The following is a 113833-nucleotide window of genomic DNA, read 5'->3' as shown; positions in this document are numbered from 1 at the left end:
CGCCCGCTACTCGAGTGGCGTGATGCATGATCTGGAATTCGAGAAGGCTGGCCAAATCGTGAAGGTCGATCCGCCTGCAAAACTGATCTCGACCAATATGAATCTTGCCATGCGCGCTGCCCTCGACGGCGCTGGTATCTGGGCAACGCTTGATGGCTACGTCCATGGCGCCGTGACGTCCGGCGCGCTGGTCAGCTTGATGGAAGATTGGTGCGAGCCGTTTCCCGGACCGTTCCTGTACTATCCGAGCCGCCGCCAGGTGCCGCCGGCGCTGCGCGCCTTCATCGATTTCGTCGCAGGTTGGCGCAAGCGCGGGACAGATAGACCCTAGAGCATGCTCGGCAGCACGCGATCCGGCGGCTTGTGCGCGTCGAGGAACGTGCGGATGTTGATGATCACCTTCTCGCCCATCTCGACGCGGCCTTCGATCGTGGCCGAGCCCATATGCGGCAGCAGCGTCACCTTGCCGGCCTTGGCGAGCCGCACCAGTTTTGGATTCACCGCGGGCTCGTGCTCGTAGACGTCGAGCCCGGCGCCGCCGATCTCGCCGCCTTCGATCAGCTTGATCAGGGTGTCCTCGTCGGTGACCTCGCCGCGCGCGGTGTTGACGATGTAGGCATCCTTGCGGATCAGCTTCAGCCGCCGCGCCGAGAGCAGATGATAGGTCGCCGGGGTGTGCGGGCAGTTCACCGAGATGATGTCCATCCGGGCCAGCATCTGGTCGAGGCTTTCCCAATAGGTCGCGCCCAGCTCTTCGGCGATCTTCGGGGCGACGGGGCGGCGGTTGTGATAGTGGATCTGCAGGCCGAAGGCGCGGGCGCGGCGCGCCACCGCCTGGCCGATGCGGCCCATGCCGATGATGCCGAGGCGCTTGCCGCCGATGCGGTGGCCGAGCATCCAGGTTGGCGACCAGCCCGGCCAGGCTTTTCCTTCCGTCAGGATCGAGGCGCCTTCGATCATTCGCCTGGGCACGGCGAGGATCAGCGCCATGGTCATGTCGGCGGTGTCTTCGGTCAGGACTTTTGGCGTGTTGGTGACGGTGATGCCGCGGGCATGCGCAGCCTCGACGTCGATATTGTCGACACCGTTGCCGAAATTGGCGATCAGGCGGAGCTTGCAGTCGGGCTGATTCACGACCTCGGCACTGATATGGTCGGTCACGGTCGGAACCAGCACGTCGGCGGTGCGCGCGGCCTCAAGGATCTGCTCGGCCGACATCGGCGTGTCGTCGAGATTGATCCGCGCCTCGAACAGTTCGCGCATTCGCGTCTCGATCGAATCCGGCAGCTTGCGCGTCACCACGACGAGGGGCTTTTTCTTCACCGACATGTCCTGCTCTCATGGGGCGTCATGGGCCGCCTCTGTCGCCAAAGGCAGGTCGTTGAGGCCTCATTAACCCGGTTGTTCGACACTGCCCTTGCCGTGTCGTCCCCGGCGTTTCCTTCAAGCTCTCCCGATATTTCCGGCCGGAAAATCGGGGCAAACTGGTTGTTCAAGCGTCCGTCCTCTCTAGCAGAAGGCCGGGCCAAGACAAGAACCACAGGTCGGGCTTGCGGAACACCTGCGTGGGGCGGGACAGGGGCTGGCGCGGCAGGGTTTTGGATTTTGGGGTGAGGACCTGGCTCGGGCAGGTCTTCGACAGGAGACGGGTAAATGGCGTTGGGGCGTTTTTGTTCGGTGATGGCGCTCGTTTGCACCTGGTTGAGCGTCTCGGTCAGCCCCTCGCATTCGGCGAAGGACAGCACCCCCCAGACCGCTAGCGGCTTGCCGGTGCCGCGCTATGTCAGCCTCAAATCGGACCACGTCAACGTTCGCGCCGGCCCGACCAAGGATAACGACGTCGCCTGGGTCTATACACGCGCTGGCCTACCGGTCGAAATCACCGCCGAATTCGAGAACTGGCGCCGGGTGCGCGATTCCGAAGGCGCCGAGGGCTGGGTCTATCACTCGCTGCTGTCGGGCCGCCGCACTGCGGTCGTCACCATGAAGCACAAGGACGACCTCGCGCCGATCTACGACCGCGCCGATCTCGACAGCGCGGTTGCGGCCAAGCTCCAGGCCGGTGTCGTCACGCAGGTGAAGAAGTGCACCGCAAACTGGTGCCACGTCACCGGCAACGGCTTTGACGGCTGGATCCAGCAGGAGCGCCTCTGGGGCGTCTACTCGGACGAGCAGGTGAATTGACGCCGAAGGCGTCATCCCGGAGCGATGCGCAGCATCGAATCCGGGATCTCGAGATTTCTCAGGTGCGCGAGTGCGCACCATAGTTCGGTGCTGCGCACCGGCCCGGAATGACGGTGCAAACGACAATGGCCGGGACAAGCCCGGCCATGACGACGATCTCAGCAGTTTGGGACGATCTCAGCGCTTCTTGCGCAGGCGCACGACCATGTCGATGCGCGAGATCTCGTAGCCCTCGGGCACCTCGGGCATCTTGGACAGCGCCAGATGCGGATCCTCGATATCGACCAGCTCATGGCTGTTCTCGAGGTAATAGTGGTGGTGGGTGGTGACGTTGGTGTCGAAATAGGTCTTGGTGCCGTCGACGCTGACCTGGCGGAGCAGGCCGGCATCGGTGAGCTGGTTCAGCGTGTTGTAGACCGTCGCCAGCGACACCGGAACCTTGGCCAGTGTCGCTTCCTCGTAGAGCATTTCAGCCGTGAGGTGGCGCGCTCCTTTGCCGAACAGGAGCCAGCCGAGCGCCATGCGTTGGCGCGTCGGACGGAGCCCAGCGGACTGGAGCATTTCGTTGACATCGTGCCATGGGCAGCCGGTCAAAGCCGGCTGGCGGCCGGACAGGAGGGCCGCGGAATGGACGTCGTCGTCGTGATGGGGCGCGGTATTCTCGCTCATTATCCAGATTTCGGCACGCGTGAACAATATCTCTCAGCAATATAAGAACAGAAAGATGCAGATGCAAGTTTCTCGCAACTAGAGAGGTTCTAATCAGGCTTGGAACCGGTCGAGGGACCCGTCATTTTACCTTCATGGATGCGCTTTGCCACCCGAAATGGCCTGTGTTAGAGAGCGCGCGGTTCCGCACAGCCGATTTTGGCGCAGCCAGGCATGGAGGCCCGGCCCGCAGTCCATCGGGGCTTGCGGGAGGTGCGCCTGACGATGGCAATTGGCGTTGCTCTCCGACCGAGACGGGGCCCATTTTCGCCAGAAAACGTCGCCCAATCTGGATTTGAATAGAGGCTCGTGCATGCTGAACAGGCGCAACGGTTACGAATACGAAGATCTGCTGGCTTGTGCCCGCGGCGAGATGTTCGGCCCGGGCAATGCCCAGCTGCCGCTGCCGCCGATGCTGATGTTCGACCGCATCTCGGAAATTGCCGACACCGGCGGGGAATTCGGCAAGGGGCTCGTGCGTGCCGAGCTCGACGTGAAGCCGGACCTCTGGTTCTTCGGCTGCCACTTCAAGAATGACCCCGTGATGCCCGGCTGCCTCGGCCTCGATGCGCTGTGGCAAATGGTCGGCTTTTTTCTGGGCTGGACCGGGGGCGAAGGTCGTGGCCGCGCGCTTGGCCTGAACGAGCTGAAGTTCAGCGGCCAGGTGCTGCCCGAGGCCCGCAAGGTTGTGTACAACGTCGACATCAAACGCGTGATGCGTTCAAAGCTCGTGCTCGGCATCGCCGACGGGTGGCTTTCGGTCGATGACCAGATTATTTATCGCGCGAAGGATCTGAAGGTCGGACTGTTCAAGCAGGGCACGAGCCTGGGCTGAGCGCATCACCACGAAGACAACGATTGAGGCGAGGCTGTCATGAGGCGGGTTGTGGTCACCGGGATGGGCATCGTCTCATCGATCGGAAACAACACCCAGGAAGTGCTTGCGAGCCTTCACGAGGCGAAGTCGGGCATTTCGCGGGCTGAGAAATATGCCGAGCTCGGCTTCCGTTCGCAGGTCGCGGGTGAGCCGACGCTCGATCCTGCGACGGTGGTCGACCGCCGCGCGATGCGTTTCCTCGGCCAGGGCGCGGCGTGGAATCACGTCGCGATGGAGCAGGCGATCCAGGATTCAGGCCTCTCGCCTGACGAAGTGTCCGATATCCGCACCGGCATCATCATGGGCTCAGGCGGCCCCTCGGCGCGCACCATCGTCGAATCCGCCGACATCACCCGCAGCAAGGGACCAAAGCGCGTCGGACCGTTTGCAGTGCCGAAGGCGATGTCCTCCACGGCGTCCGCGACGCTGGCGACCTGGTTCAAGATCAAGGGCGTGAACTATTCGATCTCCTCGGCCTGCGCGACGTCGAACCATTGCGTCGGCAATGCCTATGAGACGATCCAGATCGGCAAGCAGGATATCATCTTCGCCGGCGGCTGCGAGGAGCTGGACTGGTCGCTCTCCGTGCTGTTCGACGCCATGGGCGCGATGTCCTCGAAATACAACGACACGCCCGCCACGGCCTCGCGTCCCTACGACGTCAATCGCGACGGCTTCGTCATTGCCGGCGGCGCCGGCGTGCTGGTGCTGGAAGAGCTCGAGCATGCCAAGGCGCGCGGCGCGCGCATCTATGGCGAGATTGTCGGCTATGGCGCCACCTCGGATGGCCATGACATGGTCGCGCCGTCGGGCGAAGGCGCCGAGCGCTGCATGCGCATGGCGATGTCGACGGTGAAGACCAAGGTCGACTACATCAATCCGCACGCGACCTCGACACCCGCCGGCGATCCGCCGGAGATCGAGGCGATCCGAAGAGTGTTCGGCGTCGGCGAGAAGTGCCCGCCGATCTCGGCGACCAAGGCGCTGACCGGCCACTCGCTGGGCGCCACCGGCGTGCAGGAGGCGATCTATTCGCTGCTGATGATGAACAACGGCTTCATCTGCGAGAGCGCGCACATCCAGGAGCTCGATCCGGTGTTCGCGGACATGCCGATCGTGCGCAAGCGCATCGACAACGTCAAGATCGGCACCGTGCTGTCGAACTCCTTCGGCTTCGGCGGCACCAACGCCACGCTGGTGTTCAGCCGGCTGGATGCGTGACCCCTTGCGGACGCGCTAATGGTTTTTTCGTCATGGCCGGGCTCGTCCCGCCTGCGCGGCCGAAGCCGCTTCGGCGAGGCGAGCCCGGGCATGACGGAGAGCGGAGAATAATTGCGAGATGGAAGGTTTGATGAAAGGCAAGCGCGGTCTGATCATGGGCATCGCCAATGATCATTCGATCGCCTGGGGCATGGCGAAGACGCTGCACGCCCATGGCGCCGAGCTGGCCTTCACCTTCCAGGGCGAGGCCCTGGGCAAGCGCGTCAAGCCGCTGGCGGAGCAGCTCGGCGTCGAGCTGGTGCTGCCCTGCGACGTCGAGGACATCGCCAGCGTCGATGCGACCTTCGCTGTGCTTCGCGAAAAGTGGGGGCAGCTCGATTTCGTGATCCACGCGATCGGCTTCGCCGACAAGAACGAGCTGAAGGGCCGCTACGCCGACACCAGCCGCGAGAACTTTTCGCGCACCATGGTGATCTCCTGCTTCTCGTTCACGGAAGTCGCAAAACGCGCGGCCGAGCTGATGACGGAGGGCGGCAGCATGATCACGCTGACCTTCGGCGCGTCGGAGCGCGCGATGCCGAATTACAACGTGATGGGCGTGGCCAAGGCGGCGCTGGAAGCCTCCGTGCGCTACCTCGCGGCGGACTTCGGACCGCGCGGCATCCGCGTCAACGCGATCTCCGCAGGCCCCATCCGCACGCTCGCCGGCTCGGGCATCGGGGAGGCGCGCGCGATGTTCGCATTCATGCAAAAGCACGCGCCGCTGCGCCGCGGCGTCACGCTCGACGAGCTCGGCGGCTCGGCACTGTATCTGCTGTCGGATCTCTCCGGCGGCGTGACCGGCGAAATCCATTATGTCGATTCCGGCTACAACACTATCCTGATGCCGAGGCCGGACGATCTGAAGACGTCGGAATAAGATGCTTTCGTAGGGTGGGCAAAGCGAAGCGTGCCCACCTCTTCCGTCGCTCTCGTCGAGAGACGGTGGGCACGGCGCAAGAGCGCCTTTGCCCACCCTACGAGAGGTGGTTTATCCCGCCGCGATCTTCTCGGCGCGCTGGAACGCCGGCCGCGCCATGCAGCGTGCGAGATAGGCGTCGAAGGCCGGGCGCGACGGCACCATCTTGAACAGGCGCACCGCGAAGTTCAGGCCCGAGCCGATCGTGATGTCGGCGGCCGAAAAGTCCTCGCCGAGAATCCACGGCCCCTTCTCGAGCGCGGCTTCCAACACATCGAAAACCTGCGTCGCGCTGCCCCAGGCCGCGGTCGAGGTCGGGATCTCGATCTTGGTGAAGATCTGGATGATGGCGGGCTCGATGCAGCCCGGCGAGAAGAACAGCCATTGCAGATAGCGCGCGCGGCGCGGATCAGTCACGGCGGGCGCGAGCCTGGTCTCGGGGTAGCGGTCGGCGATGTAGGCGCAGATCGCAGCGGCCTCGCCGAGCGCGGCGTCGCCGTCAGTCAGCGCCGGCACCTTGCCCATCGGATTGACCTTCAAATAGTCCGGCGCCTTCTGCGCGCCGGTCGAGATGTCGGTCAGCACGCGCTCATAGGGAAGGCCGCTCTCCTCCATCAGCCAGAGCGTGGTGAACGAGCGCGAGCGGGGCGACCAGTAGAGCTTGATCATGGGGCATGTCCTTTGTTCGTCCACCGGTAGTACTTCATCATGAACCCGTTCGACGGCTCGATCTCTTCCTTCTCGAACACGAACCCCTCGCGCTCGTACCAGCGCCAGGCCTTTTCGTTCTCGCGCACGCAGCGCAGATACATTTCATCCGGCATTTGCGCGCGCGTGAAGGCGAGTAATTTCCGCCCGAGCGATCGGCCCTGATAGGCGGGCGCGACGAAAAGCATGTCGAGATAGAGTTTTGGCAGATGCAGCGCGAGCATGGCGGCGATCGTGCCGTTGTCGTCGGCGACGAACAGGCTCCAGCCCTGCTCGATCTCGCGCCGAACGCGCGCACGCAAATTGGCGAGCAGGAACTCGCTGGCCTCGGCGAGTCCTGTCGAGACCCAGCTCTCCATCCAGACGCGGCCGACCTCATCATATTCGTCCGCGCGGGCGGGGCGGATGATGGGATGCGACATCGGGACCTCAACCGCGTTGGTTGCGCGCGGCCAGACGTGGGCGCGCCTTGCCGGCCGACAGGCACACCACTTCGGAGATTTGCAGCAGCTGCCGCGCCAGCGGGCTGGTCTTGCGCCAGACCATGCCGATGGTGCGGGAGGGCTCGGGGTCGCGGAAGCGCGCCAGCGAGACCGAGGCCGATCGCGTCTCGACCGGCACCGCCATCTCCGGAATCAGCGTGACGCCGATGCCGGCGCTGACCATCTGGACCAGCGTCGAGAGCGAATTCGCGTCCAGCATCTCGCGCGGCGGCGCCGACTGCATGTTGCAGAACGACAGCGCCTGGTCGCGGAAGCAATGCCCCTCCTCGAGCAGCAACAGCCGCATCTCGCGCATCATCTCGCGCGACGGCACCGGGGTGCCCGCGTCCGCGCCCGGCCGCACCAGCAGGAATTTTTCGTCGAACAGCGGGACCTCGGTGAGCGAGGGCTCGGACACCGGCAATGCGACGATGGCGGTATCGAGCCGGCCCTCGACGAGCTCCTGGATCAGCCGCGGGGTCATGGTCTCGCGCACGCGGATGTCGAGCTCCGGATGCATGCGCGTCAGATTTTTGGTGATCGTGGGCAGCAGGTACGGCGCGATCGTCGGGATCATGCCGATGCGCAGGCGACCTGAGAAACGGTCCTGCGAGGCGCGGGCGAAGTCGCTGAGCTCATCGACCGAGCGCAGAATGTCGCGGACGCGATGGGAGAGTTCCTCACCGAACCGGGTCAACGCAACCTGCCGGGCGCTGCGCTCCAGCAGCAGGCCGCCGAGAGTTTCCTCCAACTCCTTGATCTGCATCGACAAGGCGGGCTGAGAGATGGAACAGGACTCGGCCGCGCGGCCGAAATGGCCGTGGCGCGCCAGCGCATCGAAATAGCGAAGCTGGCGCAGCGTCAGGTTTATCATCAGAAAATCCTATCGCAGCGATCATTAAAGTCAACTTCACCTGATAGGACGCGGTGCTTAGAGTGGTTCTACCTGGTCAAAGGCGCCGTCGGACGCCACCAGAGGAGGTAATCATGGATGACACTTCGAAGTGCCCGTTTTCGGGCGGAAAACCCACGCGCGTGAACCGCGACTGGTGGCCGACCCAGCTCAGCATCGAGATGCTGCACAAGAATTCCGACCTGTCCGATCCGATGGGCAAGGAATTTGACTATGCCAAGGAATTCAAGTCGCTCGACCTGAACGCGGTCATCAAAGACCTGACCGCCCTGATGACGGATTCCCAGGAATGGTGGCCGGCCGACTTCGGTCATTACGGCGGCCTGATGATCCGCATGGCCTGGCACAGTGCGGGCACCTATCGCACCACCGATGGCCGCGGCGGCGCCGGCGCCGGTCAGCAGCGTTTCGCCCCGCTCAACAGCTGGCCCGACAATGCCAACCTCGACAAGGCACGCCGCCTGCTCTGGCCGATCAAGCAGAAATACGGCCGCAAGCTCTCCTGGGCCGACTTGATGGTGCTGGCCGGCAACGTCGCGCTGGAATCGATGGGCTTCAAGACGTTTGGTTTTGCGGGTGGCCGCGCCGACGTCTGGGAGCCGGAAGAGCTTTATTGGGGCCCCGAAGGCACCTGGCTGGGCGATGAGCGCTACAGCGGTGAGCGTCAGCTCGCCGAGCCGCTCGGCGCCGTGCAGATGGGCCTCATCTACGTCAATCCGGAAGGCCCGAACGGCAAGCCGGATCCGGTCGCCGCGGCCAAGGACATCCGCGAGACCTTCGCCCGCATGGCGATGAACGATGAAGAGACCGTCGCACTGATCGCCGGCGGCCACACCTTCGGCAAGACCCATGGTGCCGGCGATCCGTCGCTGGTCGGACCGGAGCCGGAAGCGGGCGCGCTCGAGGACCAGGGTCTCGGCTGGAAGAGCAAGCACGCTTCGGGCCTCGCTGGTGATTCCATCACCAGCGGTCTCGAAGTGACCTGGACCACGACGCCGACGAAGTGGAGCAACAACTTCTTCGAGAACCTGTTCAAGTACGAATGGGAGCTGACGAAGAGCCCGGGCGGTGCAAACCAGTGGACGGCCAAGGGCGCCGACGCGATCATTCCTGATGCCTTCGACAAGTCTAGGAAGCATCGGCCGACGATGCTGACGACCGACCTCTCGCTGCGCCTCGATCCGGCCTATGAGAAGATCTCGCGTCGCTTCCTCGAGAACCCGGCCCAGTTCGCGGACGCCTTTGCCCGCGCCTGGTTCAAGCTGACCCATCGCGACATGGGCCCGATCCAGCGTTATCTCGGCCCGCTGGTGCCGAAGGAAACGCTGATCTGGCAGGATCCGATTCCCGCCGTGAATCACGAGCTGGTCAGCGATCAGGACATCGCTGCGCTGAAGACCAAGATCCTGGCTTCGGGCCTCTCGGTGTCCGAGCTGGTTTCGACGGCGTGGGCGTCGGCCTCGACATTCCGGGGCTCGGACAAGCGCGGTGGCGCCAATGGCGCGCGCATCCGTCTTGCCCCGCAGAAGGACTGGGAGGTGAACCAGCCGGCTCAGCTCTCCAAGGTGCTCGGCAAGCTCGAAGCGATCCAGAAGGACTTCAACGCCTCATCGGGCGCCAAGAAGGTCTCGCTCGCGGATCTCATCGTCCTCGGCGGTTCTGCCGCGGTCGAGAAGGCCGCGAAGGATGGCGGCGTCGACGTGAAGGTTGCCTTCACGCCGGGCCGCATGGATGCTTCGCAGGAGCAGACCGATGCAGCCTCCTTCGCACCGCTGGAGCCGCGCGCCGACGGCTTCCGCAACTACATCGGCAAGAAGCATCAGTTCCTCCAGCAGGAAGAGGCCCTCGTCGATCGGGCCCAGCTTCTGAGGCTGACCGGTCCTGAGCTGACGGTGCTGGTCGGTGGCCTGCGTGTGCTCGGCGCCAACGCAGCCGGTTCGAAGCATGGTGTCCTCACCGCGAAGGTGGGTACGCTGAGCAACGACTTCTTCGTCAACCTGCTCGACATGAGCGCGCAGTGGACGTCGGCTTCTGACGGCACCTATGAGGCTCGCGACCGCAAGACCAACGCGGTGAAGTGGACCGGCACGCGCGCCGATCTCATCTTCGGCGCGCATTCGCAGCTCCGCGCCTTCGCCGAGGTCTACGCCATGTCGGACGCGAAGGAGCAGTTCGTGAAGGACTTCGCCAAGGCCTGGACCAAGGTGATGAACCTCGACCGCTACGACATCGCGGCGTGAGGTGAGCTGATATCGCCACGGGCTCCGTGCAACCTCTCCCGGTTGCGGGAGAGGTCGGTGCGAAGCACCGGGTGAGGGTTCTCTCCTCGCTGGGAGTCTTTCAGCGGAAACACCCTCTCCCCGACCCTCTCCCGCAAGCGGGAGAGGGAGCGCAGATCGCCCGGAGCGAGTGCAGGCGACAAACAAAAGGGCGGCCGCGAGGCCGCCCTTCGTGTTTCTGATGCAGGGAAGCGATTACTCGCCGGCCGCTTCGCGCGGGGCCTTCTCGCCCTCGCCGCCCTTGTCCTTGCCTTCAAGATCTTCGCCGGTGGTCTGATCGACCACCTTCATCGACAGGCGGGTCTTGCCGCGGTCGTCGAAGCCGAGCAGCTTGACCTTGACCTTGTCGCCTTCCTTGACGACGTCGGAGGTCTTCTGCACGCGCGCCGAAGCGAGCTGGCTGATGTGGACGAGGCCGTCCTTGGAGCCGAAGAAGTTCACGAAGGCGCCGAACTCCATCACCTTGACGACGGTGCCGTCATAGATCTGGCCGACTTCCGGATCGGACGCGATCGACTTGATCCACTTGATCGCGGCCTTCATCGCCTCGCCGTCGCTGGAGGCGACCTTCACGGTGCCGTCGTCCTCGATGTTGACCTTGGCGCCGGTCTTCTCGACGATCTCGCGGATCACCTTGCCGCCGGTGCCGATCACTTCGCGGATCTTGTCGGTGGCGATCTTGAAGGTCTCGATGCGCGGCGCGTATTCGCCGAGCTCGGCGCGGGCCGCGGTCAGAGCCTTGGACATCTCACCCAGGATGTGGATGCGTCCGTCCTTGGCCTGGGCCAGCGCCACCTTCATGATCTCTTCGGTGATGCCCTCGATCTTGATGTCCATCTGGAGCGAGGTGATGCCGGCTTCAGTGCCGGCCACCTTGAAGTCCATGTCGCCGAGATGGTCCTCGTCGCCGAGGATGTCCGAGAGAACCGCAAAGCGCTTGTCTTCGAGGATCAGGCCCATCGCGATGCCCGCGGTCGGCCGCTTCAACGGCACGCCGGCATCCATCAGCGCCAGCGAAGCGCCGCAGACCGAAGCCATCGAGGACGAGCCGTTCGATTCGGTGATCTCCGACACCACGCGCGTGGTGTAGGGGAATTCGTGATGCGGCGGCAGCACCGGGTGGATCGCGCGCCAGGCCAGCTTGCCATGGCCGATCTCGCGGCGCTTGGTGCCGCCGAGGCGACCGGTCTCACCGACCGAGTAGGGCGGGAAGTTGTAGTGCAGCAGGAACGTCTCTTTGTACGTTCCCGACAGCGCGTCGATGTACTGCTCGTCTTCGCCGGTGCCGAGCGTGGTCACGACCATCGCCTGGGTCTCACCGCGGGTGAACAGCGCCGAGCCGTGGGCGCGGGGCAGCACGCCGACTTCGGCGACGATGTTGCGGACCGTCTTGGAATCGCGGCCGTCGATGCGCTTGCCGGTGTCGAGGATGTTCCAGCGAACGATCTTCGCCTCGAGCTCCTTGAACACGCCGGCGATGCGCAGCTTGTCGTATTTCGGCTCCTGCCCTTCGGGGAAATAATGGGCGATCACCTTTTCCTTGACCTTGCCGACCGCGGCGTAGCGATCCTGCTTGACCGGAATGGCGTAGGCGGCGCGCAGCTCCTGCTCGACGATGCCCAGCATTTCCTTCTCGAGCGCGGAATTGTCGATGACGGTGACTTCGCGCGGCTCCTTGGCGGCCTTCTCGGCGAGCTCGATGATCGCGTTGATCACCGGCTGGAAGTGGCGATGACCGAACATCACGGCGCCGAGCATGATGTCTTCGTTCAGTTCCTTGGCTTCCGATTCCACCATCAACACGGCGTCGGCGGTGCCGGCGACGACGAGGTCGAGCTGGGTGTCGACCATCTCGTCGAGCGTCGGGTTGAGGATGAACTCGTCATTGGCGAAGCCGACGCGGGCCGCGCCGATCGGGCCCTTGAACGGAGCGCCCGACAGGGTCAGCGCAGCCGATGACGCCACCAGCGCGACGATATCGGGATCGTTCTCCATGTCGTGCGACAGCACGGTGGCGATCACCTGGGTCTCATTGCGCCAGCCGTCGACGAACAGCGGGCGGATCGGACGGTCGATCAGGCGGGAGACCAGCGTCTCCTTCTCGGTCGGACGGCCCTCGCGCTTGAAATAGCCGCCGGGAATGCGGCCAGCCGCGTAGGTCTTCTCCTGATAGTCGACGGTCAGCGGTAGGAAGTCGACGCCTTCGCGCGGCGCCTTCGCCGCGACGACGGTGGCGAGCACCACGGTCTCGCCGTAGGTGGCGACGACGGCGCCGTCGGCCTGGCGGGCGATCTTGCCGGTTTCGAGCTTGAGAGGGCGTCCGCCCCAGTCGATCTCGACCGAATGCTTATTGAACATAGATGTCTTCTTTCATGGTTCTCGAAAGAAGGGACGGCTCGAAAAACAAAAACCATGCGCAAGATTGCGGGATACTGATCGAAGCGGGCGATCAGCGTCCTGCGATCCTGCCATGGTTTTTGGATTTCGGATGGCGTCCATCCTTTCGGGTCATACGGGCGCCTTGCCCGTTGTGCCCAGCCGCCGGATTGCTGCTGGACTTTCAGTCGGCACGAACGCGAACACCGAACCGCGGTCTTCGCTCATCATGCCCCCGGATGCGAATCATCACGGCCCGCATCCGACGCGTACGCAGCCTCGATCAAAAACCTTTAAATAAGCGCTTTCGTTCGAAACCACGTGCGAAAACGCGCGCCATTGGCGCGCGCAGCAACACTTAGCGACGAATATTGTGCTTCTCGAGCAGCGCCTTGTACCGCGCCTCGTCCCTCTTCTTGAGGTAGTCGAGAAGCGAGCGGCGGGTCGAGACCAGCTTCAAGAGACCGCGACGCGAATGGTTGTCCTTCACGTGGGTCTTGAAATGGTTGGTGAGGTTGTTGATGCGTTCCGACAGGATCGCGACCTGAACCTCGGGCGAGCCGGTGTCGCCGGCCTTGGTGGCATTCGTCTTGATGACTTCCGCTTTGCGTTCTGCGGCAATCGACATCGTCAATTTCTCTCGTTGCGACCGGTTGAGGCAGTCAAGCCGGTCAGGTTGAACACACGCTTGGGGATGATTTCGCCATTGCCAACTTCAGCAAGCGCCAGAAGACGGCCTGCCACCGTGACATAGACTGTGCCGCTACAAGTGGGCGCATCCCGTCCGCGCAACAAAACGGCCTGGCCCCGGTGGAGCCTTGCCGCATCAGCCCGAGTGACGGCCAGTGCCGGGATGTCGTCCAGCGCGGTCTCAACGGGCATAAGCGCGTCGGCGAGGCTACCCTCGCCGGACGCGGCTCTATCGCACAAAGCCTCCAACTGATCCAGCGGAATCATGTCGTTTTCGCCAAATGGGCCGACCAGGGTCCGCCGCAGCGCGCAGATATGGCCATAGGTGCCGAGAATCCGGCCCATATCGCGGGCCAGCGCCCGGACATAGGTGCCCTTGCCGCATTCGGCCTCGAACACCGCCCGGTTGTTATCCGGTTGATCTACAAGGGTTAAATGGTGAATCTCGACGGGGCGGGGGGCCAGCTCCACGACTTCGCCGTCGCGGGCGAGGTCATAGGCGCGCTCGCCCTGGACCTTGATCGCGGAGTAGCGCGGCGGGATCTGCTCGATCACCCCGGTGAAGCGGGGTAGGAGAGCCAGGATGGCCTCCCGGGTCGGGCGCTGGTCGGAGGTCGCGGTCACCCGGCCCTCGATGTCGTCAGTGTCGCGCTCCTCGCCCCAGCACACCGTGAACTGGTAGCGCTTGCGGCCGTCCATCACGAAGGGGACGGTCTTGGTGGCTTCGCCGAGTGCGATCGGCAGGCCGCCCGAGGCGAGCGGATCGAGCGTGCCGGCATGTCCCGCGCGCTTGGCATTGAACAGGCGCTTGAGCACGGCGACGGCCTGCGTCGAGGTCATGCCGATCGGCTTGTCGAGCACGACCCAGCCGTGGACGTCGCGGCGGTCGCGGCGCGGCTGGTTGCCCTTCTGCTGCTGCTTGGCACGCGGATCATTGTTGACGCGGCGCGGCTCCTGGTGCGGTTGAGAATTGCTGTCCAGATCCGCGAAATTATTTTTCTGCACGTCGCGCTGATCGGGCTGTTCGCCGCTGATCGTGTCGTGAGCCGGGTCCATCGTCATCGTTCATCTTCCCGATCCGAATCCGGATCCTGTTCCAAGTCCTTCTGCACCGCAGGTGTTCGCAAAAGCTTCTCGATCCGTTCCGCTTCGTCGAATCGTTCGTCGACGCGGAAGCGAATGTCAGGTGCAAATTTCAGGTTAACGCGCCGCGCAACTTCGCCGCGCAGGAATTTCTTGTTGCGCTCGAGCGCAGCGATGACGATCTCGGTGTCGCGGCCACCAAGCGGCATCACATAGACTGTTGCGAGCTTCAGGTCGGGCGACATCCGTACCTCCGGCACGGTGATGATGTGGCCCTCGAGGTCCGCATCATGCACGTTGCCTTGCGCCAGAATCTCGGCCATCGCGTGGCGAACCTGCTCGCCGACGCGCAACTGACGCTGCGAGCCGCCGGGCGCGGAACTCTTTTTCTGGTGGTGCCGTGGCATCGTCGAAAATCACCTCATCGTGCCCGCGTTTGGGACACGAGCATTGTCATTTGTCCTGTTGAAACCGAATGAGGCGCGGATGGCCGGAATAAATCCGGCCATCGCACTCCTGCAATTTTAGCTCAAAAAGATCCGGGCGCTTCGGTAAGATTTGGACTTACAGGGAGCGCTGGATCGTCTCCACGCGATAACACTCGATGACATCGCCTGCGCGCATGTCGTGGTAGTTCTCGAAGGCCATGCCGCATTCCTGACCGGACTGGACTTCCTTCACTTCGTCCTTGAAGCGCTTCAGCGTCGACAGCTTGCCTTCGTGCACGACGACGTTGTCGCGGATCAGGCGCACATTGGCGCCGCGTTCCACGGTGCCGTCGGTGACGCGGCAGCCGGCAACCTTGCCGACCTTGGAGATGTTGAAGATCTCCAGGATCGAGGCATTGCCCAGCATGGTTTCGCGCAAGGTCGGCGCGAGCAGGCCGCTCATCGCCTTCTTCACGTCGTCCACGAGGTCGTAGATGATGTTGTAGTAGCGGATCTCGATGCCGTTGCGCTTGGCGGCCGCAGCGGCCTCCTTGTTGGCTCGAACCGAGAAGCCGATGATCGCGGCGTTGAAACCTTCCGCGAGCGTCACGTCGGATTCCGAGATGCCGCCGACGCCGGCATGCAGGATGCGCGCGGCGACTTCGTCGGTGCCGAGCTTCTCCAGCGAGCCGAGGATCGCTTCCAGCGAGCCCTGCACGTCGGCCTTGACGATCAGCGGGAATTCCTTGCGGCCCGCCGTCTTCAACTGCGACATCATCTGCTCGAGCGAGCCGCGCATGCCGGAGATCGAGGCCGCCGCGTTCTCGCGCTTCTGGTGCGCGCGGTAGCTGGTGACCTGGCGGGCGCGGGCTTCGTTCTCGACCACCGCGAGACGGTCGCCGGCTTCCGGCGGACCGTTGAAGCCGAGCACCTCGACCGGCACCGAGGGACCGGCCTCCTGAACCGTCTCGCCCTGATCCGAGATCAGCGCGCGGACACGGCCCATTTCGGCGCCGGCAACGATGATGTCACCGACGCGAAGCGTGCCGCGCTGGACCAGCACGGTCGCGACCGGACCACGGCCGCGATCGAGCTTGGCTTCGATCACGGTGCCTTCGGCCGGACGCTCCGAATTGGTCTTCAGGTCGAGGATTTCGGCCTGGAGCGCGATCATCTCGAGCAGCTTGTCGAGATTGGTCTTGTTCTTGGCGGAAACTTCGACGTCGACAACTTCGCCGCCGAAGGATTCCACCTGCACCTCGTGCTGGAGCAGCTCGGTGCGCACGCGCTCGGGCTTTGCGTCGGGCTTGTCGATCTTGTTGATGGCAACGATGATCGGCACACCCGCCGCCTTGGCGTGGTTGATGGCTTCCACCGTCTGCGGCATCACGCCGTCGTCGGCCGCAACCACCAGCACGACGATGTCGGTGACCTTGGCGCCACGGGCGCGCATCGCGGTGAACGCGGCATGGCCGGGCGTGTCGATGAAGGTGATCTTCTTGCCGGTTTCGGGCGAGGACACCTGATAGGCGCCGATATGCTGGGTGATGCCACCGGCTTCGCCCGAGACGACGTTGGCGTGACGGAGCGCGTCGAGCAGCGAGGTCTTGCCGTGGTCGACGTGGCCCATCACGGTCACCACAGGCGAACGCGTCTCGGTGTCGGTGGAATCGTCGGTGGCGTCGAATAGGCCTTCTTCAACGTCGGACGCGGCAACGCGCTTGACGGTGTGACCCAGTTCCTCGGCGATCAGCTGCGCGGTGTCAGCGTCGATCACGTCGGTGATCTTGTGGATCGCGCCCTGCTTCATCAGCATGCGGATGATTTCCACCGCGCGCTCGGACATGCGGTTGGCGAGTTCCTGGATCGTAATCGCTTCCGGAATGATCACCTCGCGGATGAGCTTTTCCTTCGGCTCGTTCGCGGCATGGCCCTTCAGGCGCTGGGTGCGGCGGCGGAATGAGGCGATCGAGCGCTCGCGCACGTCGTCGGCATTGAATGCGGTGACGACCGTCAGGCGGCCGCGCTCTTTCTGCGGGCCGGGCTTGTGGGTGGGCTTCGGGGCTGTCGCCGGGCGTGCAGCGCCGCCAGGACCGCGACGGATCTGGCGCGGACCATCATCCTCGTCCGGTCCGGCTGCAACCGCGGGAGCGCGACCCAACGGGCCGCCGCCTGGCCTTGCCGTGGTCGTTCCGGGGCGCGCGGTCGTTGTTCCCGGGCGTGCCGTGGTTGTGGTGGTACCGGGCCGCGCCGTGGGCGCGCCGGGCCGGGGCGCAGAAGTGGCCGGGGCGGCCGCAGCAGGACGCGGAGCAGATTGCGGCTGCTCGCCTTCGCCAAAACGCTTCTTGGCCTCGGTCTCGGCCTTGCGCTTGGCCTCGTCCTCGTGACGGTGGCGCTCTTCCTCGGCCTTGCGGCGCGATTCGGCGGCCTCGCGTTCGGCGCGTTCGGCGGCTTCGCGGACAGCGCGGCGCTGGGCCTCTTCCTCGGCCTGGCGGCGCTCCTCGACTTCGCGCACCTTGGCATCGGCCAGCGCGCTGGCGCGGGCGGAACGTTCGTCCTCGGTCAGCGTGCGCAGCACCACGCCGGAGCCGGCGTTGCGCGGCGGCGCCGGACGGGCCGGAGCGGGCGTGGGGGCGGCCGGTGCCGGCTTCGCCACCTCGGCAGCCTGCGGCTCAGGGGTGCCGTCGATGCGACGCTTGCCGCGCTTCTCGACCACGACCTGCTTGCTGCGGCCATGGCTGAAGCTCTGGCGCACAGTGCCCGTTTCGACGCGCGGCTTGAGCGATAGCGTCTTGCTCGGAACGCTCAGCTTCTTGTCGCCAGGGGTCTTGGTATCAACCATTCAGCAGTCCTAATCCTGATTTATTAGTGTTGTGCGTTGCCGCACCGTCCTATCGGGTCGTCGTTATCTCTCAGAAATCCTGGCCGGGCTTTTCGGCAGTCTTGTCATCGTCCGCCATCCGGTATCGGACCAGCATCTGGCTACGTGACAGGAATGACTTGCTCGCCGGGCCCGCGAGCAGGGCAGCATGTATCACATTTGACCGGGTCAGTGCCAAATCCAATTCTAACGATTTCAGTGCAGTAACGACGGGAATCTGCGGCTTGGCGCCGCGATTCCCGGCATTTTGACGTGCCAGCGTGTCTAATTTGCGGATTCCGTCCGCGGCCCCGTCGCTGGCGTGGATCAGGACCTCGACCGTGCCTTCCCGAAGGGCGCTTTCGACCTTGCCGAAGCCGGCCACGATCTGGCCCGCCTTGGCGGCGATCCCAAGGGCTTCCGTCGCGCTCCGGACCAGGAGCGCCTCAATATCGGCGGAAAGCGTCTGAGGGATGCGCAGCTCGCGCTTGAAGGACTTGTTAAATTGGTGACGCCGGACGGCTTCCGCAACCACCACGCGCGAGGCGGTGATCCACATGCCGCGTCCGGGCAGCTTGCGCTTGAGATCGGGAACTATATCGCCCTGGGGCGAGATAACGAAGCGGATCAGCTCGTCGATCGGCCGGACCTCGCGACTGACCGCGCACATTCGCATGGTCGCGGACCTTTCGGTCCGCGGTCCATGGTCGAGTTCGGGGTCAGTATCGGCAAGCATCCGGGCGACATCCTCCTTCGCCCTTAAGCCGGCTGATCTTCGGTCGCCTCGGCCTCTTCGGCCGGCTTGGCGAGATCGGCCTCGGTGATCCAGCCGGCCTTGACGCGGGCCTGCATGATCATCGCTTCGGCGTCGTCACGGCTGATGTCGATACCGTCGAGCGCACCCGGATATTTGGTGGATTCGCCACCTTCCTTGCGCTCGGTCCAGCCGACCAGATCGTCAGTGGCGCAGCCGGCGAGGTCGTCGACGGTCTTGATGTCGTTCTCGCCGAGCTTGACCAGCATCTTCGAGGTGACGCCGGGCACGTCCTTGAGGGCATCCTCGACGCCGAGCTCCTTCCGCCGGGCCTCGATCTCGGCTTCCTGCTGCTCGAGATATTCGCGGGCACGGTTCTGGAGCTCCTGCGCGGTCTCCTCGTCGAAGCCCTCGATGCCGGCGAGCTCCTTGAGGTCCACCATGGCGAGCTCCTCGACCGAGGTGAAGCCTTCGGACGCCAGCAGCTGGCCGACCACTTCGTCGACGTTGAGCGATTCCATGAAGACGCGGGTGGAGTTCTCGAAGTCGGCCTGGCGGCGCTCCGATTCCTCCTGCTCGGTCAGAATGTCGATGTCCCAGCCGGTGAGCTGCGAGGCCAGACGTACGTTCTGGCCGCGACGGCCGATCGCCAGCGAGAGTTGGTTGTTGGTATCGGGCACAACGACCTCGATGCGCTCGCGGTCTTCGTCGATGACGACCTTCGAGACTTCCGCCGGCGCCAGCGCGTTGACCACGAAGGTCGCGATGTCGGGCGACCAGGGAATGATGTCGATCTTCTCGCCCTGCAATTCGTTCACCACCGCCTGCACGCGCGAGCCGCGCATGCCGACGCAGGCGCCGACCGGATCGACCGAGGAATCGCGGGAAATCACGCCGATTTTCGCGCGCGAGCCGGGGTCGCGGGCGACCGCCTTGATCTCGACGATGCCGTCATAGATCTCCGGCACTTCCTGCGCGAACAGTTTTGCCATGAACTGCGGATGGGTGCGGGAGAGGAAGATCTGCGGGCCTCTCGTCTCCCGGCGGACGTCGAAGATATAGGCGCGGACGCGGTCGCCGTTGCGGAAGACTTCACGCGGCAGCATCTCATCGCGGCGGATGATGGCCTCGCCGCGGCCGAGATCGACGATCACGCTGCCATATTCGACGCGCTTGACGACGCCGTTGACGATGTCGCCGATGCGGTCCTTGAATTCCTGATATTGCCGGTCGCGCTCGGCTTCGCGCACCTTCTGCACGATCACCTGCTTGGCCGATTGCGCGGCGATACGGCCGTACTCCAGCGGCGGCAGCGTGTCGGCGATGGTGTCACCGACCTGGGCGCCGGGATTGGCGCGCTGTGCATCCACCAGCGAGATCTGGTTGGAATGGTTTTCCACCTTCTCGACCACCAGCATGTGGCGCGACAGCCGCAGCTCGCCCTTCTTGGGGTCGATCTCGGCGTGAACGTCAGTCTCGCTGCCGTAACGGGCCCGCGCCGCCTTGGCGATGGCATCCTCCATCGCCGCGATGACGATGCCGCGGTCGATCGATTTCTCGCGCGCAACGGCATCCGCGATCTGGAGCAACTCAAGTCGATTGGCGCTGACTGCCATGGCTAGTCTCCTTCGTCAGGCTCGATCTCGCCGCGCCGCGCGCGTTCGGCGGCAAGGCGATGCTTCTTGGTGTTGGTCGGAGCCGGCTTCTTTTTCGGCTTGGTGTTCTTGGTGGTTTTTTCGCTGATTTTCGCGTGCGGCGCCTGCGGCGGCTCGAGGCCGAGATCGCGGCGCATCTGGCGCTCCTCGGCCTTGCCGCGGCGCATGGATTCCGCAATCAGCTCATCGGTCAGCACCAGCCGCGCCTCGCCGATATCCTCCATGGTCAGGAGAACGTCGGGATCATCGTCCGCCTTGACGTCGTCGCGATGCAGATGCACGCGGTCGCCTTCGACGGCACCGAGCGTTCCACGGAACCGCTTGCGTCCTTCATGCGCGACGGCCATCTCGACCTTCACCAGATGTCCGGCATATCGCTCGAAATCGGAACGGCGCACCAGCGGGCGGTCGATCCCCGGCGAGGAGATTTCCAGCCGATAGGCGCGATCGATGGGATCGGCGACATCGAGCACGGGCGACAGCGCCCGCGAGATCGCCTCGCAGTCCTCGAGCTGCATCGATCCGTCCGGTCGCTCGGCCATGATCTGCACGGTGCAGCCGGCTTCTCCGGAAATACGGATCCGCACCAGGCGGTAGCCCATGCCCTCGAGCACGGGAGCTGCAACCGCGGACACCCGTGCCGCGACGCCCGGCTCGACCACGAGCCGTGGCTCGGCCAGCAATTCGGCATCCGTGGAACCAGTGTTCGGTTCGGTCATAGCAGCGGTCAAGGTGCTCGATGGTTAAGGCTTGGTTAAGGCTTCAAAGCCCGCTTCGGAACTCTCCCGACGGCGCGTCGGGCTGCATCTTCCGCCAAGCCGCGTTCAGGTAATAAAAAAGAGCGGGTCCTTTCGGGCCCACTCTCACTACGCGGATCGTATGAGAAGATGAATTGCTGTTGATATAGCGCTTTCCAACCCCCCGGACAAGGCCCATCGCAGGGCGGACGAGGCTTTTTGCGCCCGATTCGCGGCGCCCCGGGCCTAACGCTTCCTTCACCTCGGGCGGCTAAATTCCCCGATCGTGGGGCGGCTTGGACCAAGGGCGCCCGCGGCGTGCCCCGTACGAGTTGCGTTTTCATGACCGTTGCCACGTCGCTCATTCCCGGACTGGACGAAATCGTCAAACGCGGCGATCCCCGGCGTCGCGGCGAAATCGCGCGCGCCATCTCCGAATTATTCTTCCACGACGCCGCAAGACTCCGTCCCGAGCTCATCGATCTCTTCGACAATCTCCTGATCGATCTCGTCCCGCATGCCGAGCTCACCTCGCGCGTCGATCTCGCCGAACGCTTCTCGCGGCTGAACAATGCGCCGCGGCATCTGGTCGGCCAGCTCGCGCGTGAAAACGAGATCATGGTGGCCGGCCCCGTGCTGCGCCGCTCGCCCGTGCTTGACGAGGCCGCATTGGTCGAGATCGCGCGGCTGAAGGGCCAGGGCCATCTGCTGGCGATGACGGAGCGTCCCGCGTTGTCGGCGAAGGTCACGGACGTCCTGATCGAGCGCGGCGATCGTGACGTGGTGCGCCGCGCCGCGGGCAATGCCGGAGCGGTGTTTTCGCCTGGCAGCTATTCCGAATTGATCAAGCGTGCCGCGCAGGACGGCGTGCTGACCCTCAAGATCGGCCAGCGCAATGATCTCTCGGGCGAGCACCTGAAAGAGCTTCTCGACGGCACGCTCGACGTCATCCGCCGCCGCCTCTCCAGCGTGGTCAATCCCGTGCGCCAGATCGAGATCAAGCGCGCGATGGCGGCCATCGAGGAGGCGGCGCTGCCGCCGGGGCCGCGCCGCGATTTCTCGGCGGCACAGCGTACCGTGCTCGCCCTGCATCGTGAGGGGCACCTCGGCGAAAGCGCCCTGCTCGGTTTCGCCAAGGCGCACAAATACGAGGAATCGATCGCCTCGCTCTCGGCGATGTCCGGCGTCCGCCTTTCGATCCTCGATCGTCTGATTTCGGGCGACCGCTACGATCCGATTCTGATCCTGGGCCGCGCGCTCAATCTCGGCTGGCCCACGGTGCGCGCGCTCATCCTGCTCTGGTACGGCCCGCATCGCACGCCCGCCGATGCCGACATCGAGACCGCGCGCGTGAACTTCACGCGTCTGATGCCGACGACCGCCGAACGCGTCGTGAATTTCTGGCGCAACCGGCAGACGATTTAGCGCCGCGCTTCGTCATTGCGAGCCAACGGGTCGCGCGAATGCGCGCCCGATGACAGGCTCCGCGAAGCAATCCAGAAATCTCTCCGTGGAGGCACTCTGGATTGTTTCGTCGCCAGCGCAAAATTGCTTCGCAATTTTGTCGCGGGCTTCTCGCAATGACGGCTAATCGACCCGTCTGAATCGCAAGTAAGCCGCCTTGCGTCCCTCGCGGGCGGCCTTCCGGCCGTAGCGCGTCATGGTGTAGCCGTCCCAGGGCTGCCGGAAATCGTCGGCGCGCTCCGCAAGCCAGACGAAGTCCGGCGACCGCGCAAGATGCGACAGCGTCCAGGCGCAGTAATCGTCGATGTCGCAGACGAAGCGGAATTCGCCGCCAGGCTTGAGCACGCGCGCCATTGCGGCGATGGTCCTGTCCTGGACGAAGCGCCGCTTCCAGTGTCGCCGTTTCGGCCAGGGATCAGGATGAATCAGATCAATCCGCGACAGCGAGGCCTTCGGCAGCCATGCCAGGAGCTCGGCGGCATCGCCCGCGAACAGACGGATGTTGCCGATATTGGCCGCCTCGATCTGCGCGAGGATCTTGGCCATGCCGTTGACATAGGGCTCGCAGCCGATGAAGCCGGTCGTGGCGAAATTCTGCGCCTCGGCTGCGAGATGCTCGCCGCCGCCGAAGCCGATCTCGAGCCGCACATCGTTCGCTGCGGGATCGAAGATCTCGCAGGCATTCGCCGGCGCTTCGCTCGCGATGTCGAGCGCAAGATGCGGCAGCAGATGATCGATCAACCCGGCCTGATGCTGCCTGAGCTTGTGGCCCTTGCGGCGCCCGAAGAAGGCGCGCTCGCTGTCATCGCGCTCGGGATCTGATTTGCGCTCGCTCATCGCAGCGTCTGATACAGACGGTGGAGCAGCCGCGCACGCGGCTCGAGCGACGAGACGTAGAGCTGCTCATAATGGGTGTGCGCACCCTTGCCGTCGACGCCGAGTCCGTCGAGGGTCGCGGTGTGCGGGGCAGTGAAATTGCCGTCCGAACCGCCGCCGGTGTGGGTGTCGATCAGCTCGAAGCCGATCTCGGCGGCAAGCGTCTTTGCGTGCTCGTAGAGCGAGGCGCCTGCATTGCTCTTCTCGTAAGGGGGACGATTGAGCTCGCCCGTGACCTTGACGGTGACGCCTTCGGTCTTCGACGTCAGCGCGAGGATCTTGCCGACGAACTCGTCCGCGTCGTTGAGGCTCAGCACGCGCAGATCGACTTCGGCATAGGCGTCTTCCGGCGTCACGTTGGGACGCGTGCCGCCGCGCACCACGCCGACATTGACGCTGACGCCGCGCTTCAGGTCGTTCATCCCTTCCAGCGCCAGGATCACGTTGGCGAGCTCGCGAACGGCGCTGCGGCCGTCTTCCGGCCGGGACCCGGCATGCGCGGGCACACCCTTGATGAAGACGCGGAAGCGTCCGACGCCCTTGCGTCCGGTGACGATCCTGCCGCCGTCGCGCGCCGGCTCCGTCACCAGCACATATTTGGCCTTGCGCCCCTCCTTCTCGATCAGCGCACGCGAGGTGGGGCTGCCGATCTCCTCGTCGGAGGTGAACATGTGGGTGATGCCGAGCGGCGACCGATCGCCGGTGGCGCAGAGCGCGCGAAAGGCGTGATGGGCGATGTAGGCGCCGCCCTTCATGTCGTAGATGCCGGGGCCGAATGCGCTGTCGCCCTCGACCTTGAACGGCAGGCGCTCGATGAAGCCCATCGGGTGAACGGTATCGAGGTGGCTCAGCACCAGGATACCCGGCCGGTCCTGGCCCCAGGTCGAGCGCGCCACGAGATGATCGCCGCAGCCTCCGACGCCGGCGACGCGCTCGAGCGTGACGGGCAGATCGCGGTACTGCTCAGCGACCACGGAGATCAGCTTGTTGACCTGTTCGGGCGCTTCGGTCGGCGTCTCGATCTCCACCCAGCGGCGGATGCCATCGAGAATGGTTTGGGAATCGAACCAATTGGAGCTGGCCATGAACGCATCTATGCCCTTGAACTGCATCATCGGAGAGGACGCGCATCGAGGCGCGGCCGCAATGACGACATAGGCCAGATTTGGCGCAGTCTCAAATCGCCATTGAGATTCGCGCGTCAGCGCTTGTCGGGGCCTTCGCGGGCGGCGATCTGCTCGACGAGATCGACGATGGAGCGGCGCATCTTGGAATCGGTGATTCGGGTGAACGCCTTGGTCAAGGCGAGTCCCTCCGATGTCGCGAGGAAATCCGAGACGTAAGAGGGCGAGGCGCCTTCACTGAAGCCATCCGGACCTGGCACACCGCTCGGCCCGCCCTCGAACAGGAACGACACAGGGACCTGGAGAATTTCGGCGATCTGCTGGATGCGGCTCGCACCGACCCGGTTGGTGCCCTTCTCGTACTTCTGAATCTGCTGGAAAGTCAGGCCCAAAGCTTCACCGAGCTTTTCCTGGCTCATGCCCAACATGATGCGGCGCATACGCACGCGACTGCCGACATATTTGTCAACAGGGTTGGGCGCTTTCGACATTTCCTCAGCCCTCCAAACATCACCCTCGGCGCAATCGTCAAGCATGCCTCAGGTGCCAGCATCGTCAAACCGAATCCTCTTATTGGGAAACATTGCGGAGAAATTTAGCAATGCATCGCCGTCTTTCGCAGCCGGTGCAGAATGGGGAGCCCGCGTGCAGTCTGTCAACAGCGGGACTACGGTTGTCAAAGGATTCCAGCCGCGTCTGCGGCCACGGCGCGATCAGGGGCGCTTGGCGACGCGCCGACGGACCGCCACGATAACGGCCAGCGCGACGAGCATGGCGGCGGGCGCATCGCCCACCCGCGCATAGACGGTCGGCGGAATAGCGGCCGGCAGGCTTGCATCCAGAATGCCTTCGATCCCGAGACCGAGGCTGGCAATGGTGCGGCCCACCGGATCGATCACTGCGGAGATGCCGGTATTGGCGGAGCGCACCAACGGCAAGCCGAGCTCGATCGCGCGCATCCGCGCCTGCTCCAGATGCTGATAGGGACCGGTCGAGATGCCGAACCAACCGTCATTGGTGAGGTTCACGATCCAGCCGGGACGTTCGTTGCGTCCTGCGACCTCGCCGGGAAAGATGGCTTCGTAACAGATCAGCGGCAGCGCGGGCGGAGCGCTGGGGACCGGCAGCGCGTGCCGCACGGTGCCGGCAATGAAGCCGCCGCGCATGCGCGTCAGTTGCTCGAAACCGAGCTTCTCCATCAACCCCTGGTAGGGAAGAAATTCTCCGAAAGGCACCAAATGCAGCTTGTCATACACAGCGAGCACGCTGCCGTCGTGATCGATCACATAGATCGAATTATAGGCGCGCGTGATTGGCGTGCCCCGCGGCAGGTCGGGCGCGCGGACCGAACCCGTGATCAGCACGGTGCCCTTCGGCAGAAGGTCGGCGATCTCAGCCATCGCGTCGGCTTCGCGCGTGAGGAAGAACGGAAAGGCGGATTCCGGCCAGATCAGGATGGTAGCATCGCGCACGCCGGTCGATTGCGGACCCGAGGCGCGGTCGGACAGCGCCAGGTATTTCTTCATCACCTCCGCCTTGGCGGCATAGTTGAATTTCACGTCCTGCTGGAGGTTCGGCTGCATTAGGCGCAGCTTGGCGCCTGATACCATCGTGGTCGGATGCAGCGACAGACGGATCGCGCCGAACGCGCCCATGACGATCAGAAGCGCAATCGCCGCGGCCGTCGCGCGCCATTGCAGGCGGCGATCGGGCGCGCGGTCGATCAGCGTCGCAGGGCTCGCGAAGATCGCGACCGTCAGGAACGTCATGCCCCACAAGCCGATCAACGATGCCGTCTGCGCCAGCGGCAGCGGCTCGGACAGCGCGTAGCCGAACGCGTTCCAGGGAAAGCCGGTCAGCGCGTGACCACGCAGCCATTCGCTGATGGTGAGGCTTGCTGCGAGAGCCAGCACGCGCGTGGCGTTCTTGGTCCAGAGCAGCCGCGCCAGCGCAAAGCCGATCGCCGTGAAGATCGAGAGATAGGCCGGTAGGCCCAGCACGGCGAACGGCGTCAGCCAGGCGAACACGTCGGCGTCGACGAAGAAGGCGTAGCCGATCCAGTAGAGGCCGGGCACGAAATAGCCGAGCCCGAACCAGTAGCCGGTTAGCGCCGCGGCAGGGACGCCGCCATGTCGTCCGGCTCCGGCGCCGTCGATCAACCAGACCAGCACCGGGAAGGTGACAAACAGCACCGGGAAGAGATTGAACGGCGCCAGCGCCAGCACCGACAGCGCTCCGGCTGCCATGGCGATGACGGCGCGCTTCCATCCCCAGGTGAGGATGATGGCAAGCGCAATCTGCCGAAGTCGCTGGAGGAGGCTCACTGCGGACCGGCCCCGTCGCTGGGCGGCGGGGTGGGCGTGTCGTTGGCCGATGGTTGACCGCTCTCCGGCGCAGCTTCGCGGCGTCGGCTCTCACGCTGGGTGCGCGGTGCAGGACGCTCCTTCCGCGTCGAGATGCGCAGCCGCTTGACGCGGCGCGGATCGGCATCGAGCACCTCGACCTCGTAAGTGCCGGGGCCCGAGATCACTTCGCCGCGCACCGGCAGGCGTCCGACGAAGCTGACGAGATAGCCGCCCAGCGTCTCCACCTCTTCGCCGGCCTCGCCGGTGACGAAATCCTCGCCGATCACCGAGCGGACGTCGTCGAGGCTGGCGCGGGCGTCGGCGATGAAGGCGTTGTCGGGCAGGCGCACGATCGAGGGCGGCTCGTCGCTGTCGTGCTCGTCGTCGATCTCGCCGACGATCTGCTCGACGATGTCCTCGAGCGAGACCAGCCCATCGCTGCCGCCATATTCGTCGACCACGAGGGCGAGGTGGATGCGCGTAGCCTGCATCTGCGCGAGCAGGTCGATCGCCCGCATCGACGGCGGGACGTAAAGCAGCTTGCGGATGATGCGCGCGTCCTGGAGTGGCAGCGCGAGATCGACGGCGCGCAGATCGAGTCCGGCCGGCAGCGGCTTCTTGCGCTTGGTCTTGGCGGCGTCCGACACGCGCGCGCGCGAGGTCATGAAGGCGAGCAGGTCGCGGATGTGGACGATGCCGACGGGGTCGTCGAGCGTCTCGTTGTAGACGACGAGCCGCGAATGGCCGGCGCTCTCGAAGCGGTCCATCAATTCGCCGAGCGGGATGTCGCGCTTCACCGCGATGATGTCGGCGCGATGGACCATGACGTCGGCGATGCGGCGCTCATGCAGGCCGAGAATGTTGCGCAGCATGGTGCGCTCGACCGCGGAGAAGCCGGTGTCGTCGGGCGTCGACGCGTCGAGCACGACCTGGAGGTCGTCGCGCACCGATCCCGCCTTCCAGCCGAACAGCGTGCGGATGGCGCGCAGCAGCCAGCCTTCCGCGGTCGGGCGCATCACCTCGCCTTGCGTCACGACGACGGGCAAATTGCGCGTGTTGGGCGGGTTGTCCTGGATTGGGTCGGAGTCCGGCATCTCAGTTTGTCCCCGGGCGGTCTGCATAGGGGTCGGGGATGCCGAGATGCGCCAGGATCTGTCGTTCTAGCGCTTCCATCTCCTCCGCGTCGGCGTCGTTCTCGTGGTCGTAACCGATCAGATGCAGGAAGCCGTGCACGGCGAGGTGGCTCAAATGATGCTCGAACGGCTTGTGTTCCTCGTCCGCCTCGCGCCGCATGGTCTCGTAGGCGATCGCGATGTCGCCGAGCATGCGCGGCGCATCGCCTGGCTTCCACTCGCCCTCCGGCTGGAGCGCGGGGAACGACAGCACGTTGGTCGGCTTGTCGATGCCGCGCCAGTTGCCGTTGAGGGTACGGATGCCGGCGTCATCGGTCAGCATCACGGCCACTTCCGCCTCCGCAACGTCTTCGTCGACGCTCTCGGCGGCGGCCGCAACGGCGCGCTGGATCACGGATTCGGAATCGGGCTCGCGCTGCCAGCAATCGGCGACGACGAGGACCTCGGTCATGGGAAAGTTCGGATGTGACATCTTGTTTGTTCGGAACGAAAGGCGCCGTGTTTGCGCCGCTTGGTCCGGCTGTTGTCTCTTCAGGATTTACCGGTGGCCGGCCGCTGCGGCGAGCCTTCATATGCGGCGACGATCCGCGCCACGAGCTCGTGGCGAATCACGTCCTCGGCTTTGAAATGAACTTGTGCAATCCCCTCGACGCCACCAAGCAGCCGGGTCGCTTCCGCCAGACCCGAGGTCTGGCCGTTCGGCAGGTCGATCTGGGAGGGGTCGCCTGTTACGATCATGCGGCTGTTCTCGCCGAGACGGGTCAGGAACATCTTCATCTGCATCGACGTGGTGTTCTGCGCCTCGTCCAGGATGATGGCGGCGTTGGTGAGCGTGCGGCCGCGCATGAAGGCGAGCGGCGCGATCTCGATCTCGCCGGTCTGCAGCGCGCGCTCGACGATGCGTGCGTCCATCAGGTCATAGAGCGCGTCGTAGATCGGACGGAGATAAGGATCGACCTTCTCGCGAAGATCGCCGGGCAGGAAACCGAGCCGCTCGCCGGCTTCCACCGCCGGACGCGACAGGATGATCTTGTCGACCTCCTTGCGCTCGAACAGCTGTGCGGCATGCGCGACTGCGAGCCAGGTCTTGCCGGTGCCGGCCGGGCCGATGCCGAACACCAACTCGTGGCGCTTCAGCGCGCGGATGTAGGAATCCTGCGCGGCGGTGCGCGCGCGCACCGGGCGCTTGCGCAAATTGATGCTGTCGAAGGTCGACTTGGCCGATTTGGCGTCGAACTCGAACAGCGAGCCTTGCGCGATCACGGCGCGGATCGCGCCCTCGACCTCACCCTGGTCGAGATCCTGGCCCTTCACGGCCTGAGCGTAGAGCATCTCCAGCACGCGGCGTGCGGCGTCGCAGCCGTCGCGCGTGCCGCCGATGGTGATGTGGTTGCCCTTGGAGTCGACGACCACGCCGAGGCGCCGCTCGATCTGCGCGAGATTCTGACCGTAAGGGCCGACCAGCGCGGAAGCGGCGCGATTGTCGTCGAGATCGATGACGACCTGGGTCTCGGGCGGAACTTGCATGTCGCGGTCAAATTTGCGGCTGGGAGCGATAGAAGACGAATCCGATGCGCTTTTTGGCAAGGGTTCAGGCTCCAGTGGCTTGCGATAAAACGGGCTCGCGCGCGTTGCGCGGCGTCACGAGCTCGCCGAGAAAGCTGTAGCGCTCGAGGCTGTCGATGCGTACCGGCAGGATCTGTCCGATGATGTCGGGCGAAGCCATCACATGCGCGGGCTGGAGGTAAGCGGTGCGGCCGACGATCTGGCCCTCCTTGCGGGCCGGACGCTCGAACAGCACATCGACCGTTGAGCCAATCGCAGCCTTGTTGAAGGCCGATTGCTGGCTGTCGATCAATTCCTGGAGCCGCTCCAATCGCTGGTCCATCTCGGCGGGGGACACCGTCTCTTGCATGTCCGCGGCCGGCGTTCCCGGCCGGGCGGAGTATTTGAACGAATAAGCCGCAGCGTAGCCGATTTGCGTGACAAGCGCGAGGGTGGCAAGAAAATCTTGCTCGTTCTCGCCGGGGAAGCCGACGATAAAATCTGATGAAAAAGCAATATCTTGGCGTGCGGTACGGAAACGGTCGATGACATCGAGATAATCATCGGCGGTATGTTTCCGGTTCATGGCGGCCAGAATCCGGTCCGAGCCCGACTGCACCGGCAGATGCACGAACGGCATCAGGGCACCGAGATCGCGATGGGCCGCAATCAAACTATCGTCGACGTCGCGCGGATGGCTGGTCGAATAGCGCAGCCGCGCGATGCCCGGAATTTTTGCCAGATGCTCGAGCAACCGGCCGAGCGGCCAGCTTTTTCCATCCGGCCCTTCGCCGTGATAGGCGTTGACGTTCTGCCCGATCAAGGTGAGCTCGCGCACGCCGTTGTCGGCAAGCCGCTTCACGTCGTCCACGATCTTTGCAACGGGGCGCGACACCTCGGCGCCGCGCGTATAGGGCACGACGCAGAAGGTGCAGAACTTGTCGCAGCCTTCCTGCACCGTGACGAAAGCGGAAATGCCGCGCGCGCGGATCGCGTCGGGTTTGGGCTGGGCCAGGAAGCCGAACTTGTCGGCCGCGGGAAACTCCGTCTCGATTGCCCGGCCCTCGTCGCCGGCGCGCTTCAGGAGATCCGGCAGGTGATGGTAGCTCTGCGGTCCGACCACGACGTCGACGACGGGCGCGCGGCGCACGATCTCCTCGCCCTCGGCCTGCGCCACGCAGCCGGCGACCGCGATCTGCATCGCGCGGCCCGCGCGCGCGGCCTCGTCCTTGGCGACGCGCAAGCGCCCGAGCTCGGAATAGACCTTCTCTGAGGCCTTCTCGCGGATATGGCAGGTGTTGAGGATGACGAGGTCGGCTTCCTCGGCGCTGGCCGTCTCCACGAATCCTTCCGGCGCCAGCGTGTCCACCATGCGCTGGGCATCGTAGACGTTCATCTGGCAGCCATATGATTTGATGTGCAGCTTGCGCGGCGGCGTCATGGAACCCGAAATTGAGGTGGAGGACGGCCCTCAGATATAGGCTGGAGGGGTGAAAATCCAGCGATTGGCCGCTTTTCGGGTCGTCATTCCGGGGCGCACGCCAGCGCGAACCCGGATTTCAGAGTTTTGCCGCGAGATTCCCGCGTCCAAGGGTGCCTCGGAATCACGCGGAGTGGCCGAAATCAGCCCGCCAGGGCGTCCGTTTCGACCCGCCGGACCAGCTCCGGCAGCTCATGCATGTCGGAAAAGAGCAGATCAGCGCCGGCCTCGCGCAGCGTTTCGGCATAGCCGTCGCCGCAATGGCTGCCCCCGTAAAAGCCGAACACGGTCATCCCGGCCGCCCGCGCGCCGGCAATGCCGGCCAGGCTGTCCTCGATCACGACGCAGCGCTCTGGCGATACGCCCATCTCGTTCGCCGCGAACAGGAACAGGTCCGGCGCCGGCTTTCCGTTCTTCACCTGTGAGGCCGAGAAGATGTTCGGCGCGAGGCGCTCGTACAGGCCCGTACTCCCCAGGCTCACGCGCATGCGCTGATGCGAGCCGCTCGAGGCGACGCAGACGCGCTGGGTGACGACCTCGAGCACGTCATGGATGCCTCGGATCGCTTCGAGATCGGCCTCGAACGAACGGAACAACTCGGCCTGAAGATCGCCGTGATAGGCGTCGGGCAGCTTGCGGCCGAGCTCGGTCTCGATCTCGAGATTGGCCTGCCGCGTCGAGCGACCGAGGAAGCGCTCGAACACTTGGTCCGACGTGATCGGATAGCCGTGCCTCGTCAGTACATCCGCATGCGCGCGACAGGAGATCACCTCGCTATCCACGAGCACGCCGTCGCAATCGAAGATGATGAGGTCTATCGGCACTAAGGCATGATCCGGAAAAGTGTGGAGCGGTTTTCCCGCGCGACAAACGCGGAAGGCGTTTGCGCGGAGATCATGCCCAACTAAGACGTCGGCTTGTCGTCGTCGAGCGGCACGCAATAGAGCTCGAGCCGGTGATCGACCAGTCGGTAGCCGAGCTTGCGCGCGATCTCCGCCTGGAGCTTCTCGATCTCTTCGGAGGTGAACTCGATCACCTTGCCATCGCGAAGGTTGATGAGGTGGTCGTGGTGGCTGTCGCGCATCGTCTCGTAGCGCGCGCGGCCCTCGCGGAAATCGTGGCGCTCGATGATGCCGGCATCCTCGAACAATTTCACGGTACGATACACCGTCGAGATCGAGATCTTGTCGTCGACTGCGACGCAGCGCCGGTACAGCTCCTCGACATCGGGATGGTCGACCGCCTCCGCGAGCACGCGGGCGATGACGCGGCGCTGCTCGGTCATGCGCATGCCGGTGGCGGCACAGCGGGCCTCGATGCCGGACGCCTTGGATGCGGAAGAGGGTTTCAGTGCGGTCATGATGGATCTGCCTGACGGGGCGCTTTCTGCCATCAATGTTACGACAAGTCACGTCGCATCAGAAGGGCGTTCAATTGTTCCCCGTTCGGCTGCTTATAGTAGCGTTCGCGGCGCCCGACCACCATGAATCCGGCCCGATCATACAGCCGGCGCGCCGGCTGGTTATTTTCCTCAACTTCAAGAAATATGGTGCGCACGCCGCGCCCCGCGAGATGGCCGAGATGGGTCATCAGCAGCGTGCGGGAGAGGCCGCGGCCGCGATGGGCCTGGTCGACTGCGATCGAGAGGATTTCCGCTTCGTCCGCGCCGATCCGCGACACCGCAAAGCCGATCGTGCTGCGGCCAAGGCGCAAGCGATGCACCAGCGTGTTGCGCTCGCTGATCATGCCCTCGAACTCGCCTTCGCCCCAGCCGCGTGCGAAGGAGGCGCCATGAAGCTGCGCCAGCCGCGCGGCATCGCGTGCGGACGCGGGCTCGACGGCGGCGGTGCCGCCGCGCCACCATTGCGACAACCATCTCATCATGAGTTTGCGGCTTGTGCGAGCGGCGCCTGTGCGGCCGGCTTGGCATCGGGTGCTTTTAGATAGAACGGCCGCGCCGGATTTGTCGCGGGATCGGCGGCGGCACCGAGCCAAGCGACCCAGCCGATGTCGGGCGCGGCTTGTGCGTCGACCGCAACGGGTTGCGGCCCATCCTTCGGCCAGCGCTCGGCAAGGATGTTTGCGGCGTTGCCGACCAGATGCGGCGCGCCGAATTGCGAGGCCGCGATGGCCTCGTCGATGCTGGCGACTTTCGGTCGCACCAGCTGGCTGCCGTCGCCGGCGACGATCTGGAAATAGACGTGGTCGTGCCGCGCGTCGATCGCGGAGATCACGGGCGCCGATCGGCTCTGGCCGACGATGGTGGCGGCATAGGCCGACAAGGTGGTCAGGCCGATGGCCGGCCGCTCGGCCGCGAGCGCAAGGCCGCGCGCCGCCGAAATGCCGACGCGCAGGCCGGTGAAGCTGCCGGGGCCGACTGTGACGGCGATGCGGTCGAGCGCGGTGAAGCTGAGCGCTGCCGATTGCATCACCCGCGCGATCAGCGGCATCAACGCTTCGGCATGCCCCCGCTTCATCGGCAGTGATTCCTGCGCGCGCAGCTCGGCGGTTTCGGTGTCGAGCACGGCGGCCGCGCAGGCGTCGAGCGCGGTATCGATGGCGAGGATCAGCATGGAAAAGCGAATGGCGAGTGGCGAATGGCGAACAGTCTAGCGAACCACGCGCCTATCCGCCATTCTTCGCGCACTATTCGCAACCCCCTGATATCGCCGTACTTCGTAGGGTGGGCAAAGCGAAGCGTGCCCACCACGGCTCTTTCATCCTGGTTGGTGGGCACGGCGCAAGTGCGCCTCTGCCCACCCTACGGCACCGTCTTACATCGGCCGGACTTCGACCACGTCAGGCACGAAATGCTTGAGCAGGTTCTGGATGCCGTGCTGGAGCGTCGCGGTCGATGACGGGCAGCCTGAGCAGGCACCCTTCATGTTGAGATAGACGATCCCGTCCTTGAAGCCGCGGAAGGTGATGTCACCGCCGTCATTGGCTACGGCCGGCCGCACACGGGTCTCGATCAGGTCCTTGATCATGTCGACCGTCTCGGCATCGGCTTCGTCGAAGAATTCGTCCTCGTCGTCGAGATCGGCGTCGGCTTGCGCCGTACCGTCGGCGAGCAGCGGCGCACCAGACATGTAGTGCTCCATGATTGCGCCGAGGATCGCGGGCTTAAGCTGCTGCCATTCACCGCCCGCCTTGGTCACGGTGATGAAGTCCGATCCGTAGAACACGCCGGTGACGCCAGGCACGTCGAACAGCTTTTCGGCCAGCGGCGAGCGGCCCGCGGCTTCGCGGCTCGAAAACTCCATCGGGCTGCCGTCGACCACGACGCGGCCGGGAATAAACTTCAGCGTGGCGGGATTAGGGGTGGCTTCGGTTTGAATGAACATGGTTTTCTCCAGACGTCGCCGGTTCAAGGCCGGCGCGTGCCCTATCCACTAGCAGATGGCGACGAGGAACGCACGATCAAGGGGTGAGGCGGGCGTTTCGTTGTAATATCAGTGGGTTGTGGCGTCGCTTACCTCCCCCAGAGGGGGAGGGTCGATCGCGCGCAGCGCGAGCGGGGCGGGGTGATCTCTCCACACGGGCACTGTTCGCGGCGGAGAGACCTTCACCCCACCCCGTCTCTCATCTTCGCTGCGCTCAGATGTGAGCCGACCCTCCCCCTCCAGGGGAGGGTAAGAGGCCGCGTAGCTACGAAAGCGAATCCACGCTTTGGTCGCTCAGCGCGCCCGAGATGATCGTCACCGGCACCGGAAACGTCCCCACCTCATGCGAGAGCAGGGCGACCAGGGGCCCGGGCCCTTCCGCGCCGGGATTGGCGGCGAGCACCAGCATGGCGATGTCAGGGTCCTCGTCGATGGCAGCGAGCAGCTGCTCCATCGCGGCGCCCTCCCGGATCACCCGTTCCGGCGTGATCGCGGCGATGCCGTTGGCTCTACCGGCGGCGCGGTCGAGCGCGGCTTCGGCGGCTTCTTGCGCCTCGGCGCGCATGATATCGGCGACACCGAGCCATTCCTGGCTCTGCTGCTCCGGCTCGATGATGCGGAGCATCACCACGCCGCCGCCGGCGCGGATCGCCCAGCGGCTGGCGTAATAGACCGCGCGATCCCATTCGGCGGTGTCATCGACGATGACGAGGCATTTGGGCTTGTGACCCGGCTCGAAGCAAAGTCGCTTGCTGGTCATGCATGTCCCGGTGTGTGCGCGGCGAGCATGCTGCCACACTCCCTCCCGTTTTGGGAGAGGGGACGTCGGCCGGCGCGGTGGCGCCGGCCGACGTTGCGCTGACGCGACGATCAGCGCCGGCGGATGAAGCCGACGATGTCCTTGGAGAGCTTCATCGTCTCGTCGGCGATGGCGCGGGCCCGGTCGGAGCCGTCGTTCAGGATCGCGTCGATATGGTCGGGGTCGGCAACGAGGCGCTTCATCTCGCCGGCGATCGGCGCGAGCTTGGTGACGCACAGCTCCGCCAGCGCATTCTTGAAGCTGGAGAACTGGCCGCCGCCGAAATCGCGCAGCACGTCCGCCTTGGAGCGGTCCGAGAGCGCGGCGAAGATGCCGACGAGATTGTCGGCCTCGGGACGCGCTTCCAGGCCCTTCTCTTCACTCGGCAGCGGCTCCGGATCGGTTTTCGCCTTGCGGATCTTCTGGGCTATGGTGTCGGCATCGTCGGTCAGATTGATGCGCGAATTGTCGGAGGCGTCCGACTTCGACATCTTCTTGGTGCCGTCGCGCAGGCTCATCACGCGTGTCGCCGGGCCCGTGATGAAGGGTTCCGGCAGCGGGAAGAACAGGCCGTCATTGGCGCCCTGGGCGCGAATGGAATCGCCAAAGTCGTTGTTGAACTTCTGCGCGATGTCGCGCGAGAGCTCGAGATGCTGCTTCTGGTCCTCGCCAACAGGCACGTGGGTGGCGCGGTAAAGCAGAATGTCGGCCGCCATCAGCACGGGATAGTCGAACAGCCCGACCGAGGCGTTCTCGCGGTCCTTGCCGGCCTTCTCCTTGAACTGGGTCATGCGGCTGAGCCAGCCCATGCGCGCGACGCAGTTGAAGATCCAGGCGAGCTCGGCATGGCCCGAGACCTGGCTCTGGTTGAACACGATGTGCTTCTTCGGATCGATGCCCGCAGCGATGAACGCCGCGGTGACCTCGCGGGTGTTGCGCGTGAGCTCGGCCGGCCCGCCCCAGACGTCCAGCCCTTGCGTGATCGCGTGCATGTCGACGACGCAATAGATGCAGTTGTGGGTTTCCTGCATCTTCACGAAGTTGACGATCGCGCCGAGATAGTTGCCGAGATGAAGATTGCCCGTCGGCTGGACGCCCGAAAAGACCCGTTCAACGAATGCCATTGTCAGCCTTCCCAAAAGGTATTCGGCCGTCGTTTCCAACAGCGGCGCTGCCTCGTCAAGGGCATTTCGTTAGGCGGGCCGCTTCAGGGCGCTGGCCGCCTCGCGCCAGGAGGCGGCACCGAGGATTTGCAGGAGCAGGCCGTAGACGGCGATCCCGGCCGCGATCTGCGCACCCAGCACGATGACATGGATGAGGCCGTGGGCTTCGCCAGGCACAAGACCTGCAGTCAGCCAGAGCAGGGCGCCCATGGCGGCGGCGGCGAGCAGGATCCGCGGCAGCCGTTTTCGCGCGGCGGCATCAGCCGAGAAGCCGAATTCGCCGGTGCCTTTCCGGATCAGCGCAAGCGCGCTGCTCCAGGCGCCGGCCGCGATACTCGCCGCGATCCCGCTCGTGCCAAGGAAATGGCCGAGCAGAACCGCGAGCACGACCGTCACCACGAACCCTTTGGCCGTTGCCAGCAACGGCGTCATCGTGTCGCTGCGGGCATAGAAGGCCGGCGACAGCGCCTTGATCAGCACATGCGCGGGCAGGCCGAGCGCCAGCCACATCAGCGCGTGCGCCGTCGCCGCGCTGTCCTGTGCGCCAAAGGCGCCATGCTCGAACAGAAGCCGCACGATCGGCTCGGCCAGCACGATCAGGCCGATTGTGGCCGGCAGCGCCAGCCCGGTCGCAAGCTCCAGCGCGCGTGATTCCGCATGCGCTACAGCATCGCGGTCGCGGCTTCCGACCGCGCGGGTCAGCTCCGGCACCAGCACCGTGCCCATGGCGACGCCGACGATGCCGAGCGGCAGCTCGATCAGGCGGTTGGCGAAATAGAGCCAGGAGACCGCGGAGGGCGTCGACGAAGCGATGATCGCGCCCGCCACCATCAGCCATTGCGGGCCCGAGCTTGCGATCATGCCGGGTACGGCCTTGGCGAAAAAGGCCTGCATCTCCTTGTCGAAGTTGACGCGCAACGGTGTTGCGAGGTGTCCGCTTCGCTGCGACAGCAGCATCGCGAGTTGCAGCAGGCCGGCGATGCCGACGGTGGCCGCCAGCAGCCACGCCGCGAAGGTCGCATCGGCATGCCAGACGAGCAGCATCGCGATCGCGGCGATCAGGGCGATGTTGAACAGCAGCGGCGAGAACGCCGTGAGCGCAAAGCGGCCTTGTGCGTTGAGCAGCCCCATCAGCACGGTGACCGGGCCGGCAAAGGCGAGATAGGGCAGCATCAGCCGCGCATTGTGCACGGCGAGATCGAGCGTGCCACTGCCGAGAAAGCCAGGCGCGATCACCGTGATGATCAGCGGCATTGCGAGCGCAATGAAGATCGAGATCGCGACCAGGGCCACGCTGACCGTGCCGAGCACGCGCCCGGCGAATGCCGCCGCAGCCGCTGCGCCGTCGCTGTCCCTGATCCGGAGCCAGGCCGGAATCAGCGCCGCATTCAGCGCCCCCTCGCTGAGCAGTCGTCGCACCACGTTGACGAGCTGGAACGCCGCCAGGAACGCATCCGCCACCGCGCCGGTGCCAAGCAGTGCCGCGATCATGGAATCGCGCGCAAAGCCCAGCAGCCGCGAGGCCAGTGTTCCCGTCGAGACGGTCAGGAAGGAGCGGATCATGCTCTTTAATAATACCGTTGCTTGCCCGCAAAGGCCCGGTCGTGATAGGCCGCGAGCCAGATTTCAGGCCGACAGGAAGCGGATTTCCGCAGGTATCGCAATCCGCCAAACAGGATCAAGGTGAATGGCTGACGTGAAATATGACGTTCTCGGCATCGGTAACGCGCTGTTCGACGTGCTGGTCAGGACCGACGAGGCCTTTTTGGCCAAGCATGGCATGACCAAGGGCAGCATGTCCCTGATCGACGAGGCGCGGGCCGCGGCCATCTACAAGGACATGGGGCCGGCCACGGAAGTCTCGGGCGGCTCGGCTGCCAACACCATCGTCGGCATCGGCAGCTTGGGGGCACGCGCCGCCTATGTCGGCAAGGTCAAGGACGACCAGATCGGCAAGCTCTACGTCCACGACATCCGCGCCGCCGGCGTCGCCTTCAACACCCCCGCCGCGAAGGACGGCCCCGCCACCGGCTGTTCCTACATCCTCGTCACCGGTGACGGCGAGCGCACCATGAACACCTATCTCGGCGCGGCGCAGGATCTGTCGCCCGCCGACATCGATCCGGCCGAGATCTCCGCGGCCAGGATCATCTATCTCGAAGGCTATCTCTGGGATCCGCCGGCCGCCAAGGAAGCCTTTCTCAAGGCGGCGAGGATTGCGCACGTGGCCGGACGCAAGGTCGCGCTCACCCTGTCGGATTCCTTCTGCGTCGATCGCTACCGCGACGAATTCCTGGGGCTGATGCGCGACGGCACCGTCGACATCGTCTTCGCCAACGAGTCCGAGTTGCACTCGCTCTATGTGACCTCGGATTTCGACACCGCGCTGAAGCAGCTGCGCAATGACGTCAATCTCGGTGTCGTCACCCGCAGCGAGAAGGGCTGCGTGGTGGTGACGCCGACCGACGCTGTCGCAGCTCCGGCCTCGCCGATCACGAAACTGGTGGACACCACCGGCGCCGGTGATCTCTTCGCTGCCGGCTTCCTGTACGGCCTTTCGCGCAACCTGGCGCACAAGCAATGCGGCGAGCTCGGCGCGCTCGCGGCTGCCGAAGTGATCCAGCACATCGGCGCCCGTCCGCAGGTGTCGCTGAAGGAGCTGGCCCAGCAGCGCGGGCTGACGGTTTAAGGCTCGTCTCTCACGCCCGTCATTGCGAGCGTAGCGAAGCAATCCAGTCTGTCTCCGCGGCAAGAATCTGGATTGCTTCGTCGCAAGAGCTCCTCGCAATGACGATGCAGCTCACGCCGTCTTCGCGGCCGTCAGCCCCAGCCGCTGCTCCACCGCATCGCGCATCAGGAATTTCTGGATCTTTCCGGTCACGGTCATCGGAAATTCGTCGACGAATTCCACGTAGCGCGGGATCTTGTTGTGGGCGATCTGGCCTTCGCAGAACGTCCGCACCTCGTCCGCCGTCAGTTGCTCGCCCGATTTGACGCGGATCCAGGCGCAGAGCTCTTCGCCATAGCGGCTGTCCGCCACGCCGAAGATCTGCACGTCCTGGATCTTGGGGTGACGATACAGAAATTCCTCGATCTCGCGCGGATAGAGATTTTCGCCGCCGCGGATCACCATGTCCTTGATGCGGCCGACGATGTTGCAATAACCCTCGTCGTCGATGGTGGCGAGGTCGCCGGTGTGCATCCAGCCGTTCGCATCGAGCACGTCGGCGGTCTTCTCCCTCTCTTCCCAATAACCCAGCATGATGCTGTAGCCGCGGGTGCACAGCTCGCCCCGTTCGCCGCGCTTGACGATCTTGCCCTCGAGATCGACGATCTTGACTTCGACGTGCGGATGGATCCGTCCGACCGTGGAGACGCGGCGCTCCAGCGGATCGTCCACCGCGCTCTGGAAGCTGACGGGACTGGTCTCGGTCATGCCGTAGGCGATCGTAACCTCCCGCATGTTCATCGCGGTGTTGACGCGCTTCATCACCTCGATAGGGCAGGGCGCGCCCGCCATGATGCCGGTGCGGAGCGATGTCAGGTCGAAGTGCCCGAATTCGGGGTGATCGAGTTCGGCGATGAACATCGTCGGCACGCCGTAGAGCGCCGTGCATTTCTCCTGTTCGATCGTGCGCAGCGTCGTGAGCGGGTCAAAACCCTCGCCGGGATAAACCATTGCGGCGCCGAGCGTGACGGAGGCAAGGTTGCCCATGACCATGCCGAAGCAATGATAGAGCGGCACCGGAATGCAGATGCGATCCGCTTCCGTCAGGCGCATGGCGCGGCCGACGAAATAGCCGTTGTTGAGGATGTTGTGATGGGTCAGCGTCACGCCCTTGGGCGATCCCGTGGTGCCGCTGGTGAACTGGATGTTGACGGGATCGTCGAACTGCAGCTCATGGCCGAGCGCGACAAGCTGCTGTCGGTGCCGGTCGCCGCCCATACCCGCGATCTCGTCGAAAGCAATCGTGCCTGGCGCGGCTGGGCCGCCGATCTGGATGACGTTGCGAAGGGCAGGCAGCCGTGCCGCATGCAGCTGCCCCGGCTTGGCGGCGGACAGCTCCGGCAGCAGCGCATTGAGCATCTCTATGTAGTTGCTGGTCTTGAATGCCGTCGCGGTGACGATCGCAGCGCAGCCGACCTTGCGAAGCGCAAATTCCAGCTCGCTCAAGCGATAGGCAGGATTGATCGTCACCAGGATCAGGCCGGCCTTGGCGGCGGCGAACTGGGTCAGCGTCCATTCCGGCCGGTTCAGCGACCAGATGCCGATTCGTTGCCCCCGCTCCAGGCCGAGCGCGAGAAAGCCGGCGGCGAGCGCATCGACCCGTTCGGCAAATTCGGACCATGTCCATCGCACGCCGTGGCTGGGCGAGACCAGCGCCTCGCGATCGCCCCAGCGCCGCACCGCATGGTCGAGACTGCGGCCGATGGTGTCTCCGAGCAGCGGCGTGTCCGAGATGCCGCAAACATAGCTGTCGGCTTTGCCTGCAAGATCGTCCGCCAAGTTCGTCTCCTCAAGATTGTTGCCTCGTGCCTGAAGCCGAGAGCTTTCGGGCACGAGGTTATCCCTTGCCGGGGAGGCGCGCGACGCCGCGCGCCTCATACTAAGGGTTAGGCCGCCCTCTTCCCGCTCCCGGCAGCATCGAGGCCGGCATAAACCCCGCGCTCGAAGCCCGCGAACGCCTCCAGGCATTTTGCGTCAGCGAACGGCAGCAGCTGCATCAGGATCACGCCGGTGACGTCGCGCGCCGGGTCGATCCAGTAATAGGTGTTGGCGAGGCCGGCCCAGGCGAGGCTGCCTGCGCTGCGCCCTTCCGCCGTCTTGGCGGTGTTGATCATGAAGCTGAGGCCCCACTTCTTCACCTGCTCCGGATAGAGATCGACGTCGTTCGTGTACATCGGCGCCGCCGTGGTCAGCTTGCCCATGGTAAGATCGCCCATCTGGTTCTGGCCCATCATCGCGATCGTCTCCGGCTTCAGCACTTGGTTGCCGTTGCCACGGCCTTTGTTCAGGATCATCTGGGTGAACTTGATGTAGTCGGCCGCGGTCGAGTAGAGGCCGCCGCCACCCATGTGGAATTCCGGCTCCTGCTCGAGCTCGAACGGGATCGATGCGAGCTGGCCGTCCTCGCCGCGCGCATGCATGCCGACGAGGCGCTTGCGCATGCCGTCGGTGATCTTGAAGGCAGTATCGCCCATGCCGAGCGGCGCGAACAGATTGTCGCGCAGATAAGCATCGAGCCGCTTGCCGCTGGCGGCCTCCACCGCTTTGCCGACGAAGTCGATATTGGTGCCGTATTCCCAGCGCGTGCCGGGGTCGGACATGATCGGCGTCTTCAGCGCCGCGTTCTGGCAGGTGGTGATGGCGGGAATGCCGGTCTTTTCCAGATAGACCGCGAGATCGCCGTTCCACATGTTGTAGCAGAAGCCGGCGGTGTGGGTCATGAGCTGGCGCAGCGTGATCGGTCCTTTCGCCGGCCGCAGCTTCGCCTCGCCCTTGGCATCGAAGCCTTCGAGCACCTGCGGCTTGGCGAGATCGGGCAGCAACTCGCCGATCGGCGCATCCAGCGACAGCTTGCCTTGCTCGACCAGTTGCATGGCGCCCGCCGACGTCACCGCCTTCGTCATCGACGCGATCCAGAACACGCTGTCCGCAGTCATCGCATCGGGCTTCGACAGGTCGCGCCTGCCGAACGCACCCTGATACAACACGTCTTGACCGCTGGCGGCGATGGCAACGACTCCGGGAATTTCCTTTGCGTCGCTCTTCTGGCGCAGGATCTCGTCGATCTCGGCTCGGCTTTGCATGCGTGTTTCCTCCGGTTTGATTATTGTTGGAAGTGATCGATTGTCCTCCCGCACGCCCCGCGCGGCAAGCGTGTCGAGATGCCCGCGGTGGTCGCGATGTCGTGACTTGACGGTCCGCGCCCCGCGCAGGACGACAGGCGGCTGAACTGCAACACTCCGTCACAATCTGCGGTGGATGGCCGCAACTCGCCGTGACCGTGGATGAGCGCGGGCGTTATGTTTCACCTGTTTGATTCACTTGAAACATTTTGTGCGTTGCTGCGTTCAGCACTCGGCCAATCGGCCGCCGACGTTAAGACTTGATGCAAATTTGGCGGTCGCTGATCGGCCGCGAGGGGGCTTTGGATGATTTCGACCTGGAGCGAATGGAAGCGCTATCCCCGTCACGGACGGGGCGACAATCTGGAGGCGCCGATCTCGCCCGGCATTTACGAAGTTCGCATCGCCGGCACGGGCGCGCTGTATTCCTTCGGCGCGGTCGACAATCTGGCGCAGTCCCTGGCGCTGCTGCCGGTCGGCTCGAAATCTTGGTTCGGCCGCCGCGACAGGTCCGACGTCCCGGATCTCGAATACCGGACGTGCGCGACGTCCTCGAAGGCCGACGCCAAGGCCGCGGCCGAGCGCATGATCGGCCGGCGCGAGACCTATATGAGCGGCGCGGCGTAAGGCCGCTGGCCGTTTAGCTCCCAGCAGATGTGCGTTGCGGGGCGGTGCATTACGCACCGTCTGTCCCTATATTCCGGGCCGATCCGATCGCGCCCTGAGGAGCAACGCCATGACCCCGACCGCCGCCGCCCGCGCCCCGCAAGCCTCGTCCCATCTGCGCGACCGGTTGAAGGACCCTTCGCTGCTGAAGGAAGCCTGCTACATCGACGGCGCCTGGGTCGGCACGCCGGTCTTCGCCGTGAACAATCCCGCGACCGGCATCGAGCTCGCCAAGGTTCCGCAGCTTGGTGCCGATGATACGACCAGGGCGGTCGAGGCCGCCGAGCGCGCCTTCCCGGCCTGGGCCAAGCACACCGCAAAACAGCGCTCCAACATCCTGCGCAAATGGTTCGAGCTGATCATCGCCAACCGCGAGGATCTCGCGCTGATCCTCACCTCCGAACAGGGCAAGCCGCTCACGGAGGCGCTCGGCGAGGTCGACATCGGCGCCGCCTATATCGAGTTTTTCGCGGAAGAGGCCCGCCGCGTCTATGGCGAGACCATTCCGACCCAGCGCGCCGATGCGCGCCTGCTCGCCATCAAGCAGCCGATCGGCGTCTGCGGCGCGATCACGCCGTGGAATTTCCCGAACTCGATGATCACCCGCAAGGTCTCGCCGGCGCTGGCGGCCGGCTGCACCGTGGTGCTCAAGCCCGCCAATGAAACGCCGCTGTCGGCGCTCGCGCTGGCGGTGCTCGCCGAGAAGGCCGGCATCCCCAAGGGCGTGCTCAACATCATCACCGGCGACGCGCCGCCGATCGGCAAGGTGCTGTGCGAGCATCCGGCCGTGCGCTTCGTCGGCTTCACCGGCTCAACCGCAGTCGGCAAGATCCTCTACCAGCAGGCTTCCGTCGGCGTGAAGCGGCTCGGCCTGGAGCTCGGCGGTAATGCGCCGTTCGTGGTGTTCGACGACGCCGACATCGATGCCGCGGTCGAGGGCGCCATCGTGTCGAAATACCGCAACATGGGCCAGACCTGCGTCTGCGCCAACCGCATCTACGCCCAGGACAAGATCTACGACGAGTTCGTGCAGAAATTGTCGAAGAAGGTCGCGGCGATGAAGATCGGCGACGGCACCGAGGGCGGCGTCACGCAGGGCCCGCTGATCAACATGAAGGCGATCGACAAGGTCGAGCGCCACATTGCGGATGCCGTCAAGCGCGGCGCCAAGGTCGTCACTGGCGGCAAGCGCAGCGAGCTCGGGCGCTCGTTCTTCGAGCCGACCGTGCTCGCCGACGTCAAGGCGGACTCGCTGGTGTCGCAGGAGGAAACCTTCGGCCCGCTTGCGCCGGTGATCAGATTCAAGGACGAGGCCGACGTGATCGCGATGTGCAACGCCTCGCCGTTCGGCTTGGCGTCCTATTTCTACTCGCGCGATCTCGGCCGTGTCTGGCGCGTCGCCGAGGCACTGGAGTCCGGCATGGTCGGCGTCAACACCGGCCTGATCACCACGGAAGTCGCGCCCTTCGGCGGCGTCAAGGAAAGCGGCCTCGGGCGCGAAGGCTCGCGTCACGGCATGGAAGAATATGTCGAGATCAAATACGTGATGATGGCGGGGGTGTGAGGCGTATCGGCCCCTCCACGTCATTGCGAGCGAAGCGAAGCAATCCAGGATCTTTCCACTGAGACAGTCTGGATTGCTTCGTCGCAAGAGCTCCTCGCAATGACGAAACTTCGTAGCCCGGATGAGCTCTAGCGACATCCGGGGCCTCAGGTCCCGCATATCGCTTCGCTCATGCGGGCTACGGCCTACCTTCTCAACACCGCGATCGTCCGGTTTGCGAATGTCAGCCGCTCCGCCATGATCGACACGAAGTACGTCAGCAGCTTGTGGCTGAGTGCGGAATCCCCGGCCTTGATCGCGTCGAACTGGTGCGTGTTGAGCACGTAGAGCACGCTGTCGACCTCGTCGGCGGCGTGCTCACGGCGCACCTGGCGTTCTGGCTCTCCGGCATCTCGCCCGACCAAGCCCGCGCGCTCGGCTGGACCTTCCAGCCGCCCCCGGCTGCTTCCTTCATGATGCCCTGGCATCCCGACGGCTTCATTCAATATCCCTGGTTTGCGGTGCCGGACCTGCTTGGCAATCTCGTCGCCGTGGTCTTCGTCACGGCATCGAGCACGCTGTTCAACACCACCAGGATCGAGGTAGCCGTCCACCGCGAGGCCAATCTCGAGCGCGAGCTGAACGTCACCGGCACGGCCAACATGCTGACCGGCGTGCTCGGCGGCTATGCCGGTTGCATCTCGGTCAGCCGCTCGATCCTCAATTTTTCCAGCGGCGGCCGCGGCCGCCTGTCCGGCCTCACCGTCTCGGCGCTGTCTCTGCTGATGCTCGCGATCGCGCCCGAACTGCTTGGCTACATTCCGAAGTTCGTGCTTGGCGGATTGAACGGCCAATCACACGCGGCGGGCCAGAGGAGCACACCAGCCCATCCACGTCATTGCGAGCCACCGGGTCCGCGCGAAGCGCGGCCCGATGACAGGCTCCGCGAAGCAATCCAGAATCCCTCCGCGGAGGCAGCCTGGATTGCTTCGTTGCAAGGGCTCCTCGCAATGACGGCGCGCGCGGCAGCCGGCCTAAATCTTCAGCTCTTGCCCCGTCACGCGCCGATACGCTTCCAGGTACCGCTTGCTGGTCGCGTCCACCACGCTCGCCGGCAACGGTGGCGGCGGGGCGTCGCCGTTCCAGCGACCGGCGTGGCGCTCGATGTCGAGATAGTCGCGCAGCGGTTGCTTGTCGAAACTCGCCTGCGGCTGGCCGGGCTTGTAGGCGTCGACCGCCCAGAAGCGCGAGGAGTCCGGCGTCATGACCTCGTCGATCAGGATGATGCGGCCGTCCTTGTCGCGGCCGAACTCGAATTTGGTGTCGGCGATGATGATGCCCTGCTCGCGGGCCAGTTCCTCGCCGAGCGTGTAGATCGCGCGGGTCATGCTCTCCAGCGTGTAGGCGACCTCGTCGCCGACGACCGTGCGCATCTTCGCGATGGTGATGTTCTCGTCATGGCCGCTCTCGGCCTTGGTCGCGGGGCTGAAGATGGCGGGCTCCAGCTTTTCGCTCTCGACGAGGCCGGCCTTCAGCTTCTCGCCGGCGAGCGTGCCGCTCGCGGCATATTCCTTCCAGGCCGAGCCCGAGAGATAGCCGCGGATCACGCATTCGATCGGGAATACGGTGGTGCGCTTGCACAGCATGGCGCGGCCGAGGATTTCGGCGCGGTGGGGTTTCAAGGCCGGCACCGCCGCGAGGATCGCATCGGTGTCGGCGCTGATCATGTGATGCGGCACCACGCCTTCGAGCTCATTGAACCAGAACGCGCTCACTTGCGTCAGCACCGCGCCCTTCATCGGGATGGTCTCGCCCATCACGACGTCGAAGGCGCTGATACGATCGGTAGTGACGAGCAACAGGCGGTCGTCGTCGACGGCGTAGATGTCGCGCACCTTGCCGCGTCCGATCTTGGGCAGCGGCAGGTCACTGGAGAGCATGGTGGTCATCGGCAAAGCTTTCGCGGACAGGGCCTTCAGGCAAACAATCCGGCCGCGCCTGATAGGACGGCCGATAACCGGGATAGCCTATTCCGGCAGCGGAATGAACTCATGTTCCTGCGGAACCGCCGCGAAGCGGCCGGTTTTCCAGTCCTGCTTGGCCTGCTCGATCCGCTCCTTGCTGGAGGAGACGAAATTCCACCAGATGTGGCGCGGGCCCTCCAGTGCATCGCCGCCGAGAAACATCATCCGCGTCGGCTTGAGCGCCTTCACGGTGATGCGGTCGCCGGGGCGGAAGATCAGGAGTCGCGGTCCCTCATGACGCTCGTTCGCGATCTCGACCTCGCCGTCGACGACATAGATCGCACGCTCCTCATGGTCGGGGTCGAGCGGGACGCGCGCGCCTTCCGCGGCGGTGACCTCGGTGTAGAACCAGGGCGAGACCATCGACACAGGCGAGGCGATGCCGAAGGCGGAGCCCGCGATCACGCGCGCGGTGAAGTCGCGTTCGGAGATCATCGGCAAATCGCCGGCGGCATAATGCTGGAACGACGGCGCGATCTCTTCCGATCCGGCCGGCAGCGCGATCCAGCTCTGCAGGCCGAGCATCTTCTGGCCCGAGGCGCGCTGCGCATCCGGCGTGCGCTCGGAATGCGCGATGCCGCGCCCCGCCGTCATCAGGTTCATCGCGCCGGGCGCGATCTCCTGAACGTTGCCCTCGCTGTCGCGATGCATGATCGCGCCGTCGAACAGATAGGTGACGGTGGCAAGCCCGATATGCGGATGCGGCCGCACGTCCATGCCCTTGCCGGAGACGAACTGCACCGGTCCGAAATGATCGAAGAAGATGAAGGGGCCGACCATCTGCCGCCTGCCATGCGGCAGCGCGCGCCGCACCGCAAATCCGTCGCCGAGGTCGCGCGTGCGCGGGACGATGACGAGGTCGAGCGCATCACAGGACATGGGATCGCCGAGCACGGGATCGTTCGAGGGTTGCCAGCTCATGGGTGGACTCCTTCTGACTTTCTTGGGCGTGATCGTAGCAGAATTTCGCATTGCCGTCGCGACAAAGCACCTCTGTCATGCCCCGCGAAAGCGAGGCATCCAGTACGCCGCGGCCCATCGGTTCAATCACAGCCGTCTCGGAATACTGGATCGCCCGGTCAAGCCGGGCGATGACAGTTGTGGTGTGGATGGTTCTTGAAAAAATGGACGCAACGAACGATGTTCGGCCGACCGCAACCGTGATCGACCGCAGCCTGCGATGACAACAGCCGCCCTCGAGCTTGCCTTTCGCGCCGCCAGCGTCGCGCTGCTGCTGATGTTGGCGGCGTCGCTGTTACATGATTTTCGCAACGTGCTGGCTGCTCGCCTCGGCGCGGCCTTCGCGCTGAGCTCGATCGCGCATGCTGTGAGCTATTCGTTGGATGTCACGTCGCGGGTTCCGCTCTGGCATGCACCGCTGATCGCGTTGTCGACCGGCACCATCGTGGTGTTCTGGCTGTTCACGCGGTCCCTGTTCGACGACGAATTTCGCCTCCGCTGGTGGCACGGATGGGTCTGGGCGCTGGTGACGGCCTTCAGCTTTGCAGGCTGCGTCTGGATTGCACCCAGCGGCCATGTGCGGTTCTCGGTAACGGTGGTCAATCTGATCGTGCTCGGCTTCATCGCGCTTGCGGTCGGCCAGATGATCGCCTCCTGGCCGGTCGACCTGGTCGAGCGCCGCCGCCGCGTTCGTGTCTTCATTGTCTGCGCAACCGCGCTCTATGGCGGGCTGAACGCGGTGCTCCAGATCACCGTCGCCGGCCACCATGTCGGCGCGGTCGCCGAAACCATCAATGCCGGCGTGCTCGCCTGCACCGTCGCGGCGATCGTCTATGCCATGATGCGCGTTGACGGGGAGGATCTGTTTCCGGCCGCGGCGGAGCCCGCATCGCCTGACGTTTTCAGCCAGCCTGCGGCCGATGACGCCGCCGATCAAAAGCTCATCGACGCCCTGATGCGGCTGATGGGGGACGAGCGGATCTATCGTCAGGAGAACATCACCATCGGCGTGCTGGCGGGCCGGCTGAAAATTCCGGAATACCGGCTGCGCAGGTTGATCAACCAGCGACTGGGCTATCGCAACTTCAATGTGTTCCTCAACAATCACAGGATCGAGGAGGCCAAGGCCGCGCTCGCCGATCCCGCCCAGGCCGAGGTTCCCGTCATCACCATCGCGATGGATGCCGGCTTCCAGTCGCTCGGCCCGTTCAACCGCGCCTTCAAGGCGGTAACCGGGGTAACGCCGACGGAGTACCGGCGCCTCAAGGCCGATGCAGCCTGAGTTCTCCTAACCTCTCCCCGCCTGCGGGGAGAGGTCGGATCGCCCTTGCGATCCGGGTGAGGGGGTACAGGTCCGTCCACGGTCTCATCCGCGGAGAGCGGCCCCTCACCCCAACCCTCTCCCCGTAAGAACGGGGAGAGGGAGCGCAGCGCACTGTGGCGATGCGGCGATTTACGTAATTGAAATAAAAGGACAATTCCGAAATCGACTAGTCCCGATCAGTTTCGACGAGGTCGCTTTTCAAATCCGGCGAGCGCGTATCGCCCGCATCCGGCCTGCTCTCCCGCACTCGCCCCGCAGCCGGAGAAAGCCCGTGACCCGTCGCCGTAAGATCGTCCTCCTCACCACTGCCATCGCCTGCGCCGGCCTCGCGCTCGGCGCGGCACGGGCGCATCACGTGCCCAAGGTTGCCACCGGCTTCATCGCCGACATCATCTGCTCGGAGACGTTCGTCTCCGGCCTGGATCCCCAGCGTAACCTCGTCGAGACCACCGACGCGATGCCGGGCACCGGCCTCCTGACCTGGACGATGAATCTGCAGGTCGATCGCGCCCGTAAGGATGTCACGGTGTCCCTATTCGGCATCGGCCGCAGCCATGCCGTCTATCGCGAGGGACTTGGCTGCACGCTCGAGCACGGCCAGGGGCTCGTCGACGTCGCGTTGCCGCCTGACGACAAGCAGCCCGCGCTGCTCCCTGATATCGCCGGCGCAGGGATCGTACCTCCACAAAGCGAGGGCCTGGCAGCCGCGCTCGATCGCGCCTTCGCCGAGCCCGCACAGCCGCCCTATCGCCGCACTCGCGCGATCGTCGTGATGAAGTCCGGCCGCGTCATCGCCGAGCGCTACGCCGACGGTGTCGGACCGGAGACGCAGCTGCTCGGCATCTCCATGACGAAGTCGGTGATGTCCGCACTGACGGGCATTCTCGTGCGCCAGGGCAAGTTGAAGCTGGATGGGCCCGCGCCAATCGCCGCCTGGCAAAATCCTGATGATCCGCACCATGCCATCACGGTCGATCAATTGCTGCGGCACACCGCGGGCATTGCGCTCGGAAGCTCGTTGGAGGCTTCGCTCGGCTCCGCACTCGAGCCGATCAACGCCATGAAGTACGCCGAGGACGATATGACCAGCTTTGCCGAGCGCGCGCCGCTCGCGACCGCGCCGGGCACGGCGTGGAATTATCACGACGGCAATTTTCTCATTCTTGCGCATCTGATCCGCAACGCCGCGGGCGGCAAACCCGCAGATGCGTTGGCCTTCGCGCGCCGCGAATTGTTCGCGCCCCTCGGCATGAACAACGTCACGCTTCAGCTCGACAGTGCCGGCACGATCGAGGGCTCAAGCGAGATGCTGGCCTCCGCGCGCGACTGGGCGCGCTTCGGCCAGCTTTATCTCAACGACGGCGTCGCCGGCGGCAAGCGCATCCTGCCGGAGGGCTGGGTGAATTATTCCGCGGCCGCCACGCCGAACGCCTGGGTCGGCATCGGCGCCGGCTTCTGGACCAACCAGGGCGATAGCTTTGGTGCAAAGTTTCGAATCAAGCACGGCTGGCCGCGCGATGCCTTCTTCGCCAAGGGCACGATCGGGCAGTACACGATCATCATTCCCTCGGAGCGCCTCGTCATCGTGCGCCTCGGCCGCTCGCCGAACGGGCCGCCGGAAGCCGACGGCGTGTTCGATCTGATCCGGGAAGTGATTGCGGCGACGCGCGGGAACGGGAAGGTGGCGGGGGCGGATTGAGAGGAGTGGGGTGCTTTCTTCCTTCTCCCCTTGCGGGAGAAGGTGGCGCGAAGCGCCGGATGAGGGGTACGTCTCCGCAAATTCAACTGCATGAAGGTGCTCGCGGAGAGAACCCCTCACCCGTCTCGCCGCTACGCGGCGAGCCACCCTCTCCCGCAAGGGGAGAGGGAAGAGAACGCGCAGCGCGAGTCCTACCTCCCCAGCTCCGTCGCCTTGGCCACGCGATCGAACCGCTCCAGCGTCATGATCGCATCCGCAAACTTTTCTGCCCGCGCATTCAGCACGGGGCGGGCCAGCGTCAGAAACTTCTGCTGCATCGCCTGTGTGTCGGGAAACGAATTCGGCTCGCCGGAGGGATCGGCGTAGAGCCGCTCGTGCACGCCGTCGTCGGTGGTGATGCTGACGCGGGCGCCGAACGGATGGGTGCGGCCGACCTCGAGGCGGTCGTCCTGCACCACGTCGAACTTGTCGGCGAGCGCGTCGATGGCGGCGTCGCCAAGGCGGTCATAGTCGTCCCAGCCGAACGAGCCCTGGTCGAGTGCGAGCGCGCCGGTGAAGAACATCGAGAACTGACCGCCGACGATCGAGGTCGGATGCCGCTTGGTGGCGGCATCGCCGGTGAGCGTGATGCCGTTGCGATGCAGGCCGATCTCGACACGCTTGACCTGGTCGGGCGTCAGATTGTGCTCGCGCCGCATCGCGATCAGCGCATCGATCGCCGCATGGGTGTAGCGACAGCTCGGATAAGGCTTCACGCCGATCTTCATGGTCTCGTAGGTCTTGCCGAGCTCGGCGACGGCCTTGCCCGGATGCGCATCGTCGGTGTAGCCGGCGAGCAGGCCGTGCTTGCCCTCGACCGATTCGGTCGCGCCGACGAAATCGTTGCGCGCCAGCGTCGCGGCGATCACGCCGTTCATCGCGGCGGCGCCGACCTGGTAGCGCTTGTTCCAGGCGCCGTTGACCAGGAATTGCAGCGAGCCCGCGGCCTGGCTGCCGGACACGCCGAAGGCTGCGATGATCTGCTGCGCGGAGAGGCCGAACAGTTTTGCCGCCGCCGCGGCCGCGCCATAGGTGCCGGCGGTCGCGGTCGGGTGGAAGCCGCGCGCGTAGTGCGAGGTCGGATCGAGCGCGTTGCCGAGCCGGCAGCAGACCTCATAGCCCGCGACGATCGCGGTCAGCACGTCACGTCCGGACGCGCCGACCATCTCGCCGACGGCGAAGGCGGCCGGCACCACCGGCGCACTCGGATGCAGCGAGGAATCGGCATGCGTATCGTCGAAGTCGAGCGAATGTCCGAGCGCGCCGTTGAGCAGCGCCGCCACCGCTGGCGTCCAGGTCTTGGCATCGCCGAATACGGTGGACTCGCCCTTGGTGTCGAGCGCGAGCGCCTCCAGCGTCTTCAGGATCGACGGGGTCGATTCCGCCTCGTTGCGGGCGCGGATGGCACTGCCGAGGAAATCCAGCGTCAGCACCTTGGCGCGCTTCAGCACCTCCGCCGGAATATCCTGGTATTTTAGATTGAAGACATAGGCGGCGAGCGTTGCGGTTTCGTGGGCCATCGTGTTTCCTCGTTTTGGCCGGCAAGTTAGGCGGGCTGATTTCGCCTTTCAAGCGGCCTTGCGGGGGCGGGCATCAGCCATGCTTTTGCCTCGCTCAACAGGATCGGACCGGGACGTTGACGATGATACGCGCAAGAGAGCTGTTCGGCCGGATCCGGGCGCGCAGGACGCAGCTGGGGCTGGCGATCCGGGTCACCGTCGCGGCGGTAGCAGCCTACGCAATCGCCACCGCACTGCATCTGCTATTGCCGCTCTGGGCGGTGCTGACCTCGCTGATCGTGACCCAGATGAGCGTCGGCCGCTCGCTGAAGGCGACGCGCGACTACATGCTCGGCACCATCGGCGGCGCCATCTATGGCGGCGCGATCGCGATCCTGATCCCGTACTCCAGCGAAGCCGGGTTGTTGGGGCTTCTGGTGCTTTCGGTCGCCCCGCTCGCCTTCATCGCCGCAATCAATCCGAGCCTCAGCGCGGCGACGGTCACGGCCGTGATCGTGCTCCTGGTTCCGACCATGCATCACTCCGATCCCATGACCTCGGCGATCGATCGCGTCAGCGAGGTCGCGGTCGGCGCCATCACGGGGTTGCTGGTCTCGTTCCTGGTGCTGCCCTCGCGCGCGGTGCGGCAGATCCGCGCCAGCGCAGCAAAACTGCTCGAACTGATCGCCGATGCCTTCACCGAGCTGCTCGCGGGCCTGACGCGCGGCCGCGACAACGACGCGCTGCACCGGATCCAGGACGGCATCGGCACCGCCATGGTCAACCTCAACGCGATTGGCGCCGAAGCCGAACGCGAGCGCGCCGCGCGCTTGTCGAGCGGGCCGGATACCGGCCCCTTGCTGCGCACCATCCTGCGGCTGCGCCATGACGTCGTGATGATCGGCCGCGCCACCGTGGTGCCGCTGCCGGCCGACGTGCAGATGCGGCTCGCAGGCCCGCTGACGGAGGTCTCGACGGTGATCGCGCGCTTCCTGCATTCGGCCGCGGCGGCGTTGCGCGAGGGGGCCGGTGCGCCGCCGATCCATCCCGTCCACGTCGCGCTCCAGCATTACGCCGAGGCGGTCGCCGCCGTGCGCCAGGACGGCCTGATCCGCGGCCAGCCCGGCGACACCGCCGAGCGCTTCTTCGCGCTCGGCTTCTCGCTCGAGCAGATGCACCAGAATCTCTGCGATCTCGACCGCGTCGTCGGCGAATGGTCGGAAGCGTCCGCCGACAAGTCGGCTCGGGTTGCGGAATAACTAGCGCGCCGGCGCCACGATCCGCCCCATCATGCCGCGGACCACGAGCTTGTGGAACGGCATGATGAGGGTGAGATAGGTCCGGCCGAGCAGGTTATGCGTCCGCACCAGCGTGGTCGAGGTGACCTGCCGGCCCGCGGCATCGCGGGTCACGTCGACCACGAGGCGGAAGTCGAGGTGAGAATCGTCGAAGCCCGCGACCAGCCGCTCCGGCGTCTCGCTCAGCACCGGAAACAGGCCGATCAGGCCATGTGGGGCCGGCGCGCCCTCGCCTGATGTTTTCAGCCCGAATGGCGTCACCAGAATGTTGCGAAGGCGCAGCAGCACGTCGATCCAGCGCGGCCCGTGCAGCACCATCCGGATGCAGGCCTCGCGGGCATTCACCGTCGCTGCTCCGACCTCGACGCGAAACGCGTCGATGAACTGCGCGCCTGACAGCAGCGTGCCGGCGTCGACATTGGGCGTGACTTCGCGGACGGTCCCGATCATCCCGCCAGTTTGCGCGTCAGCATCCGGAAGCGCAAGATCAGCAGCCCGGCATAGACGAACGTGCCGACCGAGAACCCGATCCAGACGCCGACCGCACCGAACCCTACGTTGAAGGCCAGCAGCCAGGCGGTCGGGAAAGCCACGCACCAATAGCCGATCACCGCGAATAGCAGCGTCATCCTGGTGTCGTTGATGCCGCGCAGCGCGCCGCCCATGATGGTCTGCAGGCCGTCGGCGATGAAGAAGGTCGCGCCGACCACAAGCAGTGTCGCCGTCAGCTCGACGGTTGCCGCGCTGGCCTCGCCGCGGCCGAAGAACAGCCGGCCCAGTTCGTAGCGACCGAGGATGATCGCGACGGTCAGGGCCGAGACGAGCGCAGTTCCGAGCACGCCTGCGACGAGGCCCGCGCGCCTCACGCCGGCCGGGTCGTCGCGGCCGAAGGCGTGGCCGACGCGTACGGTGGCGGCCATGCCGATGCCGAGCGGGACCATGAACAGCACGGCCGTGACCTGGAGCGCGATCTGATGCGCGGCGAGCGCGGTGGTCGAGATCAGCCCCATCAGCAGCGCCGCCGAGGAGAACAGGCCGTACTCCATCAGTAGTGAGAACGAGATCGGCGCCCCGATCGCGATGAGCTGGCGCATCAAGGGCCAGTCGATCCGCCAGAGATGGGCGAGTGGGTGATAGTCCGCGAACGGTTTTCGCCACGCGGCAATGGCGAGCGCGGCGAGGAAGGTGCCGAGATTGACTAGCGTGGTCGCAAGCCCAGCGCCGAACAGGCCGAGCTTCGGCAGGCCGAACAGGCCATGGATCAGGGCATAGGCCAGCGCGGCATTGGCGGGGATCGCCGCAAGCGTGATCCACAGCGGCGCCTGCGGCTGGTTCACCGCGCTCATCATGCTGCGCAGCGCGATAAAGCCGAGCGCCGGCGCAATGCCCCAGGCCAGTCCGTTGAGATAACGCTGCGCCAGCGCGGCGGAATCCGGCGCCTGCCCGAGCGCGAGCAGGATCTGCTCGCCATAGAGCGGCGAGGCCATCATCGGCAGCGAGATCAGCAGCGCGACCCACAGCCCGACGCGCAAGGAGCGGCGGATCAGCTTGACGTCGCCGGCGCCAAAGGCCTGCGCCGCCAGCGGCGACACCGCCGACATCAATCCGAGCCCAAAGGTGAAGCTGACGAAATAGACCGTATGCGCCAGCGCCGCCGCGGCCACCGCGTCCTCGCCGAGCCGGCCGATCATCGCGAGATCGGTCGTGATCATCGCGATCTGCCCGAGCTGCGTCAGCATCATCGGCACGGCCAGCCGCAGCGTCTCCGCCAATTCATCGGCGAGATGGTTTTGCGGCACGCCGGCTTGCGGCTGCGGACGGGGCTGGACGGTGTCGAGCATGGCCGGTGCTTAGCATAGCCACACGTCGAAAACATGGCCCGTGTCTCTTCCCCTCTCCCCTTGCGGGAGAGGGTGGCTCGCCGCGTCGCGGCGAGACGGGTGAGGGTTCTGTCCGCTAGTTCGGTACCGCAGGGTGGGCAAGGCGCACTTGCGCCGTGCCCACCACCTATTCAATTCTGCAACAGAAGCCGTGGGCACGCTTCGCTTTGCCCACCCTTGTATTAGCCCGATCGGTTATGGTGAGGCCGTTCCGTGAGGAATGGCGCAGCCCGGGTGGCCGCCCGAGCTGGGTCGCCGTTCGATCGGATCGGTGCCCACCAAAGCCTTGAGGGCTGTCTGACGTAGCGAGATCGCGATCGGCACTTCATCGGGACCCGAATGGTTGAACGAACTTGAGGTTCGCATCACAAGGGAGGGATCGACGAAGATGGCCAAGCATACCACGATCTGTGCCGGGATCGATACCGGCAAACGGAAGCTCGATGTGGCGATCGAGGGCCGCCGCGAGCAGCTGCAGGTGAAGAACACGCCGGAAGGTCACGAGGACCTGTTGGCGTGGCTGCGACAGCATCGCGTCAAACGCATCGGCATCGAGGCGAGCGGCGGTTACGAGCAGCCTGTCGTCGCCGAACTGCGGCGCAAGCGGTTTGTGGTTGTGGTGTTTCAGCCGGCTCAGGTCCGGGCCTATGCTAAATTCCACCTGCAGCGAGCCAAGAACGACAAGATGGATGCCGCTCTTATCGCAGCTTGCACCGCAGCAGTGCGGAAGATCCATGCCGCGCCCGATCCCCGGTTGCTGCCATTTGCCGAGCAGCTGACCATGATCGATCAGATCGGTGAGGATATCGCGCGCCTGAAGAACAGGATCGAGAGCTGCCGCAATGTAGGGATCAACAAGCTCTGGCAGGAGGATATCGCTCGCCTGGAACAACGTGAGACGGCGGCACTCAAGGCCCTGGTCGCCTCGATCCGCAAGCATCCCGACCTTGCCAAGAGGCTTGCGCTGATCAACAGCGTCGACGGCATCGGGTTGCCGACCGCCGTTGCCATCCTGGTGCGCCTGCCTGAGATCGGCCGGATCACGCGGGAGCAAGCTGTCGCTCTCGCCGGCCTTGCGCCCTATGACGACGACAGCGGCGACCAGACCGGCGGTCGGCATATCGAGGGCGGACGCAAGCGGCTGCGTCGCGCCCTTTATACGGCTTCACTCGCTGCATCGTTTCGATGGAACCCGCAGCTCATCCAGCTCTACCGACGGCTAACTGCGGCCGGAAAGGAACACAAGCGCGCGCTCGTTGCCTGCGCCAGGAAGATGCTCATCTTCGCCAACACAGTGGTGGCTCGCGGCACGCCGTGGTGCGACAAACCGCCAGTGCGATCGTTCTCTGTTTCTTAGTTCGACCGCGACGTGTTTCTTCGTCCCGACCTACGGCTCCTCATGACGTCGCGCGCAGCGACCGTCAAGGATGGCCGTCGCTCGCCCTAACCTCACCTGACCTGCTGCCAGGCCACGCCTTGACGGACGCGAGTACGGCGTCATCATCGATGACGCAGGCGATCCGAAAGGGCACAAAAAACCGCCGCCACTTAATGGTTGCTACGATACTTCTTCTCCCTCGCCCCGCATGAAGGGAGAGGGAGAGTCTCCACGGGGACGGAGTGAGCCGAATTCTTCGATAGTCTCCGCATCGTCATTGCGAGCGCAGCGAAGCAATCCAGAGTATTTCCGCGGAGGGATTCTGGATTGCTTCGCTGCGCTCGCAATGACGTGTTGAGCGAACGTCGTTCTTACGGAGAGTATCTCTTGCGGAGAGTCCCCCTCACCCGCCGCGCTGCGCGCGTCGGCCTCTCCCCGCAAGCGGGGCGAGGCGAAGAAGAAAGAGCCTCAGCTCTTCCGTTCCGGCACGCGCTTGATCTTCGCGCCGAGCGCATTCAGCCGTTCTTCGATGCGCTCGTAGCCGCGCTCGATCTGATCGGCATTGTTGATGGTCGAGGTGCCCTCGGCGCAGACGGCCGCGAGCAGCATCGCCATGCCGGCGCGGATGTCCGGCGAGGTCATCGGCGCGCCGCGCAGGCGGCTGGGGCCGGCGATGATGGCGCGGTGCGGATCGCACAGCACGATGCGCGCGCCCATCGCGATCAGCTTGTCGACGAAGAACATCCGCGATTCGAACATCTTCTCGAACATCAGGATCACGCCCTCGCATTGCGTGGCGGTGACGATCGCGATCGACATCAGGTCGGCGGGGAAGGCCGGCCAGGGCTGGTCCTCCAGCTTCGGCACGTGGCCGCCGAAATCGTCCTGGATCTTCAGCGTCTGATTCGAGGGCACGATCAGGTCGTCGCCCTCGACGCGGCAGACGATGCCGAGCCGTTCGAACCCCATGCGGATCGAGCGCAGATGCTCGACGCCGGCACGGGTGATGCGAAGCGGCGAGCGTGTGACCGCGGCAAGGCCGATCAGCGAGCCGACCTCGATATGGTCGGGCTGGATCCTGTAGGTCGCACCGCCCAGCGTCGCCTGTCCATGCACGACCATGGTGTTGGTGCCGATGCCCTCGATCTTGGCGCCGAGCGCGACCAGGAAGTTGGCGAGATCCTGCACATGCGGCTCGGACGCGGCATTGCGTAAATAGGTGACGCCGTCGGCGGCGACCGCCGCGACCAGCGCGTTTTCGGTCGCGGTGACGCTCGGCTCGTCCAGGAACACGTCCGCGCCGGCAAGCTTTGGTGCGCGAAATTCGAGTCGGTCGGTCGCGGTGACCTTGGCTCCCAGCTGTTCCAGCGCCAGCACATGGGTGTCCAGCCGGCGGCGGCCGATGACGTCGCCGCCGGGCGGCGGCAGCATCACTTCGCCGCAGCGGGCGAGCAGGGGACCCGCGAGCAGGATCGAGGCGCGGATGCGCACGCACAGCTCGGGGTCGAGATCGGCGGCGCGGATGCTCTTGGCGTGGATATGCAGCCTATTGCGCTCGGTCCACTCCGCGGACGCGCCGACCGAGCGGACCAGCTCGACCAGCGTCTCGGTGTCGCGGATGCGTGGCACGTTCTCAAGCGTCACCGGATGCTCGGTGAGCAGCGCGGCCGCGATGATCGGCAGTGCCGAGTTCTTGTTGCCGGATGGCTCGATCGAGCCCGAGAGCCGGTGACCGCCCTCGACGATGTATTGGATGGGCGCCACTTGGTTCTCGCTGTCCTGTTGGGTGGGCGGGCTGTTTCGGGCGGAAACTACAGAGAATTGAGCGCCGGAGCAATTGTGCTGGGCGAGACTCAAGCCCGTCCGTCTGGAGCTTGTGGCAGGAAGCCGCCTTCAGAACAATCCGATGATATTCCCCACCACATAGAGGATCGCGATCAGGATCAGCGCGCCGATCATGAAGAACGAGATTTCGATCGCGATGGCGCCGGTGCCGAGCGTGGCGGCGACGGCGGCAAGGAGCCGTTCTTCCCTGGAGATCAGCGAGAGCACCGAGAGCAGGATGGCGAGCAGGCCGAGCGAGATCGCAGTGACTGACGCGGTTTCGCTCCAGCTTCGCCCCGCGGATTTCTCAACCTTCGGCGCCTGATACTCCAAGCCCTTCACCTTCGCGATGACGCGGTCCTTGATGCGAAGTCCGGTGTCGACGATCACCTTGTCCGCGGGCGGCGGCGGAAACACGAGCGGCACGACCCAATGCGGCAGCACCGCCGCCATGAGCGCAAGCACACCGACAATGCTGCCGATGATGCCGAGGCGGCGGGATGGCACGGTGGAACTGGTCGTTGCCGAGGCGATCATGGCGTGACACTTCCCGGCCGGAATTGGCCTTACGGGTTCATGCCACTTCGTCGCGAGGGCGGGGCGTGAGGTTCAGGGGGCTGCTCTAGCGATGGCGTTCAGTGTCGACGCGACGGTGGTCCACTCCCTCCCCCGCTCGCGGGGGAGGGTCGGGGAGAGGGTGTCTCCGCAACGGGACAATCCCCAAGAGGAGAAAGCCCTCACCCGGCGCTTTGCGCCGACCTCTCCCGCAAGCGGGAGAGGTGCAGCAAGTGCTTTGCTAGCAGATCAAACCCAAGGCCGTCCGCTCAGATATCGATCGTCGCGCTGAGCGAGTGTTCCTGGATGAAGTCGCGGCGCGGCTCGACCACGTCGCCCATCAACTTGGTGAAGATGTCGTCGGCCTCGTCGACCTCCTTGACCTTCACCTGCAGGAGCGAGCGCACCTCGGTATCGAGCGTCGTCTCCCAGAGCTGCTCGGGGTTCATCTCGCCGAGGCCTTTGTAGCGCTGCAGCGTGATGCCCTTGCGCCCGGACTCGGTGACCGCCTCGAACAGGTCGGACGGACCGTGCACCAGGTGCTCGCTGTCCTTCCGCCGCAGCTTGCCGGAGCGGGCGTAGACGTCCTGGAGTTTGGGCGCGTACTCGTCGAGCTTGCGGGCTTCGGCCGAACCGAGCAGCGCGTCGTCGATGATCGCCGCTTCCTTGACGCCGCGCACGGTGCGCTCGAACAGGAAGCCCTGGCCTTCGACGAATTGACCCACCCAGCCGCGCTCGACCTCCTCGGCCTGGCTGTCCAGCCGGGTCGCAATGTACTGCGCCGCGGCCGTGGCGTTCTCGGGATTGCCGTAGACCGACTTGTTCAGCACACCGGTGATGGCGGCCTGTTCGACCACCTTGCGGTTATAGCGGCTATGCAGGTTGCGAAGGATGCTGCGAACGACGCGGGCATCGTCGACCAGCGCGCGCAGATCGCGGCCGGACCGGTCGCCGCCGGTGCCGGGGATGTACACGCAGTCGTCGAGGCCGGCGTCGATCAGATAGTCTTCCAGCGCGCGCTCGTCCTTCAGGTACTGCTCGGACTTGCCGCGTGACACCTTATAGAGCGGCGGCTGCGCGATATAGAGATAGCCGCCGTCGATGATGTCGCGCATCTGCCGGTAGAAGAAGGTCAGCAGCAGCGTGCGGATGTGGGCGCCGTCGACGTCGGCGTCCGTCATCACGATGATCTTGTGATAGCGCAGCTTCTCGACCGAAAACTCGTCGCTGATGCCGGTGCCGAGCGCGGTGATCAGCGTGCCGATCTGTTCGCTCGACAGCATCTTGTCGGGACGGACGCGTTCGACGTTGAGGATCTTGCCGCGCAGCGGCAGCACCGCCTGGAATTCACGGTTGCGGCCCTGCTTGGCGCTGCCGCCTGCCGAGTCACCCTCGACGATGAACAGCTCCGATTTTGCCGGATCCTTTTCCTGGCAGTCGGCGAGCTTGCCGGGCAGCGAGGAGACCGAGAGCGGGCTCTTGCGGGTGAGCTCGCGCGCCTTTCGCGCGGCTTCGCGGGCGGCGGCGGCCTGGATCACCTTGCCGACGATCATCTTGGCTTCGCTCGGGTGCTCCTCGAACCAAGCCTGCAGCGCCTCGTTGAGGACGTTCTCGACCACGGGACGCACTTCCGAGGACACCAGCTTGTCCTTGGTCTGCGACGAAAACTTGGGGTCCGGCACCTTCACGGACAGGACCGCGGTGAGGCCTTCGCGGCAGTCGTCGCCGGTCAGCGCGATCTTTTCCTTCTTGGCGTTGGCCTCGGCATAGCCGTTGACCTGGCGCGTCAGCGCGCCGCGGAAGCCGGCCAGATGGGTGCCGCCATCACGCTGCGGAATGTTGTTGGTGAAGCACAGCACGTTCTCGTGGTAGCTGTCGTTCCACCACAAGGCGGCCTCGACGCCGATGCCGTTGGCTTCCGAGCGCACCATGATCGGCGCGGGCACCAGGGCCTTCTTGTTGCGGTCGAGATATTTGACGAATTCCTCGACGCCGCCGGAATAGTGCATCTCCTCGCGCTTCTCGACCGCGTGACGCATGTCAGAGAGGGCGATGTTGACGCCGGAATTGAGGAAGGCGAGCTCGCGCAGGCGATGCTCGAGCGTGGCGAAATCGTATTCGATGTTCTTGAACGTCTCGGTCGAGGCGAGGAACGTCACCTCGGTGCCGCGCCGGCCCGGCGCGTCGCCGACCACCTTCAGCGGTGCGACGGCATCGCCATGGGCGAACTCGATGTAATGTTCCTTGTCGTCGCGCCAGATCCGCAAGCCGAGCTTGCTGGAGAGCGCATTGACGACGGAGACGCCGACGCCGTGCAGGCCGCCGGAGACCTTGTAGGAGTTCTGGTCGAACTTTCCGCCGGCGTGGAGCTGGGTCATGATGACCTCGGCCGCCGAGATGCCTTCGCCCTTGTGGATGTCGACGGGAATGCCGCGGCCATCGTCACGCACCGTGACGGAATTGTCGGCATTGAGCACAACATCGACGCGCGAGGCGTGGCCCGCCAGCGCCTCGTCGATGGCGTTGTCGACGACCTCGTAGACCATGTGGTGCAGGCCCGAGCCGTCGTCGGTGTCGCCGATATACATGCCCGGACGCTTGCGGACGGCATCGAGACCCTTGAGCACGCGGATCGATTCCGCGCCGTATTCGCTCGCGATGGAGGGCTCGTTTTCGGCAGCGGGCTGCCGAGCAGGTTCTGTCATGAGAGGCCTTCGAGATGTCGCCCGAATCAGCGGCGCAGAAGGCGCTGATTTGCGGGCTATTTGTGCCATGAAAGAGGGTTGGCGCCTAGCGCAAAGTATCTTCTGGCAACCCTTTGAGCACATAGGGTTTTTGGGCCGGTTTTCAAGGCTTTTGAACGCCGATTCCGAGGCTTGCGAAAAGCGCGATTCAAGGGCCCGTTTCGGCTCTCCAAGGGCGTGGATTTTGCGGGGTCGGGAAGGGTGGTTCCGAGCCGTCTGAAATTGTTCGTTCGAGTCTGTGGTCTTTGGTTGAATCAGCGCGCCCCAGGGCTCGCTGCAACCTCTCCCGCTTGCGGGAGAGGTCGGCGCGTCCGGGCGATGCGAAGCATCGTCCCGCGCGCCGGGTGAGGGTTCTCTCCGCTTGGGGGTTCTCGATTGCGGCGACACGCTCACCCCAACCCTCTCCGCAAGCGGGAGAGGGAGCGCACCCGCCCTTGTGGCGTCTCAGTACATCTGAAGCGGCAGCACGTCTCCGCTCGGGCCCACCAGGAGACCCCAGGCCTCGCCGGCGGCAACGGTCAGGGCCTCGGTGCGGGCCGGGCGTCCGGGCAGGCGCAGCGCGTACTGGTACTTGCCGGGCGGCAGGTCGAGCATCGGGCCTTTCGGCGATTGCGGGCCGCCGGTGCCGGCCGCGATCTTCACCGTCTGCTTGTTGATCGTCAGCGAGGCCTCGTTCGCTCCCATGTTTCCGAGCATGAGCCTCGCTTGTCCCGCCTTCGGCATGACGTCGGCCTTTTCAGCGACATCCGCATTCTTCTGCGCCAGATTGACCGTGGTCTCGCCCTTGGCGCGGCCGAGCTTGAGCACGGCCGGTCCCTGCGGCGAAGTGAAGTCGATCTGAGCGCGTTCTGCGGACACGGCCGCGCCGTCGGTCTTTTCCTGCCAGCCGAGCCTGGACAGCTCCGCACGGTAGAAGGCGAGGACGTCATTGAGCGGCGCCGGAATGCTGGCTGCCAGCTCGCGGCGGAGCGGCGCCTCGCCGCCAGGTATCTTCGTGGTGGCAAACGATTTCGACGAACGCTGCGTCGGCACGGGCAGCTGGGATTCAGGATCGAGCTTGAGCGGCTCGGAGGATTTGGCCTGTACCTGCACCTCGGTGTTGGCGACAGGCTTGGCCGCTTCCGTCACCAGGCCCGATCCGTCGGCGCGGACATTCACCTTCGGCCCCATCTGCATCACGGTCATCGAGATCGACTTGCCGCCTTTCGAGAATGCCATCACCGCCATGTTGGGCTGGTTGATGACGGAGGGCTGTTCCTTCCAGCCCGAGCTCTTCAGCGTCGTACGATAGAACGTGCTGAGCGCCTTCACGCTCGACGTCGAGGAGAATTCGAGCCGGCCGTCTCCGCCTTCGAACGTCACGTCTTGCGCGGTCTCGGGCAGCGGCACCGGCGTCTTGCTGTTGGCGAGCGCATTGAGCGGTGCATCCGACAGGGAGGCGGCCTGCGTCTTGCGCCTGGCTTCATCAGCGGCGATGAGCTGCTGGGCCGCACCTAGCGCATCGCCCAGGAACCTCTCGTCGGCCTCCTTCTTCGCCCTGGCGCGGGCGGCAAGGGCGGATTCCTTCACCTGCGCCGTCAGACTGATCATGGTGAAATCGTATTTGCGGCCGAGCCGCAGCACGCCGGTTTCCTCCGCCGAGGAAATCCTGATCGCGACGTCGTCGCCGGGTGCGAGCGGCGCGGTGCCATCTTCCTGCCAGCCGCGCGCGGCGAGCTCGCGATGATAGAAGGCAAGCACGGCGGGCAGCTCGGCGATCGCGGCGGCAGACATCTCGCGCTTGTTGGAGCTTGCGCTTCCAAGGCCCCTCGCAGATTTGGTTAGCTTGGGCCGCGGCAGGCCGGCCATATCATCGTCGGCCTCGAGCACGTCGGGCAGCGCGAACGGCGCCACCCTGATCTCGACATTGGTGCGGCCATCGTCGCGCCGCGTCAGGGTCAGCATCACCGGCTTCTGCTTGTAGAACTGCGTCGTGTCGCCGTCGGGATGATCGTAGAAGACGCGCACACCATTCGGGACGGTCCCGCCGAGATCGGCATTCGGCCAGCGCGCCGCTGTCTCAGGCGTGAGCTTGCGCCATCCCATCGCCGCCATGTCCTTCGTAAAGAACTCCGAGATCGTCTCGAGCGCGCCGGGCGCGATGCAGCCGAGATAGGGCCGGGTCTCGTCAAACACCAGATCGGTCGCGCCTTCAGGGAACGGCACGTTGGAATGGATCCGGTTCGGCGTGTAGGACACGGCGGACTGATCGGGACGCCCGCGCGATTGCGTGAAGGATACGAGCAGCCCCTGCCGTCCCTTCTTGAAGCTCAGCGCGGTGCCTTTCTCATCCAGCGGATACACATAGGGCACCCAGCCGTCGGCGCTCAGCAGCTTCTTGGTGGCGTCCGACGTGGCTGCCACCGCGCTCGGCAGGGTGTAGGTCACGCGGTAGCTGTCGGCGCGCGAGGTGTCTTCCACTGCGCCGTCCAGCCGCGGCAGCGTATGGACGTCGACGATACCGTCGTCTGCCGCGCCCGCGGGACGTGAAATGCTCGCCATCGCGAGAATGCCGCAGGCAAGCAGCAGCCATCTTGCCGGGACTCGCGTCCCGCGCCGGATCATCGGCATCGTCAAAACTCCTGGATGTCGCGCGGGTCGCATGCCCTACGCCATGACAGGCTGCGGCGCCGTCGGCGCGCGGCTTCAGACGAGAAGTCGCGTCAGGAACCGGACAGGTTCAACCGGTGTGTCCGGCTAGCGCCATGGGGCGACGGCTCAATACAGCTGGAGCGGTGGCCAGGCGTCACCGTCGCGCCCGACGGTGAGCTCCCAGGCATCGCCGGCGGCGACGGTGAGGATGTTGGTGGTCGCCGGACGGTCCGGCACGCTCAGTCCGTAGGAATATCTGCCGGGCACGAGGTCCAGCGCGACGGCATTCGCGCCGGCGGGGCGCGGGATGGTCCGCTCGTTGATCTCGAGCACGGCTTCCTTCTCGCCGATGTTGCTGAACACCAGCTTCGCCTGGCCGGGTTCGGGCATGACGTTTGCTCGGGTTGCCGTCTCCGCGTTCTTCTGCACGAGATAGACCGAGGTGCCGCCGTTCTTGCGGTTGAGCTCCAGCACCGCCGGCCCGAGCGGCGAGATGAAAGCGAGCTGGACGTGGTCGGCGCTGATCACGGCGCCATCATGCTGCTCCTGCCAGCCGAGCTTTCCAAGCTCGGTGCGGTAGAAGGCGAGCACGTTGCGGAGCTCCGCGGGCACGTTGGCTTCCAGCCTGACGCGGAGCGGCGCGTCGACGCCCTGCATCAGCGTGGTGTGGATTGCTCGATAGCTGTAGCGCGTCGGTGCAGGCAGCTTGGCATCGGAGTCCAGCGTGAGCGTCGCCGGAAACAAATGCGGCAGCGAGGCGCCGGCGCTGGCCGCGAGCAGGCAGATCGCAAGCAGGACGAGGCCGCACGCAAACGCCCGCCATCGTGCCGGGGCTCGCACCCCATGCCTCACCGTCGTCATGCTCATGCTCCAAGGATATCGCGCGTGCCTGAATCCTGCGCGATCGCCGCCGCTGGCGGCTCCAAGCAGCTAGTCGCGACCGGAAACAGGCCGGTTCAATGTGACGGCCTACCTGCGGGCAGAGATTCGTCCGCTCTCGACGTCAAAGACTTCGCCGCCCGCGCCGATCTCGGCAAAGGCGGCGGGGTCCGCGCCGGTCAACCAGACCTGCGCGCCGAGCTTCTTCAGCTCGTCGAACAGCGCCGCGCGGCGGCTCGGATCGAGATGCGCGACGACCTCGTCGAGCAGCAGCAGCGGCACGATGCCGGTCATCTCGGCGACCAGCGTCGCATGCGCCAGCACGAGGCCGATCAGCAGCGCCTTTTGCTCGCCGGTCGAGGCATCGCGCGCCGGCATGCTTTTGGGCGCATAGACCACCTGGAGATCAGTGAGATGCGGGCCGTCGGTGGTGCGGCCGGCGATGGCATCGCGTGGACGGTTGTCGCGCAGGATCTGGCGGTAGCGGTCCTCGACCGAGGTCGCGGTCTCCTGGAGCAGCGCGTTCTCCATCCAGCCGTCGAGCGCGATTTTCGCAGGCGGGAAGGCGGAAGCCTGCGCGCGCGCATTCAGCATGCCGGTGAGCCTTGCTGCGGTCTGACCGCGCGTTGCGGCCACCGCGACCGCAAGCTCGGCGGTCTCGCGCTCGATCGCGTCACACCAATGGTCGTCGTAATTGCGCGTCTCGAGCAGGCGGTTGCGCGAGCGCAGGGAACGCTCCAGCGCGGAGATGCGGCTGGAATGATCACTGTCGATGGCGAGCACCAGGCGGTCGAAGAAGCGCCGCCGCTCGGAGGCCGCGCCCATGAACAGCCCGTCCATCGCAGGCGTCAGCCACACCATGCGGATGTGGTCGCCGAAGGACGCGGCCGAATTGACCGGCTCGCGGTCGATGCGGCAACGCCGGCTCACGGAAGCGTCGGGCCGCGGCGCGTCGATGCCGGTGCCGAGCGTCGCCAAGCCTAAAGCGCCCTCGACCTGCGCCGACACCGCCCAGGAGCCTTCGCCCTGGTTGTCGGCGACGTCTTCCAGCGTCGCGCGCCGCAGGCCCCGTCCCGGCGACAGGAACGAGATCGCCTCGATGCAATTGGTCTTGCCCGCCCCGTTCGGCCCGACCAGCGCCACCATGTCAGCCGCCGTCTCGAGCCCCGCCGCCCGATAATTGCGAAAATGCGTCAGCGTCAGGCGATGAATGCGGGAGGGGGTCATATCACTCTGTCATTGCCGGGCAGTGCCTTCCCTCCCCCCTTGTGGGGGAGGGTGGCGCCTCACGAAGTGAGGCGACGGGTGAGGGGTATCTTACCGCCCGGCAAGCTTTGCAAGGATGTCCTCCAAGACAGAAGCGGGCTGTTGCAGCACGTCGTTGTTCCAGTAATGGGCGATCGAGAAACCTTCCGCCGAAATTGCGGCATCCCGAGTTGCATCGCGTGGCGATTCCGCGTGCTGACTCCCGTCAATTTCGATGACAAGGTGCTTCTCGAAACAGACAAAGTCGAGAATGTAGTTCTTGAATGGCACCTGTCGGCGAAACTTGAATGTCGAGAGCCGACGATCCCTCAGCAAGCGCCACATTGCGGCTTCCGCATCCGTCGGTTCGTGTCGCATGTTCTTCGCGAATTGGCGAAGACGCTTGGCGAGTGGCCGATGGGACGGCTCCTGCGGCACGAACCCCTCACCCGACTGAATGTGTATCCGTCAGCGGAGATGCCCTCTCCCACAAGGGGAGAGGGCACAGCAATGCGCATTGCGCTTGGTTCGACGGCGGCAGCTGTAGCTTCACCCTCTCCCCTTGTGGGAGAGGGTGGCTTCGCGCAGCGAAGCCGGGTGAGGGGTTGTCTCCACACAGAAGGTGTCGAGAGGGGAAGACCATGTCCCTCACACCCGCATCGGCATCAGCACGTACAGCGCGCTCTTGTCGTCCTTGTCCTGCACCAGGGTCGGCGAGCCGGGGTCGGCGAGTCTGAGCGTGGCGACGTCGCCTTCGATCTGGGCGGCGATGTCGAGGAGGTAGCGCGAGTTGAAGCCGATATCGAGGGCGTCGGAGGCGTATTCGACCTCGAGCTCCTCGGTCGCGCTGCCGGAATCCGGATTGGTCACCGACAGCACCAGCTTGCCCGCCGACAGCGACAGTTTGACCGCCCGCCCGCGCTCGCTGGAGATGGTGGAGACGCGGTCGACCGCGTTCTCAAAATCCTTCTTGTCGACCACGAGCTCCTTGTCGTTTCCTTGCGGGATCACCCGGCCATAGTCCGGGAAGGTGCCGTCGATCAGCTTCGAGGTCAGCACCACATTGCCGATGGTGAAACGGATCTTGGCCTGCGACAGCTCGATCGTCATCTCGGCCTCGGTGTCCTCGATCAGGCGCTGCACCTCGCCGACGGTCTTGCGCGGCACGATCACGCCAGGCATGCCCTCGGCACCCTTGGGCTGCACCAGGTCGAGCTGGGCGAGGCGGTGGCCGTCGGTGGCGACGCCGCGCAGGGTCGCGGCCTTGGCCGTGCCCGCGGCGTGCAGATAGATGCCGTTGAGGTAATACCGCGTCTCTTCCGTGGAGATCGCGAACTGGGTGCGGTCGATCAGCCGCTTGACGTCCTTGGCCGCGAGCGAGAACGAGTGCGACATGTCGCCGGCCGCAAGGTCCGGGAAATCATTCTCCGGCAGGGTCTGCAGCGTGAAGCGGGAGCGGCCGGCGCGGATCGCGAGCACGGCGCGGTCGCCGTCGGCCTCCAGCACGATCTGCGACCCGTCCGGCAGCTTGCGCACGATGTCGTAGAACATGTGCGCCGGCACGGTGGTGGAGCCCGCGGTCGCGGTTTCCGCCGGCAGCGTCTCCGTCACTTCGAGGTCGAGGTCGGTCGCCTTCAGCGACAATTTCGCGCTCTCGGCGCGGACCAGCACGTTGCCGAGGATCGGAATCGTGTTGCGGCGCTCGACCACGCGGTGGACATGGCCCAGCGATTTCAGGAGTTGCGCGCGTTCGACCGTAACCTTCATTGCACTACTCGCCCGATCCCCAAGAAAACACAGTGTTGGAAAGGCCGGGCTGCGGGATGCGCGCCACGGCACCGAAGACCCCGGAAAGCCGGATCATCCAGCCGATATGATCAAAGCCGTCAGGGTCGCGCAAGGTGGCGCGGAAAATCATCCGTTTCAAGGGATTGCCGGGCAGTTCCCCACGATTTACAGCCCAGAACCAAGGCCTGCCGCCCGGGCGCAGGTAAACTCCCTCGCCCCGCTTGCGGGGAGAGGGTCGGGGTGAGGGGGAGTCTCCACGGGGGAGGTGAGAGCTGGACTTGCGGAGAGTCCCCCTCACCCGAATTCGATCTGCGATCGAATTCGACCTCTCCCCGCAAGCGGGGAGAGGTGAAAAGAAGAAGCTAGGCGTTTATTCCTGAAGCTGGCGCTTCAGCGACTCCACTTCCTCGGACAGCGCGGTGTCCTTGGAGACCAGGGCCTCGATCTTGCGCACGGCGTGCAGCACCGTGGTGTGATCGCGTCCGCCGAAGCGGCGGCCGATCTCCGGCAGCGAGCGCAGGGTCAGGGTCTTGGCGAGATACATCGCCACTTGGCGCGGGCGGACCACGTTGGCGGTGCGGCGCGAGGACAGGAGGTCGGAGCGGCTGACATTATACTGCCGCGCCACCACGCGCTGGATGTCCTCGATCTTGATCCGCTTGGGTTCCTGCGGCCGGACCAGGTCGCGAACCTCGCGCTCGGCCATCTCCAGTGTCACCGGCTGGTTGTTCAGCTTGGAATGCGCCAGCAGCCGGTTGATCGCGCCTTCGAGGTCGCGGCCGTTATGGGTGATGGTGCGCGCCAGATATAGCAGTACCTCCTCCGGCACGTCGAAGGTCGCGTGATGGGCGCGGGCGGCGGCGACGCGCGACTTGAGAATGCCGTGCCGCAGCTCCTCGCCGAGCGAGCCCATCTCGACCACGAGGCCGCCGGCGAGCCGCGAGCGGACGCGGTCGTCCAGGCTCTCGAGGTCGGACGGCGGACGGTCCGCCGCGATCACCACCTGGCGGCCGGCGTCGATCAGCGCGTTCAGCGTGTGACAGAACTCGGCCTGGGTCGACTTGCCCTGCAGGAACTGGAGGTCGTCGATCACGAGCACGTCGATGCCGCGCAGCGCTTCCTTGAAGGCGAGCGCCGTCTGCGTCTTCAGCGCGGCGACGAAGCCGTACATGAATTTCTCCGCCGTGAGATAGAGCACCTTGCGCTCGTTGCCGGAATTGCCGGCCCAGGTCACCGCCTGGAGCAGGTGCGTCTTGCCGAGGCCGACGCCGGCATGGATGTAGAGCGGGTTGAACATGACGGGGTCGCCGCGACGTCCTTCGGCGACCTGGCGCGCGGCCGCATGCGCCAGCGTGTTGGAGCGGCCGACGACGAAGCTCGCAAAGGTCAGTCGCGGGTCGAGCGGTGAGCCGCCGAGCGCGTCGTGATTGGCCGAGACCGGCGCGGTCGCGGTCGAGCGCAATTCCGGCGTCGGCGCGCGGCGCGCCTCGACAAGGGCGGGCGCTTCCTTCACCTGCGCGACCGGACGCACCGCCGAGCGGACCGTGAGATCGATGCGATGCACTTCCGGCATCTCGGCCTGCCAGCACGACAGCACGCGTTCGGCATAATGGGCCTGGATCCAGCTCTTCAGGAAGCGGGTCGGCACCGAGAGCCGCACGCTCTCGTCCTGCACGCCTTCGAGGTCCATGCGTGCAAACCAGCTCGTGTAAACGTCTTCGCCAACGGTCGAGCGCAGCCGACCCTTCACGCGTGACCAGCGATCCTGTTCCATTGTCATCGTCAGAAAACTTCTCTTGAGAGATAAGGTTGCGTTGTGGGCGCCATGCAGGTCCCACCAGGGCCCCTGCAATGACGCGACCTCAAGCGAGCCCATCGTCAGACATGGCTCGACCGTTCGGCGCGAACGCCGCGGGTCGGATCAGCGATGTCTAGGATGGAGAGTTCGCGAGGTCAGCGCGTACTCGACGCGTCCTCACAGGTCGGAGGCTGAACGCAAGACGGATCGGAAACGGCATCGTTGAACGATGGAGCCTGAGTCAATACCGCGTTGTATCCGTAGGACATGATACCCTCCCCGTCCTGCCGTGATCGCTCACGGCAAGGTCCTGCGTGTCTGAAAGACAACCGCTCCTGAACTGCTCCAGGCGCGGATGCCCCGCCCGTCTTACTAGTGTCCGCCCGGCTTCGCCCATCACGCCTGTCGGGGTAGCTTTACGATGTCCCTCATTTGCGCTGGGCGCGAGCGGAAAGATCCCGCTTGGAGACATTCAGACAAAGACCTACCGTTCCCATATTGCTATGGGTTTTGAACCGACAATCGCTTGCTAAAGCGTCGCCACGTGCTCACCGCCGCCGATTTGCACGCTCGCCCCGTTTCCGATACCGCGCTGGTCTCAAGATCGTGGGCGCCGCTGACGACTTAAGGAATACACTATGCCGAAAGACTCGCAACGGAATTGATTCACACTTGAGGCATCAAAAAACTTGACCTCGGTTAATGCCGCGCGTGAGTTGTTCACAGGCTCGGAAGCAAGTTTTTGGATTCGTGCACAGAATCGAAAATGCCGCGCCTCATGTGACAATTATCTGCCACCGCCAAAAATCTTTTAAAAATTCGTCACGCGCCCGACGCGCGGGCGTTTTTTCCAAACGCTTGCCATCACTATGTCGATAAGTGATTAGCGAGACATCGCTTTTTGAGTCTCGTTTGACAGGGTAACTCCACCGCGTGGCGCGTTCCGGTGAATCTACGGTGTGCAGAACTTTCGCGCGCGCGAATTCATCTTAGCCCCGCCGCACAGGGGTTTTTCGCAATGCGGTGAAAGTTTCCGCTGTTGCAAAATCACACGCGGTAAAACTACGGAACGAAGAATAGCGCAGACGATGCAAACCTTCCAAGCGAAGGATCGAGCCTGGCGTGACGCGCTTGCGTGAATATGACAGCCAACAAAAAAGCCCGGCGCGATGCCGGGCTTTTTGACGCGCTGATCGGATCGACCGATCAGATGGTGCCGCGAGATGACTTCGCGAGATTATTTGGCGAGCTTACTTGGCGAGCTTGGCGATCTGCGCGGTGAGGCGCGAGACTTTCCGGCTGGCGTTGTTCTTGTGAATGATGTTGCGCTGGGCGGCACGCATCAGGGCCGGCTCGGCATTCGCCAGCGCCTTGACGGCGGCGGCGCGATCGCCGGTCTTGATGGCTTCCTCGACGGTGCGCACGACACCACGCATCTGGGTGCGGCGCGACTTGTTGACGGCGGTGCGGCGGGCGATCTTGCGCGTCGCTTTCTTGGCGGAAGTGGTATTGGCCATGGTCTCAATGTCCTTTGCGGTACCGGTCGCGTCTTGGTCGGGTAGCGCCGGCTGCTTGACCGCTTAATCGACGCTCGGATTTAGGGTGTTCGGTTGCTGGGCCGTTCCCGGAACATGAGCGACGGCCTTGCGGCTGTCTCTGAGGCTCCAAAGAGACGTAAGCTCAAGGTGCCTGCAACTGCTCAAAGAACAGCGGCGGCAGGATTGCGCCCACCGCCAGTTGGCGCCCTTATAGAGAGGGTCTTTGGCACCGTCAACGCTTTCGGAGCTGGAAATCCGGCCTCAGATGGACCTGGATGGCGCCGTAACGCCCTGAAGAGGTTGAATTTATGCCGTCGCCCGGCTATTGGCTGGCGACGTTCCGAAAAGGTTGTCCGATCGGACGACCATGGTGGGTGAGGCATGATCCGCGGCATTTTCCGACTGATTGGGCTGTTGCTGCTCGCCGGCGGGTTCATCTTCATGGTCTATGACGGCGCCCGCTGGGTGGCCGACCAGACCCTCAAATTCACCCGGTTCGGCCAGTTCTGGAACGACATCAATCAGGCCAGCCAGACCGCGTTCCGGACCTGGGTCGAGGCCAAGGCGCCCTGGCTCTGGACCTCGGTGATCCGCCTGGTGCTGGATCAGCCGGTCTTCGCCGTGCTCGGCATTCTCGGCATCCTGCTGATGATCCTGTTCCGCCCGCGCAAGCCCTTGATCGGCTATTCCCGGGACTGAACGTCGGAGATCGCGAGCGGCGTAACAACACTGCCCCTCCGCGCGTAGACACCTATATTCCCACCTGATCGCGAGCACGCCGCCTGAACGTCTGGCTCAGGCGACGGACTGCTCGTTTCGGAGATCCATCATGCTGTTCATGCGCAAGACCACCGCATTGCCGAGCGCAACTGAGGCGCTGCCGGGCCGTGCGCAGGCCATTCCGACCGCGAGCATCCATTTCGTCAACGGCAGCAAGTTGAAGCCGCCTTATCCCGCTGGCCTTGAACAGGCCGTGTTCGGCCTCGGCTGCTTCTGGGGCGCCGAGCGGAAGTTCTGGGAGCTCGGTGACGGCATCTATACGACCGCCGTCGGCTATGCCGGCGGTCACACGCCGAACCCGACCTATGAAGAGGTCTGCTCGGGCCGCACCGCCCACACCGAAGTGGTGCTGGTCGTGTTCGATCCGAACAGGATCTCCTACGAGAGGCTCTTGAAGACGTTCTGGGAGAGCCACAACCCTACGCAGGGCATGCGCCAAGGCAACGATGTCGGCACGCAGTATCGAAGCGCGATCTACACGTTCAGTGATGCGCAGAAGAAGGCTGCCGAGGAATCGAAGGCGCTCTACCAGAAGGCACTTGCTGCAAAGCGGCTCGGTGCCATCACCACCGAGATCGCACCCGCCGGCGAATTCTATTTTGCCGAGGACTACCATCAGCAATATCTGGCGAAGAATCCCGCCGGCTATTGTGGTCTCGGCGGCACCGGCGTGTCCTGCCCGATCGGCGTCGGCGTGAGCGTGTAAGCGAAATCTTCGCCGCGACGATGTTGGTCGCGGCGCGCGCATCTTACCCTCCCCCTCCAGGGGAGGGTGCGACCGTCACCAAAACCCCCCGCAACGCTTTATTAACCATAACCGGTGCATCACTGGAGCCATCTCGTTTCGAGGGATGGGTCCGGTGCCGGTTGCACGCGCGTTTCGATGGTCGATCTCGGCAACGTTGTTGGCAGCGTCCGCCGCGCTTGCCCTTGGCGGCTGCATGCAGACCGCCGGCCCGGTCGCGATGGTGCAGCCGCGCGCCGATCTCGACTCGATGGCCTACGGCCAGCCCTACAGCGCGCCGCAGCCGGTTGTCGTTGCCGATGGTGGCGGCGCCATCGGCGCGCTGCGCAACTCCTTTGCCTCTGCGCCCGCGCCCATGCCGGTCGGCTATGCCGCGCCGATGGCGCCGGTGCGCTATGACGCTTCCTACCATCTCGATGCCGGCGACAAGCTTCGTGTCGTGGTCTACGGCCAGGAAGGTCTCACCAACAGTTATTCGATCGACGCCGGCGGCTCCATCACCATGCCGCTGATCGGCGCGGTGCCGGCGCGCGGCCGCACCACGGCGGGCCTCGCCGGCGAGATCGGCGCACGCCTGCGCAACGGCTACATCCGCGAGCCTTCGGTCGCGGTGGAGATCGAAGCCTATCGTCCGTTCTTCATCCTCGGCGAGGTCCTCGCGCCCGGCCAATATCCCTACGTGCCGAACATGACGGTCGAGAGCGCGGTCGCGATCGCCGGCGGCTTCTCGCCGCGCGCCAAGCGCGACGTCGTCACCGTCACGCACACCGAGAATGGCGGTGCCATGCGTGCCGTCGTGCCGCTCGGCACGCCGCTCGCCCCGGGCGACACCGTGTTCGTCGGCGAGCGCTGGTTCTAGCTCTCGGTCAAACTCTTTCCCCTCGTCATTCCGGGGCGCGACTTATCTCCTGAAATCCAGCCGTCCCTCCGGAAAGCACCCGTCGATCCTGGTGGCATCGATCGCGCGCCCCACCCATGGGCGTGTGATCGCCGGCGTGGTCAGGTTGATGTATTTTCCGACCAGGCGATCCGCACCCTCTCGCGCGGCATCGATCAGCCCATGGCGGCGGCCATGGTCCCAGTCGAAGCGCAGATAGATCCGCCCGTCTGCGATGCGGATTTCCGCGCGACCCTGTTTCCACTTGTCCGGCGTGTCGCCAACAATGGTCGGATCGGCGCCGCCGTTCCAGCGGCTCGCCCAGATGCCCTCGAGCGGATCGGACGGCGCAGCGATGGAGGCCCATGCCGCCGCGTTGACGTCGGCTACATCGCCGGACCACGTGGCCGTCGCGGCATAATTCCTGACCTCGGAATCCCCGGGCTCCGGCACATCCATGGTTCCGAACGGATTGCGGATGACGAGGTGCGTGATCGCTTGCTGCATGGCGAAACTCCGGCGTGAGTTGGTTCGATCAGCCAGCTCTATCGCCGGGCAGCATGATGCAGCCACCCGATTCCCGCTACGAGGGATCACTCTCTCCTCCGTCATTCCGGGATGCGCCGCAAAGCGGTGCAGGCCCGGAATCCATTCCTCCACCGGCTCTGCGGCACGATAGATTCTCAGGTGCGCAATTGCGCACCATAGTTCGCGCTACGCGGGCCCCGGAATGACAAGAGGAGAAAGGCGTTCGCTACTTCGTCAAATGCTTGGCGAAAAATTCCATGCTGCGCGGCCAGGCGATGTCGGCGCTGGCCTTGTCGTAGCTCGCCCGCTCGTCGCAATGGAAGCCGTGCTGCGCGCCCGGATAGACGAAGACCTCAACATCGGGCCGCTTGGCCTTGATGGTCTCGACGTCGGTCAGGGGAATGCCGGCGTCCTTCTCGCCGAAATGCAGCTGCGTCGGCACCTTCGGCGTCTCGTCGGCGAAGCGCACCACGGCGCCGCCGTAATTGCCGATCGCGGCCTTCAGGCCCGACAGCCGCGTCGCCGCAACGAAGGCGACGCTGCCGCCGAGGCAGAACCCGATGATGCCGACGGGGCCAACGCTCTTCACCGCATCGATTGCCGCCTGGGTGTCGCGCAGCATCGCGGCCCAATCCGGGTTGGCGACGAATTTGCGCGCCTCGGCGATCTCGTCGGGCGTATAGCCCGACTGGAAGTTCGGCGACGTCCGGTCGAAGATCGACGGCGCGATCGCGACATAGCCCTCCTTGGCGAGGCGGTCGCAGACCGAGCGGATGTGGTGATTGACCCCAAAGATCTCCTGGATCACCACCACCGCGCCCTTGGGGCTCCCACCCGGTTCGGCGCGATAGGCGCCCAGCTGGAAATTGTCGGAGGCCGTCAGTTTGATGTCCTGTCCCACGCGGGTTGTCCTTCTTGGTTGGTCGTTGATCGGGAATTCGCTCGCTCCACACACTCGTCATGCCCGGGCTTGTCCCGGGCATCCACGTCTTCGCTTCCGCGCGAGAGAACGTGGATGGCCGGGACAAGCCCGGCCATGACGATCCGGAAATGCCGGCGGGCAACACTCACTCCCACATCCAGTTCTCGCCGTAGTCCTCCTTCCATCCTGCCAGCCGTCCATGACGGAATTGCAGGAACAGGCGGTGGCGATAGGGGATCAGGCCGCTGCCGCCGATGTTGCGCAAAGCGAGGTAGATCTCGTTGCCGGGACGCCCCCGTACATATTGCAGGGGCTGCCCGAGGGCGCGTGCGGTCTGCTCGGCATCCATGCCGAAGGCGAGCGGCGTGTTGTTCGACAAGGTCGCGACGAAGGGCTGGCGCGGCGGCACGGTGCCGTACGGCTCGGCCTGCGCAGATATCGATAGCAACATCGTGCCCGCAGCCAGCATCGCCCGCTTCATCGCCTACGTCCTTGCTTGATCGCCTAGCTCGGCAAGTTCTTCAGGAAAGGCGTGACCGCGTCAACAAAAGCCTTGGGCTGATCGATGTTGACGGCGTGTCCGGCCGCGGGGATCACGACCTTTTGTGCGCCGGGGATCTTTGCGGCCATGTAGTCGGACGCCGCAAGGAACGGCGTGTCGTCGGCACCGACCACGATCAGGCTGGGTACCTTGATGTCGGGCAATAGCTCGATCACGCGCGCATCGCGCTGGGTCAGCATGCCGCGTGCCGCCAGCGCCAGTCCCCTGGCGCTGCGATGGCTGGCCGTGGCGCGCTCGCGCGTCGCTGATTTCAAGACGTCGAGGCCTTCGCGGTCGAGCCTGTCGGCGGTGGCCAGCGCACGCTCGTTCCAGGCCTCGCGCGCGTCGTCCTTCTTGAAGCCGGGACCGGTATCGACAATCAGCAGCGCGCGGGCGCGTTGCGGGAAAGCGCGATAGAACGCAAGCGACATGTAACCGCCGAGCGAGAGCCCGCCGATGATCGCGCGCTCTGCGCCGACCGCATCGAGGATCGCCGCCATGTCGCCGACGGTCAGCGCTTCGCTATAGGCCTTGGGATCGTCAGGATAATCGGACTGGCCATGGCCGCGCATGTCCCACAGGATCAGCTTGTGCTCCTGCGCAAGCGCCTCGACCTGTCCATGCCACATCGCCGAGGTCGAGGAGTAGCCGTGGGTGAGCAGCAATGGCGGTCCGTTGCCGTGGACCTCGTAGTAGATGTTGACGCCGTCGCGATTGATTTTCGGCATTGTTTCGTTTCCGCCCTTCTCTGTTTTTCTTTTGTCGAGCCGCGACGTCGGTGCACCCTCTCCCCTTGCGGGAGAGGGTGGCTTCGCGAAGCGAAGCCGGGTGAGGGGTATCTCTCCGCGCGTGAAACTGTCTGTCTAGTTCTCGGAGAGAACCCCTCATCCGGCGCTTCGCGCCACCTTCTCCCGCGAGGGGAGAAGGGACGTCTGCGGCGGCACTGAGTTCAACCACACCTCACCAACTCTAGCGCGCCAAGTTACCTCGAAGAAACCACCCGAGCACGATGACATGCATGTCCAACGCGCTCTCGATTTGTGTTCAGTCGCTGCGTCATCGCTGTTCTCGCAGCGCACAACACCGAGATGCCGAGATAGTTTCGATCGATTCCAAATTGCATTTGCCTCCGCGCGTGAACGCTATCATTCTCGCGATCAAGGCTGACGCCAGCCCGGTGGGCGTCCGCTGCACAAGTTGCCGCCGTAAGCGGCTTCATGCACCGGCAGGGGAAGACGCCTATGCCAACACTCACCATCAACGGGCGGAGTATGTCCGTGGATGCGGCGAACGACACGCCGCTTCTCTGGGCCATCCGCGAGCAGTTGCAGATGACCGGCACCAAGTTCGGCTGCGGTGCCGGGCTGTGCGGTGCCTGCACCGTGCATGTCAACGGCGAAGCCGTGCGCTCGTGCCAGACCATGGTCGGCGACGTCGCCGGCAAGAAGATCACCACCATCGAAGGGCTCTCCGCCAAGGGCGACCATCCCCTGCAGAAGGCGTGGATCGCCGAGCAGGTGCCGCAATGCGGCTACTGCCAGTCGGGGCAGATCATGCAGGCGGCCTCGCTGCTGTCGAAGAATCCCAATCCGACCAAGGACGAAGTGGTCGCGCACATGGACGGCAATCTGTGCCGTTGCATGACCTATTCGCGGATCCAGAAGGCGATCATGCGCGCGGCCACCGAGATGCGCACCGCGTCCGCCTCCGGCAACGAACGGAGGCCCACATGAACCGGCACGTGAAAAACGTTACCCCCGAGACGACGGATCTCAGCCGCCGCTCCTTCCTCGTCGGCACGGCCGCGACCGGCCTCGTGCTCGGCTATGCCGGCGTGCCCGGGATCGATTCTGCGGCTGCGGCAGCGCCGGCCAATTTCGAGCCGAGCGTCTGGTATGCGATCTCGCCCGACGGTCTCGTCACCGTGACCTGCGGCAAGGCCGACATGGGCCAGCACATCGCCTCCACCATGGCGCAGATCGTCTGCGAGGAGCTGGGTGCGAAATGGAGCGACATGCGCGTCGCGCTCGCCTCCAACGATCCCAGGTTCAACGATCCCGTGCTGGGCGCGCAGATCACCGGCGGCAGCTGGTCGACCATGATGAATTTTGACGCGATGAGCCGGGCCGGTGCGGCCGGGCGCATGGCGTTGACCGAAGGTGCGGCCGCAGCGATGGGCGTGCCGGCGTCGGAACTCGCAGTGCGCGATTCCATGATCGTGCATCCGAAATCGAAGAAGCAGATGTCGTTCGCCGAGGTCGTCAAGAGCGGCAAGGCGACCAAGACCTTCACGCCGGATGAGCTGAAGGCGATCAAGCTGAAGACGCCCGACCAATACACCATGATCGGCGTGTCGGTGCCACAGCTCGACATCCCCTCCAAGACCAACGGCACGGCCAAATACGGCATCGACGTGATGCTGCCGGGCATGGCCTATGGCGCGGTGGTCACGCCGCCGGTGCGCTTCGGCGCCACGGTGAAGTCGGTCGACGACTCCGCGGCGAAGAAGGTGCCGGGCTTCATCAAGGCCGTCACGCTCGACGACAAGACCGGAACGACGTCCGGTTGGGTCGTCGCGGTCGCCAGCACCTACGCCAATGCCAAGAAGGCGGCACAAGCGCTGAAGATCGCCTATGACGGCGGTCCGAACGCGAAGGTGTCGAGCGAGACGCTACTCGATGAAGCCAAGCGGCTTCAGAAGCTGGAGGATTCCGGACAGTTCTTCGTCAAGGATGGCGATCCCAATGCTGCCTTCGGCTCGGCCGCCAAGGTGGTGGAGGCGGAGTACACCACCAGCATCAATATCCACGCGCCGATGGAGCCGATGAACGCCACCGCGGAGTTCAAGGGCGACATCCTGCATATCTATTCCGGCAACCAGTTCGCGACGCGCTCCGGTGCGATCGCGGCAGGCGCGGCCGGGATCGATCCGAAGTTCGTGGTGATGCACCAGATGTGGCTCGGCGGCGGTTTTGGCCGCAGGCTCGATGCCGACATGATGATCCCCGCCGTGCAGGCGGCGAAGGCCATCGGCAAGCCGGTGAAGGTGATCTACACGCGCGAGAACGACATGACGATGGATTTCTCGCGTCCGCTCACCTACCAAAAAGTGAAGGCCGGCGTGGACGGCGATGGCAAGCTCGTCGCGCTCAGCCACGACGTGGTCTCGGCTTGGCCGACGGCGCGCTGGGGAATTCCTGATTTCCTCACGCCCTCGGTCGACAAGAAGGGACCTCTCGATTCCTTCACGGTGAACGGGGCGGACTTCTTCTACACCGTGCCCAACCATTATGTGCGCGCGATCAAGAACGAGCTCGCGCATAATGCGACGCCGTCCGGACAGCTCCGTTCGGTGGCGCCGGGTTGGACCTTCTGGGCGGTCGAAAGCATGATCGACGAGATCGCGGCGGCGACCGGCAAGGATCCTGCGCAGTTCCGCATCGCGCTGCTCGACGGCAAGGGCAAGAACGACGGCGGCGCGCAGCGCCTACGTAACACGCTGCTCGCTGCGATGGGCCTCTCAGGCTACGGCACCAAGCAATTGCCGAAAGGCGAGGGCATGGGCGTCGCCTGCGTCTCGTCGCAGGAACGCGCAACCGCAAGCTGGACGGCGTGTGTCGCCCATGTCGCGGTGGCGCCGTCGGGCGAAGTGATCGTGAAGAAGCTCACGGTCGCAACCGACGTCGGCACGCAGGTGCATCCCGACAACATCCGCGCCCAGGTCGAGGGTGCGGCGCTGTGGGGCCTGTCGCTGGCGATGTACGAGAAGGCGACGCTGAAGGATGGTGGCATCGAGCAGACCAATTTCGACAGCTATACGCCCTTGCGCATGAGCCAGATGCCCGAGGTCGCGGTTGCCGTGATCGCCAATGGCGAGAAGGCCACCGGCGTCGGCGAGCCCGCGGTGACGGTGGTGGCACCCGCCATCGGCAACGCCATCTTCAACGCCTCCGGCGCCCGCGTCCGGGCGCTGCCGATCACGGCCGAGGCCGTGAAGGGGGCGATGAAGGCGTAAGGCTGGCCAGGGCCGCTTGAGACGATCCGCCGGAGGGCCAGCCCTCCGGCGGATTTTTTCGTCAGAAAAGCCCAGCATTTACAGGGACATCTCTACTGTGCATGGGGTTGTTTTTCGACTTTCGACGGGAAGCGCCCCATTGGGCGAAATCCCTAGAATTGCATCCAATTCCACAGGGTTCCATTGAGCACGCCTCTTAAGGGCCGGAGAACCTGATCCGGCATAGGCTGACGCCAAATCCAGTCCCGTGCTTTGGGGAAGCCATGAACGCCTCAGCCAAACCCGCCGCCAAACGCCGGCTTCTGCTCGCCTCCGACCGGAGCGACGAGAGCAGCGAGCTCGCCAGCATCTTGAAAGCGGTCGGCGACGTCTCGACGGTGACGACCCAGGACATCCCCGAGAAGCCGTCGCGCGATCTCTCCGGGCTTGTCGTCGACATTAATTTGCGCTCGCCCGAGAGCGTGCAGCGGGTGCGCAACAAGCTGCGTAGCGATGCCTATCGTTCGATGCCGCGCCTGTTCGTGCTTGCCGATGCCCTGCATCACGGCACCATGCAGGCCTGGGCGCTGGGTGCGACCGATACGATCTCGCGGCCGCTCCAGGCGGACGCCATCCTTCAGCGCATCCGCTCGGCCTTTCCGGACACCGCCGTCTATGATGCGACCGACCGCGGCAAGACGCTCAACCGCGGCGTCGAGGCCGCGCATACCGTGCTCGCCAAGATGTTCGAGAAGCTTCCGCTCGGGGTGCCCCTGACCTTCGACGACGTCATCGCCGCCGAGAGCAAGATCCTGAAGGCGATCAAGCATTCCTCGCTGCGCGAATGGCTCACCACCGTCGGCTGCCACCATGTCGGCAGCTATCGGCACTGCCTGTTCGTCACCGGCTTCGCGGTCGCCTTCGCCCAGCATCTCGGCATGCGCGAGGACGACCAGCGCCGCCTGACCCGCGCCGCGCTGCTGCATGACGTCGGCAAGGCCTTCGTTCCCTCAGCGCTGCTCGACAAGCCCGGCAAGCTCACCGACGAGGAGATGGCCGAGGTCCGCCAGCATCCCCGCCGCGGCTATGAGGCGCTTGCCGCGCAAGGTGGCTTCCCGCCGGAGATGCTCGACGTGATCCTGCATCACCACGAATTCCTCGATGGCTCCGGCTATCCCAACGGCCTGTCGTCGAACCAGATCAGCGACATCGTGCGCCTGACGACGATCGTCGACATCTACGCCGCCCTGGTGGAGAAGCGTGCCTATCGCATGCCCTTCACCCACTCCCGCGCGTTCACGATGATGGAAGGCATGGGCGGCAAGCTCGACCAGCAGCTGCTGCAGGCGTTCCGCCCCGTGGCGCTGGGGTCGTTTTGACGCAACGTTCTCCGCTGCCGTAGGGTGGGCAAAGCGAAGTGTGCCCACCACTTCCAAGAACGTGGGCACGGCGCTGACGCGCCTTTGCCCACCCTACGGCAGCTCGCGATTTGGCGACGTCACCCCACCATCTTCCGCAGCTCCGCCTTCGCCACCTTTTCCAGCGTCGAGCGCGGCACGTCGTCGACGAGCCTGATCTCGCGCGGTACCTTGAAATCGGCAAGGCCCTTGCGGCAGGCCACCATCACGCGATCATGCAGATCGGGCGCAGCCCCCGCGCCGCCGCCCTGCGGGATGAGACGACCGGCACCTCATCCAGCATCGGGTGCGTCTTCGCCACCACGGCGGCCTCGCGCACGCCGGGAACGAGTGCGATCACTTGCTCGATCTCGGAGGCCGCGACGTTCTCGCCGCCGCCCTTCAGCATGTCCTTGGCGCGGTCGCCGAACTTGATGTAGCCGTTCGCGAGACGCTCGACGGGGTCGCCGGTGAGGAAGAAGCCGTCCGCGTCAAAGCTCTCGCGCGTCGCCTTCTCGTTGTGCAGGTACTCGGCGAACAGCGACAGGCCGGGAATGCTCTTGATCGAGAGATTGCCGGGGCCGCCGACTTCCGTCGGCCGGGGGAAGCGTATGCAGTCGCACGCGCTCTCTCCGCCGTCATTGCGAGGAGCTCTTGCGACGAAGCAATCCAGGCTGCCGTCGGTGGCAGTCTGGATTGCTTCGCTTCGCTCGCAATGACGGTGTCTGGGGCGAGCAGCGTGGCTCTCCGTGCCTCAATCCTCGTACGACGATATCTCGATCAAGCTGCCATCCGGATCCCGGCAATAGACCGAGCGCAGCGTGCCGCGGGCGCCTTGCTTGGGAACCGGGCCTTCTTCGATTGCGACACCGTGGCTGCGCAAATGCGCTACCACCTCGTCGGGAGACGAGGGGGTGAGGAAGCACAGATCTTCGCTGCCGGCGGTCTGGTGGTCTGCGGTGAACCATTCCGCCTTGTCGGCGTCGCGCGGCCGGACGTTGATCTTCTGGTTACCGAATTGTAGCGACGTCCGCGGCGCTTTGCCGCCGCCGGGGTCGAACACCTTGACTTCCATGCCGAGAATCTTGCGGTACCACTCGGCGGTCGCCGCGACATCGGCGACGTTGATCACGAGATGATCGAGAGCTTCGACCCTGAGCGGCATGCCTTATCCTTTCGTCGTGATGCGACCCCCGCACTTTGCGCCTGCGGCAAGCTTTGTTACAACCGCGCCGACGCCACTTTCAAGATATCCGGCTTTCAAGAACAACACTGGGAGAACCCTTGAGATGATCACTCGCCGTACCGCGCTGGGCCTGCTCGCCGCCAGTCCGCTTGCAGCCACCCCGCTGTCCAAGGCGCTTGCCGCCGATTATCCGGCCCGCCCGGTGAAATGGGTGGTCGGCTATCCGCCGGGCGGGGCCACCGACATCCTGGCGCGGCTGATCGGCCAGCGGCTGTCGGAGAGGCTCGGCCAGCAATTCGTGATCGAGAACAAGCCGGGCGCCGGCAATAATATCGGCACCGAATCGGTCGTTAATGCCGAGCCCGACGGCTACACGCTGCAGTTGGTCAATCCGGCCAACTACATCAACGCCTCGCTCTACGCCAATCTGAAGTTCAACTTCGTCCGCGATATCGCGCCGGTCGCCTCGTTCCAGCGCGTGCCGAACGTGATGACCGTCAACAAGGACGTGCCGGCCAAGAACGTCGCCGAGTTCATCGAATACGTGAAGGCCAATCCCGGCAAGGTCAACATGGCCTCGTCCGGCAACGGCACCTCGGTGCACCTGTCCGGCGAGATGTTCATGGCGATGACCGGCTGCAAGATGCAGCACGTGCCCTATCGCGGCGCGGCGCCCGCGATCACCGACATGCTCGGCGGCCAGGTGCAGGTGATCTTCGACAACATGCCCTCGATCATCCAGCACATCCGCTCCGGCTCGCTGCGCGCGATCGGCGTCACCACCACGGAGCGCTCGCCGCAATTGCCCGACGTGCTGCCGATCGCCGAGACCGTCAAGGGCTACGAGGCCAGCGCGCTGTTCGGCATGGGAGCGCCGAAGAACACGCCGAAGGAAATCATTGCCAAGCTCAACAACGAGATCAACACGCTGATGAAGGAGCCCGATATGACCAAGCGTCTGGTCGAGCTCGGCGGCGAGCCGCGGGTGCAAACACCCGAGGCGTTCGGCGAGGAGATCAAGGCGGAGACCGAGAAGTGGAAGAAGGTCGTCGAATTCGCCGGCCTGAAGGTCGAGTAGAGATCGTGTGAAGACCCGCGATTGGAGCCCTGCCGTTCGGCAGGGCTTTTTTCTTGCGCGCGCGATGGCGGCGTCAGCGCTTCGCGTCCGCCTGCTCCGTGCCGTTGCACGAGATCAGCATCGTATAGGCGCGGGCGTTGCCGGCGATGTCGGTGGTCTTGAGCTCGCCCTTCGGCTCCGCGGTCTGGTAGGGCACCACGGAATTGTCGAGGAAATCGCGCAGCGCGCCCGTCTTGATGGCGAAGTTGATGTTCTCGGGGAGCGCCCCTGTCGTCCTCACCACTCTCAGGGCGTCGAGTTTCGCCGAGACCACGCCGACCACCTGACCTGACATGTCGAACAACGGCCCGCCGCTATTGCCGGGTTGGACGGCTGCGCTGATCTGCAAGTGCCTGGTGTCATTGCGCAGTCCGCTGAGCGAGCTCACGATGCCGTTCGTCACCGTGAAATCCGAGGTGAGATAGCCATGAAAGGGAAAGCCGATCGCGACCACGGAATCGCCTGACTTCATCGAACGGTCGCGGATCTTCGCGACATCCTTGAAAGTCGTCGTTCCCGGTGCCTGAAGCAGAGCAAGGTCATTGGTGGAGTCCCTGGACACCACGCGCAACACCATCGCCGCCTCGCCGGTGAGGTTGCCCTTAATGTCGCCGATGCAGCCGTCGATCACGTGATTGTTCGTCACGATGTGTCCGCCCGCGCTGACCACGAAGCCGGTGCCGCTGAAGCTTCCGGTCCGTCCCGGCTTGGCGGCGGGCGTGCCTTGCTTGTCCGCCGTCGCTGCTGGCTTTGCTGCGGCCTTGGTGAAATCACCGGCCTTGCTCAGCCCGTCGGCTTTCATTCTCGTGACGCAATTGGCCAACGCCGCGATCACGGTCCCGGCCGAGGTCAGGTCGAAATTCAGGACAGTGCGCCCACTCGTTGCGACCATCAGGCTCGCCTTCTGAAACGTGCGCGTAACGTTGGCGGGCATGACAGCCGTGAGCATGTTCGACTGATTGGCCGTGGCGAACAGCCGGGCCTGTTCCTGTCCGTCGAAAATGACGTCGATTGCAGCGTTCTCGCCCTTGCTGAAGCGGTAGCTGGGGCTCGCAAAACTCAGCAGCCATGAGCCGGCAGAATTCTGGGCGACGACGAGAATGACGCCGTTGGCGTAGGGCGCAGTTGCGGCGCAATGGGAGAAGGCGCCGGTCTCATCGTTGCTGAAAGCGCCGCCGATCCAGTTGCCGATCTTGACACTGCCAAACGGCCCCGCCGCATTCGCGGCTCCGGCGAGACCCAACTGCAATAACGACGCAACGACAAATGACTTAAGCCACATACCAGCCCCCGGAAACGCTTGGATACATCTTATCCGCCGGAACATGCGTGGCGCAACCGCCAGTTGTTCGTCGAGGTCCGATCTGGCTGTCGCAACTTCGGGTCTTGCCTTTACTTTGCGGTGCTATATACTTTGCAATACAAAGTGATGGGGCGTGCAGTCCCGGAACGCTGGGGTGGAACGAAGGTTTTGGCGTTGCCAATGCGCGATCTCGACAAGGCACTGGCCGACATCGTGGCGATCCGCAGCCAGATCGCGGCCGGCACCGCCTTCCGCGGCTACGGCCCGGCGACCATGGCCGCGACGGGCGCCGTCGCGCTGGTCACCGCGATCCTGCAATTCTGGCTGCTCGGCGATCCCACGGGCGAGCCGATCGGTTTCTTCCTCGGCTGGTTCATTGCCGCTGTGCTGTCCGGCCTCGTGATCGGGATCGAGATGCGCGCGCGTTCGCGCCGTCATCATTCGGGTTTGGCCGATGCCATGATCTACCAGGCGGTCGAGCAGTTCCTGCCCGCAGGCGTTGCCGGTGTGCTGCTCGCGGTGGTGATGTGGAAGTTCGCAAGCGAGACGCTGTGGCTGCTGCCGGGCCTGTGGCAGATCCTGGTATCGCTCGGCATTTTCGCCTCGATCCGCTCGCTGCCGCGCACAGTCGCGTTCGCGGGCGCCTGGTATTTTGTTTCCGGCTTTGCAGTAGTGGTGCTCGCGAGCCGAACCCACACGCTGTCTCCATGGACCATGGGCCTTCCCTTCGTGGTGGGGCAGTCGATGATGGCGGCCATTCTGTATTTCGCGTCCGGAGACCATGATGCCGAAGACTGACAGCGCGCCCTTCTCTTACGAAGGACTAGATCGCGTGATCCACGAGAAGGCGAGGCTTGGACTCCTGACCTCGCTGATGGCGCATCCCAAGGGGCTGGCATTCGCCGACCTCAAGCAGCTCTGCGGCCTCACCGACGGCAATCTCAGCCGGCACCTTGCCGTGCTCCAGGAGGCCGGCCTCGTCGAGGTGACCAAGGGTTATGAGGGCAATCGCCCGCACACGACCTGCCGCCTGACCAAGATAGGCCGCCGCCGTTTCCTCGACTATCTGGCCGTGCTCGAACGCCTCGTGCGCGACGCCGCCAAGGCTGCCGGCCGCGAGGGGCCGCCGCTCGGACGCCTCGGCATCGTTTCGACCTGATCCCCCCTTTTTGACCGGAGACTTTGTAATGCAAAGTAACCTCGTGTCCTGCGACGACAAGCTTCACGTCGGTATCATCATGGACGGCAACGGCAGGTGGGCGACACGACGCGGCCTGTCGCGCGTGCGCGGCCACGAGGCCGGCGTCGAGGCGATCCGCCGCATCGTCGAGGCCGCGCCTAAGCAGGGCATCGGCACGCTGACGCTCTACGCCTTCTCCACCGACAATTGGCGAAGGCCGAAGGCCGAGGTTGCCGCGCTGATGACCTTGCTGCGCTTCTATCTCGCCAATGAGGTGCAGAGCCTCGTCAAGAACGGCGTGCGCCTCACCGTGATCGGTCGCCGCGACCGGCTGCCCGACGGCATCGCCACCGCCATCGCGCGCGCCGAACAGGCCACTGCCAATGGCAGCACGCTGCATTTGCGCATCGCGGTCGACTATTCCGCGCGCGACGCCATCCTCAATGCCGCCGCGAAGGCGGCGGCGCTGACAAGCCTCACGCGCGAAGCCTTCTCGCAACTCGTCACCGGCGAGGCCGGTCTTCGCGACGTCGATCTCATCATCCGCACGTCGGGCGAGAAGCGGCTGTCGGACTTCCTGCTCTGGGAAGGCGCCTATGCCGAATTGCACTTCACCGAGCGGATGTGGCCCGAATTCGATGCGGGCGCTCTCGCCGAGGCGCTCGCCGCCTTCCATGGCCGCGAACGCCGCTTCGGCGGCCTCCAGGCAATCATGCCCGAGGAGGTGCCTTCACTTTCTCGCGCATGACAGTGACGCGGAGCGGAGCAAGTCCCCGCAGCAGTCGCGCGCGCGAAGATGCTGACGCAGCGGGTCCGGGCGTCTGAGGTCTGGACCGGGTCATCGAATTCTGATGTCGTGGCGGACCCTCAACGCGGATCTCCATATGCCCTCCTTCAAGTCCATTCGTGCCCGCGCCGAGAAACGCAAGGGCGGGCCCAAGGCGCTGGAGAAATTGATGCCGGCAAAGCCGGACCTGAAGCGTCTGGCCAAGCTCGGCGACGATCGCATCCTCGCCGAAATGACAAAGCGGGTGTTCTGCGCCGGCTTTGCCTGGAGCGTGATCGAGACGAAATGGGACGGCTTTGAAGACGCCTTCCTGCATTTCCAGCCGGCCAAGCTCAGCTTCCAGCCCGAGGATTATTGGGAAAGCCTGCTGAGCGATGCGCGTATCGTACGCAACGGCGCCAAGATCATGTCGGTGCGCGACAACGCCGCTTTCGTCCAGGAGATTGCGCAGGAGCACGGCAGCTTCGGCAGGTTTCTGGCGAAATGGCCGTCATCCGACGAGATCGGCCTGCTCGATCTCCTGACCAAGCGCGGCAGCCGGTTAGGCGGAAATACCGGCCAGATGCTGCTGCGCTTCGTTGGCTGGGACGGCTTTGTGACCTCCAAGGACGTGGTGGCCTGCCTGCGCGATACAGGTCTCGACATCGCCGAAGAGGTGAAATCGAAGGGCGACCTCGCCAAGGTGCAGGCGCAGTTCAACGCCTGGGCGGAGGAGACCGGTCTGCCCTACACTTATCTGTCGCGCATCTGCGCGCTGTCGGTCGGAGAGAACCGCGGCGAGTAACGGATCACCACTGGAAATCAGGAGAACAAGAATGGCAAAAGCCTATTGGGTTGCGACCTATCGCGCGATCAAGAACCCCGACGCCATGGCGGCCTACGCCAAATTGTCGCGTCCGGCGATCGAAGCGGCTGGGGGGCGTGTGCTCGCACGCGGGGTGCCGGCTGCGGCCTTCGAGCTGGGCCAGATGGAACGCGTCGTTCTCATCGAGTTCGACAGCGTCGAGAGCGCCAGGGCCGCCTATGCGAGCCCGGCCTACCAGGCCGCTCACGACCTGCTCGGAGACGGCGCCGACCGCGACATCCGCATCGTCGAAGCCGTCGATTAGCGTGGTCGTCGGCCAGATCGTGTGCATCCTGTGGCGATCTCGTGCCGCCGGCGCGGCAGATGCGACGCGCGATCACGAAATGCATTTCTCGGGAACATTTGTGCGCAGCACTTGTTCGGGAGTTTGAGCCAGGCGCACACCGGCGCAGGGAACGTCCGCTCTGGCTCAGCTCAATGAAACCCGACGTGACAGAACGGAGCAGCTCATGAAGCTCACATCCGAACAAGTGAAGCAGACCGTCAACCAACTCGGCGCTCAGGTGCTGCCCGACGAGCATCCGGCCATGCCGCAACTCAACAGCATGTTCGGCGAACACACCTTCTTCGTCGACGAGACGGGCCTCAAGGTCCTCGAACCCACACCGTCGCTCGGCGCCGACCGCCAGAGCGGCGAAGTCGTCAGTCTCGCCGATTGGGGCGATTCCGACCTGACGCGCCTGATGGCGCACGAGCCCGAGCCGACCGGCGTGATCGTCGTGTTCGAGCATGTGAGGCATTGATCGAACCCCGAACGGGACTTTCTAAGACACGTGCGCCACGGTGAAGTGCAGGTCGCTCCCGTGGCGCGCGGCTTTGGCGTGCCTGTCACGTGGCAGTCAGCTCTGTTGTCTTGCCAACGAGCTTGGAGCCGATCGCATTATCCGCCACGGACGCTGCGTGCGTAGCGCCACATTTCTCTCCGACAGGCCGGAAACAGCGCGACGATCGCGAGCGAGACCACATAAGAAACGAAGCAGGCTGCCAAATCGGGAATCCCACCGATCGAACGTGTGAGCAGCCAGCGATGCAGCAGAGACACGGTCACGACGGAAGCGAGGGCACCGGCGAGATGAGGCCCGACGACTTTCATGAGATCTCGATGACGCACCGGGCCGCTTCGCCCAATCAGCCACCACAGGATGGGCGTGCGCACGCACTCGCTGATCGAATATGCACTGGCGACGCCGACTGGTCCGAACGGCAGTCCGCATATGAAGGCGACAATCGATGTTGCGACACTGAACAGGCCCCAGCGCATGTATTCCTTGGCGCGGCCCTGGCTAAGGAACAGCCAAGTGGCCGGACTGTTGCTGGTCTGTAGCAGACCGGCAATGCCGAGGGCGACGAAGATCGGCGCAGCTTCGCTCCATTGGCCGCCGAGCAGGGTTTCGACAAGCGTGTCGGCGGATGCGATCATGAAGGCGACGCCAGGCAACACGAGGAGGAACGCCGGCAGTACCGCGCGACGAAACGACTCCCGGTAGCGCTCGGGCTCCTTCAGCAGGCCCGACAGCGTCGGCAGCATGATCCGCACCATCGGGTTGCTGACTTGCTGAAGCGGAAACAGCAGCAGCCGGTAGGCGCGGTTATACGCGCCAAGCGAGGCTGTCCCCCAGACTTTGCCGATCAGCACCCCGTCGGTGTTGCGGGACAGGAATTCGGCAAAATTGTAGCCGGTCACACCGAGCCCGAAGTTCAGCATATCGCGTGCAGCCGTGATCGAGCCGGGCTTCGACGGCAACCATCCAGAACTCAGCCACGCGCCGCCCGCGAGCACCAGGCCCGATGCCAGGCTGCCCGCGAGGATGGCCCAATAGCTGTGATAGACCAGCGCGACCACGACCGAGGTCGCTAGTCCAGTGAGTGCGGCCGCGGATTCCAGGCCCGCCAGCGTCCAGAATCTCATCTGGCGCGTCAGCAACGACAGATGCTGGACGTCGGCGCCGCTCAGCAGCAACGTGACGCTCATGCCCGAGGTCAGTGGGGCGAGATTCGGCACGCTGTAGAACCTGGCGACAAGTGGCGATAGCGCCACCTGGGTGACCGCCAGTACCGCGCCGACGGAGAGGTTCACCCAGAACAGCGCACTCAATTCGGTCTGGGTCAATTCGTCCTTCTGTACGGTCGCGTGTCCAAGACCGAGATCCTGGAATAGCACCGCGAAGGCGAGCACCGGCGAAGCCATTGCATAAGTGCCGAAGTCGACTGGCGTCAGCAGGCGCGAGAGCAGGATCACAGATCCGGTCTGTGTCGCAACGCGCACGACCTGAGTGACGATCGCGGCGAGCGCGCCATTCCGTACCTTCCGGGACTGCTCGTCCTCGGAGAAATGCATGTTGAGTTGAGTCACGATCAGCTCCTCGAGCAGCGAACAACGAAAGCTTCAGGCGCAGTTCGAAAGCGAGACGGTGAATCAATGACAGTTTGTCTTTTCGATTTTCATGCGAGGCGCGCTTCATGCACGTGCGATCAATCGGACGCCGCTCATGCGCTGATCACCGCGCGTGAGAGACTTCGAACTTGTCGCGCGTGAGCAACGTCGCGAAACGCGGACGACTATCCGTCAGTACGTGTCATTTGAATGGCGCGAGCAAACTGCATGCGCAAAAAAATTTGCGTCGATCGCGCGCAAACGGAACGCGATGAATGCATCTTGCTCAAAACGAGGCGTCGAATTGAAATCGAGACGGGTCTGTCAGGTTCACGTCAGGCACTGCCTCGAAGATCGAGACAGAACCGCTCGCAATAGCGTCAGGCCTCGAGACTTCGTGGTTCGCGTGCAAAGTTGTCTTCGGCGGGAATCTCGATCGCGATCTGAGTTCCCGGACCCGCCTTGCTCTCAAGTCGCAAGCGCCCGTTGAGCGATGAGGTGACCAGATTGAACGCGATATGCAGTCCCAGACCAGTATTGCCCTTCTCACGACTTGTCGTGACGAACGGATCGAAGATGTGCGCCTGCAGATGGTCGGGAATTCCGACGCCTTCGTCGGCGCAGACGAGGCGGACTGATTTCGAATCCGTTTGGCTGACCGTGATGACGAACTTGCCGCCTCTCTTGTCGGGATAAGCATGCCCGGCGGTATTGAGAGCGAGATTGCTGATCACCTGCGCAAGCGCTCCGGGGTAGCTGTTGAGCTGGATTCCCGCCGGGCATTGCACGTCGACCGTCAGGCCATGATGCGACAGCAATGGTCCGAGCCTGGATATCAACTCCGACAGCCAATCGTTAAGCTCGAACGTGCGCCGGTCCTCGTCGGCTTGATGTACCGCGACCTGCCTGAAGCCATGCACCATCTCGGATGCGCGGTGCAAATTATCGAAGGTCAGGTTGAGCCCCTGCTTGAGCCTGTCAATTCCCTTCGTCAGATCGGACCGCCGGACCGACGCGCCACCCAAGACGTCGGCCATTGCCTGTAGATCCGTCTGCATGGTCGTCGAGGTCGTCAGGGCAAGGCCGAGCGGGGTGCTGACCTCGTGAGCCACGCCCGCCACCAACTGCCCGAGCGAAGCGAGCTTCTCTGCCTGTACGAGGTGCTCCTGGGTCGCGCGGAGATCGCGCAGCGATTTCTCCGAGCGCTCTTTTTCCCGTTGCAGCGCCTCGGATGTCCGGAACTGCCTTCGCGCCCGGTATTCGCGCGCAGCCACAGCATAGAGCGACAATGCGTATGCGTTCCCGACGAGAGAATGATTGATGAATCTCAGGCCCGTCGGCATCGTCAGCGCGAACGTCTCGGCGACCAGCAGCGCCACCCACGACAGCAAGCAGAAAATCGCCAGCGAGCCGATCCGCAATGGCAACATGGTCGAGACGAACAGGATGATCATCATCATGCCGGGAGCGGCAAAGGTGAAGCCCGACGGCAGAACGAGGTAGATGCTCGGCAGGATGCAGCCGGGAATGACGCAATAGACGAGGAAAATCGTCTCGGCCCATGGCTTCATCCACCGCCGTGACAGCAGCGCGGTCAGCGGGAGCAGCACGAACAGGGCGGTGCCGCCGCGGATGGCGAGCGTGGTCGGAACGATCTCGGGGTAGAGCACCCAATCCCAGATGGTGTAACCGGCATAGGTGGCGGCACCGAGCAGCATCGCGATCTGCGTCCACCCGAGACTGCCTCGGACGTATTGGTCGACAAACCGCCGCTCCTCGATGCGGTCTTCGAAGCGCAGTCCGAGGCGTATCAATAAGGCAAGCATTCCAACATCAATCGCGAAAAATCGTGTTTTGATGTCTCTACGACAGGTTTGGACCCGCGTCGCGGATAAAGATGTCGCGTTGGCCGAGGGTTCCCTGGTTCAAATGCTCAACGTCAGCTGCGGCTCCGAGGTGTCCCCGGCCTGGAGCGAAGACAGCGAGACCCCCAGCAGCCTGACGCGCTTGGGCAGCGGCATCTCGATTTCGAGCAGGCCGCAGGCCAGCCGCTCCAGATCGTCTCGTCCCGCAACCGTCGCCGGGACAGACCGGCTGCGCGTGATGATCTCGAAGTCGGCAAACTTGATCTTCAGGGTCACGGTGCGGCCCCGGTTGCCGGTCGCCTCGCAATGCCGCCATACCTTGTCGACGAGAGGCCTGAGCTCGGCAACCAGCGCGTCGAACTCGGTGAGATCGGTCGAGAACGTGTTCTCCGCGCCGATGGATTTGCGGATGCGGTTGGCCCGGACCGGCCGTTCGTCGACGCCGCGTGATATCCAATAGTAATAGGCGCCCGACTTGCCGAAGTTCGCATTCATGAACTCCAGCGTCTGGTTGCGGATGTCGAGACCGGTGAACATGCCGAGCGCGTTCATCTTCGCAGCTGTTGCCGGACCTATTCCATGGAACTTACCGACCGGCAGCGGCTCGACGAAGGCTGGTCCCATCTCCGGCGAGATCACGAACTGACCGTTGGGCTTGCGATGATCGGAGGCGAGCTTTGCCAGAAACTTGTTGTAGGAGATGCCCGCCGACGCGTTGAGGCCCGTCTCGGCCTTGATCTTCTCTCGGATCAGCAAGGCGATGTCCCGTGCCAGCGGGATGCCTTGCAGGTTCTCCGTCACGTCGAGATAGGCCTCGTCGAGCGACAAGGGCTCGATGATCGGAGTATGCTCGGCAAAGATGTCACGGATCTGCCTGGAGACCGCCTTGTAGACCTCGAAGCGCGGTTTGACGAAGATCAGATCGGGACATTGCCGCTTCGCGGTCACGGATGGCATGGCGGAGCGAACGCCGAACTTGCGGGCCTCATAGCTGGCGGCCGCGACGACGCCGCGTTCCGCGGAGCCTCCGACCGCGACCGGCTTTCCGCGCAGCTCCGAATTGTCGCGCTGTTCCACCGACGCGTAGAAAGCATCCATGTCGATATGGATGATCTTGCGGACGGGCGAAGCATCGCCGGTCACCGTGTCGGATTCGCTCATGGAGCGATGATACGATTACGCGATGAGATGCGCGAGGTGAAGGATGTTCCCGTTGTCGGTCTTCGTCGTCGCCGTGGTAGGCCTTGGCTGGCTGATCGGCGCGACCAATCTGCCGGGAGAGTGGTATGCGGGTCTCGCCAAGCCGGGCTTCGTGCCGCCGAACTGGGCATTTCCCCTGGCGTGGACGATCCTCTACATCATGATCGCTGTTGCGGGCTGGCGGACCTTTCGCCGTGAACCAATGGGCAAAGCGATGCTGGTCTGGGCCGCGCAGCTGGCCCTCAATTTCATCTGGTCTCCGGTGATGTTCACGATGCACCAGATCGGCGCTGCGCTCGTCATCCTCATCGGTCTGTTCGTCGCGATCGTGACCTACATCGGTCTGGAGATGTCACGAGACAGGCTGGCCGCGGCATTGTTCGTGCCCTATGCAGCCTGGGTCGCGTTTGCCGGCGTGCTCAATGCGGCCATCTGGCGTTTGAATTGAGGCATTCAGTCTCGACCGCTTCAAAGAGCGATCTCAGGCTTGTGAGTGGCAAGCATGGTCATGCGACCTAATATGAGCCGGCGGAGGACAGGCCAATGCAATACAGCTCCGAACTCATTCACACGATGCGTCAAGCGCTGGAGACCGTGATGGCGAGCGTACCGGCCCATCAATCGGTCTTCGGCCTGAAAGCGGCCGTCGCCGAATGCATTCTGAAGGCCGCCGCGCACGGCCAGACGTCTTACGACGGTCTCGTGACGTCAGCCTCCGACCAGATTCAGGCGATCGTCTCGATGCTGACGTGAGTGCCGGTCTGCAAAGGGCGATAAGGCTGGCGCACCCGACACGATTCGAACGTGTGACCTTTGCCTTCGGAGGGCAACGCTCTATCCAGCTGAGCTACGGGTGCTAGTCGAGGTTTCATGTAGCCGATTGGCGAGGGGCGGGCAACCGGTTCTCGTCGCTTGCGCTCAAGCCGATTTGCGCCGGGCAGGGGCCGGAACCGCTGCGGCGTCCCGGCCGAGGGCGGCGAACTCGGCAAGCACCCTTTCGGCGCAGATGACGCGGTTGCGGCCGAGCCGTTTGGCCACATAGAGCGCCTCGTCGGCGGCGCCGAGCAGTCGATCGGGGCTGCCATCGGCGCCGCCGGGAACGTGGCTTGCGACGCCGACGCTGAGGGTGACATGGTCGCCGGCCCCCATGGCGCCGTGGGCGATCTGCAAGGCCATGACCGCGCAGCGGATCTCCTCGGCGACGGTGCAGGCGGTGTCGCAATCCATGTCCGGCAGGATCAGCGCGAATTCCTCGCCGCCATAGCGGCTCGCGAGGTCGAGCGGACGCAGGGCGTGCCGGCTGACGGCGGCGGCGACCGCACGCAGGCATTCGTCGCCGCTCTGATGGCCGTGGCGGTCGTTGAACAGCTTGAAATGGTCGACGTCGACGAACAGCAGCGTCAGCGGCTTCTGCGTCCGCTGGGCGCGGGCCCATTCGCTCATCAGCATCTGGTCGAAGGCGCGGCGGTTCGACAGGCCGGTCAGCCCGTCCTTGGTGGCGAGCTCCTTCAGCGTCATCTCGGCGCGCTTCTGGTCGGTGAGGTCGCGCAGCGTCTCCACCACCGCGATCAGGTTGCCGGCCTCGTCGTGGATCGGGCCGGCATCGATGGCGAGATAGAGTTGGCTGCCGAGCTTCGGCATCACGCACCAGTTCTCGGCGCTGAAGCCGAGGCCGTTATGGCCGCGCGCGGCATATTCCGAATAGAATTCCGGCAGCTGCTCCGGCCGGTCGAGCGCGACAAGGTCGGCAAGGCAGGGGCGCCTGGTCTCATAGAAGGCCTGCCAATGCCTGGTGGTGCCGATCACATCCGAGGCGGCGACGCCGGTCAGCCGCTCGCAGGCCCTGTTCCAGATCACGACGCGGCGCTTTGGGTCGATCACGAAGGTTGGCACCACCAGGTGCTGCATCAGCCGCACCGCGTAGGAATCCGCGACGTCGACGGTCTTCGTGGAGTTCTTGCGCGACTTCGCCATCACGCCACCGCCGCCACCGGTCCGGCACTGCCGGAGCCGAACAGCTTTCGCACCTCGCTGGCCGGCTTCGGCGCGCTGAACAGATAGCCCTGCATCTCCGTGCAGCCGAGCGCGCGCAGCATCTCGCGCTGGGCCTCGGTCTCGACGCCCTCGGCGACCGTGGTCATGCTGCTGGCGGCGGCGATGTTCACGACGGCTTGAACGATGACCGGCGCACCGCTGGTCTCCGCGATGTCGGCGACGAAGCAGCGGTCGATCTTGATCTTGTCGAACGGGAAGCGCTTGAGATAACTGAGCGAGGAGTAGCCGGTGCCGAAATCGTCGAGCGCGATGCGCACGCCGATCGCACGGAGCTGGTGCAGGATCGAGAGCGCCGCCTCGTCGTCGCGGATCAGCACGGCCTCGGTGATCTCGAGCTCGAGCCGTCGCGGGTCGAGCCCAGACGCCGCGAGCGCGCCGGCGATCCGCAAGGCCAGCGTGTCGCATTTGAGCTGTACCGGCGAGACGTTGACCGCGATGCGGACATGCGCAGGCCAGGTCGCGGCCTCGTTGCAGGCCATGCGCAGCACCCAATCGCCGAGCTCGTTGATCAGGCCGGTGTCCTCGGCGACCGGAATGAATTCCGCCGGCGACACCATGCCGCGCTCGGGATGACGCCAGCGCAGCAGCGCCTCGCAGCCGGAGACCTCGCCGGAGCGGAGATCGACCAGCGGCTGGTAGTGAATCTCGAAGCCGCCGTTGACCAGGGCCTGACGCAGATCCTGCTCCATGGTCAGGCGCGCCTTGGCGCTCGCATCCATCGCCGGTTCGAAGAAGCGGTGGGTGCGGCGTCCCTCGGCCTTGGCGCCGTACATGGCGAGGTCGGCATTCTTGATGAGCTGATCGAGATCGGAGCCGTCCTTCGGCGCCAGCGCAATCCCGATGCTCGCGTCGGTGGAGAGCTGATGGCCGAGACAATGATAGGGCTGCCGGATCGCCTCGTAGATCCGCGTCACGAACGACACAACCTCGGCAGAGGACCGGATCCCGGTCTGGATGACCGCGAATTCGTCGCCGCCAAGCCGCGCGATCAGGTCGCCCTGCGTCAGGCAGCCGCGCAGACGGCCCGCGATCGCCTTCAACAGCTCGTCGCCGACGTGATGTCCGAGCGAATCGTTGATGCCCTTGAATTCGTCGACGTCGATGTAGAGCAGCGCGAACTGCTCGCCGCCGGCGACCTTCGCCAGCTCGCGTTCAATCTGTGTGCGGAACAGCGTGCGGTTCGGCAGGTCGGTCAGCGCATCGTAATGCGCCATGTGAGCGATCTTCTCGTCGGCGCGCCGCTGCTCGGTGACGTCATCGACGACATTGATGAGGTAGCGCGGCTCGCCGGCTTCATCGCGAATGCCGATCCGGGTCGAGGTGATGTAGCGCAACCCCAAGGTCTGGCTCGGCCAGGCATGCTCGTCCTTGGACAATCCCGTGGTCGACTGCAGCGCTTTGCTGTCATCGTCGGTGACGATACTTGCGGTGTCGGCCGGGTAGATGTCGAAGGGGGTCTTGCCAACGATGTCTTCGCGCGATTGGCCGAACTGCTCCGCGGCGGTGCGGTTGATCAGCAGATATTGGCGTGTCAGGGCGTCCTTCACCGTGATCTGCGAGGGGATGTGGTCGATGATCTCGCGCAGGAAGGTGTGGTTGCGGTCCCGCTCCTGTTCCAGATTGCGACGCTCGGTGATCTCTTCGATCGTAGCGACCCATCCGCCCTGCGCGAGCGGAGTGTTGATGACCTGGAAGGCGCGGCCGTTGGGCAGCTGATGTATTCTCTTGGCGACCTTGCCTTCGGCGACGCCCCTCATCACCTCGGCGCAAAATTCCTCGACGTTGCCGCTGAACGCATTGCGCTCCTTGCGATGGTACATCGCCTCGTGGATGTGGCAGCCGGGCTTGATGACGTCGTGGGACAGGCCGAACATGTCAGCATAGCGGCGGTTGCAGGTGACGATGTATCCGGCGGCGTCGTACAGAATCAGCCCTTGCGACATATTGTTCAGCGCGGTGTCGAGCCGCAGTCGTTCGGCTTCGATCCGCTCCTGGGCCTCGCGGTTCTGCCGGTTGATCTGACGAATGATCAGATAGAGGATCAGCGCGATCACGGCGGCCGAAAGTGTCGCCGTCGTGACCATGAAGCCGGTCTGCTGCCGCCAGTCGGCCAGCGCGGCGCTGGTGGTGTTGGTCGCGACGATGACCAGCGGGAAATGCGTCAACGACGCGGCGGAGCCGAGCCGCTCCTCGCCGTCGACCGGACTCCTGACGCGCAGCGTGTGCTGACCGCCCTTGGTCAGCACCCTCTGCATCAGCGGCGCATCCTTGAAGCTCCGTCCGATCAATTCTTCGGCGTGCGGATAGCGCGCCAGCATCTTGCCTTCGCGATCGAACAGCGAGATCGCGGTGCCCTCGGCCAGCGCGACGGATGCGAAATATTGCTGGTAGCTGTCCGGATCGATCCGCCGGACCATCGCACCAAGGAAGCTGCCGTCAGCGCCGTTCAGGCGCCGTGCGACGATCGTGGTCCATTTGTCGATGATGAAGCTGCGAACAGACTCCAGGATGACCGGTTCAGCCGTCGGGTCGGATTTAAACGATTGGAAATAGGCGCGCGAGGAGACGTTGATCTTGGGCAGGGGCTGGGCCCGCGACCAGTTGATCAGGTCGCCCTCGGCATCGTAGATCGCGATGTCGCCGAGATAGGACACCGAGCTGATCTTGCTGCGCAGCATCTGGTTCATCGCAGGCGCGGACATGCGCTCGCGGAACATCGCGGCCGAGGTGATCTCCGGCAGGTTCATCTGCGCGGTCACATCGGCGGCGACGACGTCGGAGTCTTCGAACTGCTGATCAAAGTGCCGCGCAATCAGCTGCACCGTGTTTTCCAGCTCGCGCTCGCGGTTGACCAGGGTCCGCTCGCGGAATTCGCCGACGGCCATGGCGGTCACGGCGAAGATCCCCGCGACCAGCAGCACACCGCACAAGGTCAACCACAGGACGGGGCCACGCCGAATCGCCGCCGCCCTCCAGCCGTTGTTCACGGCTAGGGACATTCCGGCTGCGATGCCTGCAACGATTTGGCGCATTCCCCCTCCCTGGAGGAACAGGAATACACCACACAAATGGCCTAAACCTTAGGAAAGCCAGTTACCTGAGCATTAATCCGGTTGTGCAGGCTCACCCTCATGTCGCTTGGCGCGAATCTCGTCATGGTTGTGTCATGCGTGCCGCAACCGCTGCGGTGCATCGTTAATCGCGGCTTAATGCGAGGCGCCCGCGCTCTTGTCGCTGCCGGCCTTGCGCAGCCGTCCGACCACGCCGGTCGGGAAGAAATACACGCTGGCGATGAACAGCAGTCCAAGCCACAGCAGCCAGCGGTCGGGATGCAGCAGCCCCGGCAGCAGCGGCAGGCCGGCTTCCGACGCCGCCGTGGAGGCGACGCCCATCAGCGACTGCAAATAGTTTTGCGCGAGGATGAAGATGGTGGCGCCGATGATCGCGCCGTAGATCGTACCCATGCCGCCGATCACGACCATCAGCAGAATGTCCAGCATGATCGAGAAGCTGAGGGAGGTGTCGGGCCCAGCATAGCGCAGCCATAGCGCGTTCAAGATGCCGGCGCTCGCGGCGACCAGTGCGGCCAGGCAGTTGGCGTAGGTCAGGTGGAATACGGTGCGGAAGCCGAGCGCCTCGGCGCGGAAACGATTCTCGCGGATCGCCTGGAGCACGCGCCCGAACGGCGAGTTCACCACCCGCAGCAGGGCGAGGATCATCAGGGCGGAGACGGCGAACACCAGATAGAAAGTCAGGATGCGGCCGTTGATCTCGAAGCCGAACAGGTTCTTCGAGATCAGCACGGTGCCGGGGCGCAGCAGTTCGGGCAGCTGGAAGCTGCGCCCGTCCTCGCCGCCGGTCAGCCAGGAGAGCTGCGAGGCCAGCACCTGGAAGGCGGAAGCGACCGCGAGCGTGATCATGGCAAAGAAGATCGCGGCGACGCGCAGCGAGAACAGCCCGATCGCGAGTGCAAGCAGAGCTGCGAGCGGCAGGCCGATGACGATGCCGGTTGCGACCGCAGCCCAGTTCGGGCCCATCCCGTACAACGCGATCGCGATCGCGTAGCTGCCGATGCCGTAGAACATGGTGTGGGCGAACGAGACCGAGCCGGTGTAACCGAGCAGCAAATCGTAGGACGCAACCAGCGCGGCGAAGACGCAGATCTTGGCCGCGACGTTCAGCGCCTTGGCGCCCGGGAACAGGAACGGCGTTGCCGCCAGCGCCAGGATGATGAGGACGAGAACGAGGGTCAGGACGCGGCTGCGCGGCGGGTCGCCGGAGAGGATCATCATCGGCTGGTCACCGCATAGAGGCCGCGCGGCCGCCACATCAGAATGGCGACCATCAGCAGGATGTTGGAGACGAGGGCGAGTTTCGGCACGAGGAAGCCGCCGTAATTGGCCACCATCGCCACCAGGATCGCGCCGATGAAGCAGCCGCCGATCGACCCGAGCCCGCCGATGATGACGACGATGAAGATCAGCACGGTGAGGTCGTCGCTCATGGAGGCGTGAACCTGCTCCCGATAGAGCGCCCACATCACACCGCCGAGACCGGCGAGCGCCGATCCCGTCATGAACACGCCGAGGAACAGGCGGCGGATGCGATAGCCGAGCGCCTCCACCATCTCGCGGTTCTCGACGCCGGCGCGGATCAGAAGTCCGAGCTTGCTGCGGTTGAGCACGAGCTGGATTGCGATGAAGATGGCAAGGCCGATCAGCATCGCCAGCACGCGATATTTTGCAATCGCGACGTCGCCGAGGATGAAGGAGCCGCGCAGCGAGGTCGGCAGCGGCATCGGGATGATCTGAGGTCCCCATAGCGCATAGAGCGTCTGCTCGGCGACGATCAGGCCGCCCGTCGTCATCAGGATCTGCTTCAGATGCTGGCCGTAGACGGGCAGGATCAGCACGCGCTCGACGATCAGGCCGAGCGCGCCTGATACCGCCATCGACAGCAGCGCGGCCGGCGCCAGCACCGCGAGGTTCACCCACAGCGAATCGGCCTGAAGGGAGGCCGCGAACGGCGCCAGCACCAGGGTGGCGACATAGGCGCCGACGGCGATGAAGGCGCCGTGGCCGAAATTGAGCACGTCCATCAGGCCGAACACGAGTGTGAGTCCGGAAGCCATGATGAAGATCATCATGCCCATGGCGAGGCTCGCGGCGGTCAGCGTCAGCCAGGAAGAGGTCGAGCCGATCAGCGGGATCATGAGCAGGGCGAGCGCCACCGGCAGCAGGATTGGCGCCAGGTCGCGCTTCGGCTTCGGCAGCGGATCATTCGCGGCGAGTTCAGTCACTGGTGCGCCTCCAGGCTCAGGCCGAGCAGCCGCTCCTGCAGCGACACGTCGGCGGCGAGTGCCGCCATCTCGCCGCGGTGGACGATGGTGCCGTTGTCCATGACCAGCACGCTGTCGCCGAGCTCGCGGGCGGCGAAGAAATTCTGTTCGACCAAGAGGATGGTGGCGCCCTTGCGCTTGATCTCCTTCAGGCACTCGATCAGCGCCATCACGATGGCGGGCGCGAGGCCCTTGGTCGGCTCGTCGATCAGGAGCAGCTTGCGCGGCTCGATGATGGCACGCGCGATCGACAACATCTGTTTCTGTCCGCCCGAGAGGCTTCCGGCACGCGACAGCCAGAACCGGCGCAGCGCCGGGAAGAAGCCGAAGATCCAGTCGAGCTGGGTGTCGTCGAGCGGCCCGTCGCGCGCTGCCAGCACCAGATTCTCCTTGACCGTGAGGTCGGAGAACACGGCCATGCTCTCCGGCACATAACCGACGCCGAGCCGGGCGATGTCGGGCGTAGCGCGGCTCTCGATGCGCATCCCGGCGAGGCTGATCTCGCCATGCGAGGCCTGCCACAGACCCATGATGGTGCGCAGCGTCGTGGTCTTACCGGCGCCGTTGCGGCCGAGCAGCATCGTGGTCTGTCCTTGCGGAACGGCGAGGTCGATGCCCTGGAGAATGTGATAGCGGCCGATGTGGGTATGCACGCCGGATAGTTTGAGAAGGTCGGTCATGCTGCGCTCTCTGCCGAGTTCTTGGGCGCAACGCCGAGATAGGCTTCCTGCACGATTGGCGAAGCGATCACCTCGGCAGGCTTGCCGTCCGCAACAAGCTGGCCGTTATGCAGCACGATGATGCGGTCGGCGAGCGAGCGGACCACGTCCATCTTGTGCTCGACGAGCAGGATGATCTTGCTGCTGTCCTGCTTGAGCTGCGCGATCAGGTTGAGGACGACGGGCACCTCGTCGATGCTCATGCCGGCGGTCGGCTCGTCGAACATGAACACCTTAGGCTCCAGCGCGATCATCAAGGCAACCTCGAGCTTGCGCTGGTCGCCATGCGACAGCACCGTCGCGACCACGCCGCGGCGGCTGCCGAGCGCGACCTGGTCGAGGATGGCGTCGGCACGCGCGATCAGGTCGCGGCGCACCATCCAGGGCCGCAGCATGTCGTAATGCGTGCCGCTGGCGGCCTGCACCGCGAGGCGGACGTTCTCTTCGACGGTGAGGTTCGGAAACAGGTTTGTCAGTTGGAACGCGCGTCCGAGACCCGCACGGGTCCGCATCGGGGCGGAGTGCTGGGTGATGTCGGTGCCGTCGAACAGGATGCTGCCGCTCGAGGCGCGGAGCTGGCCCGAGATCAGATTGAAGTAAGTGGTCTTGCCGGCGCCGTTCGGCCCAACGATGGCGGTGAGCTCGCCCGGGCGGAACGTGCAGGTGACGTTGTTGACCGCCACATGGCCGCCAAAGCGGATGGTGAGGTCGCGGGTTTCGAGGGTCAGCGTCATGGGTGTCGGGCGAATGATGAGATGAGGATCTAACCGCGAGGGCACGCTGCGCTCCCTCCCCCGCTTGCGGGGGAGGGCAGGGGAGAGGGTGTTTCCGCAAGCGAGAACCCCCAAGAGGACAGAGCCCTCACCCGGATCGCATCTGACGATGCGATCCGACCTCTCCCGCAAGCGGGAGAGGTGAGCACCATCCCTACCGCTTGTTGCGGACGGGAACGTCCATGTCTTCGATCTTCAGCTCGCGCACCGGCTCGAGCACGGCCCAGGCGACGTTCGGATCGACCTTGACCTTGAAGTGATACATGCTCTGGAGCGCCTGATGGTCCTCTTTCCGGAACACCATCTTGCCCTTCGGCGTGTCGAACTCCAGCCCTTCCATCGCCGTGATCAGCTTCTCGGTGTCGGTCGACTTCGCCTTGGTGACGGCGGCGACGACGGACATCGCGGCGGCGAAGCCACCCGCGGTGAAGAAGTCCGGCGGTGAATTGAAGCGCTTCTGGTGCTCGGCGACGAACCAGTCGTTCACCGGATTCTTCGGGATCTCGTAGAAATAATAGGTCGCACCTTCCATGCCGGGCAGGCCCTTATAGGCCGCGAGCGCCGGCAGGATGTTGCCGCCGGTCGACAGCTCGATGCCGTAGCGCTTCGGGTCCATGTCCTGGAGCTTGGCCAGCGGATTTCCGGCGCCGGCCCAGATCACCCAGATCACCTTGCGGCCTGGCTTGTCCTTCAGCGCGTCGAACAGGCGCTGGCCGACTGCGGTGAAGTCGGTGGTCGAGGTCGGGGCATATTCTTCCGCGGCGAGCGTCGCGCCGGTCTTGGCGAGCGCCTCCTTGAAGGCCGCGACGCCGTCACGACCGAACGCGTAGTCCTGCGCCAGCGTTGCGACGGTAACGCCCTGCTTGCCGATCGCGACCGCGTTGGAGATCGCGTCCTGCGAGGAGTTGCGCGCAGTGCGGAAGATGTAGCGATTCCACTTCTCGCCGGTAATCTGATCCGCGACCGCGGGCTCGACGATCAGGATCTTCTTGTTCTCCTCGGCGACGGGGAGGATGGCGAGCGCCGCGGCAGACGAGGTCGTGCCGATCGCAATGTCGGCCTTGTCGTCCTGATAGGCTTCCGCGAGCGCGGCCTTCGAAAGGTCGGGCTTGCCCTGGTCGTCCTTGGTGATGATGACGATCTTGCGGCCGTCGAGCGTCATCGTACCCTTGGTGGCATATTCAAAGCCCATTTTCAGGCCGGTCTCGGTCTGCTTGGCATAGGCCTCGAGCGGACCGGTCTTGCCGTAGATCAGCGCGACCTTGAGATCGTCGGCCCGTGCGGAGGTGACCGCGGCGAGCGCGAGGATGGTTGTTGCTATGATGAGCGATCGACGCACGATGGTTCCTCCTTGAATGAACTGCCTTGGTCACAGCGATTTGCACAAGTGTGCAGACATTGCAATTCCGCCTTCCGGCAGTGTTTGCATGAGGCTGCATATGACAGTCTGTTGACGTATGCGTGCCGGATTGTCGCAAGCCGCGAGCAATTCGCGTTAACGATCTCGGCCTTGCAATCAGCCCATGCGTTTCCTCTCGCTGGCCTAGAGCAAGCTCTGCGCCAGATGCTAAGCTTTGCGCGAGAATGGCTGAAAATGCGGCAATTATCGACGAGAGCGTCAGGTGACGGCCGCTGCCCCGATGTCAGGAATCCGAGACTCCGGACACGCGCCGTCTCGAAACTCAGACGGGCGGCGATCCCGACGCGAGGCCGAACTTGGCGAGCTTCTTGTAGAAGGTCGCCCGCGAGATACGGAGCATGCGCGCGGCTTCCGCGATCTGGCCGTTGCTGGCAGCGAGCGCATGCTCGAGCGTCTTCTTCTCGAACTCGGCCTCTGCTTCGGCGTAAGGAACGACCGATCCAGTCATCGGCTGCGCCGGCGCCGGGCCTGCATCCGCGCCGACCGGCAGGATGTGGACGAAGTCGTCGCCGGTCAGCCGCCCGGAATCGCTGAGGATCAGCGCCCGCTCCAGGATGTTGCGGAGCTCGCGGACGTTGCCCGGCCAGTCGTAGCGCGCAAGCGCGGCGAGCGCGCTCGGCGTGATCTTGGCGCTGACATAGTCGCCGGATGCGCTGATGTCCTCGATCAGCCGGGCGCAGATGTCAGGGAGGTCATCGAGACACTGGCGCAGCGGCGGTAGATCGATCGAGAGCACGTTTAGACGATAATAGAGATCGGGCCGGAACACGCCGTCACTGACGCGTTTGCGCAGATCCACGTTGGTGGCGGCGACCACGCGCACGTCCACCCTGGAGATCTTGTCCGAGCCGACCGGCTCGATCTCGCGTTCCTGGAGCACGCGCAGCAGCTTGGCCTGCAATTGCAGCGGCATCTCCCCGATCTCGTCGAGGAACAGCGTGCCGCCGTCGGCGATGCGGAATTTGCCCTCGCGCCCCCTGCGGTCCGCACCGGTATAGGCCCCCGGCGCGGTGCCGAAGAACTCCGACTCGATCAGCGTGTCGGGAATCGCGGCGACGTTGACGCTGACGAACGGCCTCTCGGCGCGGGATGAGGCGTTATGGATCGCCTGCGCCAGCATCTCCTTGCCCGTTCCGGTCTCGCCGGTCAGCAGCACCGTGACGCTCTGCCGTGCGGCGCGGCTTGCCAGCTCCTTGGCTCGAGCGATGGCGGACGTCGTGCCGACGAAATCGGCGAAGGTGAAGCGTGCGGCACGGGCATTGGACAATTGCCGCCGCGCCAGCCGCAGATCGCTCTCGAGCTGGGCGACGCGGGCCAGCAGCGGCTTCAGGCTTTCGAGGTGGTCATAGAGCACGAAGCCGATCGCGCCGATCACCTCGCCGCCCTCGTCCTCGATCGGCATGCGGGTGACGACCAGCTGCTCGCCGCCGAGCTCCATGATGTCGAGCAGGATCGGCTCGCCGGTCTCGGCCACCCGCCGCATCAGGCTGTTCGGAATGACCTCCTCGATCGGCCGGCCGATCGCCTCGCTGGTCTGCTTGAGGCCGAGCGCCGTGAGATATTTTTCGTTGACGTAGACGACCCGTCCGCCGCGGTCGATCGCGATCGCACCCTCGCACAGCTTTTCCAGCCGCTCGAACAGCGTCTCCATCGCGCGCGCACGGAGATAGGCGGGATCGCTGATGGAGGCGGCGGGCATGACGTACCTCGCGGGAAGTCTGGCTGCTTCTTAGCAAAAGGGTAGCGATTGCAAAGGGGAATTGGGTTGCTTGCCGGGTCCGTCCCCCGGCGTCGTCGTGGACAAGCGTAACGAAGTGGAGCGCAGATCCAGGACCCATTACCCCGAAAGGTGGTTTGGCGAAGACTCGTGGTTACCCAGTCACGAAAAAACGCTGACCGGGGTAATGGGTCCTGGCATTCGCCAGGACAACATTGAGGTGTTGCGCGCCGCTTGTGCCCTACCGTCGATACGCGCTCGCGCGCGAATAACCCTGGCGGTTCTGCTGCGTCGGGCGGCTTGCCACGCTGGCGCGCGATTCGCTGGAGGCGGGCGTTGCGAGCTTCAGCTCCTCCAGGAAGATCGGACGGGAGAAGTAATAGCCCTGGGCGTAGCGGATCTTGGTCGCGGCCTGGAGGTAGGCGAGCTCCTCGTAGGATTCGAGGCCTTCGGCGATCACGGTCATGCCGAGCGCTTCGCTCAAGGATTCGATCGCGCGCAAGATGCCCTGGCTGCGCGGGCGCTTATGGATGTCGGTGATGAAGGAGCGGTCGATCTTGATCTCGTCGGCGGTGATGTCGGCGAGCGCCGAGAGCGAGGAATAGCCGGTGCCGAAATCGTCGATCGAGATGCCGACGCCGAGCTTGCGGAACATCGGCAGAATCTCGGCCTGAAAATGATTCTTGGCGACGAAGGCGTCTTCGGTCACCTCGATCATGAACCGCTGCGGAAAGCCGGTGTCGTCCAGCGCCTGCGCAAAGCTGCGCATGAACTCCGGGTTGCCGGCCTGCTTGGCGGCGACATTGATGCTGATGGTCGCTTCCGCGCCGAAGGTCTCGTTGATCAGGTCGATCGACTTGACGATCTCGGCGAGCACGAGATGGGTCAGCTCGTCGATCAGCCCGAGCTCGCTGGCGAGGTTGATGAACGAGCCGGGCGCCTGGATCACGCCGTCGTCGTCGCGCAGGCGCACCAGGGCCTCGATGCCCTTCACGGCCTGCGTGCGGATGTCGACCTTGGACTGGAACGCGCAGCAGAAGCGCTTCTCCAGGATGGCGAGCCGCAGCGACTGCTCGACCTTCGTCCGCGCCAGCGCCTCGCGCTCCATGCTGGCATCGAAGAAGGCGGCCGATCCCTTGCCGTCGTTCTTGATGCGATACATCGCGATGTCGGCGTTCTGGCGCAGCGTCTCGAAGCTGCGGCCGTGATCGGGGTAGAGGCTGACGCCGACCGAGGTGGAGGCGAAGACTTCCGAATTGTCGATGAAGAACGGCGCGGTCAGCCGCTCCAGCGTCGATTGCATGAATTCGGCGACTTCCTCCTGGCTCTGGATCGGCGAGAGCAGCAGCAGGAATTCGTCGCCGGAGATGCGCGAGAGCATGTCGGAATCGCGCAAGTCGCGTCCGAGCCGCTTCGACAGCTCGACCAGCAGCGCATCGCCGACGGCGTGGCCGTAATAGTCGTTGATGTGCTTGAAATTGTCGACGTCGAGAAAGGCCAGCGCGAACCGTTCGCCGTCGCGATCCTTTGCGAGGAGACCGTTGGCGCGATGCTCGATCACGCGCCGCGAGGGCAACCCGGTCAGCTCGTCGAAATAGGCCGAGCGGAACAGCTGGTCCTCGAAGTTCTTCTGCTCGGTGATGTCGGAGGACGCCGAGATCAGGAGCTCGCGTCCGGCGAGGCGGACGGGGCGATGGGTCGTGAGCAGCACCTGGCGCGCCGCGCCGTCGTGAAGGGCTTCCTCGGTGACGACGGCCTGGCCGACGCTCAGCGCCCGCCGGCAGGCTTCGCGGCGCGGCGTCAGATCGGGTGAGGGGCGGCTGCCATCGATGCCGAGCTGGGCGGCCGCGGCATCGTTAACCAGCAGAAGCTCGCCGTGCGCGTCCTGCACGGTCAGGCCGGCCGGCAGCATTCTAACGATTTCCTTGAGGAATCCGAGTTCAGCTTCGCTCGCGCCGGAATATCTGTTGTCGTTCATAGAAGTCATGAATCTTCTTGTTCAGCGCGCCTTTGCAATGGGCGCGATCTTGCTCAGTTCCCTCTTAGGTTTGGTTAAGGGGTCCGAAGAAATACGGGGGTGTTTTGGACGAAACTTGCGACGATGCGACGCGCGCCGCCGATCGTCATTAACAGAGTGTCAATGCACCCGGCGAAACCGCGAGCGGAGCGCGCGGGTCGCTGTCGCTTGGAGGGAGTCTTGTTGCGCGATCAGAGGTCGTCATGCCCGGGCTTGTCCCGGGCATCCACGTTCTTGGCTGCCGCAAACAAAGATCGTGGATAGCCGGGACAAGCCCGGCCATGACGCTGTGGAAGCTTCAGTAGCTCGACTTACCGAGTTTGCTGTTCCTCAGCCGCTCGCGGGGATACGGCATTGCATGGTGCAATGCAGGCCGGTGGCCAGATAGGAGACCTCGGCCTTGCCGTCGAAGGCCGATAGCGCCGATTTCAGCAATTTGGTGCCGAAGCCCGGCGGCGATATCTCGCCGATGCTCGGTCCCTCGGTCTCATCCCAGGTGATGGTCAGACGGTCGCCGGTGACCGTCCATGACACCTGCAACAATCCGCGCGGCGCGGAGAACGCGCCATATTTGCCCGCATTGGTGGCGAGTTCGTGAAACATCAGCGACAGCGTCACCGCGAGCTTCGGCGGCAGGAACAGCCGGTCACCATTGAGCGTGAAGCGGACGTGGCCGTAAGGCCCGAGCTCCGCGATCAGGAGATCGCGAATGTCGCAGCCCGCCTTGTCGATCTTCGAGATCAAATCGTCGGTCGTGGCCAGCGAGCGCAGCCTCGGGTCGATCCGGGCCCAGACCTGCGGCTGGTCGTGCAGCACCTGGTGCAGCACGGCGTGCACCGTCGACAACTTGTTCTTCAGCCGGTGCTGGAGCTCGTCGACCAGCAGCTTGCGATACTCTTCTTCCTCGATCAGGCGCCTGGAAATCCGGCGCTGCTCGATCAGCAGCGAGCGATAATGCTCGACGCCCCAGATGGTGAGCGCGCAGACCACCCAATAGAGTGTCAGCAGGGCAAACCGGGCGCGATCGGCAAAGGCGTCGCCGAAATTCAGGACCACGCCGAGCACGCCGCCGACCAGCGCGGTGACGATGCCGATCCGGAAGCCTCCGAAGGCGGTGGCAAAGAACACGGCGGGAAAGTAGGGCGTGAAGTAGACGTCGGGCCGCACATGCGCGAGAGCCCAGCGCGCCAGCGTCGCAATCAACAGGCAGACGACCGCGAAGGCGAGGCTCAGGCCGAGCGATGGCGGTGCCACGCCCTGCCAGCCCTTGCGGAACTCGTCGATCAGCTTCCCCATGCCCAGCCCGGTCGCGACGCCCGTTCAAAAGTCGAGCGATGGTGGCGAATGTTACGCATGTCGGAAGCGCAAGCAAAGCTTGCTATGCCACGGGCCGGCGGGAATAGTGACCGTCGCGGCGCCGTCATCTGTCAGTGTCGCCATCTGAAAATCAAATCATTCGAAAAACGGGAACATTCCATGGGCAGGCTGGACGGCAAGGTTGCGGTCATCACAGGCGCGACGAGCGGTATCGGATTGCGTACGGCGGAAGTCTTCGTTGCCGAAGGTGCCAAAATTGTGATCGCGGGTCGCCGCGCACCGGAAGGCGAGGCACTGGCGAAGCAGCTGGGGGCCGCCTGCATCTTCCGCCAGACCGACGTCACGGTGGAAGCGCAGATGCAGGCGCTGATCACGCTCGCGGTCGACAAATTCGGTCGGATCGACTGTCTCTTCAACAACGCCGGCGGGCCGGCGCAGACCGGGGGCATCGAGGGCCTCGAGGTCGATCGGTTCGACGCGGCGATGGCGACGCTGATACGCAGCGTCTTGCTCGGCATGAAGCATGCCGCGCCTATCATGAAGAAGCAGGGTTCTGGCAGCATCATTAACAATGGCAGCATCGCCGGCCGTCTGGCCGGGTTCTCGTCCTCGATGGTCTATGGCGCGGCCAAGGCGGCCGTGATCCATCTCACCAAATGCGTGGCGATGGAGCTCGGCGAGTCCAATGTGCGCGTCAACTCGATCTCGCCCGGCGCGATCGCGACCGGCATCTTCGGCAAGGCGCTGGGACTGTCGACCGACGCCGCCGAGAAGACGCCGGCGGTGATGCGCGAGGTCTACAAGACTGCGCAGCCGATCCCGCGCGCCGGTCTCCCTGACGACATCGCCCACGCCGCGGTGTTCCTGGCGAGCGACGAATCCAGCTTCATCAACGGCCACGATCTCGTCATCGACGGCGCCATGACCGGCGGCCGCAACTGGAGCCAGCAGCAGCAGGGCTATGTCGCCTTGCGCAAGGCGTTCGATCAGGGGGCGTAGCAAGCCGCGGGCGACAGAGCCGTAGGGTGGGCAAAGGCGCGCCCTTCGCGCGCCGTGCCCACCATCTTGCTCAGACGTGGAGAAGCGTGGTGGGCACGCTTCGCTTTGCCCACCCTACGAAAGCGGATTTCCGTCATTGCGAGGAGCAAAGCGACGAGGCAATCCAGGCTGTTTTCGCGGAGACGGTCTGGATTGCTTCGCTTCGCTCGCAATGACGACCGTGGCGCTAAACCGCCTTCATCCGTACCCGCAACCCGTCCCGCGGCTTCGGGATCGGCCACATCTGCCAGTCCGGCTTGTAGCCGGGCTCCAGCGACACCTCGATGTTCTGCAGGAAATGCCGCGCAAAGCATTTCGCCTGCATATAGGCGAAGTGCAGGCCGAGGCACATATGCGCGCCGCCGCCGAACGGCACAAAGGCGAAGCGATGGCGGTTGCGCTGGGCTTCCTCGGTGAAGCGCAGCGGATTGAAGCGATCCGGCTCCGGCCAGATCTCCTTCATGTGGTGCGTATAGAGCGGATTGACGCCGATCGCGGTGCCCGCGGGGATCGTAAAGCCCTTGAAGCTGAAATCGCGCATCGCGCGCCGCGGCATCGAGGGCACCGGCGGCTTGATCCGCAGCGCTTCCTTGAAGGCCATCTCCGACAGCGGCATCTTTTCGAGGTCGTCGAAGCTGCTTGGTGCGCCGGGGGCGAGCCCGAGCGCGAGCACCTCCGCGCGCAGCCTGTCCTGCCAGTCCGGATTGGCGGCGAGTTCGCCGATGAAGGAGGTCAGCGATGAGGTCAGCGTGTCGTGCGCCGCCATCATCAGGAAGCTCATATGGTCGATGATGTCCTGCTCGGAGAGCAGCGCGCCGTCCTCATGGGTGGCGCGGCAGAGCTGCGAGAACAAATCGTCGCCGCCGTGATTGCCGCGCCGGAGCGGAATCTGCTCGCGGAAATAGGCGACGATGCGCTTGCGTCCCTTCACCCCTCGCGCCATCTGGGTGCCGGGCAGGGGCCGGCGGACCGGCGCGACGGCGGCCGCGACCATGTCGACGAAGGCGCGGTTGATCTGGTCGACCTCCGGGCCGATGTCGGCGCCGAGGAACGAGGCCGCAGCGAGATCGAGCGTGAGCTGCTTCATCGCCGGGTAGAGCTGCATCTCGCCGGGCTTGGCCTTCCATTGAGCCACCCGCGCTGCGATGCCGCGGTCGAGATCGCCAAGATACGACTTCATCGGCCCGGACTTGAACGCGACCGACAGCGCCTTGCGATGCAGGCGATGCTCGTCGAAATCGAGCAGCATCAGCCCGCGCGGAAACAGCAGGCCCAGAACCTTGTTCCAGCCATGCGTCGAGGAGAACAGCTTCTGCTGGTCGAACAGCACGAGCTCGTTGGCCTCGGGCCCGAGCAGCACGACATTGGTCTCGCCGAAAAAGTGGGTGCGGTAGACCGGGCCGTATTTGGCGCCGTTTGCCTCGATATGTCCCTTGGGATCGGCCAGCACCTGAAAGGTCTTCCCGATGATCGGCCAGCCTTCGTCGCCGGGGATATGCGTCAGCTCGTTGCGCCTTGGCGGGGTGAAGCCGAGCGCAGGGGCCACATTCTGCATCGACATGACGATTGCTCCGGTTGACCGACCGAACAGCGCGCGAGCACAGAGTGGCTGCGGCCCGCGCCAGCTGACCAGGGTCAGCATAGCACAGGCCGGTACGCCTTTGTTGTGAACGTCGTTACAGGCGTAATGCCGATGGGGCCTACCGCTTCGCCGCTTCCTTCTGCAGATCCGGGGCGTTGACGGCGGGAATGGCGACGCGGCCGGGGCCGGTCACCTTCAGCGCCTCGGCGGCCTTCTCGTTCTCCATGATCTTGGCCATCACGGCCTGGCCCGCGCGCTCGAAGATCGCGCGATTCTCGATCACGAATTTTTGCGACTTGCGTAAGGAGTCGATGTAGCCGTTGATCTCCGGCACGACGTAGCGCGCCACCACGTCCCAGCTGCGGCGGGTGTTTTCCGGATTGGCCCAGTCGTGCACGAAGCCGATGATGGCGCCGACGCCGCCGGACACTTGCATCACGTTCTTGATGGTTTTGACGAGATCGTCGGGTGTGCCGATGGTGGACGCCGCCCCCTCGACGAAAGCGGTCTTGTCCACGGCCTCGTCGGGCGAGGAGAATGCGGTGAGGCCCGGCCGCTGCAGCGTGCCGACATTATATTCGTTGTGCCAGCGCATCAGCCCGGCGCCCGCTTCCTTGCGTGCCTGCTCACGGGTCTCGGCGATGTGAAAGGTCAGGAGCACGCGCCAGTCGGCGCGGCTCACCGTGGTGCCGTGTTTTTTCGCGGCGTCCTCGGCGAACTGCCATTGCTGCTGCAGCGACATCAGTCCCTGGGTCGTCATCGAGCCCAGCGAGATGATGCCGATGCCGTATTTGCCGGCCAGCGTCATGCCGGAGGGAGAGATCTGCGAGGCCACCACGAACGGCATCTCCTCCTGCAAGGGGAGAAGCTGCAACGCGGCGTCGTTCATGGTGAACCAGTCGCTCTTGGCGGTGACGCGCTCGCCGTTGAAGAGGCGGCGGATCACCCCGATCGCCTCGTCCTGGCGGTCGCGCTGCGTCATCGGATCGATGCCGAGCGTGTGCGCGTCGGACGCGAGCGCGCCCGGGCCGGAGCCGAAGATGGCGCGGCCGCCGGTCATGTGGTCGAGCTGCACCATGCGCTGGGCGACGTTGAAGGGATGGTGATAGGGCAGCGACACCACGCCGGTGCCGAGCTTGATCCGCTTGGTGCGCTCGCCCGCCGCGGCCAGGAACATCTCGGGCGAGGCGATCATCTCCCAGCCGGAGGAATGATGCTCGCCGCACCAGAATTCGTCATAACCGAGCGCGTCCAGCTGCTCGACCAGGTCGAGATCGCGCCGGAACTGGAGCATCGGATGCTCCCCGATCGGGTGATGCGGGGCAAGGAAGGCTCCGAACTTCAGGCGCGCCATGGCGGTCTCTCCGGCTTGATTTTCTGTTTGTTGAGGCGGTGAAGGCTAGTTGCTGGGACAAGCGAACGCAATCGCGCGATGTCCCGCGCGGCGGAATGCAGGCATGCGTTGAAGCTGCTTTTCCTCCCTCTCCCAGTTCTTACGGGGAGAGGGTTGGGGTGAGGGGCTGCTTCAGCAAACTCGGTGGCAGTGCGACTCGCGGAAGCTCCCCCTCACCCGGAATTCAAACTACGTTTGAATTCCGGCCTCTCCCCGCAAGCGGGGAGAGGCGAAGCAGCCGCGCTTTGAATGAAGCACGGGGATCCTACCTGCGAGGTAATCGCGGCACCGAATGCGATCTGAAATCCTGAGAACAACGAGGTTCCAGGATCATGCGCCAATGCATCAGATCGTCACACAACAAATCGATTCGTCCCGCCGCTGGTGGGTGCTTGCCATCGTCGTGGCCGCCCAGTTCATGTTCGGCGTCGACGCCTTCGTGGTCAACGTCGCCATTCCGACCATCGCGGTCGAGCTGAAGGCGACCCCGGCGCAGATCGAATCCGTGATCGCGATCTACCTGATCGCCTATGGCACGCTGGTCGTCACCGGCGGCCGCCTCGGCGACATCCACGGCACCAAGAATGTCTTCTTGGCCGGCGTGCTCGGCTTCACGGCGACCTCGCTGTGGTGCGGGCTCGCGCAGTCAGGCGTCGAGCTGATCATCGCGCGGCTGGCGCAGGGCGCGACGGCGGCGCTGATGGTGCCGCAGGTGCTGGCGACGTTGCATCTGCTGTTCACCGACGGGCAGCGCAGCCGGGCCTTTGCGATCTACGGCATCGTGCTCGGGCTTGCAGGGGCCGCGGGCTTCCTGCTCGGCGGCCTGCTGGTCACGATCGACCTTGCCGGCACCGGCTGGCGCTCGGTGTTCTTCGTCAACGTGCCCTGCGGGCTCGTGATCGCCGCTGCCGCCTGGCGCATCATGCCGTCGGTGCCGCGGCGATCAGGCACAAGGCTCGACATCAAGGGCGGCATGGTGTTGTTCGCGGGGTTGTTGTGCCTGATCGGCCCGCTGCTGTTCGGCCATGATGTCGGCTGGGCGCCGTGGCTGTGGGCAGTGATGGCGATCGGTGGCGTCATTCTCGTTGCATTCCTGAAGCTGGAGCGTGCTGTGGCCCGCGCCGGCGGCATGCCGCTGATCGATCTCACCCTGCTGACGGATGCCACCTTCCTGCGCGGCCTCGGCGCGGCGTTCTTCTTCTTTGCCGCCAATCTCTCGTTCTATCTGGTGATGACGCTGTTCATGCAACGCGGCCTCAAGATCCCGCCGCTCTCGGCCGGCATGGCCTTCATTCCGCTCGCGCTCGCCTTCGTCGTGGCATCGCGTCACAGCGGCGCGCGGGCGCTCCATCGCGGCACCAAGGTGCTGATCGAGGGCTGCGCGCTCCAGATCGCAGGTCTTGCTGCGCTCGCGCT

99 protein-coding genes, 1 tRNA gene and 2 pseudogenes (2 of these 102 cut by a window edge) are annotated in these 113833 nt (G+C 64.7%); 32 read left to right on the top strand and 70 right to left on the bottom strand.

Translation table 11 applies throughout. The features are described from left to right. Nucleotides 1–331, top strand: partial view of a LysR family transcriptional regulator gene (locus NLM27_RS31990; RefSeq protein WP_254147068.1) — the final stretch only. 581 nt of this gene lie to the left of the window's left edge; 331 of the gene's 912 nt are visible here — the last part of the coding sequence; its start codon lies off the left edge, out of view; its stop codon occupies nt 329–331. Here NLM27_RS31990 and NLM27_RS31985 read toward each other — a convergent pair. After that, nucleotides 328–1329 carry a D-glycerate dehydrogenase gene (locus NLM27_RS31985; protein ID WP_254147067.1) on the bottom strand — a complete coding sequence of 334 codons (1002 nt, stop codon included), beginning with the start codon at nt 1327–1329 and terminating at the stop codon, nt 328–330. The genes NLM27_RS31990 and NLM27_RS31985 overlap by 4 nt on opposite strands. A 324-nt stretch (nt 1330–1653) precedes the next feature. Here NLM27_RS31985 and NLM27_RS31980 point away from each other — a divergent pair, with 324 nt between their 5' ends. Beyond that, nucleotides 1654–2184, top strand: coding sequence for an SH3 domain-containing protein (locus NLM27_RS31980; RefSeq protein WP_254147066.1), 531 nt, complete (start codon nt 1654–1656; stop codon nt 2182–2184). Nucleotides 2185–2361: 177 nt separating this feature from the next. Here NLM27_RS31980 and irrA read toward each other — a convergent pair whose 3' ends face one another. Continuing rightward, complete coding sequence (irrA, locus tag NLM27_RS31975) at nt 2362–2853, bottom strand: iron response transcriptional regulator IrrA (protein WP_091882249.1); 492 nt, start codon at nt 2851–2853, stop codon at nt 2362–2364. A 352-nt stretch (nt 2854–3205) separates the two neighbouring features. Here irrA and fabA point away from each other — a divergent pair, with 352 nt between their 5' ends. The 3 genes from fabA (at nt 3206) to fabI (ending at nt 5909) form a co-directional block, all read left to right on the top strand. Then, nucleotides 3206–3727 (top strand): bifunctional 3-hydroxydecanoyl-ACP dehydratase/trans-2-decenoyl-ACP isomerase, encoded by a 522-nt coding sequence (gene fabA, locus NLM27_RS31970; RefSeq protein WP_254148982.1) that lies wholly within the window; start codon nt 3206–3208, stop codon nt 3725–3727. Nucleotides 3728–3766: 39 nt separating this feature from the next. Continuing rightward, nucleotides 3767–4990: a beta-ketoacyl-ACP synthase I gene (gene fabB, locus NLM27_RS31965; protein WP_254147065.1), complete on the top strand. Its 1224-nt coding sequence runs from the start codon at nt 3767–3769 to the stop codon at nt 4988–4990. Between the two features lie 118 nt (nt 4991–5108). Next, a complete protein-coding gene (gene fabI, locus NLM27_RS31960) occupies nt 5109–5909 on the top strand; it encodes an enoyl-ACP reductase FabI (RefSeq protein ID WP_254147064.1) in 801 nt (266 codons plus the stop codon). Between the two features lie 111 nt (nt 5910–6020). Here fabI and NLM27_RS31955 read toward each other — a convergent pair whose 3' ends face one another. Genes NLM27_RS31955 through NLM27_RS31945 form a run of 3 tightly spaced genes read right to left on the bottom strand, consistent with a single transcriptional unit; the run spans nt 6021 to nt 8012 of the window. Further along, nucleotides 6021–6617, bottom strand: coding sequence for a glutathione S-transferase family protein (locus tag NLM27_RS31955; protein ID WP_254147063.1), 597 nt, complete (start codon nt 6615–6617; stop codon nt 6021–6023). Then, nucleotides 6614–7078: a GNAT family N-acetyltransferase gene (locus NLM27_RS31950; protein ID WP_254147062.1), complete on the bottom strand. Its 465-nt coding sequence runs from the start codon at nt 7076–7078 to the stop codon at nt 6614–6616. The genes NLM27_RS31955 and NLM27_RS31950 overlap by 4 nt, the downstream gene beginning before the upstream one ends. Before the next feature lie 7 nt (nt 7079–7085). Next, complete coding sequence (locus NLM27_RS31945) at nt 7086–8012, bottom strand: hydrogen peroxide-inducible genes activator (protein ID WP_254147061.1); 927 nt, start codon at nt 8010–8012, stop codon at nt 7086–7088. 113 nt (nt 8013–8125) lie between these two features. Between NLM27_RS31945 and katG the strand changes: the two genes are divergently transcribed. After that, on the top strand, nt 8126–10291 hold the full coding sequence (gene katG / locus NLM27_RS31940) for a catalase/peroxidase HPI (protein WP_254147060.1): 2166 nt from the start codon (nt 8126–8128) through the stop codon (nt 10289–10291). A gap of 234 nt (nt 10292–10525) precedes the next feature. Here the strand turns inward: katG and pnp are convergent, their stop codons facing one another. From pnp to rimP, 8 genes are all read right to left on the bottom strand, one after another. Beyond that, nucleotides 10526–12688, bottom strand: a complete 2163-nt coding sequence (pnp, locus tag NLM27_RS31935) for a polyribonucleotide nucleotidyltransferase (protein ID WP_254147059.1) — start codon at nt 12686–12688, stop codon at nt 10526–10528. Nucleotides 12689–13064: 376 nt separating this feature from the next. Continuing rightward, nucleotides 13065–13334, bottom strand: coding sequence for a 30S ribosomal protein S15 (gene rpsO / locus NLM27_RS31930; protein ID WP_018644188.1), 270 nt, complete (start codon nt 13332–13334; stop codon nt 13065–13067). Nucleotides 13335–13336: 2 nt separating this feature from the next. Continuing rightward, the gene (gene truB / locus NLM27_RS31925) at nt 13337–14458 is read right to left on the bottom strand and encodes a tRNA pseudouridine(55) synthase TruB (RefSeq protein ID WP_254147058.1); all 1122 of its coding nucleotides are present in this window, start codon (nt 14456–14458) and stop codon (nt 13337–13339) included. Beyond that, the gene (gene rbfA / locus NLM27_RS31920; protein ID WP_254147057.1) at nt 14455–14886 is read right to left on the bottom strand and encodes a 30S ribosome-binding factor RbfA; all 432 of its coding nucleotides are present in this window, start codon (nt 14884–14886) and stop codon (nt 14455–14457) included. The genes truB and rbfA overlap by 4 nt, the downstream gene beginning before the upstream one ends. Nucleotides 14887–15043: 157 nt before the next feature. Further along, nucleotides 15044–17749, bottom strand: a complete 2706-nt coding sequence (gene infB, locus NLM27_RS31915) for a translation initiation factor IF-2 (protein WP_254147056.1) — start codon at nt 17747–17749, stop codon at nt 15044–15046. A gap of 70 nt (nt 17750–17819) precedes the next feature. Further along, nucleotides 17820–18503: an RNA-binding protein gene (locus tag NLM27_RS31910; protein WP_254147055.1), complete on the bottom strand. Its 684-nt coding sequence runs from the start codon at nt 18501–18503 to the stop codon at nt 17820–17822. Between the two features lie 23 nt (nt 18504–18526). Continuing rightward, nucleotides 18527–20137, bottom strand: coding sequence for a transcription termination factor NusA (gene nusA, locus NLM27_RS31905; RefSeq protein ID WP_254147054.1), 1611 nt, complete (start codon nt 20135–20137; stop codon nt 18527–18529). 2 nt (nt 20138–20139) lie between these two features. After that, a complete protein-coding gene (rimP, locus tag NLM27_RS31900) occupies nt 20140–20895 on the bottom strand; it encodes a ribosome maturation factor RimP (RefSeq protein WP_254147053.1) in 756 nt (251 codons plus the stop codon). 360 nt (nt 20896–21255) lie between these two features. On the opposite strand from rimP, the gene NLM27_RS31895 reads away from it, so the two are divergent. Further along, nucleotides 21256–22338: a DUF2336 domain-containing protein gene (locus NLM27_RS31895; RefSeq protein WP_254147052.1), complete on the top strand. Its 1083-nt coding sequence runs from the start codon at nt 21256–21258 to the stop codon at nt 22336–22338. 162 nt (nt 22339–22500) lie between these two features. On the opposite strand, the gene trmB is transcribed toward NLM27_RS31895, so the two are convergent. The 16 genes from trmB to murJ all read right to left on the bottom strand — a co-directional run bounded on the left by trmB (nt 22501) and on the right by murJ (nt 37788). Further along, complete coding sequence (gene trmB, locus NLM27_RS31890) at nt 22501–23214, bottom strand: tRNA (guanosine(46)-N7)-methyltransferase TrmB (RefSeq protein ID WP_254147051.1); 714 nt, start codon at nt 23212–23214, stop codon at nt 22501–22503. Beyond that, a complete protein-coding gene (locus tag NLM27_RS31885) occupies nt 23211–24368 on the bottom strand; it encodes a M20 family metallopeptidase (protein ID WP_254147050.1) in 1158 nt (385 codons plus the stop codon). The genes trmB and NLM27_RS31885 overlap by 4 nt, the downstream gene beginning before the upstream one ends. Before the next feature lie 86 nt (nt 24369–24454). Continuing rightward, nucleotides 24455–24868: a helix-turn-helix domain-containing protein gene (locus tag NLM27_RS31880; RefSeq protein ID WP_018319423.1), complete on the bottom strand. Its 414-nt coding sequence runs from the start codon at nt 24866–24868 to the stop codon at nt 24455–24457. Nucleotides 24869–25090: 222 nt separating this feature from the next. After that, entirely contained in the window at nt 25091–26701 is a 1611-nt protein-coding gene (gene lnt, locus NLM27_RS31875) for an apolipoprotein N-acyltransferase (RefSeq protein ID WP_254147049.1), read from the bottom strand. After that, nucleotides 26698–27816 (bottom strand): hemolysin family protein, encoded by a 1119-nt coding sequence (locus NLM27_RS31870; protein WP_254147048.1) that lies wholly within the window; start codon nt 27814–27816, stop codon nt 26698–26700. Before NLM27_RS31870 ends, lnt begins: the two co-directional genes overlap by 4 nt. A gap of 1 nt (nt 27817) precedes the next feature. Continuing rightward, on the bottom strand, nt 27818–28306 hold the full coding sequence (gene ybeY / locus NLM27_RS31865) for an rRNA maturation RNase YbeY (protein ID WP_254147047.1): 489 nt from the start codon (nt 28304–28306) through the stop codon (nt 27818–27820). 80 nt (nt 28307–28386) lie between these two features. Next, nucleotides 28387–29382: a PhoH family protein gene (locus NLM27_RS31860; protein ID WP_254147046.1), complete on the bottom strand. Its 996-nt coding sequence runs from the start codon at nt 29380–29382 to the stop codon at nt 28387–28389. 64 nt (nt 29383–29446) lie between these two features. Continuing rightward, nucleotides 29447–30841, bottom strand: coding sequence for a tRNA (N6-isopentenyl adenosine(37)-C2)-methylthiotransferase MiaB (miaB, locus tag NLM27_RS31855; protein WP_254147045.1), 1395 nt, complete (start codon nt 30839–30841; stop codon nt 29447–29449). A gap of 182 nt (nt 30842–31023) precedes the next feature. Next, nucleotides 31024–31704, bottom strand: a complete 681-nt coding sequence (locus NLM27_RS31850) for an HAD family hydrolase (protein ID WP_254147044.1) — start codon at nt 31702–31704, stop codon at nt 31024–31026. Between the two features lie 80 nt (nt 31705–31784). After that, nucleotides 31785–32240: a Fur family transcriptional regulator gene (locus NLM27_RS31845; RefSeq protein WP_027563929.1), complete on the bottom strand. Its 456-nt coding sequence runs from the start codon at nt 32238–32240 to the stop codon at nt 31785–31787. Nucleotides 32241–32278: 38 nt separating this feature from the next. Continuing rightward, on the bottom strand, nt 32279–32764 hold the full coding sequence (rimI, locus tag NLM27_RS31840) for a ribosomal protein S18-alanine N-acetyltransferase (RefSeq protein ID WP_254147043.1): 486 nt from the start codon (nt 32762–32764) through the stop codon (nt 32279–32281). Continuing rightward, nucleotides 32761–33453: a tRNA (adenosine(37)-N6)-threonylcarbamoyltransferase complex dimerization subunit type 1 TsaB gene (gene tsaB, locus NLM27_RS31835; protein ID WP_254147042.1), complete on the bottom strand. Its 693-nt coding sequence runs from the start codon at nt 33451–33453 to the stop codon at nt 32761–32763. The genes rimI and tsaB overlap by 4 nt, the downstream gene beginning before the upstream one ends. A 201-nt stretch (nt 33454–33654) precedes the next feature. Next, on the bottom strand, nt 33655–34224 hold the full coding sequence (locus NLM27_RS31830) for a NifU family protein (protein WP_254147041.1): 570 nt from the start codon (nt 34222–34224) through the stop codon (nt 33655–33657). 304 nt (nt 34225–34528) lie between these two features. Then, nucleotides 34529–35023, bottom strand: coding sequence for a universal stress protein (locus NLM27_RS31825; protein WP_254147040.1), 495 nt, complete (start codon nt 35021–35023; stop codon nt 34529–34531). 110 nt (nt 35024–35133) lie between these two features. Then, entirely contained in the window at nt 35134–36186 is a 1053-nt protein-coding gene (trpS, locus tag NLM27_RS31820) for a tryptophan--tRNA ligase (RefSeq protein WP_254147039.1), read from the bottom strand. Between the two features lie 69 nt (nt 36187–36255). Beyond that, complete coding sequence (murJ, locus tag NLM27_RS31815; RefSeq protein ID WP_254147038.1) at nt 36256–37788, bottom strand: murein biosynthesis integral membrane protein MurJ; 1533 nt, start codon at nt 37786–37788, stop codon at nt 36256–36258. Between the two features lie 124 nt (nt 37789–37912). On the opposite strand from murJ, the gene NLM27_RS31810 reads away from it, so the two are divergent. Beyond that, the gene (locus tag NLM27_RS31810) at nt 37913–38914 is read left to right on the top strand and encodes an adenosine kinase (protein WP_254147037.1); all 1002 of its coding nucleotides are present in this window, start codon (nt 37913–37915) and stop codon (nt 38912–38914) included. A 111-nt stretch (nt 38915–39025) separates the two neighbouring features. On the opposite strand, the gene NLM27_RS31805 is transcribed toward NLM27_RS31810, so the two are convergent. Then, a complete protein-coding gene (locus tag NLM27_RS31805) occupies nt 39026–40831 on the bottom strand; it encodes an AMP-binding protein (protein ID WP_254147036.1) in 1806 nt (601 codons plus the stop codon). An 8-nt stretch (nt 40832–40839) separates the two neighbouring features. Then, nucleotides 40840–42036 carry a serine hydrolase gene (locus NLM27_RS31800; RefSeq protein ID WP_254147035.1) on the bottom strand — a complete coding sequence of 399 codons (1197 nt, stop codon included), beginning with the start codon at nt 42034–42036 and terminating at the stop codon, nt 40840–40842. A gap of 345 nt (nt 42037–42381) precedes the next feature. On the opposite strand from NLM27_RS31800, the gene NLM27_RS31795 reads away from it, so the two are divergent. From NLM27_RS31795 to NLM27_RS31785, 3 genes and pseudogenes are all read left to right on the top strand, one after another. Beyond that, nucleotides 42382–42702: a hypothetical protein gene (locus NLM27_RS31795; RefSeq protein WP_254147034.1), complete on the top strand. Its 321-nt coding sequence runs from the start codon at nt 42382–42384 to the stop codon at nt 42700–42702. A 109-nt stretch (nt 42703–42811) separates the two neighbouring features. Then, a complete protein-coding gene (locus tag NLM27_RS31790; RefSeq protein ID WP_254147033.1) occupies nt 42812–44305 on the top strand; it encodes an NAD-dependent succinate-semialdehyde dehydrogenase in 1494 nt (497 codons plus the stop codon). Nucleotides 44306–44646: 341 nt separating this feature from the next. Beyond that, a pseudogene (locus tag NLM27_RS31785) lies at nt 44647–45129 on the top strand (SulP family inorganic anion transporter); the annotation flags it as partial. Nucleotides 45130–45318: 189 nt separating this feature from the next. Here NLM27_RS31785 and NLM27_RS31780 read toward each other — a convergent pair. Both NLM27_RS31780 and NLM27_RS31775 read right to left on the bottom strand, forming a co-directional pair. Further along, a complete protein-coding gene (locus NLM27_RS31780) occupies nt 45319–46233 on the bottom strand; it encodes a phosphoribosylaminoimidazolesuccinocarboxamide synthase (RefSeq protein ID WP_254147032.1) in 915 nt (304 codons plus the stop codon). Nucleotides 46234–46311: 78 nt separating this feature from the next. Next, nucleotides 46312–47229: a pirin family protein gene (locus NLM27_RS31775; RefSeq protein WP_254147031.1), complete on the bottom strand. Its 918-nt coding sequence runs from the start codon at nt 47227–47229 to the stop codon at nt 46312–46314. 259 nt (nt 47230–47488) lie between these two features. On the opposite strand from NLM27_RS31775, the gene NLM27_RS31770 reads away from it, so the two are divergent. Both NLM27_RS31770 and NLM27_RS31765 read left to right on the top strand, forming a co-directional pair. Beyond that, the gene (locus NLM27_RS31770; protein WP_254147030.1) at nt 47489–48550 is read left to right on the top strand and encodes a helix-turn-helix domain-containing protein; all 1062 of its coding nucleotides are present in this window, start codon (nt 47489–47491) and stop codon (nt 48548–48550) included. Nucleotides 48551–48863: 313 nt separating this feature from the next. After that, entirely contained in the window at nt 48864–50291 is a 1428-nt protein-coding gene (locus NLM27_RS31765; protein WP_254147029.1) for a serine hydrolase, read from the top strand. Between the two features lie 191 nt (nt 50292–50482). On the opposite strand, the gene NLM27_RS31760 is transcribed toward NLM27_RS31765, so the two are convergent. Then, complete coding sequence (locus NLM27_RS31760) at nt 50483–51850, bottom strand: MmgE/PrpD family protein (protein ID WP_254147028.1); 1368 nt, start codon at nt 51848–51850, stop codon at nt 50483–50485. Nucleotides 51851–51972: 122 nt separating this feature from the next. Here NLM27_RS31760 and NLM27_RS31755 point away from each other — a divergent pair, with 122 nt between their 5' ends. Then, the gene (locus NLM27_RS31755) at nt 51973–53088 is read left to right on the top strand and encodes an aromatic acid exporter family protein (protein WP_254147027.1); all 1116 of its coding nucleotides are present in this window, start codon (nt 51973–51975) and stop codon (nt 53086–53088) included. Here NLM27_RS31755 and NLM27_RS31750 read toward each other — a convergent pair whose 3' ends face one another. Further along, nucleotides 53089–53577 carry a DUF2867 domain-containing protein gene (locus NLM27_RS31750; RefSeq protein WP_254147026.1) on the bottom strand — a complete coding sequence of 163 codons (489 nt, stop codon included), beginning with the start codon at nt 53575–53577 and terminating at the stop codon, nt 53089–53091. After that, the gene (locus NLM27_RS31745; protein WP_254147025.1) at nt 53574–54968 is read right to left on the bottom strand and encodes an MATE family efflux transporter; all 1395 of its coding nucleotides are present in this window, start codon (nt 54966–54968) and stop codon (nt 53574–53576) included. Before NLM27_RS31745 ends, NLM27_RS31750 begins: the two co-directional genes overlap by 4 nt. Nucleotides 54969–55395: 427 nt before the next feature. On the opposite strand from NLM27_RS31745, the gene NLM27_RS31740 reads away from it, so the two are divergent. Beyond that, the gene (locus tag NLM27_RS31740; protein ID WP_254143541.1) at nt 55396–56364 is read left to right on the top strand and encodes an IS110 family transposase; all 969 of its coding nucleotides are present in this window, start codon (nt 55396–55398) and stop codon (nt 56362–56364) included. A 489-nt stretch (nt 56365–56853) separates the two neighbouring features. On the opposite strand, the gene murA is transcribed toward NLM27_RS31740, so the two are convergent. The 11 genes from murA to rpsT all read right to left on the bottom strand — a co-directional run bounded on the left by murA (nt 56854) and on the right by rpsT (nt 71366). Continuing rightward, nucleotides 56854–58149, bottom strand: coding sequence for a UDP-N-acetylglucosamine 1-carboxyvinyltransferase (gene murA, locus NLM27_RS31735; RefSeq protein WP_254147024.1), 1296 nt, complete (start codon nt 58147–58149; stop codon nt 56854–56856). Nucleotides 58150–58278: 129 nt separating this feature from the next. Beyond that, on the bottom strand, nt 58279–58746 hold the full coding sequence (locus NLM27_RS31730) for a hypothetical protein (RefSeq protein WP_254147023.1): 468 nt from the start codon (nt 58744–58746) through the stop codon (nt 58279–58281). A 287-nt stretch (nt 58747–59033) separates the two neighbouring features. Continuing rightward, entirely contained in the window at nt 59034–61469 is a 2436-nt protein-coding gene (gene gyrB / locus NLM27_RS31725) for a DNA topoisomerase (ATP-hydrolyzing) subunit B (RefSeq protein ID WP_254147022.1), read from the bottom strand. A 483-nt stretch (nt 61470–61952) separates the two neighbouring features. Further along, the gene (locus NLM27_RS31720; RefSeq protein WP_254147021.1) at nt 61953–64118 is read right to left on the bottom strand and encodes a hypothetical protein; all 2166 of its coding nucleotides are present in this window, start codon (nt 64116–64118) and stop codon (nt 61953–61955) included. A 147-nt stretch (nt 64119–64265) separates the two neighbouring features. Further along, the gene (locus tag NLM27_RS31715; protein ID WP_254147020.1) at nt 64266–65000 is read right to left on the bottom strand and encodes a hypothetical protein; all 735 of its coding nucleotides are present in this window, start codon (nt 64998–65000) and stop codon (nt 64266–64268) included. 108 nt (nt 65001–65108) lie between these two features. After that, nucleotides 65109–66245, bottom strand: a complete 1137-nt coding sequence (gene recF / locus NLM27_RS31710) for a DNA replication/repair protein RecF (RefSeq protein ID WP_254147019.1) — start codon at nt 66243–66245, stop codon at nt 65109–65111. 90 nt (nt 66246–66335) lie between these two features. Further along, nucleotides 66336–66701 carry an endonuclease domain-containing protein gene (locus tag NLM27_RS31705; RefSeq protein WP_254147018.1) on the bottom strand — a complete coding sequence of 122 codons (366 nt, stop codon included), beginning with the start codon at nt 66699–66701 and terminating at the stop codon, nt 66336–66338. Nucleotides 66702–66911: 210 nt separating this feature from the next. Continuing rightward, complete coding sequence (dnaN, locus tag NLM27_RS31700) at nt 66912–68030, bottom strand: DNA polymerase III subunit beta (protein WP_254147017.1); 1119 nt, start codon at nt 68028–68030, stop codon at nt 66912–66914. A gap of 4 nt (nt 68031–68034) precedes the next feature. Further along, nucleotides 68035–68181: a hypothetical protein gene (locus tag NLM27_RS31695; RefSeq protein WP_254147016.1), complete on the bottom strand. Its 147-nt coding sequence runs from the start codon at nt 68179–68181 to the stop codon at nt 68035–68037. A 240-nt stretch (nt 68182–68421) separates the two neighbouring features. Continuing rightward, nucleotides 68422–69831, bottom strand: a complete 1410-nt coding sequence (gene dnaA, locus NLM27_RS31690) for a chromosomal replication initiator protein DnaA (protein ID WP_254147015.1) — start codon at nt 69829–69831, stop codon at nt 68422–68424. A gap of 1268 nt (nt 69832–71099) precedes the next feature. After that, entirely contained in the window at nt 71100–71366 is a 267-nt protein-coding gene (gene rpsT, locus NLM27_RS31685; RefSeq protein ID WP_254147014.1) for a 30S ribosomal protein S20, read from the bottom strand. Nucleotides 71367–71768: 402 nt separating this feature from the next. Between rpsT and NLM27_RS31680 the strand changes: the two genes are divergently transcribed. The 3 genes from NLM27_RS31680 (at nt 71769) to NLM27_RS31670 (ending at nt 73771) form a co-directional block, all read left to right on the top strand. Beyond that, complete coding sequence (locus NLM27_RS31680) at nt 71769–72086, top strand: hypothetical protein (RefSeq protein ID WP_254147013.1); 318 nt, start codon at nt 71769–71771, stop codon at nt 72084–72086. 130 nt (nt 72087–72216) lie between these two features. Further along, nucleotides 72217–72873 (top strand): peptide-methionine (S)-S-oxide reductase MsrA, encoded by a 657-nt coding sequence (msrA, locus tag NLM27_RS31675; RefSeq protein ID WP_254147012.1) that lies wholly within the window; start codon nt 72217–72219, stop codon nt 72871–72873. A gap of 154 nt (nt 72874–73027) precedes the next feature. Then, nucleotides 73028–73771, top strand: coding sequence for a polysaccharide biosynthesis/export family protein (locus NLM27_RS31670; protein ID WP_254147011.1), 744 nt, complete (start codon nt 73028–73030; stop codon nt 73769–73771). Between the two features lie 42 nt (nt 73772–73813). Here the strand turns inward: NLM27_RS31670 and NLM27_RS31665 are convergent, their stop codons facing one another. The 4 genes from NLM27_RS31665 to NLM27_RS31650 form a co-directional block, all read right to left on the bottom strand. Beyond that, nucleotides 73814–74296, bottom strand: coding sequence for a hypothetical protein (locus NLM27_RS31665; RefSeq protein WP_254147010.1), 483 nt, complete (start codon nt 74294–74296; stop codon nt 73814–73816). 247 nt (nt 74297–74543) lie between these two features. Continuing rightward, a complete protein-coding gene (locus NLM27_RS31660) occupies nt 74544–75218 on the bottom strand; it encodes a dienelactone hydrolase family protein (protein WP_254147009.1) in 675 nt (224 codons plus the stop codon). 166 nt (nt 75219–75384) lie between these two features. Continuing rightward, nucleotides 75385–75720, bottom strand: coding sequence for a hypothetical protein (locus tag NLM27_RS31655; RefSeq protein WP_254147008.1), 336 nt, complete (start codon nt 75718–75720; stop codon nt 75385–75387). A 23-nt stretch (nt 75721–75743) separates the two neighbouring features. Then, nucleotides 75744–76508 carry an alpha/beta fold hydrolase gene (locus NLM27_RS31650; RefSeq protein ID WP_254147007.1) on the bottom strand — a complete coding sequence of 255 codons (765 nt, stop codon included), beginning with the start codon at nt 76506–76508 and terminating at the stop codon, nt 75744–75746. Nucleotides 76509–77021: 513 nt separating this feature from the next. On the opposite strand from NLM27_RS31650, the gene NLM27_RS31645 reads away from it, so the two are divergent. The 3 genes from NLM27_RS31645 (at nt 77022) to NLM27_RS31635 (ending at nt 81153) form a co-directional block, all read left to right on the top strand. Beyond that, nucleotides 77022–77513, top strand: a complete 492-nt coding sequence (locus tag NLM27_RS31645) for a (2Fe-2S)-binding protein (RefSeq protein ID WP_254147006.1) — start codon at nt 77022–77024, stop codon at nt 77511–77513. After that, nucleotides 77510–79795, top strand: a complete 2286-nt coding sequence (locus NLM27_RS31640; RefSeq protein ID WP_254147005.1) for a xanthine dehydrogenase family protein molybdopterin-binding subunit — start codon at nt 77510–77512, stop codon at nt 79793–79795. Before NLM27_RS31645 ends, NLM27_RS31640 begins: the two co-directional genes overlap by 4 nt. Before the next feature lie 263 nt (nt 79796–80058). After that, nucleotides 80059–81153, top strand: coding sequence for an HD-GYP domain-containing protein (locus tag NLM27_RS31635; RefSeq protein ID WP_254147004.1), 1095 nt, complete (start codon nt 80059–80061; stop codon nt 81151–81153). Nucleotides 81154–81272: 119 nt separating this feature from the next. Here the strand turns inward: NLM27_RS31635 and NLM27_RS31630 are convergent. Further along, nucleotides 81273–81772: pseudogene (locus tag NLM27_RS31630) on the bottom strand (ATP-dependent acyl-CoA ligase); the annotation flags it as partial. A 153-nt stretch (nt 81773–81925) separates the two neighbouring features. After that, nucleotides 81926–82336, bottom strand: coding sequence for a VOC family protein (locus tag NLM27_RS31625; protein ID WP_254147003.1), 411 nt, complete (start codon nt 82334–82336; stop codon nt 81926–81928). Nucleotides 82337–82460: 124 nt separating this feature from the next. On the opposite strand from NLM27_RS31625, the gene NLM27_RS31620 reads away from it, so the two are divergent. Continuing rightward, entirely contained in the window at nt 82461–83435 is a 975-nt protein-coding gene (locus NLM27_RS31620) for a tripartite tricarboxylate transporter substrate binding protein (RefSeq protein WP_254147002.1), read from the top strand. A gap of 73 nt (nt 83436–83508) precedes the next feature. Here NLM27_RS31620 and NLM27_RS31615 read toward each other — a convergent pair whose 3' ends face one another. After that, nucleotides 83509–84756 carry a S1C family serine protease gene (locus NLM27_RS31615; RefSeq protein WP_254147001.1) on the bottom strand — a complete coding sequence of 416 codons (1248 nt, stop codon included), beginning with the start codon at nt 84754–84756 and terminating at the stop codon, nt 83509–83511. A gap of 201 nt (nt 84757–84957) precedes the next feature. Here NLM27_RS31615 and NLM27_RS31610 point away from each other — a divergent pair, with 201 nt between their 5' ends. The 6 genes from NLM27_RS31610 to NLM27_RS31585 all read left to right on the top strand — a co-directional run bounded on the left by NLM27_RS31610 (nt 84958) and on the right by NLM27_RS31585 (nt 88352). Then, nucleotides 84958–85575: a hypothetical protein gene (locus tag NLM27_RS31610; protein ID WP_254147000.1), complete on the top strand. Its 618-nt coding sequence runs from the start codon at nt 84958–84960 to the stop codon at nt 85573–85575. Beyond that, a complete protein-coding gene (locus NLM27_RS31605; protein WP_254146999.1) occupies nt 85562–85936 on the top strand; it encodes a transcriptional regulator in 375 nt (124 codons plus the stop codon). The genes NLM27_RS31610 and NLM27_RS31605 overlap by 14 nt, the downstream gene beginning before the upstream one ends. 28 nt (nt 85937–85964) lie before the next feature. Then, nucleotides 85965–86705, top strand: a complete 741-nt coding sequence (locus NLM27_RS31600; RefSeq protein WP_254146998.1) for a di-trans,poly-cis-decaprenylcistransferase — start codon at nt 85965–85967, stop codon at nt 86703–86705. 136 nt (nt 86706–86841) lie between these two features. Continuing rightward, nucleotides 86842–87528 carry a DNA-3-methyladenine glycosylase I gene (locus NLM27_RS31595; protein WP_254146997.1) on the top strand — a complete coding sequence of 229 codons (687 nt, stop codon included), beginning with the start codon at nt 86842–86844 and terminating at the stop codon, nt 87526–87528. A 31-nt stretch (nt 87529–87559) separates the two neighbouring features. Then, nucleotides 87560–87853, top strand: a complete 294-nt coding sequence (locus tag NLM27_RS31590) for a DUF1330 domain-containing protein (RefSeq protein ID WP_254146996.1) — start codon at nt 87560–87562, stop codon at nt 87851–87853. 205 nt (nt 87854–88058) lie between these two features. Next, entirely contained in the window at nt 88059–88352 is a 294-nt protein-coding gene (locus NLM27_RS31585; protein ID WP_254146995.1) for a hypothetical protein, read from the top strand. Between the two features lie 137 nt (nt 88353–88489). Here NLM27_RS31585 and NLM27_RS31580 read toward each other — a convergent pair whose 3' ends face one another. The 3 genes from NLM27_RS31580 to dinB form a co-directional block, all read right to left on the bottom strand. Then, nucleotides 88490–89962 (bottom strand): oligosaccharide flippase family protein, encoded by a 1473-nt coding sequence (locus NLM27_RS31580; protein ID WP_254146994.1) that lies wholly within the window; start codon nt 89960–89962, stop codon nt 88490–88492. A gap of 401 nt (nt 89963–90363) precedes the next feature. Then, nucleotides 90364–91809 carry a sensor histidine kinase gene (locus NLM27_RS31575; protein WP_254146993.1) on the bottom strand — a complete coding sequence of 482 codons (1446 nt, stop codon included), beginning with the start codon at nt 91807–91809 and terminating at the stop codon, nt 90364–90366. A gap of 99 nt (nt 91810–91908) precedes the next feature. Then, nucleotides 91909–93009 (bottom strand): DNA polymerase IV, encoded by a 1101-nt coding sequence (gene dinB, locus NLM27_RS31570; protein ID WP_254146992.1) that lies wholly within the window; start codon nt 93007–93009, stop codon nt 91909–91911. A gap of 43 nt (nt 93010–93052) precedes the next feature. Between dinB and NLM27_RS31565 the strand changes: the two genes are divergently transcribed. Further along, nucleotides 93053–93496, top strand: coding sequence for a TspO/MBR family protein (locus NLM27_RS31565; protein WP_254146991.1), 444 nt, complete (start codon nt 93053–93055; stop codon nt 93494–93496). A gap of 95 nt (nt 93497–93591) precedes the next feature. After that, on the top strand, nt 93592–93801 hold the full coding sequence (locus tag NLM27_RS31560) for a hypothetical protein (protein ID WP_254146990.1): 210 nt from the start codon (nt 93592–93594) through the stop codon (nt 93799–93801). A gap of 27 nt (nt 93802–93828) precedes the next feature. On the opposite strand, the gene NLM27_RS31555 is transcribed toward NLM27_RS31560, so the two are convergent. From NLM27_RS31555 to NLM27_RS31505, 11 genes are all read right to left on the bottom strand, one after another. Further along, nucleotides 93829–93905 (bottom strand) — tRNA-Arg (locus NLM27_RS31555). 61 nt (nt 93906–93966) lie between these two features. Next, nucleotides 93967–95022 carry a diguanylate cyclase gene (locus NLM27_RS31550; protein ID WP_254146989.1) on the bottom strand — a complete coding sequence of 352 codons (1056 nt, stop codon included), beginning with the start codon at nt 95020–95022 and terminating at the stop codon, nt 93967–93969. Next, the gene (locus NLM27_RS31545; protein WP_254146988.1) at nt 95022–98135 is read right to left on the bottom strand and encodes an EAL domain-containing protein; all 3114 of its coding nucleotides are present in this window, start codon (nt 98133–98135) and stop codon (nt 95022–95024) included. The genes NLM27_RS31550 and NLM27_RS31545 overlap by 1 nt, the downstream gene beginning before the upstream one ends. A 174-nt stretch (nt 98136–98309) precedes the next feature. Then, entirely contained in the window at nt 98310–99395 is a 1086-nt protein-coding gene (locus NLM27_RS31540) for a branched-chain amino acid ABC transporter permease (RefSeq protein WP_254146987.1), read from the bottom strand. Continuing rightward, nucleotides 99392–100402, bottom strand: coding sequence for a branched-chain amino acid ABC transporter permease (locus NLM27_RS31535; protein ID WP_254146986.1), 1011 nt, complete (start codon nt 100400–100402; stop codon nt 99392–99394). Before NLM27_RS31535 ends, NLM27_RS31540 begins: the two co-directional genes overlap by 4 nt. Beyond that, a complete protein-coding gene (locus tag NLM27_RS31530) occupies nt 100399–101121 on the bottom strand; it encodes an ABC transporter ATP-binding protein (protein WP_254146985.1) in 723 nt (240 codons plus the stop codon). Before NLM27_RS31530 ends, NLM27_RS31535 begins: the two co-directional genes overlap by 4 nt. After that, complete coding sequence (locus NLM27_RS31525; protein ID WP_254148981.1) at nt 101118–101894, bottom strand: ABC transporter ATP-binding protein; 777 nt, start codon at nt 101892–101894, stop codon at nt 101118–101120. The genes NLM27_RS31530 and NLM27_RS31525 overlap by 4 nt, the downstream gene beginning before the upstream one ends. A 193-nt stretch (nt 101895–102087) precedes the next feature. After that, nucleotides 102088–103272 (bottom strand): substrate-binding domain-containing protein, encoded by a 1185-nt coding sequence (locus tag NLM27_RS31520; protein ID WP_254146984.1) that lies wholly within the window; start codon nt 103270–103272, stop codon nt 102088–102090. Between the two features lie 343 nt (nt 103273–103615). Beyond that, the gene (locus NLM27_RS31515) at nt 103616–105052 is read right to left on the bottom strand and encodes a sigma-54-dependent Fis family transcriptional regulator (protein ID WP_254146983.1); all 1437 of its coding nucleotides are present in this window, start codon (nt 105050–105052) and stop codon (nt 103616–103618) included. Between the two features lie 259 nt (nt 105053–105311). Next, nucleotides 105312–107048: a bifunctional diguanylate cyclase/phosphodiesterase gene (locus tag NLM27_RS31510; RefSeq protein ID WP_254148980.1), complete on the bottom strand. Its 1737-nt coding sequence runs from the start codon at nt 107046–107048 to the stop codon at nt 105312–105314. Between the two features lie 369 nt (nt 107049–107417). Beyond that, nucleotides 107418–108383, bottom strand: a complete 966-nt coding sequence (locus tag NLM27_RS31505) for a sensor histidine kinase (protein WP_254146982.1) — start codon at nt 108381–108383, stop codon at nt 107418–107420. Between the two features lie 180 nt (nt 108384–108563). Here NLM27_RS31505 and NLM27_RS31500 point away from each other — a divergent pair, with 180 nt between their 5' ends. Then, nucleotides 108564–109403: an SDR family NAD(P)-dependent oxidoreductase gene (locus NLM27_RS31500; RefSeq protein ID WP_254146981.1), complete on the top strand. Its 840-nt coding sequence runs from the start codon at nt 108564–108566 to the stop codon at nt 109401–109403. 226 nt (nt 109404–109629) lie between these two features. Here the strand turns inward: NLM27_RS31500 and NLM27_RS31495 are convergent, their stop codons facing one another. Next, the gene (locus tag NLM27_RS31495; RefSeq protein ID WP_254146980.1) at nt 109630–111003 is read right to left on the bottom strand and encodes a cytochrome P450; all 1374 of its coding nucleotides are present in this window, start codon (nt 111001–111003) and stop codon (nt 109630–109632) included. 139 nt (nt 111004–111142) lie between these two features. Further along, a complete protein-coding gene (locus tag NLM27_RS31490; RefSeq protein WP_254146979.1) occupies nt 111143–112378 on the bottom strand; it encodes an LLM class flavin-dependent oxidoreductase in 1236 nt (411 codons plus the stop codon). A gap of 379 nt (nt 112379–112757) precedes the next feature. Between NLM27_RS31490 and NLM27_RS31485 the strand changes: the two genes are divergently transcribed. Further along, nucleotides 112758–113833: the 5' portion of an MFS transporter gene (locus NLM27_RS31485; RefSeq protein ID WP_254146978.1), read on the top strand. 337 nt of this gene lie beyond the right edge of the window; only the first 1076 of its 1413 coding nucleotides appear in the window; its start codon is at nt 112758–112760; the stop codon falls past the right edge of the window.

It is taken from the genome of Bradyrhizobium sp. CCGB12 (genome assembly GCF_024199845.1).
GTDB lineage: Bacteria > Pseudomonadota > Alphaproteobacteria > Rhizobiales > Xanthobacteraceae > Bradyrhizobium.
Note: the sequence above shows the minus strand (reverse complement) of the source record. Positions and strands in the feature narration are given on the sequence as shown.

Excerpts from the sequence above, each read along its gene's own strand:
- NLM27_RS31655 (WP_254147008.1), bottom strand. The coding sequence starts at position 75,720 with ATGAAGCGGGCGATGCTGGCTGCGGGCACGATGTTGCTATCGATATCT.
- rimI (WP_254147043.1), bottom strand. The coding sequence starts at position 32,764 with ATGATGAGATGGTTGTCGCAATGGTGGCGCGGCGGCACCGCCGCCGTC.
- NLM27_RS31590 (WP_254146996.1), top strand. The coding sequence starts at position 87,560 with ATGGCAAAAGCCTATTGGGTTGCGACCTATCGCGCGATCAAGAACCCC.
- NLM27_RS31810 (WP_254147037.1), top strand. The coding sequence starts at position 37,913 with ATGGCTGACGTGAAATATGACGTTCTCGGCATCGGTAACGCGCTGTTC.
- NLM27_RS31695 (WP_254147016.1), bottom strand. The coding sequence starts at position 68,181 with ATGATTTTCCGCGCCACCTTGCGCGACCCTGACGGCTTTGATCATATC.
- NLM27_RS31625 (WP_254147003.1), bottom strand. The coding sequence starts at position 82,336 with ATGCCGCTCAGGGTCGAAGCTCTCGATCATCTCGTGATCAACGTCGCC.
- NLM27_RS31950 (WP_254147062.1), bottom strand. The coding sequence starts at position 7,078 with ATGTCGCATCCCATCATCCGCCCCGCCCGCGCGGACGAATATGATGAG.
- rimP (WP_254147053.1), bottom strand. The coding sequence starts at position 20,895 with ATGACCGAACCGAACACTGGTTCCACGGATGCCGAATTGCTGGCCGAG.
- NLM27_RS31790 (WP_254147033.1), top strand. The coding sequence starts at position 42,812 with ATGACCCCGACCGCCGCCGCCCGCGCCCCGCAAGCCTCGTCCCATCTG.
- NLM27_RS31740 (WP_254143541.1), top strand. The coding sequence starts at position 55,396 with ATGGCCAAGCATACCACGATCTGTGCCGGGATCGATACCGGCAAACGG.
- NLM27_RS31985 (WP_254147067.1), bottom strand. The coding sequence starts at position 1,329 with ATGTCGGTGAAGAAAAAGCCCCTCGTCGTGGTGACGCGCAAGCTGCCG.
- NLM27_RS31490 (WP_254146979.1), bottom strand. The coding sequence starts at position 112,378 with ATGGCGCGCCTGAAGTTCGGAGCCTTCCTTGCCCCGCATCACCCGATC.
- recF (WP_254147019.1), bottom strand. The coding sequence starts at position 66,245 with ATGACCCCCTCCCGCATTCATCGCCTGACGCTGACGCATTTTCGCAAT.
- NLM27_RS31715 (WP_254147020.1), bottom strand. The coding sequence starts at position 65,000 with ATGACGACGGTGAGGCATGGGGTGCGAGCCCCGGCACGATGGCGGGCG.
- NLM27_RS31525 (WP_254148981.1), bottom strand. The coding sequence starts at position 101,894 with ATGACGCTGACCCTCGAAACCCGCGACCTCACCATCCGCTTTGGCGGC.
- NLM27_RS31610 (WP_254147000.1), top strand. The coding sequence starts at position 84,958 with ATGCGCGATCTCGACAAGGCACTGGCCGACATCGTGGCGATCCGCAGC.
- NLM27_RS31980 (WP_254147066.1), top strand. The coding sequence starts at position 1,654 with ATGGCGTTGGGGCGTTTTTGTTCGGTGATGGCGCTCGTTTGCACCTGG.
- dnaA (WP_254147015.1), bottom strand. The coding sequence starts at position 69,831 with ATGACAATGGAACAGGATCGCTGGTCACGCGTGAAGGGTCGGCTGCGC.
- NLM27_RS31880 (WP_018319423.1), bottom strand. The coding sequence starts at position 24,868 with ATGTCGAAAGCGCCCAACCCTGTTGACAAATATGTCGGCAGTCGCGTG.
- trpS (WP_254147039.1), bottom strand. The coding sequence starts at position 36,186 with ATGGCATTCGTTGAACGGGTCTTTTCGGGCGTCCAGCCGACGGGCAAT.
- NLM27_RS31775 (WP_254147031.1), bottom strand. The coding sequence starts at position 47,229 with ATGAGCTGGCAACCCTCGAACGATCCCGTGCTCGGCGATCCCATGTCC.
- murJ (WP_254147038.1), bottom strand. The coding sequence starts at position 37,788 with ATGATCCGCTCCTTCCTGACCGTCTCGACGGGAACACTGGCCTCGCGG.
- NLM27_RS31650 (WP_254147007.1), bottom strand. The coding sequence starts at position 76,508 with ATGCCGAAAATCAATCGCGACGGCGTCAACATCTACTACGAGGTCCAC.
- NLM27_RS31565 (WP_254146991.1), top strand. The coding sequence starts at position 93,053 with ATGTTCCCGTTGTCGGTCTTCGTCGTCGCCGTGGTAGGCCTTGGCTGG.
- NLM27_RS31530 (WP_254146985.1), bottom strand. The coding sequence starts at position 101,121 with ATGACCGACCTTCTCAAACTATCCGGCGTGCATACCCACATCGGCCGC.
- NLM27_RS31730 (WP_254147023.1), bottom strand. The coding sequence starts at position 58,746 with ATGATCGCCTCGGCAACGACCAGTTCCACCGTGCCATCCCGCCGCCTC.
- NLM27_RS31745 (WP_254147025.1), bottom strand. The coding sequence starts at position 54,968 with ATGCTCGACACCGTCCAGCCCCGTCCGCAGCCGCAAGCCGGCGTGCCG.
- NLM27_RS31780 (WP_254147032.1), bottom strand. The coding sequence starts at position 46,233 with ATGACCACCATGCTCTCCAGTGACCTGCCGCTGCCCAAGATCGGACGC.
- tsaB (WP_254147042.1), bottom strand. The coding sequence starts at position 33,453 with ATGCTGATCCTCGCCATCGATACCGCGCTCGACGCCTGCGCGGCCGCC.
- katG (WP_254147060.1), top strand. The coding sequence starts at position 8,126 with ATGGATGACACTTCGAAGTGCCCGTTTTCGGGCGGAAAACCCACGCGC.
- NLM27_RS31560 (WP_254146990.1), top strand. The coding sequence starts at position 93,592 with ATGCAATACAGCTCCGAACTCATTCACACGATGCGTCAAGCGCTGGAG.
- rpsT (WP_254147014.1), bottom strand. The coding sequence starts at position 71,366 with ATGGCCAATACCACTTCCGCCAAGAAAGCGACGCGCAAGATCGCCCGC.
- NLM27_RS31870 (WP_254147048.1), bottom strand. The coding sequence starts at position 27,816 with ATGCCGGACTCCGACCCAATCCAGGACAACCCGCCCAACACGCGCAAT.
- NLM27_RS31495 (WP_254146980.1), bottom strand. The coding sequence starts at position 111,003 with ATGTCGATGCAGAATGTGGCCCCTGCGCTCGGCTTCACCCCGCCAAGG.
- trmB (WP_254147051.1), bottom strand. The coding sequence starts at position 23,214 with ATGAGCGAGCGCAAATCAGATCCCGAGCGCGATGACAGCGAGCGCGCC.
- NLM27_RS31770 (WP_254147030.1), top strand. The coding sequence starts at position 47,489 with ATGACAACAGCCGCCCTCGAGCTTGCCTTTCGCGCCGCCAGCGTCGCG.
- truB (WP_254147058.1), bottom strand. The coding sequence starts at position 14,458 with ATGACGATGGACCCGGCTCACGACACGATCAGCGGCGAACAGCCCGAT.
- rbfA (WP_254147057.1), bottom strand. The coding sequence starts at position 14,886 with ATGCCACGGCACCACCAGAAAAAGAGTTCCGCGCCCGGCGGCTCGCAG.
- NLM27_RS31750 (WP_254147026.1), bottom strand. The coding sequence starts at position 53,577 with ATGATCGGGACCGTCCGCGAAGTCACGCCCAATGTCGACGCCGGCACG.
- NLM27_RS31545 (WP_254146988.1), bottom strand. The coding sequence starts at position 98,135 with ATGCGCCAAATCGTTGCAGGCATCGCAGCCGGAATGTCCCTAGCCGTG.
- NLM27_RS31860 (WP_254147046.1), bottom strand. The coding sequence starts at position 29,382 with ATGCAAGTTCCGCCCGAGACCCAGGTCGTCATCGATCTCGACGACAAT.
- ybeY (WP_254147047.1), bottom strand. The coding sequence starts at position 28,306 with ATGACCGAGGTCCTCGTCGTCGCCGATTGCTGGCAGCGCGAGCCCGAT.
- NLM27_RS31665 (WP_254147010.1), bottom strand. The coding sequence starts at position 74,296 with ATGCAGCAAGCGATCACGCACCTCGTCATCCGCAATCCGTTCGGAACC.
- fabA (WP_254148982.1), top strand. The coding sequence starts at position 3,206 with ATGCTGAACAGGCGCAACGGTTACGAATACGAAGATCTGCTGGCTTGT.
- miaB (WP_254147045.1), bottom strand. The coding sequence starts at position 30,841 with ATGACGCCGCCGCGCAAGCTGCACATCAAATCATATGGCTGCCAGATG.
- rpsO (WP_018644188.1), bottom strand. The coding sequence starts at position 13,334 with ATGTCGATTGCCGCAGAACGCAAAGCGGAAGTCATCAAGACGAATGCC.
- NLM27_RS31505 (WP_254146982.1), bottom strand. The coding sequence starts at position 108,383 with ATGGGGAAGCTGATCGACGAGTTCCGCAAGGGCTGGCAGGGCGTGGCA.
- NLM27_RS31585 (WP_254146995.1), top strand. The coding sequence starts at position 88,059 with ATGAAGCTCACATCCGAACAAGTGAAGCAGACCGTCAACCAACTCGGC.
- NLM27_RS31720 (WP_254147021.1), bottom strand. The coding sequence starts at position 64,118 with ATGCCGATGATCCGGCGCGGGACGCGAGTCCCGGCAAGATGGCTGCTG.
- pnp (WP_254147059.1), bottom strand. The coding sequence starts at position 12,688 with ATGTTCAATAAGCATTCGGTCGAGATCGACTGGGGCGGACGCCCTCTC.
- NLM27_RS31615 (WP_254147001.1), bottom strand. The coding sequence starts at position 84,756 with ATGTGGCTTAAGTCATTTGTCGTTGCGTCGTTATTGCAGTTGGGTCTC.
- dnaN (WP_254147017.1), bottom strand. The coding sequence starts at position 68,030 with ATGAAGGTTACGGTCGAACGCGCGCAACTCCTGAAATCGCTGGGCCAT.
- NLM27_RS31800 (WP_254147035.1), bottom strand. The coding sequence starts at position 42,036 with ATGCAAAGCCGAGCCGAGATCGACGAGATCCTGCGCCAGAAGAGCGAC.
- NLM27_RS31955 (WP_254147063.1), bottom strand. The coding sequence starts at position 6,617 with ATGATCAAGCTCTACTGGTCGCCCCGCTCGCGCTCGTTCACCACGCTC.
- nusA (WP_254147054.1), bottom strand. The coding sequence starts at position 20,137 with ATGGCAGTCAGCGCCAATCGACTTGAGTTGCTCCAGATCGCGGATGCC.
- NLM27_RS31825 (WP_254147040.1), bottom strand. The coding sequence starts at position 35,023 with ATGACCAGCAAGCGACTTTGCTTCGAGCCGGGTCACAAGCCCAAATGC.
- NLM27_RS31845 (WP_027563929.1), bottom strand. The coding sequence starts at position 32,240 with ATGACCGCACTGAAACCCTCTTCCGCATCCAAGGCGTCCGGCATCGAG.
- NLM27_RS31795 (WP_254147034.1), top strand. The coding sequence starts at position 42,382 with ATGATTTCGACCTGGAGCGAATGGAAGCGCTATCCCCGTCACGGACGG.
- gyrB (WP_254147022.1), bottom strand. The coding sequence starts at position 61,469 with ATGACAGAACCTGCTCGGCAGCCCGCTGCCGAAAACGAGCCCTCCATC.
- NLM27_RS31645 (WP_254147006.1), top strand. The coding sequence starts at position 77,022 with ATGCCAACACTCACCATCAACGGGCGGAGTATGTCCGTGGATGCGGCG.
- NLM27_RS31635 (WP_254147004.1), top strand. The coding sequence starts at position 80,059 with ATGAACGCCTCAGCCAAACCCGCCGCCAAACGCCGGCTTCTGCTCGCC.
- NLM27_RS31755 (WP_254147027.1), top strand. The coding sequence starts at position 51,973 with ATGATACGCGCAAGAGAGCTGTTCGGCCGGATCCGGGCGCGCAGGACG.
- NLM27_RS31500 (WP_254146981.1), top strand. The coding sequence starts at position 108,564 with ATGGGCAGGCTGGACGGCAAGGTTGCGGTCATCACAGGCGCGACGAGC.
- fabI (WP_254147064.1), top strand. The coding sequence starts at position 5,109 with ATGGAAGGTTTGATGAAAGGCAAGCGCGGTCTGATCATGGGCATCGCC.
- NLM27_RS31895 (WP_254147052.1), top strand. The coding sequence starts at position 21,256 with ATGACCGTTGCCACGTCGCTCATTCCCGGACTGGACGAAATCGTCAAA.
- NLM27_RS31640 (WP_254147005.1), top strand. The coding sequence starts at position 77,510 with ATGAACCGGCACGTGAAAAACGTTACCCCCGAGACGACGGATCTCAGC.
- NLM27_RS31540 (WP_254146987.1), bottom strand. The coding sequence starts at position 99,395 with ATGATGATCCTCTCCGGCGACCCGCCGCGCAGCCGCGTCCTGACCCTC.
- NLM27_RS31600 (WP_254146998.1), top strand. The coding sequence starts at position 85,965 with ATGCAAAGTAACCTCGTGTCCTGCGACGACAAGCTTCACGTCGGTATC.
- NLM27_RS31945 (WP_254147061.1), bottom strand. The coding sequence starts at position 8,012 with ATGATAAACCTGACGCTGCGCCAGCTTCGCTATTTCGATGCGCTGGCG.
- NLM27_RS31910 (WP_254147055.1), bottom strand. The coding sequence starts at position 18,503 with ATGCTTGCCGATACTGACCCCGAACTCGACCATGGACCGCGGACCGAA.
- NLM27_RS31805 (WP_254147036.1), bottom strand. The coding sequence starts at position 40,831 with ATGAGGCGCGCGGCGTCGCGCGCCTCCCCGGCAAGGGATAACCTCGTG.
- NLM27_RS31515 (WP_254146983.1), bottom strand. The coding sequence starts at position 105,052 with ATGCCCGCCGCCTCCATCAGCGATCCCGCCTATCTCCGTGCGCGCGCG.
- NLM27_RS31550 (WP_254146989.1), bottom strand. The coding sequence starts at position 95,022 with ATGGCGAAGTCGCGCAAGAACTCCACGAAGACCGTCGACGTCGCGGAT.
- NLM27_RS31510 (WP_254148980.1), bottom strand. The coding sequence starts at position 107,048 with ATGAACGACAACAGATATTCCGGCGCGAGCGAAGCTGAACTCGGATTC.
- NLM27_RS31605 (WP_254146999.1), top strand. The coding sequence starts at position 85,562 with ATGCCGAAGACTGACAGCGCGCCCTTCTCTTACGAAGGACTAGATCGC.
- dinB (WP_254146992.1), bottom strand. The coding sequence starts at position 93,009 with ATGAGCGAATCCGACACGGTGACCGGCGATGCTTCGCCCGTCCGCAAG.
- NLM27_RS31575 (WP_254146993.1), bottom strand. The coding sequence starts at position 91,809 with ATGCTTGCCTTATTGATACGCCTCGGACTGCGCTTCGAAGACCGCATC.
- NLM27_RS31620 (WP_254147002.1), top strand. The coding sequence starts at position 82,461 with ATGATCACTCGCCGTACCGCGCTGGGCCTGCTCGCCGCCAGTCCGCTT.
- fabB (WP_254147065.1), top strand. The coding sequence starts at position 3,767 with ATGAGGCGGGTTGTGGTCACCGGGATGGGCATCGTCTCATCGATCGGA.
- NLM27_RS31680 (WP_254147013.1), top strand. The coding sequence starts at position 71,769 with ATGATCCGCGGCATTTTCCGACTGATTGGGCTGTTGCTGCTCGCCGGC.
- NLM27_RS31885 (WP_254147050.1), bottom strand. The coding sequence starts at position 24,368 with ATGATGCAGTTCAAGGGCATAGATGCGTTCATGGCCAGCTCCAATTGG.
- NLM27_RS31595 (WP_254146997.1), top strand. The coding sequence starts at position 86,842 with ATGCCCTCCTTCAAGTCCATTCGTGCCCGCGCCGAGAAACGCAAGGGC.
- irrA (WP_091882249.1), bottom strand. The coding sequence starts at position 2,853 with ATGAGCGAGAATACCGCGCCCCATCACGACGACGACGTCCATTCCGCG.
- infB (WP_254147056.1), bottom strand. The coding sequence starts at position 17,749 with ATGGTTGATACCAAGACCCCTGGCGACAAGAAGCTGAGCGTTCCGAGC.
- NLM27_RS31830 (WP_254147041.1), bottom strand. The coding sequence starts at position 34,224 with ATGTTCATTCAAACCGAAGCCACCCCTAATCCCGCCACGCTGAAGTTT.
- NLM27_RS31760 (WP_254147028.1), bottom strand. The coding sequence starts at position 51,850 with ATGGCCCACGAAACCGCAACGCTCGCCGCCTATGTCTTCAATCTAAAA.
- msrA (WP_254147012.1), top strand. The coding sequence starts at position 72,217 with ATGCTGTTCATGCGCAAGACCACCGCATTGCCGAGCGCAACTGAGGCG.